This is a genomic window from Agrobacterium sp. 6Ca8 (genome assembly GCF_055382765.1).
The window spans coordinates 2,565,264-2,657,500 of record NZ_AP026433.1 but is presented as its reverse complement, the minus strand read 5'-3'; the positions used below and the strand labels follow the sequence as shown (position 1 = coordinate 2,657,500).

At 58.0% G+C, this 92,237-nt stretch carries 84 protein-coding genes and 1 riboswitch (2 of these 85 cut by a window edge); of the genes, 52 read left to right on the top strand and 32 right to left on the bottom strand.

Annotated features, from left to right (window positions below; translation table 11 throughout):
• The 3 genes from hrpB to ACZ5A6_RS12910 all read left to right on the top strand — a co-directional run.
• Nucleotides 1-817: the 3' end of an ATP-dependent helicase HrpB gene (gene hrpB, locus ACZ5A6_RS12920; protein WP_464110954.1), read on the top strand. It extends 1,670 nt beyond the left edge of the window; 817 of the gene's 2,487 nt are visible here — the last part of the coding sequence; its start codon lies off the left edge, out of view; it ends in the stop codon at nucleotides 815-817.
• Nucleotides 818-846: 29 nt separating this feature from the next.
• A complete protein-coding gene (locus tag ACZ5A6_RS12915; RefSeq protein ID WP_080581007.1) occupies nucleotides 847-2,154 on the top strand; it encodes an ActS/PrrB/RegB family redox-sensitive histidine kinase in 1,308 nt (435 codons plus the stop codon).
• 67 nt (nucleotides 2,155-2,221) lie between these two features.
• Nucleotides 2,222-2,806 carry an ActR/PrrA/RegA family redox response regulator transcription factor gene (locus ACZ5A6_RS12910; protein WP_003516258.1) on the top strand — a complete coding sequence of 195 codons (585 nt, stop codon included), beginning with the start codon at nucleotides 2,222-2,224 and terminating at the stop codon, nucleotides 2,804-2,806.
• Between the two features lie 59 nt (nucleotides 2,807-2,865).
• On the opposite strand, the gene ACZ5A6_RS12905 is transcribed toward ACZ5A6_RS12910, so the two are convergent.
• The gene (locus ACZ5A6_RS12905) at nucleotides 2,866-3,351 is read right to left on the bottom strand and encodes an MmcB family DNA repair protein (protein ID WP_013635204.1); all 486 of its coding nucleotides are present in this window, start codon (nucleotides 3,349-3,351) and stop codon (nucleotides 2,866-2,868) included.
• A 183-nt stretch (nucleotides 3,352-3,534) separates the two neighbouring features.
• Here ACZ5A6_RS12905 and ACZ5A6_RS12900 point away from each other — a divergent pair, with 183 nt between their 5' ends.
• Nucleotides 3,535-4,236, top strand: coding sequence for a L,D-transpeptidase (locus tag ACZ5A6_RS12900; RefSeq protein ID WP_003516268.1), 702 nt, complete (start codon nucleotides 3,535-3,537; stop codon nucleotides 4,234-4,236).
• A 152-nt stretch (nucleotides 4,237-4,388) separates the two neighbouring features.
• Here ACZ5A6_RS12900 and ACZ5A6_RS12895 read toward each other — a convergent pair whose 3' ends face one another.
• The 4 genes from ACZ5A6_RS12895 to hslV all read right to left on the bottom strand — a co-directional run bounded on the left by ACZ5A6_RS12895 (nucleotide 4,389) and on the right by hslV (nucleotide 9,752).
• Nucleotides 4,389-6,557 (bottom strand): malate synthase G, encoded by a 2,169-nt coding sequence (locus ACZ5A6_RS12895; RefSeq protein ID WP_174060580.1) that lies wholly within the window; start codon nucleotides 6,555-6,557, stop codon nucleotides 4,389-4,391.
• 121 nt (nucleotides 6,558-6,678) lie between these two features.
• Entirely contained in the window at nucleotides 6,679-7,644 is a 966-nt protein-coding gene (locus ACZ5A6_RS12890; protein ID WP_003516272.1) for a DUF1402 family protein, read from the bottom strand.
• A gap of 188 nt (nucleotides 7,645-7,832) precedes the next feature.
• Nucleotides 7,833-9,140 (bottom strand): ATP-dependent protease ATPase subunit HslU, encoded by a 1,308-nt coding sequence (gene hslU, locus ACZ5A6_RS12885; RefSeq protein WP_003516274.1) that lies wholly within the window; start codon nucleotides 9,138-9,140, stop codon nucleotides 7,833-7,835.
• Between the two features lie 87 nt (nucleotides 9,141-9,227).
• Nucleotides 9,228-9,752, bottom strand: coding sequence for an ATP-dependent protease subunit HslV (hslV, locus tag ACZ5A6_RS12880; protein WP_003516283.1), 525 nt, complete (start codon nucleotides 9,750-9,752; stop codon nucleotides 9,228-9,230).
• A 203-nt stretch (nucleotides 9,753-9,955) separates the two neighbouring features.
• Here hslV and hisB point away from each other — a divergent pair, with 203 nt between their 5' ends.
• Genes hisB through coaA form a run of 7 tightly spaced genes read left to right on the top strand, consistent with a single transcriptional unit; the run spans nucleotide 9,956 to nucleotide 14,578 of the window.
• Nucleotides 9,956-10,552 (top strand): imidazoleglycerol-phosphate dehydratase HisB, encoded by a 597-nt coding sequence (hisB, locus tag ACZ5A6_RS12875; RefSeq protein ID WP_003516285.1) that lies wholly within the window; start codon nucleotides 9,956-9,958, stop codon nucleotides 10,550-10,552.
• Nucleotides 10,553-10,575: 23 nt separating this feature from the next.
• The gene (locus ACZ5A6_RS12870) at nucleotides 10,576-11,070 is read left to right on the top strand and encodes a DUF2628 domain-containing protein (RefSeq protein ID WP_025594749.1); all 495 of its coding nucleotides are present in this window, start codon (nucleotides 10,576-10,578) and stop codon (nucleotides 11,068-11,070) included.
• 1 nt (nucleotide 11,071) lies between these two features.
• Nucleotides 11,072-11,722, top strand: coding sequence for an imidazole glycerol phosphate synthase subunit HisH (gene hisH, locus ACZ5A6_RS12865; RefSeq protein ID WP_003516289.1), 651 nt, complete (start codon nucleotides 11,072-11,074; stop codon nucleotides 11,720-11,722).
• A 1-nt stretch (nucleotide 11,723) separates the two neighbouring features.
• Nucleotides 11,724-12,467, top strand: a complete 744-nt coding sequence (hisA, locus tag ACZ5A6_RS12860; RefSeq protein ID WP_013635199.1) for a 1-(5-phosphoribosyl)-5-[(5-phosphoribosylamino)methylideneamino]imidazole-4-carboxamide isomerase — start codon at nucleotides 11,724-11,726, stop codon at nucleotides 12,465-12,467.
• Nucleotides 12,464-13,240 carry an imidazole glycerol phosphate synthase subunit HisF gene (gene hisF, locus ACZ5A6_RS12855; RefSeq protein ID WP_003516294.1) on the top strand — a complete coding sequence of 259 codons (777 nt, stop codon included), beginning with the start codon at nucleotides 12,464-12,466 and terminating at the stop codon, nucleotides 13,238-13,240. The genes hisA and hisF overlap by 4 nt, the downstream gene beginning before the upstream one ends.
• 16 nt (nucleotides 13,241-13,256) lie before the next feature.
• Nucleotides 13,257-13,580 carry a phosphoribosyl-ATP diphosphatase gene (locus ACZ5A6_RS12850; RefSeq protein WP_149910353.1) on the top strand — a complete coding sequence of 108 codons (324 nt, stop codon included), beginning with the start codon at nucleotides 13,257-13,259 and terminating at the stop codon, nucleotides 13,578-13,580.
• On the top strand, nucleotides 13,577-14,578 hold the full coding sequence (coaA, locus tag ACZ5A6_RS12845; protein ID WP_019565929.1) for a type I pantothenate kinase: 1,002 nt from the start codon (nucleotides 13,577-13,579) through the stop codon (nucleotides 14,576-14,578). Before ACZ5A6_RS12850 ends, coaA begins: the two co-directional genes overlap by 4 nt.
• Nucleotides 14,579-14,626: 48 nt before the next feature.
• On the opposite strand, the gene lysM is transcribed toward coaA, so the two are convergent.
• The 3 genes from lysM to ACZ5A6_RS12830 all read right to left on the bottom strand — a co-directional run bounded on the left by lysM (nucleotide 14,627) and on the right by ACZ5A6_RS12830 (nucleotide 17,319).
• Entirely contained in the window at nucleotides 14,627-15,076 is a 450-nt protein-coding gene (lysM, locus tag ACZ5A6_RS12840; RefSeq protein WP_003516300.1) for a peptidoglycan-binding protein LysM, read from the bottom strand.
• Between the two features lie 85 nt (nucleotides 15,077-15,161).
• Nucleotides 15,162-15,596 (bottom strand): alternative ribosome rescue aminoacyl-tRNA hydrolase ArfB, encoded by a 435-nt coding sequence (arfB, locus tag ACZ5A6_RS12835; protein ID WP_019565930.1) that lies wholly within the window; start codon nucleotides 15,594-15,596, stop codon nucleotides 15,162-15,164.
• A 112-nt stretch (nucleotides 15,597-15,708) separates the two neighbouring features.
• Nucleotides 15,709-17,319, bottom strand: coding sequence for a phosphoenolpyruvate carboxykinase (locus tag ACZ5A6_RS12830; RefSeq protein ID WP_003516305.1), 1,611 nt, complete (start codon nucleotides 17,317-17,319; stop codon nucleotides 15,709-15,711).
• Between the two features lie 339 nt (nucleotides 17,320-17,658).
• Here ACZ5A6_RS12830 and chvI point away from each other — a divergent pair, with 339 nt between their 5' ends.
• From chvI to trxA, 12 genes are all read left to right on the top strand, one after another.
• Nucleotides 17,659-18,387 carry a two-component system response regulator ChvI gene (chvI, locus tag ACZ5A6_RS12825; RefSeq protein WP_003516307.1) on the top strand — a complete coding sequence of 243 codons (729 nt, stop codon included), beginning with the start codon at nucleotides 17,659-17,661 and terminating at the stop codon, nucleotides 18,385-18,387.
• 52 nt (nucleotides 18,388-18,439) lie between these two features.
• Nucleotides 18,440-20,230, top strand: coding sequence for a two-component system sensor histidine kinase ChvG (gene chvG, locus ACZ5A6_RS12820; RefSeq protein ID WP_035252357.1), 1,791 nt, complete (start codon nucleotides 18,440-18,442; stop codon nucleotides 20,228-20,230).
• Complete coding sequence (locus ACZ5A6_RS12815) at nucleotides 20,220-20,684, top strand: HPr kinase/phosphorylase (protein ID WP_003516316.1); 465 nt, start codon at nucleotides 20,220-20,222, stop codon at nucleotides 20,682-20,684. The genes chvG and ACZ5A6_RS12815 overlap by 11 nt, the downstream gene beginning before the upstream one ends.
• 125 nt (nucleotides 20,685-20,809) lie before the next feature.
• The gene (locus ACZ5A6_RS12810; protein ID WP_003516318.1) at nucleotides 20,810-21,211 is read left to right on the top strand and encodes a PTS sugar transporter subunit IIA; all 402 of its coding nucleotides are present in this window, start codon (nucleotides 20,810-20,812) and stop codon (nucleotides 21,209-21,211) included.
• Between the two features lie 12 nt (nucleotides 21,212-21,223).
• Nucleotides 21,224-21,499: an HPr family phosphocarrier protein gene (locus ACZ5A6_RS12805; RefSeq protein WP_003516321.1), complete on the top strand. Its 276-nt coding sequence runs from the start codon at nucleotides 21,224-21,226 to the stop codon at nucleotides 21,497-21,499.
• A gap of 129 nt (nucleotides 21,500-21,628) precedes the next feature.
• Entirely contained in the window at nucleotides 21,629-23,029 is a 1,401-nt protein-coding gene (gene ahcY, locus ACZ5A6_RS12800) for an adenosylhomocysteinase (RefSeq protein ID WP_003516323.1), read from the top strand.
• A 208-nt stretch (nucleotides 23,030-23,237) separates the two neighbouring features.
• Complete coding sequence (locus tag ACZ5A6_RS12795; RefSeq protein ID WP_003516327.1) at nucleotides 23,238-25,820, top strand: sensor histidine kinase; 2,583 nt, start codon at nucleotides 23,238-23,240, stop codon at nucleotides 25,818-25,820.
• A complete protein-coding gene (locus ACZ5A6_RS12790) occupies nucleotides 25,817-27,322 on the top strand; it encodes a bifunctional tRNA (adenosine(37)-N6)-threonylcarbamoyltransferase complex ATPase subunit type 1 TsaE/phosphotransferase (RefSeq protein WP_003516329.1) in 1,506 nt (501 codons plus the stop codon). Before ACZ5A6_RS12795 ends, ACZ5A6_RS12790 begins: the two co-directional genes overlap by 4 nt.
• A gap of 23 nt (nucleotides 27,323-27,345) precedes the next feature.
• Complete coding sequence (locus tag ACZ5A6_RS12785; RefSeq protein WP_174060579.1) at nucleotides 27,346-28,083, top strand: nucleotidyltransferase family protein; 738 nt, start codon at nucleotides 27,346-27,348, stop codon at nucleotides 28,081-28,083.
• Nucleotides 28,080-31,265: a double-strand break repair protein AddB gene (gene addB, locus ACZ5A6_RS12780; protein WP_003516332.1), complete on the top strand. Its 3,186-nt coding sequence runs from the start codon at nucleotides 28,080-28,082 to the stop codon at nucleotides 31,263-31,265. Before ACZ5A6_RS12785 ends, addB begins: the two co-directional genes overlap by 4 nt.
• Nucleotides 31,255-34,812 carry a double-strand break repair helicase AddA gene (addA, locus tag ACZ5A6_RS12775; RefSeq protein ID WP_174060578.1) on the top strand — a complete coding sequence of 1,186 codons (3,558 nt, stop codon included), beginning with the start codon at nucleotides 31,255-31,257 and terminating at the stop codon, nucleotides 34,810-34,812. Before addB ends, addA begins: the two co-directional genes overlap by 11 nt.
• A 77-nt stretch (nucleotides 34,813-34,889) precedes the next feature.
• Complete coding sequence (trxA, locus tag ACZ5A6_RS12770; protein ID WP_003516334.1) at nucleotides 34,890-35,210, top strand: thioredoxin; 321 nt, start codon at nucleotides 34,890-34,892, stop codon at nucleotides 35,208-35,210.
• Between the two features lie 49 nt (nucleotides 35,211-35,259).
• On the opposite strand, the gene ACZ5A6_RS12765 is transcribed toward trxA, so the two are convergent.
• The 8 genes from ACZ5A6_RS12765 to ACZ5A6_RS12730 all read right to left on the bottom strand — a co-directional run bounded on the left by ACZ5A6_RS12765 (nucleotide 35,260) and on the right by ACZ5A6_RS12730 (nucleotide 43,513).
• Entirely contained in the window at nucleotides 35,260-36,639 is a 1,380-nt protein-coding gene (locus ACZ5A6_RS12765; RefSeq protein ID WP_174060577.1) for a bifunctional folylpolyglutamate synthase/dihydrofolate synthase, read from the bottom strand.
• Nucleotides 36,640-36,724: 85 nt separating this feature from the next.
• Nucleotides 36,725-37,618: an acetyl-CoA carboxylase, carboxyltransferase subunit beta gene (gene accD, locus ACZ5A6_RS12760; RefSeq protein WP_013635186.1), complete on the bottom strand. Its 894-nt coding sequence runs from the start codon at nucleotides 37,616-37,618 to the stop codon at nucleotides 36,725-36,727.
• Nucleotides 37,619-37,645: 27 nt separating this feature from the next.
• Nucleotides 37,646-38,485 carry a tryptophan synthase subunit alpha gene (gene trpA, locus ACZ5A6_RS12755; protein WP_003516338.1) on the bottom strand — a complete coding sequence of 280 codons (840 nt, stop codon included), beginning with the start codon at nucleotides 38,483-38,485 and terminating at the stop codon, nucleotides 37,646-37,648.
• Between the two features lie 4 nt (nucleotides 38,486-38,489).
• Nucleotides 38,490-39,710, bottom strand: coding sequence for a tryptophan synthase subunit beta (gene trpB, locus ACZ5A6_RS12750; protein WP_019565940.1), 1,221 nt, complete (start codon nucleotides 39,708-39,710; stop codon nucleotides 38,490-38,492).
• A 1-nt stretch (nucleotide 39,711) separates the two neighbouring features.
• Entirely contained in the window at nucleotides 39,712-40,374 is a 663-nt protein-coding gene (locus tag ACZ5A6_RS12745; protein ID WP_003516340.1) for a phosphoribosylanthranilate isomerase, read from the bottom strand.
• Nucleotides 40,375-40,476: 102 nt separating this feature from the next.
• Nucleotides 40,477-41,244 (bottom strand): M48 family metallopeptidase, encoded by a 768-nt coding sequence (locus tag ACZ5A6_RS12740; RefSeq protein WP_113291804.1) that lies wholly within the window; start codon nucleotides 41,242-41,244, stop codon nucleotides 40,477-40,479.
• Between the two features lie 68 nt (nucleotides 41,245-41,312).
• Nucleotides 41,313-42,545: a polyhydroxyalkanoate depolymerase gene (locus tag ACZ5A6_RS12735; protein ID WP_174060575.1), complete on the bottom strand. Its 1,233-nt coding sequence runs from the start codon at nucleotides 42,543-42,545 to the stop codon at nucleotides 41,313-41,315.
• Between the two features lie 125 nt (nucleotides 42,546-42,670).
• Nucleotides 42,671-43,513 carry a fumarylacetoacetate hydrolase family protein gene (locus ACZ5A6_RS12730; protein WP_019565943.1) on the bottom strand — a complete coding sequence of 281 codons (843 nt, stop codon included), beginning with the start codon at nucleotides 43,511-43,513 and terminating at the stop codon, nucleotides 42,671-42,673.
• Between the two features lie 127 nt (nucleotides 43,514-43,640).
• Here ACZ5A6_RS12730 and ACZ5A6_RS12725 point away from each other — a divergent pair, with 127 nt between their 5' ends.
• Nucleotides 43,641-44,243: a nitroreductase family protein gene (locus ACZ5A6_RS12725; protein ID WP_013635180.1), complete on the top strand. Its 603-nt coding sequence runs from the start codon at nucleotides 43,641-43,643 to the stop codon at nucleotides 44,241-44,243.
• 103 nt (nucleotides 44,244-44,346) lie between these two features.
• Here ACZ5A6_RS12725 and gyrB read toward each other — a convergent pair whose 3' ends face one another.
• The 5 genes from gyrB to ACZ5A6_RS12700 all read right to left on the bottom strand — a co-directional run bounded on the left by gyrB (nucleotide 44,347) and on the right by ACZ5A6_RS12700 (nucleotide 49,673).
• Nucleotides 44,347-46,782: a DNA topoisomerase (ATP-hydrolyzing) subunit B gene (gene gyrB, locus ACZ5A6_RS12720; RefSeq protein WP_003516345.1), complete on the bottom strand. Its 2,436-nt coding sequence runs from the start codon at nucleotides 46,780-46,782 to the stop codon at nucleotides 44,347-44,349.
• Nucleotides 46,783-46,937: 155 nt separating this feature from the next.
• A complete protein-coding gene (locus tag ACZ5A6_RS12715) occupies nucleotides 46,938-47,303 on the bottom strand; it encodes a helix-turn-helix domain-containing protein (RefSeq protein WP_003516346.1) in 366 nt (121 codons plus the stop codon).
• Complete coding sequence (locus ACZ5A6_RS12710) at nucleotides 47,300-47,869, bottom strand: Smr/MutS family protein (protein WP_013635178.1); 570 nt, start codon at nucleotides 47,867-47,869, stop codon at nucleotides 47,300-47,302. The genes ACZ5A6_RS12715 and ACZ5A6_RS12710 overlap by 4 nt, the downstream gene beginning before the upstream one ends.
• The gene (mltA, locus tag ACZ5A6_RS12705) at nucleotides 47,866-48,978 is read right to left on the bottom strand and encodes a murein transglycosylase A (RefSeq protein WP_080799946.1); all 1,113 of its coding nucleotides are present in this window, start codon (nucleotides 48,976-48,978) and stop codon (nucleotides 47,866-47,868) included. The genes ACZ5A6_RS12710 and mltA overlap by 4 nt, the downstream gene beginning before the upstream one ends.
• Nucleotides 48,975-49,673, bottom strand: a complete 699-nt coding sequence (locus tag ACZ5A6_RS12700) for a Tim44/TimA family putative adaptor protein (protein ID WP_003516349.1) — start codon at nucleotides 49,671-49,673, stop codon at nucleotides 48,975-48,977. The genes mltA and ACZ5A6_RS12700 overlap by 4 nt, the downstream gene beginning before the upstream one ends.
• Nucleotides 49,674-49,814: 141 nt before the next feature.
• Between ACZ5A6_RS12700 and ACZ5A6_RS12695 the strand changes: the two genes are divergently transcribed.
• Nucleotides 49,815-50,372, top strand: coding sequence for an FxsA family protein (locus tag ACZ5A6_RS12695; RefSeq protein WP_111796796.1), 558 nt, complete (start codon nucleotides 49,815-49,817; stop codon nucleotides 50,370-50,372).
• A gap of 99 nt (nucleotides 50,373-50,471) precedes the next feature.
• Nucleotides 50,472-50,954, top strand: a complete 483-nt coding sequence (secB, locus tag ACZ5A6_RS12690) for a protein-export chaperone SecB (protein ID WP_003516359.1) — start codon at nucleotides 50,472-50,474, stop codon at nucleotides 50,952-50,954.
• A gap of 120 nt (nucleotides 50,955-51,074) precedes the next feature.
• On the opposite strand, the gene dnaQ is transcribed toward secB, so the two are convergent.
• From dnaQ to ACZ5A6_RS12665, 5 genes are read right to left on the bottom strand one after another with little or no spacing between them, the layout of a single operon-like run.
• A complete protein-coding gene (gene dnaQ / locus ACZ5A6_RS12685) occupies nucleotides 51,075-51,776 on the bottom strand; it encodes a DNA polymerase III subunit epsilon (protein ID WP_003516361.1) in 702 nt (233 codons plus the stop codon).
• Nucleotides 51,769-52,377, bottom strand: coding sequence for a dephospho-CoA kinase (gene coaE, locus ACZ5A6_RS12680; protein WP_111796795.1), 609 nt, complete (start codon nucleotides 52,375-52,377; stop codon nucleotides 51,769-51,771). Before coaE ends, dnaQ begins: the two co-directional genes overlap by 8 nt.
• Nucleotides 52,377-53,237 (bottom strand): shikimate dehydrogenase, encoded by an 861-nt coding sequence (locus ACZ5A6_RS12675; RefSeq protein ID WP_111796794.1) that lies wholly within the window; start codon nucleotides 53,235-53,237, stop codon nucleotides 52,377-52,379. The genes coaE and ACZ5A6_RS12675 overlap by 1 nt, the downstream gene beginning before the upstream one ends.
• Nucleotides 53,230-53,829: a Maf-like protein gene (locus ACZ5A6_RS12670; RefSeq protein WP_111796793.1), complete on the bottom strand. Its 600-nt coding sequence runs from the start codon at nucleotides 53,827-53,829 to the stop codon at nucleotides 53,230-53,232. The genes ACZ5A6_RS12675 and ACZ5A6_RS12670 overlap by 8 nt, the downstream gene beginning before the upstream one ends.
• Nucleotides 53,830-53,860: 31 nt before the next feature.
• The gene (locus ACZ5A6_RS12665) at nucleotides 53,861-54,682 is read right to left on the bottom strand and encodes a pyruvate, water dikinase regulatory protein (RefSeq protein ID WP_003516369.1); all 822 of its coding nucleotides are present in this window, start codon (nucleotides 54,680-54,682) and stop codon (nucleotides 53,861-53,863) included.
• Between the two features lie 407 nt (nucleotides 54,683-55,089).
• Here ACZ5A6_RS12665 and hemE point away from each other — a divergent pair, with 407 nt between their 5' ends.
• The 8 genes from hemE to ACZ5A6_RS12625 all read left to right on the top strand — a co-directional run bounded on the left by hemE (nucleotide 55,090) and on the right by ACZ5A6_RS12625 (nucleotide 63,836).
• Nucleotides 55,090-56,124: a uroporphyrinogen decarboxylase gene (gene hemE / locus ACZ5A6_RS12660; protein WP_111803845.1), complete on the top strand. Its 1,035-nt coding sequence runs from the start codon at nucleotides 55,090-55,092 to the stop codon at nucleotides 56,122-56,124.
• Complete coding sequence (hemJ, locus tag ACZ5A6_RS12655; RefSeq protein WP_111803846.1) at nucleotides 56,121-56,666, top strand: protoporphyrinogen oxidase HemJ; 546 nt, start codon at nucleotides 56,121-56,123, stop codon at nucleotides 56,664-56,666. The genes hemE and hemJ overlap by 4 nt, the downstream gene beginning before the upstream one ends.
• Before the next feature lie 185 nt (nucleotides 56,667-56,851).
• Complete coding sequence (rho, locus tag ACZ5A6_RS12650) at nucleotides 56,852-58,117, top strand: transcription termination factor Rho (RefSeq protein ID WP_013637014.1); 1,266 nt, start codon at nucleotides 56,852-56,854, stop codon at nucleotides 58,115-58,117.
• Between the two features lie 85 nt (nucleotides 58,118-58,202).
• Complete coding sequence (gene mnmE / locus ACZ5A6_RS12645; RefSeq protein ID WP_464110953.1) at nucleotides 58,203-59,534, top strand: tRNA uridine-5-carboxymethylaminomethyl(34) synthesis GTPase MnmE; 1,332 nt, start codon at nucleotides 58,203-58,205, stop codon at nucleotides 59,532-59,534.
• A gap of 62 nt (nucleotides 59,535-59,596) precedes the next feature.
• Entirely contained in the window at nucleotides 59,597-61,480 is a 1,884-nt protein-coding gene (mnmG, locus tag ACZ5A6_RS12640) for a tRNA uridine-5-carboxymethylaminomethyl(34) synthesis enzyme MnmG (protein ID WP_174060573.1), read from the top strand.
• 11 nt (nucleotides 61,481-61,491) lie between these two features.
• Nucleotides 61,492-62,109: a 16S rRNA (guanine(527)-N(7))-methyltransferase RsmG gene (rsmG, locus tag ACZ5A6_RS12635; protein WP_065660008.1), complete on the top strand. Its 618-nt coding sequence runs from the start codon at nucleotides 61,492-61,494 to the stop codon at nucleotides 62,107-62,109.
• Between the two features lie 19 nt (nucleotides 62,110-62,128).
• Complete coding sequence (locus tag ACZ5A6_RS12630) at nucleotides 62,129-62,923, top strand: ParA family protein (protein ID WP_003516382.1); 795 nt, start codon at nucleotides 62,129-62,131, stop codon at nucleotides 62,921-62,923.
• A gap of 31 nt (nucleotides 62,924-62,954) precedes the next feature.
• Nucleotides 62,955-63,836, top strand: a complete 882-nt coding sequence (locus tag ACZ5A6_RS12625) for a ParB/RepB/Spo0J family partition protein (RefSeq protein ID WP_003516383.1) — start codon at nucleotides 62,955-62,957, stop codon at nucleotides 63,834-63,836.
• A gap of 62 nt (nucleotides 63,837-63,898) precedes the next feature.
• Here the strand turns inward: ACZ5A6_RS12625 and ACZ5A6_RS12620 are convergent, their stop codons facing one another.
• Nucleotides 63,899-64,099, bottom strand: a complete 201-nt coding sequence (locus tag ACZ5A6_RS12620; protein ID WP_003516384.1) for a DUF1674 domain-containing protein — start codon at nucleotides 64,097-64,099, stop codon at nucleotides 63,899-63,901.
• Nucleotides 64,100-64,218: 119 nt separating this feature from the next.
• Here ACZ5A6_RS12620 and htpX point away from each other — a divergent pair, with 119 nt between their 5' ends.
• The 4 genes from htpX (at nucleotide 64,219) to purH (ending at nucleotide 70,128) form a co-directional block, all read left to right on the top strand.
• A complete protein-coding gene (htpX, locus tag ACZ5A6_RS12615; protein WP_065662925.1) occupies nucleotides 64,219-65,184 on the top strand; it encodes a zinc metalloprotease HtpX in 966 nt (321 codons plus the stop codon).
• Entirely contained in the window at nucleotides 65,181-66,566 is a 1,386-nt protein-coding gene (locus ACZ5A6_RS12610; protein ID WP_173993394.1) for an RsmB/NOP family class I SAM-dependent RNA methyltransferase, read from the top strand. Before htpX ends, ACZ5A6_RS12610 begins: the two co-directional genes overlap by 4 nt.
• Before the next feature lie 151 nt (nucleotides 66,567-66,717).
• Nucleotides 66,718-68,358, top strand: coding sequence for a heparinase II/III family protein (locus ACZ5A6_RS12605; RefSeq protein WP_236775992.1), 1,641 nt, complete (start codon nucleotides 66,718-66,720; stop codon nucleotides 68,356-68,358).
• 153 nt (nucleotides 68,359-68,511) lie between these two features.
• Complete coding sequence (gene purH / locus ACZ5A6_RS12600; protein WP_013637005.1) at nucleotides 68,512-70,128, top strand: bifunctional phosphoribosylaminoimidazolecarboxamide formyltransferase/IMP cyclohydrolase; 1,617 nt, start codon at nucleotides 68,512-68,514, stop codon at nucleotides 70,126-70,128.
• Nucleotides 70,129-70,222: 94 nt separating this feature from the next.
• On the opposite strand, the gene ACZ5A6_RS12595 is transcribed toward purH, so the two are convergent.
• The gene (locus ACZ5A6_RS12595; RefSeq protein ID WP_464110952.1) at nucleotides 70,223-71,755 is read right to left on the bottom strand and encodes a UxaA family hydrolase; all 1,533 of its coding nucleotides are present in this window, start codon (nucleotides 71,753-71,755) and stop codon (nucleotides 70,223-70,225) included.
• A 43-nt stretch (nucleotides 71,756-71,798) separates the two neighbouring features.
• Nucleotides 71,799-72,491 carry a FadR/GntR family transcriptional regulator gene (locus ACZ5A6_RS12590; RefSeq protein WP_003516394.1) on the bottom strand — a complete coding sequence of 231 codons (693 nt, stop codon included), beginning with the start codon at nucleotides 72,489-72,491 and terminating at the stop codon, nucleotides 71,799-71,801.
• Nucleotides 72,492-72,745: 254 nt separating this feature from the next.
• On the opposite strand from ACZ5A6_RS12590, the gene ACZ5A6_RS12585 reads away from it, so the two are divergent.
• From ACZ5A6_RS12585 to ACZ5A6_RS12545, 9 genes are all read left to right on the top strand, one after another.
• The gene (locus tag ACZ5A6_RS12585; RefSeq protein WP_013637002.1) at nucleotides 72,746-74,311 is read left to right on the top strand and encodes a sugar ABC transporter ATP-binding protein; all 1,566 of its coding nucleotides are present in this window, start codon (nucleotides 72,746-72,748) and stop codon (nucleotides 74,309-74,311) included.
• 8 nt (nucleotides 74,312-74,319) lie between these two features.
• On the top strand, nucleotides 74,320-75,342 hold the full coding sequence (locus tag ACZ5A6_RS12580; protein WP_003516396.1) for an ABC transporter permease: 1,023 nt from the start codon (nucleotides 74,320-74,322) through the stop codon (nucleotides 75,340-75,342).
• A gap of 74 nt (nucleotides 75,343-75,416) precedes the next feature.
• The gene (locus tag ACZ5A6_RS12575) at nucleotides 75,417-76,358 is read left to right on the top strand and encodes an ABC transporter substrate-binding protein (RefSeq protein ID WP_174060571.1); all 942 of its coding nucleotides are present in this window, start codon (nucleotides 75,417-75,419) and stop codon (nucleotides 76,356-76,358) included.
• A 121-nt stretch (nucleotides 76,359-76,479) separates the two neighbouring features.
• The gene (locus ACZ5A6_RS12570; protein WP_038492598.1) at nucleotides 76,480-77,493 is read left to right on the top strand and encodes an aldo/keto reductase; all 1,014 of its coding nucleotides are present in this window, start codon (nucleotides 76,480-76,482) and stop codon (nucleotides 77,491-77,493) included.
• Between the two features lie 4 nt (nucleotides 77,494-77,497).
• Nucleotides 77,498-78,319 carry an amidohydrolase family protein gene (locus ACZ5A6_RS12565; protein WP_111799173.1) on the top strand — a complete coding sequence of 274 codons (822 nt, stop codon included), beginning with the start codon at nucleotides 77,498-77,500 and terminating at the stop codon, nucleotides 78,317-78,319.
• A gap of 3 nt (nucleotides 78,320-78,322) precedes the next feature.
• Nucleotides 78,323-79,333, top strand: a complete 1,011-nt coding sequence (locus ACZ5A6_RS12560) for a zinc-binding alcohol dehydrogenase family protein (RefSeq protein ID WP_174060570.1) — start codon at nucleotides 78,323-78,325, stop codon at nucleotides 79,331-79,333.
• On the top strand, nucleotides 79,330-80,463 hold the full coding sequence (locus ACZ5A6_RS12555) for a mannitol dehydrogenase family protein (protein WP_174060569.1): 1,134 nt from the start codon (nucleotides 79,330-79,332) through the stop codon (nucleotides 80,461-80,463). Before ACZ5A6_RS12560 ends, ACZ5A6_RS12555 begins: the two co-directional genes overlap by 4 nt.
• Nucleotides 80,464-80,474: 11 nt before the next feature.
• The gene (locus ACZ5A6_RS12550) at nucleotides 80,475-80,804 is read left to right on the top strand and encodes an L-rhamnose mutarotase (protein ID WP_003516404.1); all 330 of its coding nucleotides are present in this window, start codon (nucleotides 80,475-80,477) and stop codon (nucleotides 80,802-80,804) included.
• A 36-nt stretch (nucleotides 80,805-80,840) separates the two neighbouring features.
• Complete coding sequence (locus ACZ5A6_RS12545; protein ID WP_003516405.1) at nucleotides 80,841-82,118, top strand: L-fuconate dehydratase; 1,278 nt, start codon at nucleotides 80,841-80,843, stop codon at nucleotides 82,116-82,118.
• On the opposite strand, the gene cobD is transcribed toward ACZ5A6_RS12545, so the two are convergent.
• Nucleotides 82,100-83,146, bottom strand: a complete 1,047-nt coding sequence (cobD, locus tag ACZ5A6_RS12540) for a threonine-phosphate decarboxylase CobD (RefSeq protein WP_174060568.1) — start codon at nucleotides 83,144-83,146, stop codon at nucleotides 82,100-82,102. The genes ACZ5A6_RS12545 and cobD overlap by 19 nt on opposite strands.
• On the opposite strand from cobD, the gene cbiB reads away from it, so the two are divergent.
• Nucleotides 83,145-84,110, top strand: coding sequence for an adenosylcobinamide-phosphate synthase CbiB (cbiB, locus tag ACZ5A6_RS12535; RefSeq protein WP_174060567.1), 966 nt, complete (start codon nucleotides 83,145-83,147; stop codon nucleotides 84,108-84,110). The two genes, cobD and cbiB, sit on opposite strands and share 2 nt — an antisense overlap.
• On the opposite strand, the gene ACZ5A6_RS12530 is transcribed toward cbiB, so the two are convergent.
• Complete coding sequence (locus tag ACZ5A6_RS12530) at nucleotides 84,097-85,554, bottom strand: cobyric acid synthase (protein WP_174060566.1); 1,458 nt, start codon at nucleotides 85,552-85,554, stop codon at nucleotides 84,097-84,099. The two genes, cbiB and ACZ5A6_RS12530, sit on opposite strands and share 14 nt — an antisense overlap.
• Before the next feature lies 1 nt (nucleotide 85,555).
• Nucleotides 85,556-86,173: a cob(I)yrinic acid a,c-diamide adenosyltransferase gene (gene cobO, locus ACZ5A6_RS12525; protein WP_035252400.1), complete on the bottom strand. Its 618-nt coding sequence runs from the start codon at nucleotides 86,171-86,173 to the stop codon at nucleotides 85,556-85,558.
• Between the two features lie 127 nt (nucleotides 86,174-86,300).
• Nucleotides 86,301-86,515, top strand: a riboswitch (cobalamin riboswitch).
• A gap of 155 nt (nucleotides 86,516-86,670) precedes the next feature.
• On the opposite strand from cobO, the gene ACZ5A6_RS12520 reads away from it, so the two are divergent.
• The 4 genes in view from ACZ5A6_RS12520 to cobG are tightly spaced (at most 5 nt apart) and all read left to right on the top strand, a layout consistent with a single transcriptional unit that may run on beyond the window.
• The gene (locus ACZ5A6_RS12520; RefSeq protein ID WP_174050214.1) at nucleotides 86,671-87,057 is read left to right on the top strand and encodes a DUF1636 family protein; all 387 of its coding nucleotides are present in this window, start codon (nucleotides 86,671-86,673) and stop codon (nucleotides 87,055-87,057) included.
• Nucleotides 87,054-88,091: a cobalamin biosynthesis protein CobW gene (cobW, locus tag ACZ5A6_RS12515; protein ID WP_013636993.1), complete on the top strand. Its 1,038-nt coding sequence runs from the start codon at nucleotides 87,054-87,056 to the stop codon at nucleotides 88,089-88,091. The genes ACZ5A6_RS12520 and cobW overlap by 4 nt, the downstream gene beginning before the upstream one ends.
• A gap of 5 nt (nucleotides 88,092-88,096) precedes the next feature.
• Nucleotides 88,097-91,447 carry a cobaltochelatase subunit CobN gene (gene cobN, locus ACZ5A6_RS12510; protein WP_464110951.1) on the top strand — a complete coding sequence of 1,117 codons (3,351 nt, stop codon included), beginning with the start codon at nucleotides 88,097-88,099 and terminating at the stop codon, nucleotides 91,445-91,447.
• On the top strand, nucleotides 91,444-92,237 hold the 5' portion of the coding sequence (cobG, locus tag ACZ5A6_RS12505; protein ID WP_174060564.1) for a precorrin-3B synthase. Its footprint extends 565 nt past the window's final position; 794 of the gene's 1,359 nt are visible here — the first part of the coding sequence; its start codon is at nucleotides 91,444-91,446; the stop codon falls past the right edge of the window. Before cobN ends, cobG begins: the two co-directional genes overlap by 4 nt.

Below are 92,237 nucleotides of genomic sequence, written 5' to 3'. Positions count from 1 at the left end.
CGATATTACCGGGCGTGCGGCACAGCCGCGCATCCTTTCCGCAGCAAGCATCGAGCGTACCGATATAGAAGAGCGGATGCCGCATCTTATTGTGCAGCAGGACCAGCTGCTGTTTGACAAGGCAAGCGGTCAGGCGCGTGCACGCCGCGTCACGCGTCTAGGCGCCATCATCCTCGACGAAACGCCCCTGCCCCGCCCGGAGGGTGAACAGGCGGCGCAGGCACTTGCCAACGGCGTTCGGGAATTTGGTGTCGGAATTCTTCCGTTCACAAAAGAAACCCAGCAGTTGCGCGACAGGATAGGCTTTCTGAATGCCAGCATCGGCGACCCCTGGCCGGATGTCAGCGATGCTGCATTGCTTTTACGGCTGGATGAATGGTTCGTCCCCTTCCAGCACGGCGCCCGCAGCCTTCAGGATATCCGGCCCGGCAGCCTTTCCGAGGGACTTTTAGCTCTGGTGCCTTATGAGGTCGCACGCGATCTCGGCAGGCTTGCGCCAACGCATTTCGAAGCGCCGACGGGCCAGCGGCATCCTATTCGTTACGATGCCAGCGAACCGACGCTTTCCATTCGTGTGCAGGAGCTTTTCGGGCTGACGGCTCATCCCGCCATCGCGCAGGGGCGGTTGCCGCTGCTGCTGGAATTGACCTCGCCGGCGCACAGGCCGATACAGACGACACGCGATCTTCCGGGTTTCTGGGCAGGATCGTGGAAAGATGTGCGGGCGGACATGCGCGGGAGGTATCCGCGCCATCCATGGCCTGAGGACCCGGCATCGGCATTGCCGACCAGCCGCGCAAAACCGCGCGGAACGTGATGACGATGAAAAGCACAAAGGAGATGAAGGTGGCTGGCCATCCGATCGAAACAACCAGGCTTGGCCGCGCCAGCCGCAGGATAAGGCTGCAAACCATCGTATGGTTGCGTTGGCTGGCGGTGGCCGGGCAAAGTGCGACGATCCTGCTTGTTGCTTTCGGCTTGAACTTCCCCCTGCCACTTCTGGCTTGCAGCCTTTTGATCGGGGCACTCGCGCTTGCCAACCTGTTTCTCACTGCGCGTTTTCCCTCCACCTATCGTCTGGAGCCCTGGGAAGCGACATTGCTGCTGGCATTCGACCTGCTGCAATTGACGGCGCTCATCTACATCACCGGTGGTCTTTCCAATCCTTTCGCACCGCTGATCTGCGTGCAGGTCATCATCGCCTTCGCCTCGCAGCCGCTTCGGCACTCGCTTATTCTGCTCGCCTTTGCCGTCATCTGCTCGACGGCAATCGCTTTTTCGCCGTTTCCGGTTCCGTGGTATCCCGGTGAGGTGCTGCCGATCCAGCTTCTGCTGCATGTGGGCACCTGGGTCGCGATCATTGCCACGACCTCTTTCGCGGCCTTTTATGCCTATCGAGTTTCGCACGAGGCCAATCAGCTGGCCGATGCGCTGGCTGCGACCGAACTGGTGCTGGAGCGGGAAAAACATCTCTCGCAGCTAGACGGTCTGGCCGCCGCTGCGGCACACGAGTTGGGCACACCGCTGGCGACAATCAGCGTCGTCGCCAAGGAAATGGAACGGGAACTCGGAAATGATGAAAGGTTTGGCGAAGACATAGCGCTGCTGCGCAGCCAGAGCGAAAGATGCCGGGATATTCTGCGCCGCCTTACATCACTTTCCACCGATGATGAGGAGCATATGCGCCGCTTGCCGCTCTCCTCGCTGATTGAGGAGGTGATGGCGCCGCACCGGGAATTCGGCATCCGTCTCGATCTCGTCGAAAAGAACAACCGGATCGACGAGCCGGTTGGCATCCGGAATGCCGGCGTTATTTACGGGCTGGGCAATCTCATCGAAAACGGCGTGGACTATGCGCGGGAAAAAGTGACCGTGACCGTGGAGTACGATTCGCAGAATGTCGCCGTCACCATTGAGGATGATGGACCGGGTTATGCCCATGACGTGCTTGCCCGCATTGGTGAACCCTATGTGACCGAACGTCACAACGATACCCGTGCGGGAGGGCTGGGACTCGGGCTTTTCATTGCAAAGACATTGCTGGAACGCTCCGGCGCCACCGTTACCTTCGAAAATCGCGGTTTGAGCGGAACCGGAGCGCGGGTCACAATCGTCTGGCCTCGAGCGCTTATGGACGATAAAAGAGACCGTTGACTTTACCATTCACGTGGAAGCGGCGATAAGAAGAAAAAGCCGACTAAGTTGCCGAAAGGCCTGAGACATGACGACAGAAGACCAGACCCCCATCAGCGCGACAACGGATGACGACGACCCGATCGGAGCTGACAGATCGCTGCTGATCGTCGATGACGACGGTCCCTTCCTGCGCCGGCTTGCCCGGGCCATGGAAACACGCGGATTTATCGTCGATACCGCCGAGACGGTTAGCGAAGGCATTGCCCGTTCCAAGGCTGCGCCGCCCAAATATGCGGTCGTTGATTTGCGGCTTACGGATGGCAATGGTCTCGAGGTCATCGAAGCCATCCGGCAGTACCGGGACGATACGCAGATTGTCGTCCTGACCGGCTACGGCAATATCGCAACCGCCGTTACCGCCGTGAAGCTTGGGGCGCTGGATTATCTTGCCAAACCGGCCGATGCGGACGATGTCTTCAATGCGCTGACGCAGCGCAAGGGTGAAAAGACTGAAGTGCCCGAAAACCCGATGTCGGCCGACCGGGTGCGTTGGGAGCATATTCAGCGCGTTTATGAAATGTGCGAGCGCAACGTCTCGGAAACCGCCCGCCGGCTTAACATGCACCGGCGAACGCTGCAGCGCATTCTGGCGAAACGCGCGCCGAAGTAGAGCATTTACAGTACAAGTGAGAAGCGGTTTTACATCCGGATACGGTCTGGAACCGGGCATTACTCTCCGAAGCTGCGCCCGGTCGTCCACTCCGCCAGCATCAGCCGGGTTGCAGCGGTTCTCGAGAAATCCAGCATCACCGATTTGCGGGTTGCGGGCGGTAATTTATGCTCCGGCGCATCGCGAAGCATATGGGCGCCATAGCCATCCGACAGGATAAGCCCACATTCTTCCGGAAAGATTTCGACCGGCACTTCCGGATGGGTGGCAAAAAACAGCCGGTCGCAATGCAGGCGGTATTCCGGCCATTTACGATCGACACGGAAGTCCTCGATCGAGGATTTGATTTCGATAATCCAGATTTCACCCTTTGCCGAAAGGCTGATGAGATCGGCCCGTCGTCCGCTTGCAAGCGGCAGTTCCGGCAAAACCGAATGTCGCATCTCGTGCAAAAGCACCTGAACGCCGCGGCGCACCAGCATCGCCTTGTCCGACTGGCGACCGTCGATTAACGGATTATTGTTGGTAAGCGAAAGAATAGTCATGGATAAAGGCTACTGAGGCGTTTGGCCTATTGTTGCAAAAAGGCAATCAACCGGCAATTTTAAAGTCACATTCGTCCTGCAGCAGCGTATCGGCTTGCCAAGAACGGCTTAATGGAAAATAACCGATTTATCCAATTAAGCCTACTCCTTCGCACAATTTGGCGAATTTTCCGCGAGAACGATATGCGCATCCGTACCTCATTGACTGCACTCGGTCTGACGGCAGCACTGGCTCTGGCCGGCTGCGCCGAAACCACATCCCAATCATCCGGCCAGGTAGCGGCGTCAGTGCCGGTCGCTAACCCGGTTCCGGCAAAGGTCGAAACCGTCCAGATCTTCAACGATGTTTACGGCCCTGTGACCGACGCGGGCTATGCGCTGCCCGCCATCCCGATCAATCGTGTGAACGAGAAGTTCCGTCGTCAGATCGTCGAATTCCAGAATAACGAACGGCCGGGCACGATCATCGTCAATACGCGTGAGCGTTTCCTTTATTATATCCTGCCCGGCAACCGCGCAGTTCGTTACGGCATCGGCGTTGGCAAGGCTGGTTTTGCCTGGGCCGGCGAAGCCTATGTCGCCTGGAAGCAGGAATGGCCGATGTGGCATCCGCCGAAGGAAATGGCCGACCGCAAGCCGGAAGTCGCAAAGTATGTCGAGGCAGGCATGGGTCCGGGTCTTTCCAACCCGCTCGGCGCGCGCGCCATGTATCTCTTCAACGAAAAGGGACAGGACACGCTGTTCCGTATCCACGGTTCGCCTGAATGGGCATCGATCGGCACCGCCGCCTCTTCCGGCTGCATCCGCATGATCAACCAGGACGTCATCGACCTTTACAGCCGCGTCCGTCCCGGCCGCAGCACCAAGGTTGTCGTGATCCAGTAAGATCAGATACCAGACAAAGAAAAAGCCGCCGTGGAATTCCCGGCGGCTTTTTTGTTTCTGGAGCATTCCCAGTAAAAGTGCATAGCGGTTTTAAGGTAGAGCACGTCGAACATTGCGTTCAGACAAGACGTGCTCTGGATTTCCTGTCGGCCTCAAGCCGCCTGCTTCGCCTTCAGTTCGAGGCGACGGCGGTGCAGAACCGGTTCCGTATAACCGTTAGGCTGCTCCCGGCCTTTCAGCACAAGTTCGACGGCGGCCTGAAAAGCGACCGATCCTTCAAAGTTGGACGCCATCGGCAGATAGGCCGGATCTCCGGCATTTTGGCTATCGACCACGGCGGCCATGCGTTTCATGGTCTCAACGATCTGCTCTTGCGTAACCACGCCATGGCGCAGCCAGTTGGCCATATGCTGCGCGGAGATGCGCAGCGTGGCGCGGTCCTCCATCAGTCCGACATTGTTGATATCAGGCACCTTGGAGCAGCCGACGCCCTGATCGACCCAGCGCACGACATATCCCAGAATACCCTGCGCGTTGTTGTCGAGTTCGCGCTGGATTTCCTCGGGCGTCCAATTGGGACGCGGCACGACCGGCACCGATAGAATATCGGAGAGTTTTGCCCGGCCCCGGCTTTTCAGTTCGTCCTGAACGGCTGCGACATCGACCTTGTGATAGTGCGTGGCATGCAGCGTCGCAGCCGTGGGTGAAGGTACCCAGGCGGTGTTGGCGCCTGCCTTCGGATGCGCGATCTTCTGCTCCAGCATGGCGGCCATCAGGTCAGGCATGGCCCACATGCCCTTACCGATCTGCGCATGGCCGGAAAGGCCGCATTCCAGACCGATATCGACGTTCCAGTTCTCGTAAGCCGCAATCCAGGCCGCCTGTTTCATATCCCCCTTGCGGATCATCGGACCCGCTTCCATCGAGGTATGAATTTCGTCGCCCGTGCGGTCGAGGAAGCCGGTATTGATGAAGACGACCCGGTCTTTTGCCGCGCGAATGCTTTCCTTGAGGTTGACCGTGGTGCGGCGTTCCTCGTCCATGATGCCCATTTTCATGGTGTTCGGCGCCATGCCGACAAGCTTTTCGGCCCGCGTGAAAATCTCGTTGGCGAAGGCGACTTCCTCCGGCCCGTGCATCTTCGGCTTGACGACATACATGGAACCGGCGCGGGAATTCTGGCGACGGCCGGAGGGGCCGACATCGTAAAGCGCAATCAGCGCTGTGACGACGGCGTCCATGATACCTTCCGGCACCTCGCGGCCATCCTTGTCGAGGATCGCCGGATTGGTCATGAGGTGACCGACATTACGCACCAGCATCAGGGAACGCCCCGGCAGAGTAAGTGCTCCACCATCGGGGGCGGTGTAATAACGATCCGGGTTGAGACTACGGGTGAAGATGTTACCGCCCTTGGAAACCTTCTCCGTCAGGTCGCCGCGCATCAGGCCAAGCCAGTTGCCATAAACCAGCACCTTGTCCTCGGCATCAACAGCGGCAACGGAATCCTCGCAGTCCATGATGGTTGTCAGCGCCGATTCGAGAATGACATCCGAGATGCCCGCCTTGTCACCCTTGCCGATTTCCGTCGAGGGATCGATGACGATCTCGGTGTGCAGACCATTCTTGCCAAGCAGGATCGTTGCCGGCTTTTCCGCATCGCCGGTAAAGCCCTTGAATTGCTCGGCATCTTTCAGGCCCGTTTTGCTGTCACCGATTGCAAGCTGCAAGAGGCCGTCAACGATCTTGAAGCCGGTCACATCCGACCAGCCTGCCGTTTCGAGCGGAGCTGATTCGTTGAGGAAGTTCCACGCCCAGGCAATGACCTTTTCGCCGCGTTTCGGATTATAGCCCCTGCCCTTTTCCGCACCATCGGCGTCAGAAATGGCATCCGTGCCGTAAAGCGCATCGTAAAGCGAACCCCAGCGGGCATTGGCGGCGTTCAGCGCATAACGGGCATTCATGACCGGCACGACAAGCTGCGGGCCTGCGACAGCGGCAATTTCCGAATCGACGTTGCTGGTTTCGACCTTGAAGCCGGGTCCTTCCGGCAGCAGATAGCCGATTTCCTTCAGGAAGCCCTCATAGACATCAAAATCCGTCGGGGCGCCATTCTGCCGGTACCAGCCATCCAGTTTTTCCTGCAAGGCGTCGCGCTTTGCGAGCAATTCACGATTCTTGGGGGAAAGCTCGTGGACGATGGCGGAAAAGCCTTCGAAGAAAGTTTCTGCATCAAGACCCGTGCCCGGCAGAACGTCATCCGTCAAAAAAGCATAAAGCCTGTCATCAATGGAAAGACCGAATTTATTGGTGCGGCTCACATGCGCCTCCTCTTTATCTTAAGGGCGCAGATTGGACGCTGAGGCAGGCGCTCGTCAATTGCGAGAGGCAACCAAATATTATTTCCGTTTTGGAAAGAATACCGACGATAATCGTCTTTTTCTACAAAAGCGCCTGCAAATCCTTGATGCGATCGTTCACCAGCCAGCCGTAATAGTTTTCTTCCGGCAAAAGCGGCTGTTCCCCCCCTGCGGCGCGCTGACGATTTTTCTGGGCGAGAGCGGCAGCGCGCTGCGCGGATCCGCCGACATTATAAAGCGTGGACGTTACACCAGGATTTTTGGAAACATCCATGTCGGCAATCGACCTGTAGTCGTCGATCGATTTGCGGATGGAAGCTGCCATAAAGGCGAGCGAGCGATCCGGGTCCATGATGGCGGTATAAACGGCGGTCGCATCGTTTTCGTCGAGCTTCTCATAACCTGAGGTTTTCGACACCATGTCGGACAACATCAATGCCGTGAGCGGATTGATCTGGCCGAGACCGAAGGTCTGTCCGGCATAAAAGGGCTGGAAAAATACAGCGCTGAAACGATTGTTCGGATAGGCAACGCCATCTACCGTCTTGCCGCGGAAGCTGTCGTCCCAGACGTCTTCCCGACAGTTCCAAAGGCTATAGGAATCCTTTTTCGACTGGCACCTGGCGAATTGCGAATGCGTCAGAAACTGCGCGATGGTTTCGTCCTTGTAGCCGAAACGGAAGCTGCTGCCGGCATAGGAGGCGGCCTTGACGTAGTAGGATTGCAGGCGGTCATAGGCGTCGACGTTATAGGTATGCTCGCCGACAATCGCCCCGATCATGTGGATCGGATCGATACCGTAGCGCCCGGCGGTAGACTTGATCTTGCCGATCAGTGCCTTGTCGGAAGACAGGAGGTCGATCACCTTCTGGTATTTACGCTCGAAAGACGTATTGGAACCCTTGGTTCGACGTGCGGAAGCCCCCGGAATGCCCGGCTGTTCGGCATTGCGATTGCCAGGCGGGACGACCGTCGCGGCCTCGGCATAAGAAGACGAGACGACGGTGAACGTCAAAGCGGCGGCAAATGCCAGAAGAGTTTTGCGCACGAGCGAATGCCTTTTCTCAAGCCGACCTCTCCCGAACCAAGAGAAAACCGGACCATTCCATAAAGCGGTTCCAACCGGAATGCAGCCTTTCCCATAAACAAAAAGGGGGCTGAATGCGAGACAAGGCCGTAAAATAAAAGAGTGCGGCAAATGTGGCCGCACTCTCGTGTCTTTGCTCTCCAAGATATTCAGAGAATATAGCGGGACAAATCCGTATCGGCAGCAAGATCGCCGACGTGCTTTTTGACATATTCCTGATCGATCTTGACGGCAGAGCCACCACGATCCGGTGCGTTGAAGGAAATCTCGTCGAGAACACGCTCCATCACCGTCTGCAGGCGGCGCGCACCGATATTCTCGACCGACGAGTTGAGATGAACGGCCACGTCGGCCAGAGCGTCGATCGCATCGTCCGTGAAGTCGAGATCGAGTTCTTCCGTCGCCATCAGCGCCTTGTACTGGCGGATGAGGCTTGCTTCCGTCTCGGTCAGGATACGGCGGAAATCCTCTTTCGTCAGCGGCTTCAGCTCGACACGGATCGGCAGGCGGCCCTGAAGCTCCGGCAGAAGGTCGGACGGCTTTGCCACATGGAACGCGCCGGAAGCGATGAACAGAACGTGGTCGGTTTTCACCGGCCCGTATTTGGTCGAGACAGTCGTGCCTTCAACGAGCGGCAGAAGATCGCGCTGCACGCCTTCACGCGAGACGCCGGCACCCATGCCGCCATCGCGCGCAGCAATCTTGTCGATCTCATCGAGGAAGACGATGCCGTCATTTTCCACCGACTTCACCGCTTCGCGCTGGATCATGTCATTATCGAGCAGCTTGTCGGATTCGTCGCGAACGAGATCGGTATAGGATTTCGAGACGGTGGTGCGCACCTTCTTGGTACGTCCGCCCATCGCCTTGCCGAACATTTCCGACAGGTTGAGAACGCCGATATTGGCGCCCGGCATGCCGGGTATTTCAAAGCCGGGCATGCCCGAACCGCTGTCGGCCACTTCGATGTCGATTTCCTTGTCGTCCAGCTCGCCATCGCGCAGCTTCTTGCGGAAGCTCTCACGTGTCGCGGGTGACGCGGTCGATCCGACCAGTGCGTCGAGCACCCGCTCTTCGGCGCTCTGATGCGCCTTGGCCTGTACTTCCGCGCGCTTCTTTTCACGCACGAGGCCAATGCCAATCTCGACCAGATCGCGGATGATCTGCTCGACATCGCGACCGACATAACCGACTTCGGTAAATTTGGTCGCTTCGACCTTGATGAAGGGCGCGCCGGCAAGCTTGGCGAGACGGCGGGAAATCTCCGTCTTGCCGACACCGGTCGGTCCGATCATCAGGATGTTTTTCGGCATCACTTCGTCGCGCAGGCTCTCATCGAGCTGCTGGCGACGCCAACGGTTGCGCAGTGCAATCGCGACCGCACGTTTCGCATCATGCTGGCCGATGATGTGGCGATCCAGTTCCGAGACAATTTCCCGGGGAGAAAAAGTGGTCATTCTGTCCTCTCGGCTTTCCTGTTCCGACCGGCCATTCTGGCCCGGCCCACAGGACCCTTGGGTGAGAAATGGGGGTGAGAAATATGCTTACTCGGCGTCGAGGGTTTCGATGACGAGGTTATGGTTGGTGTAAACGCAGATATCGGCGGCGATATCGAGCGACTTGCGCGCCACCTCCTCTGCCGACTTGTCCGTATCCATCATGGCGCGGGCAGCCGCAAAGGCGTAGTTGCCGCCGGAGCCGATGGCGATCGCGCCATGTTCGGGTTCCAGCACGTCACCATTACCGGTGATGGCGAGTGTCGTGGATTTGTCGGCCACCAGCATCATGGCTTCGAGGTTGCGCAGATATTTATCCGTGCGCCAGTCCTTTGCAAGCTCTACGGCCGCGCGCATGAGCTGACCGGGATATTGCTCGAGTTTCTTTTCGAGACGGTCGAGCAGCGTGAAGGCATCCGCCGTTGCGCCGGCAAAACCGGCAATCACTTCACCCTTGCCAATGCGTCGAACCTTGCGGGCATTGCCCTTCATGACGGTCTGGCCAAGACTTACCTGACCATCGCCAGCCATGACGACCTTGCCGCCCTTCCTGACTGTAATAATCGTTGTCATCAAACACCTGTCTGCCCTACCGGGCCTGCGGTTAACGGGCCGGCATCCGGCCCTTCTTGGCATCTATGTAAGTTTGCTTTTCACGATTGCAAATCCTGCCCGCACTGCACTGTTTTGCGCAGATCATGCAAGACGATGGAACAACTGGATATTTATGTCTCGTGCTGATAAGGAACGGCGACATTTTCACGGAGCGGCCAAAGATGGCAGAACGTAAAGGCGAGATCATCCGCAAGACCAACGAAACCTCGGTTTCGGTGCGCGTGGATATCGACGGCACCGGCAAGTCGACAATTTCCACCGGGGTGGGATTTTTCGATCATATGCTGGACCAGCTAAGCCGCCATTCGCTGATCGACATGGATATCGAGGTTCAAGGTGACCTGCATATCGATGATCACCATACGGTGGAAGATACCGGCATCGCCATCGGCCAGGCCATCGCGAAGGCATTGGGTGACAGGCGCGGCATTACCCGCTACGCCTCGCTCGATCTTGCCATGGATGAGACGATGACCAAGGCTGCCGTGGATATTTCCGGCCGTCCCTTCCTCGTGTGGAATGTCAACTTCTCCGCGCCCAAGATCGGCACATTCGACACCGAGCTTGTGCGCGAATTCTTTCAGGCGCTGGCCCAGAATGCCGGCATCACGCTGCATATCCTGAACCATTACGGCGCCAACAACCATCATATCGCCGAAACATGCTTCAAGGCCGTTGCCCGCGTTCTTCGCGCGGCAACCGAGATCGACCCCCGGCAGGCAGGCCGCGTTCCCTCGACAAAGGGCATGCTGGCCTGACCGCCAAAGCTGTCAGGAAGCCCATGACAAGCTATCTCGTTCTGGAAGCCCCCAACGGGCCGGACAGGGACCACAAGACGACCCGCTTCATAGCAGACCGTTTCGTCTGGCTGGCACTTATTGCGCCCTGGCTGTGGCTGGCCGTAAACCGGCTGTGGCTGGCCGCGATCGTCGTATTTGCAGTTCTCGTTCTGGCCGGTTGGGCATCAATGTTACCCGGATTCGAACCGGTGGGCATTTTGTGCAGCGTCGCCATTGCCCTCATCACTGCACTGGAGGGGCGCGATTTTCTCGTCCGGCACCTGATAGGCAAGGGCTGGAAGATGACCTCGGTCATTTCCGCCCCTGACCTTTCGAGTGCCGAAGAGATATATTTCTCCGATCTTTCCGAAAATACCGAGCCGTCGGGACAGCTGTCGCAGCCGGTATGGACACCCTCGCCGCAGAAGAGCGGTGACAAAAACTTCGTCAACGATCCCTCCGGATCGTTTCTTTTCGACTTGAATGGAAGGCGCTGACATGCGCGTCGCGATCATCGACTACGGTTCTGGCAACCTGCGTTCGGCCACCAAGGCTTTCGAGCGCGCCGCCCGCGAAGCCGGCATTAATGCAACCATTGACCTGACCGATAAGCCGGATCACGTCGCATCTGCGGACCGCATCGTACTGCCAGGCGTCGGCGCCTATGCCGATTGCCGCGCCGGTCTCGAAGCTGTGCCCGGCATGCATGAGGCGCTTATCGAAGCCGTCGAGAAAAAAGCTCATCCCTTCCTCGGCATCTGCGTCGGAATGCAGCTGATGTCTTCGCGCGGTCTCGAAAAGACTGTCAGCACGGGGCTTGGCTGGATCGAAGGCGATGTCATTGAAATGACGCCCTCCGATCCGACGCTTAAAATCCCGCAGATTGGCTGGAATACGCTGGAAATCCGGCATCAGCATCCCCTGTTCGACGGTATCAGGACCGGCGCTGACGGCTTGCATGCCTATTTCGTGCATTCCTATCATCTGGCGGCGAAACATCCGGCGGATGTCATCGCCACCACCAATTACGGTGGCGCGATGACGGCTTTCGTTGGTCGCGACAATATGGCTGGCGCGCAGTTCCACCCGGAAAAAAGCCAGACGCTCGGCCTCGCCCTGATTTCCAATTTCCTGCGCTGGAAGCCCTGACATGATTCTTTTTCCCGCAATCGATCTTAAAGACGGCCAGTGCGTTCGCCTGAAACTCGGCGATATGGAGCAGGCAACCGTTTACAATACGGACCCCGGCGCGCAGGCGAAATCCTTCGAGGACCAAGGCTTCGAGTGGCTGCATGTCGTCGATCTCAACGGTGCCTTCGCTGGCCAGACGGTGAATGGCGAAGCGGTAGATGCCATTCTCAAGGCCACGACAAACCCGGTGCAGCTTGGCGGCGGCATCCGCACTCTCGATCATATTGAGGCGTGGCTCAGCCGTGGGCTTGCCCGCGTCATTCTCGGCACCGTGGCGGTACGCGATCCCGTTCTGGTTATCGAAGCCTGCAAGCGTTTCCCCGGTCAGGTCGCTGTCGGCATCGACGCCAAAGGCGGCAAGGTTGCTGTTGAGGGCTGGGCGGAAGCCTCAGAACTCGGCGTCATCGAACTTGCCAAACGTTTCGAAGGTGCCGGCGTTGCCGCCATCATCTACACCGATATCGATCGCGACGGCATTCTGGCTGGCATCAACTGGGCCTCGACACTCGAACTGGCAGATGCCGTGTCGATCCCGGTCATCGCCTCCGGCGGCCTTGCTTCCATCGAAGACATCAAGCGCATGTTGCAGCCGGATGCCGCAAAGCTAGAGGGCGCAATTTCAGGCCGCGCGCTTTATGACGGGCGCATCGATCCTGCCGAGGCGCTCGCCCTCATCAAGGCTGCCAAGGAGATAAGCGCATGACCCTCAAAGCCCGCGTTATTCCCTGCCTCGATGTAAAAGACGGCCGAGTCGTCAAGGGTGTGAACTTCGTCGATCTTATCGACGCCGGCGACCCAGTCGAGGCGGCGAAGGCCTATGATGCGGCGGGAGCGGACGAACTCTGCTTTCTCGACATCACTGCCTCGTCCGACAATCGCGACACGATTTTCGACGTGGTATCGCGCACGGCCGACCATTGCTTCATGCCGCTGACCGTCGGCGGCGGCGTCCGCGCCGTGGCTGACATCCGCAAGCTGCTTCTCTGCGGTGCAGACAAGGTCTCCATCAATTCCGCAGCGGTGAAAGATCCTGATTTCGTCGCGCAGGCTGCCGACAAATTCGGCAACCAGTGTATCGTCGTCTCCATCGACGCCAAGCGGGTTTCGAAGGACGGGGAAGACGGGCGCTGGGAGATCTTCACGCATGGCGGACGTCAGCCAACCGGAATCGACGCCGTGGAATTTGCCATCAAGATGGTCGAACGCGGTGCCGGCGAATTGCTCGTCACCTCGATGGACCGCGATGGCACCAAAAGCGGATACGATATCGGCCTGACACGCAGCATTGCCGATCAGGTTCGCGTGCCCGTCATCGCCTCGGGTGGCGTCGGAACGCTGGATGATCTGGTAGCCGGCGTTCGCGATGGCCATGCGACTGCGGTGCTTGCCGCTTCCATCTTCCACTTCGGCACCTATTCGATCGGGCAAGCCAAGAGCTACATGGCCGAGCATGGCATCGCCATGCGTCTCGACTGATTGCAGGAACCTTTCCATGAGCGCATTTTCCCTTTCCGATCTGGAACGCATCGTCGCGACACGCGCCGCCGCCTCTCCCGATGAATCCTGGACGGCCAAACTTGTTGCGGCGGGCCAGGAACGTGCGGCGAAAAAACTGGGCGAAGAGGCTGTTGAGGCCATCATCGCCGCCATCGCGAAAGACCGCGACGGGCTGAAAAACGAGGCCGCCGATCTGCTTTATCACCTGCTGGTGGTGTTGAAGATCGCCGACATTCCCCTTGCCGACGTCTTTGCCGAGCTGGAGCGCCGGACCGGACAGACCGGACTTGCGGAAAAGGCAGCGAGGCCGACATCATGAATGTCAAGGCAGGCAGCGGGGAGAGAGGCATGCCGAGCACACTCGATCATTTCCGCCCGGATGAATATTCGCCCTATCACTTCTTCAGCTCGGAAGAATGGGCAAAGTTTCGCGCCGACACACCACTCACCCTTTCCGCCGACGAGGTCAAAAGACTGCGTTCGCTGGACGACCCGATTGATCTGGACGAAGTGCGGCGTATCTATCTGTCGCTGTCGCGCCTCCTGTCATCGCATGTGGAAGCATCGCAGCTGCTGTTCGAACAGCGCAACCGCTTCCTGAACATGGCGGATGTCAACAAGACGCCCTTCGTCATCGGCATTGCCGGGTCGGTGGCGGTTGGAAAATCGACAACGGCGCGCATTTTGAAGGAGCTTCTGGCCCGCTGGCCTTCCAGCCCGAAGGTCGATCTCATCACCACCGACGGGTTTCTTTACCCGAACGAGGTGCTGCGGCGCGAAAACCTGATGGAGCGCAAGGGCTTTCCGGAAAGCTACGACATCGGTGCGCTGCTGCGTTTCCTCTCGGCGATCAAGGCGGGCCAGCCGAATGTGAAGGCGCCACGCTACTCGCATCTGACCTATGACGTGCTGCCGAACGAATTCACTGTCATCGACCAGCCGGATATCCTCATCTTCGAAGGCATCAACGTGCTGCAATCACGCGACCTGCCGGCGGGCGGGCGGATCGTGCCGATCGTTTCCGACTTCTTCGATTTCTCGATCTACATCGATGCGGATGAGGACTTCATTCACAACTGGTATGTGAACCGGTTCATGAATCTGCGGCAAACCGCCTTCCGGGACCCGAATTCATTCTTCAATCGCTATGCGTCGATCAGCGAAGAGGCGGCGCTCAGCATTGCCGAGGGCCTCTGGCAGAACATCAACCTGAAGAACCTGCGCCAGAACATCGTGCCCACGCGTCCACGCGCCGATCTTATCCTGCGCAAGGGCAAAAACCACCTGATCGACACGGTTGCGCTTCGCAAGTTGTGAAAGATGCCGCAAAAGCGGCATCTCCATCGCAGCGGTTAAAATCCGTTATTAGGCAAGGTCAGGAATGCGCAGGACCTGACCGGGATAGATTTTATCGGGATGGGTCAGCATCGGTTTGTTGGCTTCGAAGATGATGTTGTTCTTGCCACCATTTGCCTTGCCGTACTGGGCTTCAGCGATCTTCCAGAGATTATCGCCCTTCTTGACCGTGTAGAAAACGGGTTCCTTCGCCGGCGCTTCTGCCACCGTCAGTTCGCCGGCCTCGACCTTCGAAATGCCGAGCGTATTGCCAACGGCGATGACTGCCTTTTCGAAAATCGACTGGTCGGCCACTTCGCCCTTCAGAACGACCTTATCGTTCACCACCTCGACCTGAACCTTGTCGGTGCCGAGATCGTGGGAAGCGAGTTCTTTTTTGACGGCTTCGACATCGGGGGCATCATCTCCACCGATACCAAGCTTCTTTCCCGCTTCCTTGATGAAATTGAACAGACCCATAGCACCCTCCTTGGTTGTAGGAGATTTACCAGACGATATCTGAAGGTCTATGACAAGTGCGAAACATTTTGCCGTCCAGCGCGACCTAGTCGCCTGATGGCTTGCCACGCATTTTCTTGACATCCGACCGGCCGGATTTCGCCTTGAGGCGGCGCTCGACGGAACCCTTGGTCGGCTTGGTGGCCTTGCGCACCGGCGGCGGCGGCGCTGCCGCTTCAAGGATCAGTTCCTTCAGCCGTTCACGCGCGTCTTCGCGATTGCGCTCCTGGCTTCGAAACCGGCTCGCCTCGATCATGAGCACGCCTTCTTTCGAAACACGCCGCCCGCCCAGACGCAGCGCATTCGCCTTCACCCGTTCCGGCAGGGAGGGAGAATTGGCGATGTCGAAAAACAGCTGAACCGCCGTCGAGACCTTGTTAACATTCTGGCCACCCGGCCCGCCGGCCAGCACGAATTGCTCCGTCAGCTCCCAGCCGGCGATGGTAATTCGGTTGCTGATGTAAAGCGGGGCGCTGGCCATGTTTTTTCTCCGCGCCGGTGATGCCACAGATCGAGAAAAATGAAAACAAGGCACGAAACGAAAGAACCCGGCACAAGGCCGGGTTCCCCTCCTCCTCATAAACGAGGCTTATTCATTCTGCCGCGAGCAGCAGTCCCGGTGCTGCATCGCGCACCTTGCTGTCGACGTGATCTTCGAACTTGGTGAAGTTCGTAACGAACATCGACACAAGCTTCTTCGCCTGCGCGTCGTAAGCTGCGCCGTCGGCCCAGGTCGAACGCGGGTCGAGGATCGCGGCATCGACGCCTTCCAGCGACAGGGGCACGGCGAAACCGAAATTCGCATCGGTGCGGAATTCGGCACCCTTCAGCTCGCCGGTGAGGGCTGCCGTCAGAAGCGCGCGGGTCGCCTTGATGGGCATACGCTTGCCGATGCCGTAAGCACCGCCGGTCCAGCCGGTGTTGACCAGCCAGCAGTCCACGCCATGCTTGCCGATCAGCTCACGCAGCAGGTTGCCGTATTCCGCCGGGTGGCGCGGCATGAAGGGTGCGCCGAAGCAGGTGGAGAATGTAGCTTCTGGCTCAGTCACGCCCTTTTCCGTGCCGGCAACCTTTGCCGTGTAGCCGGAAAGGAAGTGGTACATGGCCTGTTCCGGCGTCAGCCGGGCAATGGGCGGCAGCACGCCGAAGGCATCCGCAGTCAGCATGATGATCGTCTTCGGATGACCGGCAATGCCCGTTTCCGATGCATTCGGAATGAAGTGCAGCGGATAGGCACTGCGGGTGTTTTCCGTCAGCGAGTTGTCGTTGAAATCCGGAACACGGTTTTCGTCCAGCACGACGTTTTCGAGAACGGTGCCGAAACGGCGGGTCGCGGCATAGATTTCCGGCTCAGCTTCGGCCGACAGCTTGATCGCCTTGGCGTAGCAGCCGCCTTCGAAATTGAAGATGCCGTGTTCGCCCCAGCCGTGCTCATCGTCGCCGATCAGCGTACGCGACGGATCAGCCGACAGCGTGGTCTTGCCGGTACCGGACAGGCCGAAGAACACGGCGGAATCACCCTCGGGACCAACATTGGCCGAGCAATGCATCGGCATGACGCCCTTGGCCGGCAGCAGGTAGTTCAGCACAGTGAAGACCGACTTCTTGTTTTCACCGGCATAGGAGGTACCGCCGATAAGGACGAGACCATTGGTGAGATCGCAGGCGATGACGGTTTCCGAACGGACGCCGTGACGCGCCGGATCAGCCTTGAAGCTCGGCAGATTGATGATGGTCAGCTTCTGTTTGAAGCCTGCCAGTTTCTCCCGCTTCGGGCGGATGAGCAGGTTGCGGATGAACAGCGAATGCCAGGCAAGCTCAGTGACGACACGGGTCGACAGGGCGTTCTCTTCATCGGCACCGCCGATCAGATCCTGAACATAGAGCGTCTTGCCGGCGGCGTGCGCAAGCATGTCCTGACGCAGCAACTCGAAGTTTTCCGGCGACAGCGGCTTGTTGTTGTCCCACCAGATAGTGTCTTCGGTGGAAGCGTCGCGGACGACGAATTTGTCCTTCGGAGAACGGCCCGTATGCTGACCGGTAACGGCACGAAGTGCGCCATCCGCCGTCAGCTCGGCTTCGCCATTGCGGATCGCCTCTTCGTACAATTCGCTTTCGTTGAGGTTATAAAAGACGCGGGAGGCCTCGCCCAGTCCGAGTTCCGCAACTCCATTGGCAGGATTATGAACCCCAAGCTCGTTCATGACGCGTTCCTTGTAAATGACGATAAGGCCGTTGAAATTTTCACGGAAAATACGTGGCGGCTTTTAGAAACGCAAGAGTGAAACTTTAAATAACTTAGTGATTTCAATATATTAATCGATTTAAAAGATTTTATTTCTTTTTAAATCGGTTGAAGACGCATTAGAATCCAGCTGCGGCGTTTTCCCGGAATTGGCCTAGTCACACCAGGCGATTTGGTTGTGAGTTTTCCTTTGCCACAATTTGTTCCACCTTTATACTCATGAGAGTGGCTCGCGGCGCGCAACCTTGGCTGGGTGGATGTCGGGAGTTACGAGAAAATGACGATGGAGACCAACTACATGCAGACGATCGCGCTTGTCGACGACGACCGGAATATTCTCACTTCGGTATCGATCGCGCTCGAAGCCGAAGGCTACCGGGTCGAAACGTATACGGACGGCGCCTCCGCGCTTGACGGACTGATTGCCCGTCCGCCGCAGCTCGCCATTTTCGACATCAAGATGCCGCGCATGGACGGCATGGAGCTTTTGCGGCGTCTTCGCCAGAAATCGGATATACCGGTTATCTTCCTGACCTCCAAGGATGAAGAGATCGACGAATTGTTCGGCCTGAAGATGGGTGCTGACGATTTCATCACAAAACCCTTCTCGCAGCGCCTTCTGGTGGAACGCGTCAAGGCCATCCTGCGCCGCGCCAGCAGCCGCGAGGCTTCCGCTGCGACCGGCGGCAGCACGCTGAAGCCGACGGCTGATCAACAGGCGCGCACGCTCGAACGCGGCCAGCTGGCCATGGATCAGGAACGCCACACCTGCACCTGGAAGGGCGAGCCGGTGACGCTGACCGTTACCGAATTCCTTATCCTGCATTCGCTTGCACAGCGGCCAGGCGTGGTGAAAAGCCGCGACGCGCTGATGGATGCGGCCTACGACGAACAGGTCTATGTTGACGACCGCACGATCGACAGCCACATCAAGCGCCTTCGCAAGAAGTTCAAACTGGTCGATGGTGACTTCGATATGATTGAAACGCTTTATGGCGTAGGATATCGCTTCCGCGAAGCGGCTTGAACGAGCCGCAATCGGGAGAGACCACCGGAATTGTGGTGGCGAGGACATAGACTTGTTGAAGAAAACGCCGGAAACCGTCTCGGACAGTGACGATGCCGAAGATCGCGGCAGCGAACGCCGCCATCGTATCCATCCGCTGACGATCGTCCGACGCATTTTTGGCAATGCGGTGTTTTCCAGCCTCACGCGCCGCATCCTTTTCTTCAACGTGGCCGCGACGGTCGTTCTGGTCGGTGGCATTCTCTACCTCAACCAGTTCCGCGAGGGGCTGATCGATGCGCGGGTGGAAAGCCTTTTGACGCAGGGCGAGATCATCGCCGGTGCCATCTCGGCCTCCGCCTCGGTGGATACCAACTCCATCACCATCAATCCTGAAAAGCTGCTGGAATTGCAGGCGGGACAAAGCATCACGCCCGCCCCCAATGACGAGGACTTGAGTTTCCCGATCAATCCGGAACGGGTGGCGCCGGTGCTGCGCCGGCTGATTTCGCCGACACGGACCCGCGCTCGGCTTTTCGATGCCGATGCCAACCTGCTTCTCGATTCCCGCCATCTCTATTCACGCGGCCAGGTCCTGCGCTTCGATCTGCCGCCGGTGACGCCGGAAACCCAGACCTGGAGTGAATGGTTCACCAGCATGTTCAACCGCATGCTGCAACCGAGCAGCCTGCCGCAATACAAGGAAGCGCCAGGTGGCGACGGCTCGATCTATCCGGAGGTGATGAATGCGCTGACCGGCGTGCGCGGCGCAGTCGTTCGCGTTACCGAAAAGGGTGAGCTGATCGTTTCGGTCGCCGTGCCGGTGCAGCGCTTCCGGGCTGTGCTCGGGGTTCTGCTCCTTTCCACGCAGGCCGGCGATATCGACAAGATCGTGCATGCGGAGCGCCTCGCCATCATGCGCGTGTTCGGCATCGCCACGCTCGTCAACATCGTACTTTCCCTGTTGTTGTCCTCCACCATCGCCACGCCGCTCCGGCGGCTTTCGGCGGCTGCGATCCGCGTGCGTCGCGGAGCGAGAACCCGCGAGGAGATACCGGACTTTTCGGCGCGTCAGGATGAAATCGGCAACCTTTCCATAGCGCTTCGTGAAATGACGACGGCGCTCTACGACCGTATCGACGCAATCGAAAGTTTCGCCGCCGATGTCAGCCACGAGCTCAAGAACCCGCTGACTTCGCTGCGCAGCGCCGTGGAAACCCTGCCGCGTGCCAAGACGGAAGAGTCCAAACAGCGGCTGACCGAGATCATCTTCCACGATGTCCGCCGCCTCGACCGCCTGATCAGCGATATTTCGGATGCCTCGCGGCTCGATGCCGAACTGGCGCGTGTCGATGCATCGCCGCTGGATCTCGACGTTCTTATGAAGGGTCTGGTGGATATCTCCCGCCAGATCAGCACAAAGAAAAAGAGCGTGGCGATCGACTATGTCGCCGACCGGAAGGCGGGAGCCAAAACCTCCTTCGTCGTGAACGGTCACGATCTTCGCATCGGGCAGATTGTCACCAACCTGATCGAGAATGCGCGCTCTTTCGTTTCCGAGGAAAGCGGCCGCATCACCGTGCGCCTTTCCCGTCACAAGGACCGCTGCATCGTGCAGGTGGAAGACAATGGCCCTGGCATTCAGGCCGAGGATATCGACCGGATTTTCGAGCGCTTCTACACCGACCGACCGGCAAGCGAAGGTTTCGGCCAGAATTCCGGCCTTGGCCTTTCCATCAGCCGCCAGATCGCCGAAGCCCATGGCGGCAGCCTCAGGGCAGAAAATGTCGTCGACAAATACGGCGTGATATCAGGCGCGCGCTTCACCCTGTCGCTGCCGGCGGCCGAAACCCATGAACGCTGAACGCTTCAACCTGCACGCAACCGCCATTGTCGTTGACAACACCGGCATTCTCTTCACCGGACCGTCCGGCAGCGGCAAAAGCGAGCTTGCTTTCAGCTTTCTGACGGAGGCGCAACGGTGCGGATTGCCGGCGGCACTGATCGCGGATGATCAGATTTTAGTGTATCGCGACGGCGAAAACATTATCGCCGAGCGGCCGGAAGCGATTGCCGGACTACTCGAGTTGCGCGGCAGCGGCATCGTTAACGTCAACAGCGTCCCGAGCGCCGGACTAAATTTCGCCGTTACGACAGTTCTTTCACCGGAAAATCCAAGACTTCCGGAAGATGACGAGGTGTTGTTGCTGCCCTGCGGCGGGCATCTTCCGCTTCTGCGTATTCCGCTTTCCAGTCTTACGCCCTATGGAAAATTTGCTGCACTTGCTCAAAATCTTTTTAAAACGAACGTGAAGTGACCACGATTCAGGCGATTTTAGGCTTGCGATTCGCATTTTCCTCATCAAGATGAAATCCCACCGATGGACAGGATTGCCGCGTTGCGATAGTCGGCAATGAGAGTGCGTGTGCAAGGGAGCATTTCATGATCGGACTAGTGCTTGTCACCCATGGCAAGCTGGCTGAGGAGTTTCGCCATGCGTTGGAGCATGTCGTCGGTCCCCAGAAATTGATCGAGACGGTTTGTATCGGTCCCGAAGACGACATGGATCAGCGCCGGCAGGATATCATCGACGCCGTTACGCGCGTCAATGATGGAAATGGCGTCATTATTCTGACGGATATGTTCGGTGGTACACCGTCCAATCTCGCCATCTCCGTCATGAACAACGGCAATGTCGAAGTCATCGCCGGGGTCAATCTTCCCATGCTGATAAAACTCGCAGGCGTTCGCAGCGAAGACAACATGGACAAGGCGCTCCAGGACGCATCCGACGCCGGTCGCAAATACATCAACGTCGCCAGCCGCGTTTTAAGCGGCAAATAAGAAGTCAGCCCCATGTCGCCTCACTCCCGGGAATTGCCGATCATCAACAAGCGCGGTCTCCACGCCCGGGCATCTGCAAAATTCGTGCAGATGGTCGAGGGTTTCGACGCGACTATTACGGTGTCGAAGGACGGAATGACCGTTGGCGGCACCTCCATCATGGGCCTCATGATGCTGGCGGCCAGCCCAGGATGCAGTGTCTATGTCGAGGCGAGCGGCAACCAGGCGGAAGAGGCGCTCGCCGCACTTGAGGCACTTGTTGCCGACCGCTTCGGCGAAGAAGCCTGAGCCCACCCCCATATAAAGACATAAAGACTTCTTTATATCGTTATTGCCAGATCGTTTTTGGCCTGCTAAACCGCTGCTACGTTTAAAAGCCGGGCCAGCAGGCATGGCATTTCTGATCTGGAGAACTTCATGAGCCTTGAGAAGGACTACATCATCGCCGATATCAACCTTGCCGCATTCGGCCGCAAGGAACTGGACATCGCCGAAACCGAAATGCCTGGCCTTATGTCCTGCCGCAAGGAATTCGGCGAGAGCAAGCCCCTGAAGGGCGCACGTATCACCGGTTCTCTTCACATGACGATCCAGACCGGTGTCCTCATCGAGACGCTGAAGGAACTGGGCGCGGACATCCGCTGGGCGTCCTGCAACATATTCTCGACGCAGGACCATGCCGCAGCAGCCATTGCAGCGGCCGGCATTCCTGTTTTCGCGGTCAAGGGTGAGAGCCTGACGGAATATTGGGAATATACCGACAAGATCTTCCAGTGGACCGATGGCGGCCTCTCCAACATGATTCTCGACGATGGCGGCGATGCCACCATGTACATTCTGCTCGGCGCGCGCGCCGAAGCCGGTGAGGACGTTCTTTCCAACCCCGGTTCGGAAGAAGAGGAAATTCTTTTCGCGCAGATCAACAAGCGCCTCAAGGCTTCCCCCGGCTGGTTCACCAAGCAGCGTGACGCGCTGAAGGGCGTGACGGAAGAAACGACGACTGGCGTTCATCGTCTCTACGATCTCGCCAAGAAGGGCCTCCTGCCTTTCCCGGCCATCAACGTCAACGACAGCGTCACCAAGTCCAAGTTCGACAACAAATACGGCTGCAAGGAATCGCTGGTAGACGGCATTCGCCGCGCAACCGACGTGATGATGGCTGGCAAGGTTGCCGTGGTCTGCGGTTACGGCGACGTCGGCAAGGGTTCCGCCGCCTCGCTGCAGGGCGCTGGCGCCCGCGTGAAGGTCACGGAAATCGACCCGATCTGCGCGCTTCAGGCCGCCATGGACGGTTTCGAGGTCGTTCGCCTGGAAGATGTTGTGTCTTCCGCTGACATCTTCATCACCACCACCGGCAACAAGGACGTCATCCGCATTGAGCACATGCGCGAGATGAAGGACATGGCAATCGTCGGCAATATCGGCCATTTCGACAATGAAATTCAGGTCGCTTCGCTGCGTAACCTCAAGTGGACAAACATCAAGCCGCAGGTCGACATGATCGAGTTCCCGAAGGGCAACCGCATCATCCTGCTGTCCGAAGGCCGCCTGCTGAACCTTGGCAATGCCACAGGTCACCCTTCCTTCGTCATGTCGGCGTCGTTCACCAACCAGGTGCTGGGCCAGATCGAGCTTTTCACCAAGCCGGGTGAATACAAGAACGAAGTCTACGTGCTGCCGAAGCACCTCGACGAAAAGGTTGCACGCCTTCATCTCGAGAAGCTTGGCGTGCGCCTGACCGAACTTTCCGACCTTCAGGCTGATTATATCGGCATCTCGAAGCAGGGTCCGTTCAAGGCAGAACACTACAGATATTAATTTCATAGTTAATATCCACTGAAATTACACAATATGTAGATGCCGTGCGCTTGACAAAGCGCGCGGCATCTTTTTTGCGCGCTCCCTTTCCGCAGATTTATGAAGACGGTATTGTCATCGAACTTGATTCGGACACGCCAAAGGGCGGCGGGGACGAAATGGGATGTCTTGTCGAAGATGCGGCACATAGGACGGAGACAGACCGGGGATGACGGTTCACAATTCGGATCTGCGAGAGCAGACAGTTCAACGCGTTGAAAACACGCATGCTGGCGTGGCATTGGGCGCGGCCATGGCGCGTTGCCGGCTGGCGATCAGTGCTGTGCGGACAGGCTTTTCGCGGCTTCCCGTCCTGATGTCCGGCACGGTTCTCGCCGGTTCTGCAAATGTGGCGCTGGCGCAGGACGGTCTTGTCGCAAAGACCGGCGCGCGGCTGTTTTCATCCGGAGAAACCATCACCTATTCGCTTTTTGTCGGCATGCTTTCGGCAACGCTGTTTTCCGTCGTCTGGCTGGTGCGCCAGCGCGGTAATATCGAGGCGGAGAGCGGTGAATACCGCAAGGCGCTGGCAGAATCCCACCACAAGATCGCGAAATACGAGGCGCTTATCTCCGACAAGAGCCGGCGCATCGTCATCTGGGACGGCGTGGACAAGCGCCCCGAATTCCTGGGGCAACTGCCCGTAGAGACGGGCGCACCGCAGGCGGATCACGATTTTCTGGCCTTCGGGCGCTGGCTGAAGCCATCATCCGCGAGCCAGCTTGAAAAATCCCTCGAAAAACTTCGCAGCCACGCACAGAGTTTCGATCTGACCATCGAGACGCAGCGCGGCGAAGTCATTGAAGTTCAAGGCCGGGTTTCCGGCGGCAATGCCTTCGCGCGGTTCGTCGCCCTCAACAACCTGCGCGCCGAACTGGCCGAATTGCAGGTGGAGCGCGAGCGCCTGATCGCCTCGGTCTCCACCTTTCAGGAACTTCTCGATTCGATCGAACAGCCCGTCTGGCGGCGCAATGGCGAAGGCGAACTCATATGGGTGAACCACGCCTATGCGCACGCTGTGGATGCGCGCGATGCCGAACAGACCATTCAGGAGAAACGTGAGCTTCTGAACACCGTTACCCGGCAGAAGATACGTGCGGCCGCTACTCCGAGTTCCCCCTACCACGATCGCATTTCGACGGTGGTTTCCGGAAACCGTACCTTCTTCGACGTTGTCGATATCAAGACGGCGGGCGGTTCTGCAGGCATCGCCATCGATGCTACCGAAGCGGAAACCACCCGGGAGGAAATGAAACGGGTTCTGAAAAGCCACGCCGAAACGCTGGATCATCTCGCAACGCCCGTCGCCATTTTCGACGGCCGGCAGCGGCTGCAATTCTACAATCAGGCCTTTGCCACCCTGTGGGGCTTCGATCTGGTTTTTCTGGAATCCGGCCCCGATAATTCCGAGCTTCTCGACAGGCTGCGCACCGCCGGCAAATTGCCCGAGCAGCTGAACTGGAAAAACTGGAAAGAGACGGCACTCTCCGTTTACCGCTCTCTCGATACCAAGACCGATCTGTGGCACCTGCCCAACGGCCAGACGTTGCGGGTTATCGCGACCGCCCACCCGCAGGGTGGCGCGACATGGGTCTTCGAGAACCTGACCGAACAGGTCGATCTGCAGATGCGCTACAACACCTTGGTGAAGGTGCAGGGCGAAACCATCGACCATCTGGCCGAAGGTGTCGCCGTGTTTGGTGCGGACGGACGTATTCGCCTTTCCAACCCGGCATTCAGGGCCCTCTGGGGCGTTACCGCCGAGCAGGCGGAAACTGGAACCCATATCCGCGCCGTTGAGGCCGCCTGCACGCAATCCTACGACAAGCCGGATGGCTGGCGCTCTTTCAGCCAGTTCATCACCAGCTTTGACGATGAACGCCCGTCGAGACAGGGAACGCTGGAGCTACTCTCCGGCCTCGTCTTAGACTACGCCATTATTCCGCTGCCGGATGCGCAGACCATGCTGACATTCGTCAACATGACTGACAGCGTGCGGGCCGAGCGGGCGCTCAAGGAAAAGAACGACGCACTGCTCAAGGCCGACGAGCTGAAGAACGACTTCGTCCAGCACGTCTCTTATGAATTGCGCTCGCCGCTGACCAATATCATTGGCTTCACCGATCTCCTGAAGACCCCGGGTATTGGAGAATTGACGGACCGGCAGGCAGAATATCTCGACCATATTTCCACCTCTTCCTCGGTTCTTCTGACCATCGTCAACGACATCCTCGATCTCGCGACCGTCGACGCGGGCATCATGCAGCTGAACTATTCGGAAAACGATCTCAACGAATTGCTCGATGACGTTTCGGTGCAGATTGCCGACCGGCTACAGGAAAGCGGTATTTCGCTCGAGATCGTCGCACCCGCGCATCTCGGTAGTCTGGTGGCGGATCACCAGCGCCTGAAGCAGATCCTCATCAAGCTCCTCACCAATGCAATCAATTTTGCGCCGGAAGGGTCTTCCGTTCAGCTTTCATGCCAGCGCAGCGAGGGTGACTTCCTGTTCTCAGTGGCGGACAAGGGACCGGGTATCCCCGAAGACATGCTCAAAGCCGTGTTTGACCGCTTCGAGACGCGCGGCAACGGCGGGCGGAGGACCGGCGCTGGCCTTGGCCTTTCTATCGTGGAGAGCTTCGTCAGCCTGCATCACGGCACTGTCAGCATCGACAGCCGGCCCGGCAACGGCACCATCGTCACCTGCCGCATTCCTTCGGGCGTGCACCCGCATTCCATCGCCGCAGAATGAGTGACGATATCCTGCCGATCACCCTTTCCCTCAATGGGGAAAAGGACACCATCCGGTTAGGCGAAGATCTGGCGCTGGCTTTGGGAGCTGGCGATTGCCTCGCGCTGATCGGAGATCTCGGCGCGGGCAAATCCACCCTCGCCCGCGCCTTTATCCGGGCGATGGCGGATGCACCTGATCTTGAAGTTCCAAGCCCCACATTCACGATCATCCAGACCTATCCAACACGTATTCCCGTTGCCCATCTTGATCTGTACCGACTGTCTGACGTCTCGGAACTGGACGAACTCGGCATCGACGAGATGCTGGAAGACGGTATCTGCCTGATCGAGTGGCCTGATATCGCCGCCGAAATCCTACCGCCAAACCAGACCATCAGCCTGCGGCTGGAACACTCCGGTGACGGGCGTCGGGCTGTAATCGATGCTCCCGCGAAACAGAAAGAACGGCTTGAGCGCGTTTTTGCCATTCGCGATTTTCTTGCGAAAAATGGCAAGGGCGATGCGACCCGCCATTTTCTAAGCGGCGATGCTTCCACACGCGCCTATGAGACCATTTCCACCGATGGTCCGGACCTTATCCTGATGGACTGGCGACGCCCTTTGAGAGGTGCGATCGTTGCTGATGGCAAGACCTATGCGGAAATCGCCCATCTTGCCCAGAATGCCCGTTCCTTCGTGGCGATCGGCAATTATCTGCGAAATAGCGGCTTTTGCGCGCCTGAAATACTGGCGGCGGATACCGATCAGGGCATTCTCCTCCTGGAGGACCTCGGGCGGGAGGGGGTGCTTGCGCCCGACGGAACGCCGATTGAGGAACGTTATCTGCAAAGCGTCGCCTGCCTCGCCGCCCTTCATAAAGCTCCGGCACCGCGCAAGCTGCCAGTTGATGACGGCAGCACCTACGAAGTGCCTCCTTTCGATCGACCGGCGATGAAGATCGAGGTGTCGCTGCTGGTGGAATGGTATCTGCCCCACAAACGCGGCAAATCACTGTCCGATACCGAGAAGCGTGACTATTATGCTCTTTGGGACGGCCTGATAGACGCGCTCAGTGGCTGCGAAAGCGGGCTACTTCTGCGCGATTTCCATTCGCCGAACATTCTCTGGCAAGAGCATAATGCAGGCATCCGGCAAGTCGGACTGATCGATTTTCAAGACGCGATGATAGGCCCGACGGCCTACGATCTCGCCTCCATCGTGCAGGATGCGCGGGTTACCATTTCGCCCGAACTGCAGGAACGCCTGCTTTCGCACTATCTCGACATTAGACGAGACGAGCCGTCCTTCGATGAGGCGTCCTTTCTCAAGGCTTTCGCCATCATGTCGGCGCAGCGCAACTGCAAACTGGCCGGTATCTGGGTAAGGCTGTTGGAACGCGATGGCAAACCCGGTTATATGAAACATATGCCAAGGACGTTTCGCTATCTTTCCGCAGCGCTTTCGCATCCCGAACTGGCACCGCTCAAAGACTGGTGCGTCCACATGGGCATGGAATTTTAAAGACTGAAAGACGGTTGACCACAATGACGATCAAGAACGCGATGGTGCTGGCCGCCGGGCTCGGCACCCGGATGCGCCCGATCACGGATACGATCCCGAAACCGCTCGTCAAGATCGCCGGCAAACCGATGATCGACTACGCGCTCGACGCCCTTGTCGAGGCCGGCGCCGAGAAGATCGTCGTCAACGTCCATCACCATGCCGATCAGATGATCGCCCATCTTGAAACCCGTACCGACTCCGAAATCCTGATTTCCGACGAGCGGTCGCAGCTGATGAATTCCGGTGGCGGACTTGCCAAGGGCCTGAAACTTCTGGAGCCAGGTCCCGTCTTCGTCATGAATGCCGATCTTTTCTGGATTGGCGAACAGCTGAATGCCGTCAGCAACCTGCGCAAGCTTGCGCAATTCTTCGATGCCACGCACATGGATATGGCTATGCTCTGCGTCGATATGGACCGTACCACCGGTCATAACGGCAAGAGGGATTTCAACCTCTCTTCGGATGGTAGACTGGCGCGGTATCGCGACGGGGACACGAACCCGGTGGTTTATGCTGGGGCCATTGCCATGGATTCGCACCTGCTGGACGATGCGCCGGGGGATGCTTTCAACTTGAATATCTATTTCGACCGCGCCATCGAGAAAGAACGACTTTTCGGACTTTCACTGGATGGCCACTGGATCACCGTCGGCACTCCCGATGCGATAGACGATGCCGAAAGTATCATCCGGCAATTCAGGGAAAAGCGCTCTGCATGACTTTCACCCATCACGCAAAGCGCGTCCTGACGATCGCTGCGGGAACACCGTTCCTCAAAACGCTCGCGGAAACGCTGTGTGACGGGACACTGACAGCCGGCTATAAATACGACCCTGCGGATCCGCTTTCGCTTGCCAAGGTGACGATCTATGTTCCGACCCGGCGCTCCGCCCGCGTGCTGCGCTCAGAGTTTGTCGATCTTCTGGGCGGCCGTTCCGCCATTTTGCCACTGATCCGGCCGCTCGGCGAAACCGATGACGACAGCGGCTTCTTCGAGATCGAAAATCCTGAGATCATGGATCTGGCGCCGCCGATTTCCGGCACCGGCCGGCAAATCGAGCTGGCGCGCCTCATTCTGGCATGGCGCAACAGCCTGCCGGACGCCATCAGGGCCATCCATTCGGACTCACCACTTGTCGCACCAGCCAGCCCTGCCGACGCCATATGGCTGGCGCGCGCGCTTGGCGAAGTGATCGATGCGATGGATACGGAAGAAAAGGAATGGGAGGCGCTCGCGCATCTCGATACCGGCGATCACGCTCAATGGTGGCAGCTGACGGCGGATTTCCTGAAAATCGCCAGCGTCTTCTGGCCTGCCCGTCTTGCCGAACTCAATCGAACTTCCGCAGGCCGACATCGCAACGGCATCCTGAGGGCGGAGGCGAACCGGCTTGCCAACCTGCCGGACACCGGACCGATCATCGTTGCGGGCTCCACGGGCTCAATTCCGGCAGCAGCAGACCTTATCGCCTCTGTCGCCTCGCTGCCCCAGGGCGTCGTCGTGCTTCCGGGCCTCGATCTTACGATGCCGGAGGAGCAATGGGAGGCTATTGCCGAGGACCCTACCGATCCTTCAAGCCGCACCCATTCGCAATACGGGCTCTACATGCTGTTGCAGAAGCTCGACATCATGCGAGACGATGTCGTTCAGATCGGCGCTATCGATAGCGATCTTGAAAAACGCGCGGCGGTTTTTTCGGCAGCACTTGCTCCTGCCAAATCCACCAGTGACTGGAACCGCTGGCGTGAGGACAAGCAACCCGGATTTTTCGACGATGCTTTTGCGGCAGCGACCCTGATAGAAGCTGCCAACGAGCGCGAAGAGGCAACCGCAATTGCGGTGGCGCTGCGGCTGGCGCTTGAAGCGCCGGGCGCTGGCCGCCCGTCTCAGGCCGCGCTGATCACGCCCGATCGCGGACTGGCCAGGCGCGTGGCGACGGAATTGCAGCGCTTCGGTATCGAAGCCGACGATTCCGCCGGTACGCCGCTTTCCGCCACGCCGCAGGCCGGACTGACGCAACTCGCACTGGAAGCGATCCTCAGGCCCGGAGATCCGGTGCCGGTCATTTCCCTTCTGAAACATCCGCTCAGCCGTTTCGGGCTTTCGCTGGAGGCTTTTACAAAAGCATCAAAGGCGCTGGAATTGATCGCACTTAGAGGCGGCCGCGTCGAAACCGAAATCGGCAATCTGGAGGCGGTTCTCGATGCGCAACTGGCGGCGCAGCGCGATGACCGGCATCCGCCTGCCTGGAGGCTGGCGCTGCCCGAGGGAAGCGTAGACGCCGCTTGCGATCTGGCACGCCGGATCGCCGTTTCGACAGAGCCGCTTGGCAGCGCATTCGTTCGTCGCGACCGCTCAGGCCGGTCTTTCACGGACAAATTGCCGCTTTCCGATTGGGCCGAGCGGACGGGCCGGGTGATCGAAGCCATCTGCGCGGATGACAACAACGATCTTGCCACTCTCTGGTCCGGCGAGGCAGGCGACAAGCTTTCCGGCCTGTTTGGCGAATTGATGGAAAGCGGCGAAATCCTTGATGCGGATGGTCCGCAATGGGCTGATATCTTCGCGGCACTGGTTGCTGGCGAATCGATCAAGCCGCGATCCATGCGCCATCCGCGCATTTTCATTTTCGGTGCCCTTGAGGCACGACTGCAAAGCGTCGACACTGTCGTGATCGGCGGTCTCAATGAAGGGCTTTGGCCGGGCCAGACGGCAAACAACCCGTTTCTGTCCCGCAACATGAAGACAGCCATCGGTCTGGAACCGCCGGAGCGGCGCATCGGCCAGCTGGCGCACGATTTCGAGATGGCGAACGGGACACGGCAGATTTTCTACAGCCGCGCGCTCAGACAGGGCTCGACACCCGCAGTCGCATCACGCTGGCTGCAACGGTTGCTGGCACTCGGCGGCGAGGATTTTGCCGACCAGCTGAAGAAGCGCGGCGAGACCTATCGCCACTGGGCGGCACTGATGGATGCGAGCATCGACCAGGAAGCAGCAAAGCGCCCTGCCCCCAAACCGCCGGCCGACTTGCAGCCGAAGAGCTATTCCTTCAGCGAAGTGGGCAGGCTGCGCCGTGACCCCTATTCGATCTACGCGCGGCGTATCCTGAAGCTCAACCCGCTTGATGGCTTCAACCGCGATCCCAATGCCGCCGACCGTGGCACGCTCTATCATGCAATCATCGAGCGCTATTCCCGCGAGGGGCATATTCCCGGCACGCCGGCATCGCTCGAGGCCATGCAGCGTATTCTGGATGAAAGTTTCGACGCGGAAGATCTTCCTGCACATGTCGATGTCATCTGGCGCCCGCGATTCGAGGCGGTGGCACGCGCCTTCATCGACTGGGAGAAAGAACGACATCCATCCATCCGCCGCAGCTTTTTCGAGGCGCGTGCCGGACAGGAAATCCCCGAGGCAGGAATAAGGCTGACCGGCATCGCCGACCGCATAGATATCAAGACCGGCGGTCAGGCGGATATTATCGACTACAAAACGGGGCTTGCGCCTTCAGTCAATCAGGCGCGCGCGCTGCTCGACCCGCAGCTCGCGCTGGAAGCGGCAGCACTGATGCGGGGCGCCTTCCGCGAGGCGGGTTCGCAGACACCGGAAAACCTTATCTATGTGCGCCTGCGGCCGGGTGACCGTTTCTTTCCCGACCAGGTGAACAACGAACACTCCAACCGGGGTGGCAAAAAAGCACCGAAATCGGCAATCGAGCTGGCAACCGAATCAATCGATCAGCTGGCCGAGTTCGTGCGTTCGCTGCGTGATGGCGAAAACGGCTTTGCCTCGCGGCTGGTGCCGGAGGAGCAACAATCCTACGGTGGGGAATATGACCACCTCGCCCGCGTTTCGGAATGGTCGACGGCAGAACCGGGAGACGGCGATGATGATTGACCCTATCGATCACGGGCCTGCCACGGACACCCCGCAAAGCTGGATAGACTGGACGAGCGACCGACAGCGGCTCGCCTCCGATCCGGCAAGTTCCGCCTGGGTTTCGGCCAATGCCGGTTCCGGCAAGACCCATGTACTGACCCAGCGCGTCATCCGTCTACTTCTGGCCGGGTGCCGACCCTCCGCAATTCTGTGCCTGACCTATACCAAGGCAGCGGCGTCCGAAATGTCGAGCCGCGTTTTCGACCGTCTGGCGGAATGGGCTACGTTGCCGGATAACGATCTTGGGGATCGCGTCGCTGCCATCGAAGGAAAGATGCCGGATCGCATCAAGCTGGCCGAAGCGCGGCGGCTGTTCGCCAAGGCGCTGGAAACGCCCGGTGGGCTGAAGATCCAGACGATCCACGCCTTCTGCGAAGCCTTGTTGCATCAGTTCCCGCTGGAGGCCAATGTCGCCGGCCACTTCTCCGTCCTTGATGACCGTGCCGCAACAACCCTGCTGGCTGAGGCACGTCGGTCGCTTTTAACGGCGGTTTCGACGGAGGGAGACACCGATCTCGCGCAGTCTCTCGCCTATGTGCTTGATTTGGCGGACGAAAGCGGGCTCGAATCGCTACTCACCGCCATCATCGCCAATCGCAGCGCCCTTCGTGCCTTTTTGATCGATGCAAAACAGGCTGATGGTACCGATGCCCAATTACGGCAGGCAATGCAGATAGACGCGGGTGAAACCGAAGAAACGGCAGCGGCAGCATTCTGGCCCTTGCCCGGTCTCTCGGGGCTTTCCCTCGACACCTATCTGACGCTTGCCGACGAAGTGGGCGGATCGCGCGTCATAGATGTCGCTTATGCCCTGCGGGAAGCGAAACGGCAGACGGATTCCGTGCGGCGCATGGAATTCATCGAAGCTGCGCTGTTGACAGCCAAGGGCGAGAAAAAATCCGATGCCTATGTCATCAACAAGGGCATGCAGAAATCCGCACCCGATCTCGTCGACGCGCTGACGCTTGCGCGGGACCATGTCGTGGCCTGTCGTAATCGCTATCGTCTGGTGCGAATGCTGGAGGCGACGAAATGCGCGCTTGTTCTGGCTGAGAGACTGATCGGCGATTTCGAGGATCTGAAAAAGCAGCGAAGCCAGCTCGATTTTGAGGATCTGATCGAGCGCGCCGCCAATCTCCTCAACCGCGATACGGCGGGCGCCTGGGTACATTACAAGCTAGATCAGGGTATCGACCATATCCTCGTCGATGAGGCGCAGGATACCAGCCCTGTGCAATGGTCGATCATCCAGTCGCTGGCGGCGGACTTCTTCAGCGGCGAGAGCGCCCGCATGGGGCGGCGCACGCTTTTTGCCGTCGGTGATGAAAAGCAATCGATCTATTCGTTCCAGGGCGCACGACCGGAGCGGTTTTCGCAGGAGCGCGACGAGACCAAAAGGCGTGTCGATTCGGTGGAGCAGGCATTTCACCGCATCCGCCTGCCGCTGTCCTTCCGTTCCACGGAAGATGTGCTGGCCGCCGTCGATCAGGTCTTTTCGGACCCTAAAAATGCCAGCGGCCTCAGCGCCGATAACGAGCCAGTCGAACACCGCTCCAACCGCGCCGGCCACCCCGGCACCGTGGAAGTCTGGGATATGGTGGCGCCGGAAACCGCAGAGGACGAAGAAGACTGGACGGCGCCTTTCGATGCACTTCGGGAAAGCGCGCCGGCCACCATCGTTGCCCGCCGGATCGCCGCGCGCATTGCCGGCATGATCGGCAACCAGACAATCATCGAAAAGGGCGTGGAACGCGCTATTGAGCCCGGCGATATTCTTGTGTTGGTCAGAAAACGCCATGCTTTCGTCAATGCGCTGACCCGTGAGCTGAAACGGCGCAAGAACATTCCCGTCGCCGGTGCCGACCGTCTTCGCCTGACCGATCACATCGCCGTGCAGGACCTTCTGGCGCTTGGCCGTTTTGTCGTGCTGCCTGAGGATGACCTTTCTCTGGCCGCGCTGTTGAAAAGCCCGCTTTTCAATCTCTCCGAAGACGATGTTTTTGATGTCGCTGCCACGCGATCCGATACGGAGAGCGTGTGGCAAAGATTGCAGACGCTTTCGCAAGACGAGAACGGCCGCTTCTTCGCAGTCACCAACAAGCTCAAGAACTTCATCGCGCTTTCGAAAACGGCAACGGTGCATGATTTCTTCGCTGCGGTTCTGACCCTGCATGACGGGCGCAAAAAGTTCCTGGGTCGTCTCGGCAACGAGGCGAGCGATGTTCTGGACGAGTTCCTGTCCTTTGCGCTTGACCATGAAAGGACCGGCTTGCCCGGCCTGCAAGCCTTCCTATCCGTTCTGGAAACGGATTCGCCGGAGGTGAAACGTGAACAGGACAAGGATCGCGGTGAAGTGCGGATCATGACCGTGCACGCCTCCAAGGGTCTAGAAGCGCCGGTTGTTTTTGTGGTCGATGGCGGTTCGAAAGCCTTCAACCACAGTCATGTCCCGAAACTGCGCTTCGTTGAAGCAGACGGGGATGCCTTCCCCGTCTGGCTGCCTGGCAGCGGTTTTTCCAATCATCTCATTCGCGCCGATGAGGAACGCCTGAAGACGGCCGCGGAAGACGAATATCGCCGGCTGCTTTATGTCGCGATGACACGCGCTGCCGATCATCTGGTCGTTTGCGGTTATCGCGGCCAGAAGGAAAATCCCGAATGCTGGCATGCCATCGTCAAGGCAGCACTCGCCGACAATGAAAAGCACTGCCAACCGCAACAGTTTATGGCCGATGGTGAAGAGTGGCAGGGGCTTGTCTGGCGCAAGTCCGATATTCGTTCGACCCCCGCTCCGCAAAGGCTGCCTGAACCACAGACGCAAGAAGAATATGCTCTTCCGGCGGGGCTTCTTACCCCCTTGCCCGCCCTGCCATCATTGCCGAGGCCACTCAGCCCTTCCGGCGCGGGCACCATCATTGATGACGGTGCGGACGATCTTGCCGTGCGTTCGCCGCTTTTCGGCGAAAAAGCCGATGTCTCCTCGCTGGCATTGCAACGCGGTCGGCTGGTGCATCGCATGCTGCAGGCCCTGCCGGATTTTGCCGAGAGTGAGCGGGAAGAGGCAGCCCGCCGCTATGCCGAACGTGCCGCACGGTTCTGGCCGTCTGCCGAGCGCGAACATCTGATACGGGCGGTTTTGCGGGTCATGTCAGAACCAGCGGTGCAGCCGGCATTTTCGCCCAATAGCCGCGCAGAAGTTTCCATTATGGGGACCATGACGATCGGCAGGCAGCATTATGCGGTTTCCGGCCGTATCGACCGGCTGGCAGTGGATGGCGACCGCGTCATTCTGGTCGATTACAAGACGAACCGCGTGCCGCCGCGCGACGCGCGCGAGATACCCTTCTCCCACACGGCACAGCTTGCCATCTATCGCGAAATTCTGTCACCGCTTTATCCCGGCAAGGAATTTGTCTGCGCGCTGATTTATACGGAAAATGCCGCTTTTATGACGGTTGGTGACGATGCCATGATGCAAGCCCTTGCCGCAATAAAGACAAAGTGAGATACCGGGGCATTGAAATTTCGACGCGCCCGCATCACATCGATAGTGGAAAAGATTCACTGAAAGGAGAGCCAGATATGGCTACCGTAAAAGTCGACGCCGCCAACTTCCAGTCCGAAGTCCTCGAATCCTCCGAACCAGTCGTAGTGGATTTCTGGGCCGAATGGTGCGGCCCGTGCAAAATGATCGCGCCGAGCCTTGAAGAAATTTCGTCCGAGCTTGCCGGCAAGGTCAAGGTCGCGAAGCTCAACATCGACGAAAACCCGGAACTGGCTGCCCAGTTCGGCGTTCGCTCCATCCCGACTCTTGCCATCTTCAAGAGCGGCGAAGTGGCTGATATCAAGGTCGGCGCTGCGCCCAAGACAGCGCTTTCGGCCTGGATTTCCGGCGCCGCGTAAGCGACTTTCCATGGAATAAAGAAAAGCCCGGCAGCGATGCCGGGCTTTTTTATTCGGGAACCGTACCGTTCAATGCAAGCGCGTTTCCGGCAAGATAAAGCGAGCCGCCGATCAGGATGCGCGGCGGCGGCCCTTCGGGATCGAAGCGACGCGATAGCTCGTCCAGCGCCTCGGTCAGCGAAGATGTAGGTGCCGCAACCAGACCGGCATCAAAGGCCGCATGGGCAAGCACGACGGGATCGATTGCGGCATCTGTACCGCCGATTGGAACCGTGAAGACATACTCCGCGATATCGGCGAAAGCCTTGAAATAACCCACCGGATCCTTGGTGTTGATCATGCCGGCAATGATGAAGAGCGGGCGCGGTGTCTTTTCTTCAAACCCCGCCATTGCCTCGGCAATGACTTCGCCCGCGCCTGGGTTGTGACCACCATCGATCCAGATTTCCGCATCCTTCGGAGCAATTTCAGCGATTTTTCCGGTTAGGACACGCTGAAGACGGCCGGGCCATTCCACTGTTGTCATGGCCTTTTCGATCATCCGCTCCGTCACCTCAAAACCGGCAGCCTTGACGGCCCGGATCGCGGCAGCGGCATTGGCAAGCTGGTGGCGACCGGGAAGACGTGGCAGCGGGGCATCGGTCAGGCCGAATTCATCCTGGTAGACCATACGGCCGAATTCTTCATGGGCGGAAAAATCCTGCCCATAGATTGATGCCGGGCAACCAAGACGCTCAGCCGTGGAAACGAGGGTATCCAGCGCCGCATCATACTGCTGATGACCAATGACGACAGGGGAACCCGACTTCATGATGCCGGCCTTTTCAGCGGCAATCAATTCCACCCGGTCGCCGAGATAGGCCTGATGATCGAGCGATATCGGCATGATAACGGAAACGGCCGGGTTGTTGATCACATTGGTCGCATCGAAGCGCCCACCGAGCCCAACCTCGACCACGGCAGCATCTGCCGGATGCTCCGCGAAGAGCAGAAACATCGCGGCGGTCAGAATTTCGAAAACCGTTATCATCTGGCCGCCGTTGGCAGCTTCGATGCGGCGCAGCGCATCCGCAAAGACGGCATCATCGACATAACGGCCTTTTTCGCCGGAAACGCCGATGCGATAACGTTCATGCCAGTTCACGAGATGCGGAGAGGTGTGAACGTGCACGGAAAGTCCTGCCGCCTCCAGTAATGCGCGGCAAAAGGCCGTAACCGAACCCTTGCCGTTGGTGCCTGCGACATGAATAACCGGCGGCAACCTTTTCTGAGGGCTGCCTAGTTTTTCCAGAAGACGGGAAATTCTGTCCAGTGAAAGATCAAAACCCTTGGGGTGAAGCTGCATCAGCTTTTCGATGATCTGTTCGGCCTCGCCGATTGCGGGCTTCGTCATATCTTCTGTTCGCCTTTCAGGCGTTGTATTGGCCATTTGTCCGCCGCACCCGAGATGAAATCATGCAACGTGTAACGTCATCCCGAAGGCGCTTCCCGCCTCCGGGCGACATATTTTTCCGTCAGGCCGAAGCCGCAAGCGGAATGACCGCGTTTGCTTCTGCCGGAGCCTTCGTCATGATCTTGAGAAGGCTTGCCAGCGTATCGGGAATTTCGCGGCGATCGATCACCATATCCACCATGCCGTGCTCCAGCAGGTATTCCGATGTCTGGAAGCCTTCAGGCAGCTTTTCGCGAATGGTCTGTTCGATCACGCGCTTGCCCGCAAAGCAGATTTCGGCGCCCGGCTCGGCGATATGCACGTCGCCCAGCATGGCGTAGGAAGCAGTGACACCACCCGTCGTCGGGTTCGTCAGAACCACGATGTAGGGCATGCCTGCTTCTTTCAGCATGTTGACAGCAACCGTGGTGCGCGGCAGCTGCATCAGTGACAGAATGCCTTCCTGCATACGGGCGCCACCGGAGGCCGGGAACATGACCAGCGGGCAACGCTCGGAAATGGCGCGCTCGAACGCCTTGACGATGGCTTCGCCGGCCGCGATGCCGAGAGAACCGCCCATGAACTGGAATTCATGCACAACGGCAACGATCTTCAGGCCTTTCAGGAGGCCAACGCCGGCAAGGATAGTATCTTCCTGCTCGGTCTTCGTGCGGCTGTCGCGCAGACGATCGGTATATTTCTTGGAATCGCGGAACTTCAGCGGATCCTGCGCCACCTTCGGCTGCGGCAAGGCCTCATAGACGCCACCATCGAAAAGATCGACGAGACGCGCCTTTGCCGGCATCTTCATGTGGTAACCGGAAGCGGGAATGACCCACTTGTTATCTTCCAGATCCTTGTGGAAGACCATCTCGCCCGTTTCCGGGCACTTGATCCACAGGTTCTCAGGAACCTCCGGGCGGCGGCCAAGCATGGAATTGATCCGGGGCCGTACGTAATTGGTGATCCAGTTCAACTGACTACTCCTGACTGGGCCGCGCGCTTATTCCGCAGCGGCAAGGCGCGACGCACGCACGCCCGTTGAAAGTCCTTTTACCAGCGTCGTGACGGATGGCACGGTATCGGCGGTTGCCTGCCCGTCCTTCGTCAGACTGCCGGCAATCTGGTTGACGATGGCCGAACCGACCACCACGCCATCCGCCACGGCACCGATCGCTTTGGCATGATCGGCCGTCTTGACACCAAAACCGACGCAAACCGGCAGTTCCGTATGCGCCTTGATACGACCGACCGCGCCTGAGATCAACGAAGGATCGGGCAGTGCGGAACCGGTAATACCGTTCATCGATACGTAATAAACGAAACCTGAGGTATTTTTAAGAACGGTCGGCAAGCGCTTGCCATCCGTCGTCGGCGTGGCGAGACGGATGAAATTCACGCCGCGCGCCAAGGCGGGGACGCAGAGCTCATCATCCATTTCAGGCGGCAGATCGACCACGATCAGACCATCGACGCCAGCCGCCAGCGCATCGTCAAGAAATTTGTCGACGCCGTAGATGTAGATCGGATTGTAATATCCCATCATCACGATCGGGGTCGCGTCGTCTTCCTTGCGGAACTCGCGGGCGAGATCGAGCGTGGTTTTCAGCGTCTGGCCGCCTTTCAGCGCGCGCTGTCCTGCCAGCTGGATCGCCGGGCCATCCGCCATCGGGTCGGAAAACGGCATGCCGAGCTCGATAACGTCGGCGCCTGCTTCCGGCAGGGCCTTCATGATGCCGAGCGAGGTTTCGAAATCCGGGTCGCCGCCCATGAAATAGGTAATCAGAGCCGGGCGGTTTTCAGCGCGCAGATCGGCAAAGCGCTTGTCCATACGTGCAGTCATGGTCTTACATTTCCATTCCGAGGAACTTGCTGACGGTGTGGACATCCTTGTCCCCACGACCCGAAAGATTCATCAGGATGATCTCATCCTTGCCCATCTTCGGTGCGCGCTTGATGACTTCCGCCAGCGCGTGGCTTGGCTCCAGAGCGGGAATGATGCCTTCGAGGCGCGTCAGCATCTGGAAGGCGTCCAGCGCCTCATGGTCCATGATCGGTACATATTCCACGCGGCCGATATCGTTCAGCCAGGAATGCTCAGGGCCGATACCGGGATAATCGAGACCTGCGGAGATGGAATGGCCTTCCTTGATCTGGCCATCCGCGTCCTGAAGCAGGTAGGTGCGGTTTCCGTGCAGAACCCCCGGCGAACCGGCCGTGATCGAAGCGCAATGCTCCTCGCCCGAAAGACCCCTGCCGCCAGCCTCGACGCCGACGATACGGACACTCTTGTCATCAAGGAAAGGATGGAAGATGCCGATGGCATTCGAGCCACCGCCAACAGCCGCAATGACCATATCCGGAAGACGGCCCTCCGCCTCCAGCATCTGTGCCTTTGCTTCCTCACCGATGACGGCCTGGAAATCGCGAACCATTTCCGGATAGGGATGCGGGCCGGCAGCCGTGCCGATCAGGTAATAGGTGTCATCGACATTGGTGACCCAGTCGCGCAGCGCCTCGTTCATGGCATCTTTCAGAGTGCCGTGGCCGGCCGTTACCGGCTTTACCTCAGCGCCCAGAAGCTTCATGCGGAAAACATTCGGCGCCTGACGGGCAACATCCGTCGCGCCCATATAAACGACGCAGGGCAGGCCGAAGCGTGCGGCGACGGTCGCCGAGGCAACACCGTGCTGGCCGGCACCGGTTTCGGCAATGATACGGGTCTTGCCCATACGCTTGGCAAGCAGGATCTGGCCAAGGCAATTGTTGATCTTGTGCGAGCCGGTGTGATTCAGCTCTTCGCGCTTGAAATAGATCTTGGCGCCGCCCAGTTCGGCCGTCAGGCGTTCCGCGAAATAAAGCGGGCTCGGGCGGCCAGTGTAATGAGCGCCGAGATATTTGAGTTCTGCCTGAAATTCGGGATCGGTCTTTGCCTTCTCCCACTCCGCCTGCAAATCCAGAATAAGCGGCATCAGCGTTTCGGCAACGAAGCGGCCTCCGTAAATGCCAAAACGGCCGTCCTCATCGGGACCGGCGCGGAAAGAATTGGGTGTTGGCGCGTCGTTCACTTCAAGCTCCCTTTGGGCCTTTCGACCAATCATTCACCACATCGAAGAATGCATCAATCATCGCAAGATCCTTGACGCCCGGCGCGCTCTCCACACCGGACGACAAATCCAGTCCGCCAGCTCCGGTTTCGGCCAGAGCCTCCGCGACATTGTCCTTGTTCAATCCCCCGGAAAGCATGTAATCGATACTTCCGTCAAGAGAGCGCAGGATGGTCCAGTCGAAGGTTACTCCGTTGCCGCCCGGCAAATCGGAACCCGCAGGCGCCTTGGCATCCAGCAGGAAACGGTCGGCTATACCTATATAGGGATCAATCTTGGCAAGATCAGCGGCGTCGCGAACGGAAAGCGCCTTCATTACCGGAAGTCCGTAGAGTGCTTTGATGTTCAGCACCCTCTCCGGGCTTTCACTGCCGTGCAATTGCAGAATATCCGGTCTCAGCAGATCGACGATCTCGTCTAGATCATCATTGTCGGCATTGACGGTAACGGCGACAACCTTTGCGGCGCCACGGGCGGCTTCTGCCAGCCTGCCGGCGATATCGGGCTCGATGTTGCGGGGGCTCTTTTCAAAGAAAATAAAGCCGACATGGGAGGCGCCGCGCCTGACGGCACGCTCCAGCGCTTCCGGTGTCTTCAATCCGCAAATCTTGATATCCGGTTTCATACCCGCGACCTGACACGAAATGCGACAAGAGTCGAGCCAAATCGCACCCGTTTTCCATGGAATGTTTCACGTGAATCCAGATGGCGATGCACGTCTCCACTTTCAATCAAAATCGATGGCGTGGAGTTTAGAGCCGTGACGTTTCAGCCATTCCTTGGCTTCCTGCGTATGCGGGCAGAGTTTTTCGCACAGGGCCCAGAATTTCGGGCCGTGGTTCATTTCCCGCAGATGCGCAACCTCGTGGGCTGCGAGATAATCGATGACCTTTTCCGGAGCCATGACGATACGCCACGAGAAACTCAGATTTCCATCATGGGAACACGAACCCCAGCGGCTGCGGGTGTCCTTCATGCTGATGGATCGCACGGGCTTTCCGGCCGCGCTCGCGTGAACCGCAACAAGCCTCTCCAGATCAGCCTTCGCTTCCTTTTTCAAAAACATGGCCACCCGTCTGCGCAGGTGTTCGGGCGCTCCGCTGACTTTCAAGACCGCCGTGCCGTCCTCGTCTTTGGAGATATGAGTCAGGCCACGCAGGCTGCCAGTGTGATGGATGCGATGGGATACGCCGCGAATATCAACCGACGCACCATGACGCAAACCGTCATCTGGGCTGATTTTCGAAAGCTTGCCTTCAATCCAGCCCTGATGCCTTTCGAGAAAATCATCCACCTGGCCATGGTGAAGCCCCATCGGGATCGTCAGCTTCAGGGCCCGGCCGCCGGGTTCGATGCGCAAGGTGATGCGCGTGGCGCGCGGGTTTTCCTTCACCGTAATGGGCACATGACGGCCAGCCACCTCGACGGTGCGCTGGCTGGGCGCTACCTTTTTCGGCGACGGCGACTTCACGGATTTTCTGAGGAACGAAAACATGGACTGTTCATAGCCGATTCGACACCGGCTTGGCCACGCAAATGCGCGGCATCGCCTGGCTTCCAGCGCTAGACAATCTGGTTCTTGCGGATGAATTCCACCATGCGCGGCACAATCTCCTTGCGGAAACGCGACCCGTTGAAAACGCCGTAGTGACCGACGTCGGGCTGCATGTAGTGCGCACGCTTTTCATCGGGGATGTTCCGGCAAAGATCGTGCGCGGCTTTGGTCTGGCCCACACCGGAAATATCGTCGTTTTCGCCTTCCACGGTGAACAGCGCGACGTTACGAATGGCAGCGGGACCGACCGCCCTGCCCCTATGCTGCATGTTTCCCTTGGGAAGCGCGTGTTCGATGAAGACGGTTTCCACTGTCTGCAGGTAGAACTCCGCCGTCAAATCCATCACGGCCAGATATTCATCGTAAAAATCGCGATGCTTCTCAGCGGAATCGCCGTCGTTCTTGACGAGGTTCAGGTAGAAATCCTTGTGTGCCGTCATGTGCTTGTCGAGGTTCATGGACATGAAGCCGGATAATTGCAGGAAGCCGGGATAGACATTCCGGCCAAAAGCCGGCTGCGGCCACGGTACCTGCATGACGACGTTGTCGCGGAACCATTCGATTGGCTTGGCCGTGGCCAGACCGTTGACGGCTGTGGGATTGATGCGCGTATCGATCGGACCGCCCATCAGCGTCATGGATGCAGGCGCGAAACCGTCACCATCGGCTTCCATCAGGGACACTGCGGCCAGAACCGGAACCGAGGGCTGACAAACAGCGACCACATGGGCGCCGGGCCCGATCTCGCGCAGCATATCGATGACGTAGCTGATGTAATCGTCGAGATCGAATGTCCCTTCGGTGACTGGCACCATGCGGGCATCGATCCAATCGGTGATATAGATATCCGCCGATGGCAGCAGCGCCTCGACCGTTCCCCGCAGCAATGTGGCGTAGTGGCCTGACATAGGCGCCACCAGCAGCACCTTCGGATCTGGTTTGCGGGCCGCATCGAGTTCTTTTTTGAAATGAACGAGATTGCAGAAGGGACGCGACCAGATGATCTCTTCAGTGACGGCAACGGTCCGGTCATCGACGGTGGTAGTCGCCAAACCGAACTCCGGCTTGATGTAACGGCGCGTCAGGCGCTCGAATACCTCAAAGCCTGCATCGAGGCTTCGCCCGAAGGCGGTGCTGGAAAGCGGGTTCAAAGGATTGCTGCATGCCTGGCGCATCATATCGGCACCGGCGCGCAGTGGCGCCATCGCCGCATGGTTCATTTCATAGAGGTGGTAGAACACTGATTACGCCTCCTCGCGGATCAAGCTCTTTTTTTGACCATAGCAGCTTTTCGCAACTGCACAAAATCGAAGGCGCCGGTGGTTTCCCTCCGGCGCCTCAATTTCAGTTGAACGTTTGTTGATAATCAGATGTCGGCAACGAAGGTCTGTTTCTGGGAACCGAGGCCTTCAATGCCGAGTTCAACGACATCGCCGGTCTTGAGGTAACGCGGGGGCTTCTGGCCCATGCCGACGCCCGGAGGCGTGCCGGTGGAAATGACGTCGCCGGGATGCAGAGACATGAACTGGCTGAGATAGGAAACGACATGCGCGACGCCGTAAACCATGGTCTTGCTGGAGCCGTCCTGCATTGTCTGGCCGTTGACCTTCAGCCACATTCCGAGGTTCTGCGGATCGGTGATTTCGTCCTTCGTGACCAGCCAGGGGCCGATCGGACCGAAGGTGTCGCAGGATTTACCCTTGGTCCACTGTCCGGCACGCTCAGTCTGGAACGCGCGCTCAGAAACATCGTGCGAAACGCAATAACCGGCGACGTAGTCGAGAGCATCGGCCTCAGATACATATTTCGCGGTCTTGCCGATAACGACGCCGAGTTCGACTTCCCAGTCGGTCTTCTCAGAACCGCGCGGAATGACAACGTTATCGTTCGGACCGACGATTGCCGAGGTCGCCTTCATGAAAATGACCGGTTCCGGCGGTACGGTCGCACCGGTTTCAGCGGCGTGGTCAGAGAAATTAAGGCCGATGCAGATGAATTTTCCGGTTCCGGCAACACAAGCGCCAATGCGCTCTTCGGAGATCACGGGAAGAGTGCCGAGGTCGATGGCGGCAATCTTCTTCAGGCCTTCCGGAGAAATGGCTTCACCGCCGATGTCTTTGACATGAGCAGACAAATCGCGGACTTTTCCTTCCGCGTCGAGGATCGCAGGTTTTTCCTGGCCAGGCTGGCCAACGCGCATCAATTTCATGGAACTCTCTCCCGGTTGTCAGACAAGGTGATGCATATATGAACGATACATTCATACTTGTCACCCCTTGACTGCTTCGACTTTCGAAAAATACCTTTTCCCTCCCGACAATCAAAAGGACACGCCCGTGACGAACAGCAATTCCCGGCAATCCGAATATCCAGTCGATCCACTCTTCCTCGATCGGTGGTCTCCTCGCGCATTCGATGGAGATGCGATGCCAAACGAGCATCTGCTGACCATTCTCGATGCCGCGCATTGGGCGCCATCGGCATCCAACCAGCAACCGTGGCGGTTTGTCTACGCGCACAAGGATAGCGAGGATTGGCCGCTCTTCGTGGAACTGCTGATGGAAGGAAACCAGCGCTGGGCAAAAAATGCCTCAGTGCTGCTCTTCGTCCTTTCCCGCGACCACAATATTTCACGAGAGGGTGAGAAAAAGCCTTCAGCGACCCATTCCTTCGATGCCGGTGCGGCATGGTTTTCACTTGCCATGCAGGCGCATCTGCTCGGTTACCACGCCCATGGCATGGCAGGCATATTTAAAGACCAGATCGTGGAAAAGCTTGATGTTCCGGATGGATATAAGGTGGAGGCCGCAGTTGCCATCGGCACATTGACCGACAAGGCTGTTCTTCCTGACGATCTGGCAGAACGGGAAGTGCCCAGCAAGCGCCTCCCCCTTTCGGACGTAGCTTTCAAGGGGCGGTTCACCGGCAAGGCTGATTGATATCCTACAACACAGATGACAAAAGGCCCGGCGGAAATTGACCGCCGGGCCTTTCGTTAAAGTTTCGTTTCACGTGAATCGTCACGCGAGACGTCCCACAGGATTAAATGTCGAGATTGGCAACGCTGAGCGCATTTTCCTGAATGAAGTCGCGGCGCGGTTCCACCTCATCGCCCATCAGGCGCGAAAACAGACCATCGGCATCCGTGGCATCGTTGACCTTGACCTGCAGCAGCGAACGTACATTGGCGTCGAGTGTGGTTTCCCACAGCTGCTCGGCGTTCATTTCACCGAGACCCTTGTAACGCTGCATGGAAAGACCCTTGCGGCCGGCGGCGAAAATAGCATCCAGAAGCGCACGCGGTCCGGCCAGTTCCATAGTGCCGTCCTTGCGTTGCAGAACCGGCGGAGTGACGTAAATATCGCGCGTGCGGGCCGCGAGCTGATCGATATGACGGGCATCGACCGAACCGATCAGGCCCATATCGAGCGTCGAGATTTCCTTGACACCGCGTACCATGCGCTCGAAGCGCAAGCCGCCATCTTCCAGCACCATGCCGGACCAGCCGCGTTCGGTTTCTTCCGCGATCATGTCCAGACGCCGGGCCACTTCGGCGACGGTTTCCTGGGCACGGGCAGCATCGGCCGAAAGCTCGGGGTTCAGGGCGCCGGCAATGGCGGCCTGTTCCACGATGGAGCGACTGTAGCGGGAATGCAGACCGTCGATCAGCGTGCGCATGCGCACCGCATCGAGAATGACCTCACGAAGGTCAGCGCCGATGCGTACTTCGCCGGAGCCGAGCGTCAGCGACGTATCCTCGATGCCCATTGAGATCAGATATTCTTCCAGCGCCTTCTCATCCTTGAGGTACTGCACGGATTTGCCGCGCGTCACCTTATAAAGCGGCGGCTGGGCGATATAGAGATGGCCACGCTCGATCAGTTCCGGCATCTGGCGGAAGAAGAAGGTCAACAGCAGGGTACGAATGTGGGCGCCGTCGACGTCGGCATCCGTCATGATGATGATCTTGTGGTAGCGCAGCTTGTCAGCGTTGAATTCGTCCTTGCCGATCGACGTGCCGAGCGCGGTGATCAGCGTGCCGATTTCCTGGCTGGACAGCATCTTGTCGAAACGGGCGCGCTCAACGTTCAGGATCTTACCACGTAGTGGCAGGATGGCCTGCGTTTCGCGCGAGCGGCCCTGCTTGGCCGAACCGCCTGCGGAGTCACCCTCGACGAGGAAGAGTTCGGATTTCGCCGGATCGCGTTCGGAACAATCGGCGAGCTTGCCGGGCAGAGAGGCGATATCGAGCGCACCCTTGCGGCGCGTCAGTTCGCGCGCCTTGCGAGCGGCTTCACGGGCAATGGCCGCTTCCACCACCTTGCCGACAAGGATCTTGGCGTCGGACGGATGTTCCTCGAGCCAGGTGGACAGGGCCTCATTGACGAGACTTTCCACGACAGGGCGCACTTCAGACGAAACGAGCTTGTCCTTCGTCTGCGAAGAAAACTTGGGGTCGGGAACCTTGACGGAAAGAATTGCCGTCAGTCCTTCTCGGCAGTCCTCACCCTGCAAGCTGACCTTTTCCCTTTTCATGATGCCGGAAGTCTCGGCATAGGATGTCATCTGACGCGTAAGCGCCGCGCGGAAGCCAGCCATATGGGTGCCGCCGTCGCGCTGGGGAATGTTGTTGGTGAAGCAGAGCACATTTTCATGGTAGCTGTCGTTCCACCAGAGCGCGACCTCAACCGTGATGCCGTCCTTTTCGCCATGAATGGCCACCGGCTTGTCCACCAGCGGTTTCTTGGCCCGGTCGAGATAACGCACGAAGGCTTCAAGACCGCCATCGTAGAGCAACTCTTCCTGCTTGATATCAGAATGACGCTTGTCGGTGAGCACGATACGAACACCGGAATTCAAAAACGCCAGTTCGCGCAGGCGATGCTCCAGCGTACCAAAATCATAATCCGTCATGGTGAAGGTGTCGGGGCTCGCCAGGAAGGTGACTTCCGTACCGGAGCGGCCTTCATATTCGCCAATGACGGAGAGCGGAGCATCGGCAACCCCATGGGTGAAGCCGATTTCGTGCAGCTTGCCATTGCGGCGGATTCTGAGCTTCAGCCAAACCGAGAGCGCATTTACGACCGAAACGCCCACGCCATGCAGACCGCCGGAAACCTTGTAGGAGTTCTGGTCGAATTTTCCGCCCGCATGAAGCTGGGTCATGATGACTTCCGCGGCGGAAACGCCTTCGGAAGAATGGATATCAGTCGGAATGCCGCGTCCGTTGTCCGTTACCGTCACCGAACCATCGGCGTTGAGCGTCACCGTCACCAGATCGGCATGACCCGCAAGCGCCTCGTCGATGGCGTTGTCGACCACCTCGTAGACCATGTGATGCAGACCGGAGCCGTCATCGGTATCGCCGATATACATGCCGGGCCGTTTGCGCACAGCATCAAGACCCTTCAGGACCTTGATCGAATCGGCTCCGTATTCAGTGTTGGCGCCGACTTCGCTTGACGATGTTTCGGTCATAAGTACTCTTTCCAAAATTTCCTGGCCAAGTTTTCAGTGAGAAGGCCTGAAGCCCGCGAATCACTCAAATCCGACATACGACTATAGAAATTCTACACTCAATCCCAAAGGCCACATGCCTCAGAACGCTGCATAAAGCAGGGGATAGAGGGGTTTCAATCGCAAGAACGGCTTTTTTGTAGCACCGCTGACAGTTCCTCTATCACACTCAGCGGCAGCTTGCGAATATCCCGCGCCAGCCGATTGGCAAAAGCCGTATATTGCGGCGGCAGACCGACCGTGTCGATCGCCACCTTGGGGTCGGAGGAGCCGGCGAGAAAGAACAATTCCTCCGCCTCATCCCAGATGATGTTGAAATATCCGGCGATGCGCTGGAGGAGATCGAAGCTCGGTTTGCCGCGTTTGCCGTGCTCCAGTGCCGAGAGATAAGCGGGGGAAACGCCGATTGCCGCTGCCATCTCCTTCTGAGTCACGCCCTTGCGCTCACGAAGCAGCCGCACGGCTTCTGCAAAGGGCGTCATGATTTTTCACCCTTGCGGCGCGCCAAACGGACATAGAGAGCGCCATCGCCGCCGTGATTGGCGGATGCATCCTCATAGGATGAAATCAAGTAACGATATTCCGGTTTGGCGAACCACATGGGCACGGCCCTTTTCAGCGCACCATCGCTGCCGATGGAGCGACCCTTGCCGGTGATGACGAGCACGTGCCGGAGGCCCCGTTCGTGCGCCCGCAATAGAAAGTCGAGCAGAACCGCATGGGCTTCGCTCTGAAACATGCCATGCAGATCGATACGGCCTTCCAGCGGCAACCGCCCGCGCGTCAACTTGCGCTTAACCGGCTTTTCCATCGGTTGATGAATTTTTGGCTTCTTGTCCGGCGTAAAGGGCGAAACGTCCACCGGCTCCGCGAGCATCCTTGGGAAGACGGCGTTTGCCGTTTGCGGGACGACAGGTTCCGCCGCGGCTTCCTCGATATCGTCGAAAGCCAGCAAATCCTCCAGCCTGCCGGAGATGGGTCTGGCTGTTCTTGCGACCTTACCCCACAGAATGCGTTCTTCCTTGCCAAGCTTTCGACTGCCCTTCATCGCCGATACCTTTTCGCAGCAACATGCGGCAAAAGCATATAGAAATCGGCGTCGTTGCGCACCGTGCCTGCAAGTTCCCCGGCTTCGAAACCCGAGCCGGTGAAAATGTCGCCGCGTGCCGGGCCAACGATGGCCGAGCCAGTATCGAGCGCCAGCATTAACCGCGCGAAGGGCTTGCCATTATCCAGGTGGGTCAATGACGGCGCATGGATAAAGAAGGGAAAACCGAAGGTGTGGATGAGCCTGTCCACCGCAAGCGCCCGCCCGGCGACCAGCGGCACCTTGGCGGCGGCGATCGGTCCCATATCCAGGCCGGCAACATCAGCCTCCCGGAAAAAAATATAGGAGCGATTATGCCATAGCACCCCATCCACCTCGTCCGGATGGTCGGCGAGCCATTTGCGAATTGTCTGCATCGAGATCGTTTTCGGATCCAGTTCCCCACGATCCAGAAGCAACCGGCCGATCGGCGAGAACGGATGCCCGGCCTTGGCGGCATAGGTGATGCGTTTCACCTCTCCATCAGGAAACAGAAGACGGGCAGCACCCTGAACGTGGACGAAAAACAGATCGACCTTCGATCTCGCCCAGGCAATCTCAAGCCCCCTGCCCTGCAGATATCCTTCGTCGATCGCGCGGCGATCGGGAAAATAGGAAATGCCGTCCTCGCCCTCTCTGCCAAAAGCATAGGACGGATCAAAACCGCTCGGGCGATTTTCGTCATCGATATCCACCAGCTCCGGTGGGCGGCGGTAGACCGGATACTTCCAGACATCGTCGCGGACTGACGATACCTCAAGCTCCGGTTCATAAAAGGCAGTTACAAAACCGCGTTTTCCGCCGGGTGGTGAAATTTTGAAAGGTACACAATTCGTCTCGAAAAACCGGCGGGCCTGCTGGGGGCTATCCGCTTGTTCCTCATCGGCCAGTTCCAGAAGCGAGGCCAGTTCGCCGGCGGTGAGACCCAGCGCGCCGGTCCTGTAGGGTTTTGAATTCCGAAGATGTGACAGGATCGTCCGCATCGCCGGAAACAGCTTACGCGGATCGTCGTCCTGCCATCCCGGCAGATCACCGAAAGAAACTTCTTCGAACGAAAAGGGCGTGTTCATTGCTCGGATTCAGTGGCGATCAGCTTCCAGTTGGGATCGCGCGAGCGGACATCACGCGAGAAGGTCCAGATGTCGTCCACTTCCGCAACCGCATCGGGATCGCCGTCCACCAGCTTGCCATCCTTGTCATAGGTGGCCGAAATCAGCTGGCTGACTATTCTGAGCGTGATCTGCTCTTCGGAATCGCGGATACCGGCCTGGGTTATATCGGCCTTCTCTATTCCCACGAAAGTGGACTTGACCACCTCGCCGCGACTTTCCCGCTCGGAAATGGCCGCCTCGAACCCGTCGAAAACTTCCTTCGACAGAAGGTTCTTCAGCGTCTTGCGGTCACCATCGGCAAAACCCATGACGATCATCTCATAGGCCATGCGGGCGCCGTTCAGGAATTCCTTGGGGCGGAAGGTCGGGTCCTTGGTCATCAGCTCGCGCAGGGATGTATTCAAGGCAGTATCGACGGGTGCCAGAGCATCCGCCTCGGCAAAGCGGTTTTCGTCCTCCGCCTCAGAGCGTTTGGGCAGGGTCACGACCTTGTTATCGTCCGTGACGGGGCCTTTCGCGACATCGCGCGGCGTGTAAGGGTCGAATGGCGGCTTCTCATTGCCGGTTCGGCGACCAAGAACGCTGCGCAGCTGAAGAAAGATCAGCACCGCTGCAACGAGAAAAAACAATGTGATAAAGTCGCTAAAGCCCATCTTTTACCAAAACCGCCATTTAAATTCAAAAACCTGAACATCATATAGTCTGCATCTTATCATCATTCAAATGTGCAGATTCAATCATCGGTGTTCTCGGGAACCGGCAATCTGCCAGAGATGCACACGCAAGGCTAGAAGATGCGTTTTTCCTTTCTCCCCATTGTCATCCTGATGATGCCAATCCTGGAAATTGCCGGTTTCATCATCGTCGGCAAGACAATCGGTCTGTGGCTGACATTGGCGCTCGTCCTGTTCACGTCGTTTCTGGGGTTGCTGATCCTGCGGCTCGGCGGCATCGGCATGGTGAGAAATCTTCAGGCCGCAGGGCGCACCGGCGCCCAGCCTGCCGATGAGCTGGTCAATGGCGCCATGCGCGTCGTGGCGGGCATCCTGCTGTTCATCCCGGGTTTCATCACCGATATACTCGGTCTCCTGCTTCTGTCGAAAACGGTGAGACGTTTTTTCTGGAAGATCCTCGGACCTCGCGTCGTCGTGGCCGGTTCTTTTCGCCAGTCGGGTCAACCCGGCGGCCATACCGGCCCGCAACCCGGTGACTTTTCCGGGTTCAGCAATGGTCAGGGAAATAAGGGTAGCTCCAAGGTCGTGGACCTCGACGAAGAGGAGTTTCACCGCGAAGGGCCCAAGGATTCTCCCTGGTCCCAAAAGCCGGATGATCGCAACCTGCCCAAACCCTGAAGCACGGCAAAGGGTTAGAGAGGCGAGAGCACGAGGGTTGTAAGGCTCAAGTCGAAATGATAGACCGCCTTCCACGAAATCACGCCGCGAGGAAACGTAATGACCGCTGAAAATGGCGCACAGGGCGCAGTTAGTCCTTCCCTCAACATTCTTACCCAGTACATCAAGGATCTTTCTTTCGAAAATCCGGGTGCTCCTCGTTCGCTTCAGGCTCGTGACAATGCGCCGTCGATCAACATCAATGTCAATGTCAACGCAAACCCGATTTCGGGTTCGGATTTCGACGTTGTGCTGACGCTGAATGCCGAAGCCAAGGATGGCGACAAGGTTCTGTTTGCAGCCGAGCTGGTTTATGGCGGCGTGTTCCGCATTGCCGGTTTCCCGCAGGAACATATGCTGCCGGTGCTGTTCATTGAGTGCCCGCGCCTGCTGTTCCCCTTCGCACGCCAGATCATCGCCGATGTCACCCGCAATGGTGGCTTCCCGCCGCTGATGATCGATCCGATCGATTTCGCGCAGATGTTTTCGCAGCGCGTTGCCGAGGAACAGGCCAGAGCCAAGGTTCAGGCCGTACCGAACTGAATTGTACGCGACGCCGCTCTTTTTAGAGTTCAGAAAAAACAAAACCCGGGTTCATCGCCCGGGTTTTTTATTTGACGGTTCTCGTCATTTTTCAACGGCGCATCTAAGCGCCAGGCGCACTTAATTCTGGTAACGGTTCCAGATCGCCTTGTCGCCCATACCGAGAACGAGCTTGCCGTGCGCCGCGATGGTCTCCGCATCCAGTCTTGATGGTAGAGGATGCGGCCTTTGCAACGGCTCATTCGGGACATCATCATCCTCGATAGTGACCGCTTGCTGTTTGGAGCCGGAACCGAAACCGAGCGCTGTCTGGCGCCCACCAATCATTTCTATGTAGACTTCGGCGAGCAGTTCGGAGTCGAGAAGCGCGCCGTGTTTGGTGCGGTGGGAGTTGTCGATCCCGTAACGCCGGCAAAGTGCGTCGAGGGAATTCGGACCCATCGGGTGCTTGCGGCGTGCAAGCGAAAGCGTATCCGTCACCAATTCAGATGAGACCGGCGCAATGCCGAGGCGGGCAAATTCCGCATTGATGAAACCCATGTCGAATGTCGCATTATGCGCCACCCAGCGGGCACCTTCAAAAAACTCGCGGATTTCGTCGACGACTTCGGCGAATTTCGGCTTGTCTTTCAGGAAGTCGTCGGTGATGCCGTGCACCGCAAGCGCGTCCGGGTGAACCTTGCGATCTTCCGGGTTGATATAAATATGCAATGTGCGGCCGGTCGGAAAATGGTTGTTGAGCTCGATTCCGCCGATTTCGATCACGCGGTCCAGTTTCGATTCAAGGCCTGTGGTTTCCGTATCGAAAATGATCTCACGCATTTTTCTCTCCGTTGCCCGAACCGGCACTTAGTCTCTGCAGAATTTCTCTTACCTGATCCCGTGCAGCTTCGACACCATTTCCGCTATCGATGATAAAATCGGCCCGCCGGCGCTTTTCGGCATCGGGCATTTGCCGGGCCAATATCATTTCGAATTTCTCTTCCGTCATGCCGGGACGGGACAAAACCCGCTGGCGCTGTATTTCCGGCGCGCAACTAACAACGACTATTTTATCGACCCTCGTTTCCGCGCCGGTTTCAAACAGCAGCGGGATATCGAGAACGGCGAAATTTTGACTTTCCTCTCTCGCCTTACGGAGAAAAGCTTCCTGTCTTTCACGAACAAGCGGATGGACGATTGCTTCCAGCTTGCTAAAATTAGCCGGATTCTCCCTGAGGATGTTACCGAGTTCAAGACGGTCGACCCTGCCGGAAATGGTCGTGCCCGGAAAGGCGGCTTCGATCATCGGCACGGCATCTGCAGAATAGAGGTCGTGCACAACCGCATCAGAATCGAGAACCGGTATCCCTTCCGCGGCAAACAGTTTCGCCGTGGTCGTTTTTCCCATTCCGATCGAGCCGGTGAGACCGATGACGATCATCAATGTTTCTCCATATCCTCAATGATGAGGGAACGAAGAGTGTCATCAACTTCCGGCGTTTTGCCGAACCATTTTTTAAAGCCGGGTTTTGCCTGATGAAGAAGCATGCCAAGCCCATCGACCGTCGCAATACCCTGCGTCTGCGCCATCTGGAGGATGGGGGTTCTCAACGGCACATAGACGATATCGGTTACAACAGCACTTGCAGCGAGCGGCGAAAAATCAATCTCGGGCGCTTCCGTTCCGTCCATACCCAGCGATGTCGTGTTCACAAACAACCCGGCGTCCTGCATGACTTCATGAAGCGCGCCCTGAGGATGAGAAAAAACCCGTGCACCGAAACGGTCGGCCATTTCACGGGCACGTTCGACCGTGCGGTTCAGGACATGGATTTCGGCAATACCGCGGTCCCGCAGCGACTGAACGACGGCCCTGCTTGCACCGCCGGCTCCGAACACGACCGCCCGGTCGGTTTTCTCCCATCCGGGATGGCGCTCATCGAGATTGGAAACGAAGCCATAGCCATCCGTGTTGGTGGCATGCAGCCTGCCCTCTTCCATCCAGACGGTATTGGCTGCACCCAGTTCCTCCGCCAGCTCGTCGGGACTATCCGCCAACTTAAAGGCCGCTTCCTTGTGCGGAATGGTGACATTGCCACCCACCGCTACACCAGGACCCTGTTCCTTTAGTGCCGTGATGAAATCGGGGAAGTAACCGGGGGCAACCTCAATGGCCTTATAGGAGCCGGGTATCCCGAATTTCTTCAGCCAGTAGGAATGGATGATCGGCGAGCGCGAGTGCTTGATCGGATAACCGACAACGAAGGCATTTATAGTTAATGTTTCACGTGAATCAGCCATCGATGACATCCATGTCGCGCAGTTTCATTAAGAGAGGCAGAAGCGGCAGGCCAAGAATGGTGAAATAATCCCCCTCTATCGAAGTAAATAGCTGGATTCCTTCGCCCTCGAGCTGATAGGCACCGACACTGCTCAAGGCCTTTTCACCCACGCGTTGCAGGTGGCGGGAGACGAATTCGGCGCTCAAAGTTCGCACCGAAAGTTCGGCACTGGAGATCGTCTGCCATACGACATCACCGTCGCGAGCAAGAACGGCTGCACTGTTCAGGCGATGAACCTTGCCGGATAATGAGAGCAGATGTGCTTCGGCTTCGGCCATGGTTTTTGGCTTGTGGTACACCCGGGCACCGAGCGCCATCGTCTGGTCGCATCCAAGAACGAGTGCTTGCGGATGCAGGGCACTTACCGCAAGCGCCTTGGCCCTCGCCAGTTCCAACGCAACCTCTTCCGGCTTTGCGCCATTTTTTTCCAGCTGCTCGTCGAGCGCGCGCTCGTCAATATCCGCCGGGATCGCCGAAAATGTCAGCCCCGCATTGCGCATCAACATCTGACGGGATGCGCTGGACGAGGCGAGGATCAACTCTTGTTTCATTGACTATCTGCTCCGAATGGTGCGATCCGGATTATCGTGTCCTCGGGCGAAGGGCAAGGATTGCCGCGGCCGTTTCCTCTATGGAGCGGCGTGTAACATCGATCAGCGGCCAATTGTTACGGGCACAGAGCGCACGCGCATATTTCAGCTCTTCCATGATGGTAGCGCGATCCGTGTAGCGCCCGCTGTCAAATCCGCCGGTCGTGCCGAGTTCCCGGTTTTCACGTACCTGCGATATGCGGTCCGATGTCGCGACGAGACCAACGATCAAGGGACGGGTGGCGGCATAAAGGCTTTCCGGCAACGGCACGTTTGGAACGACCGGTATATTGGCGGTCTTTATGCCTCTGTTGGCGAGATAGATACTTGTCGGTGTTTTCGACGTTCGACTGATCCCAATGATGACGATATCGGCTTCGTCATAGCTTTCCGGCATTTGCCCGTCATCATGGTCCATCGCAAAATTGAGCGCTTCGATCCGCGCGAAATAATCCGCGTTCAGCGCGTGCTGCGCCCCGACCCGCCGTCTCGAAGGTGCGCCTAGATAGGTCTGGAAAATGCCGATGATCGGTTCGAGCACGTTGACGCAGGGCACCCCGATCGCGTGACAGCGCAAATCCAGGAACTCGGCCAGCTGCTGATCCACGATCGTATAAAGAACGATGCCCGGTTCCTTGTCGATCAGATCCACCACCTGGGCGAGCTGCTTCTGGTTCCTGATCATCGGATAAACATGTTCCACCGGCATCGAAGCGTGGAACTGCGCCGAGACGGCACGACCGGCCGACATGAGAGTCTCTCCGGTTGAGTCCGAAATCAGGTGCAAATGGAAGAAACTTTTTTTGTTCTCCACGCTGTTTTTCTCTCGCTGTTGATAAACCGGGACAAACTTCCGAATTGTTCCGCGGGCCGAGCCGCCTCGTGGATAAAGTGGGTTTTTTCCACAATCCGCAAGTGGCGTCCTTGCTATCAGGCATGCCTGTGAATTGTCTGGAAACTCTGAACTTGTTCAAAACTGTCCACAGATGATCCACAGGCAACGGCTTCAAAGGATATAACTTAAATCTCTGAAAATATTATATAAATATCTATTATCCAATTTATTGCCATGAAGCGATGAAATGCCGTGTTCAGGTCTTGGCGCTTACACCCGACTGCGGCATATCGACTGGAAAGATTTTAATCCTTGCTACTCACCGACTCTAAGAAATAGAAAATCTTTTAAATCTCTTAGATTTTATTTTTTGGAAGTTGGGTGGCATGAGCGAGCGTAAGGTTTTAAAGGTGTTGAACGGGCAGACGGTCACACCTCCGCCCATATGGCTGATGCGGCAGGCAGGGCGTTACCTTCCGGAGTACAGGGAAACGCGAAAGAACGCCGGCAGTTTCCTCGATCTCTGTTATAATCCCGAACTGGCAACCGAAGTGACCCTTCAGCCCATTCGCCGGTTCGGTCTTGATGCAGCTATCCTCTTTTCCGATATTCTGGTGATACCGGATGGGTTTGATCGCAATGTTTCCTTCAGCGAGGGAAAGGGTCCGGCCATGGATCCGATCGACGCGGATGGCATCGACAGGCTGGATGCGAGCAATGTCATTGCGCATCTTTCGCCCGTTTTCGAAACCGTCTCACGCTTGCGCCAGACCTTACCGGATGAGACGACGCTTCTCGGTTTTTGTGGTGCGCCCTGGACGGTTGCAACCTACATGATTGCCGGCCACGGAACACCTGATCAGGCGCCGGCGCGCTTGTTCGGTTATCGGGAGCCGGCAGCCATGGAAAAGCTTCTTGCCTTGCTGGCTGAGGTTTCCGCCGATTACCTTGTGGCGCAGATTGATGCCGGGGCCGATGCGGTGCAGATTTTCGACTCCTGGGCCGGGGTGCTCGGCGAGAAGGAATTCGAGGAATATGCGGTAAAACCCGTCGCCCGTATCATCGCTTCGGTGCGCGCTCGCCGCCCCTCCGCGAAGATCATCGCCTTTGCCAAGGGGGCCGGTTATCTTTTGAAGGATTATCGCCGCAAAACGGGCGCAGACGCCATCGGGCTCGACTGGTCGGTGCCACTCGGTTTCGCAAGGGACTTGCAGAAGGAAGGCCCGGTACAGGGCAATCTGGACCCCATGCTGATGGTGGCGGGTGGCAAGGCTCTGGAGGACGGTATCGACGCTGTGCTGCAGGCTCTGGGCCAGGGCCCGCTGATCTTCAATCTCGGCCATGGCATCACGCCGCAGGCCGATCCGGAAAACGTTGCAAGGCTGGTGCAGCGGGTGCGTGCCGGCGGAGCCGGGGCATGAGCGGCGAGAAGCAGACCTCCGCCCGCTCGGGAAACAGGGCTGCCCTTCGCGCAGGTATGGCGCTGGGTGTCTTTGCCGCTTTTGTCGCTTTGTTGTTTTACGCCGATCCGGCCGATCTCTATCTGTGGATCAAGGCGCTTCATATCATCGCGGTGATTTCCTGGATGGCGGCGATTTTTTACCTGCCGCGCCTGTTCATTTACCACACCGATGCACCCACCGGTTCGCAGCAATCCGAAACCTTCAAGGTGATGGAACAGCGGTTGATCAAGGTCATCATGAACCCGGCGATGATGATCAGCTGGATACTAGGGCTCTATCTCGCATGGTCGGTTTATGGTTTTTCCGGCGGCTGGCTACATGCGAAAATCGCACTGGTGGTGCTTCTAACCATCGCCCACGTCTATTTCACCCGCAGTGCCAAACGGTTCGCCCGGGATGAAAATATCAAGCCTGCCCGTCACTGGCGGTTGATGAACGAGGTTCCGACGGTACTGATGATCCTCATAGTCATACTTGTGGTTGTGAAACCCTTCGGTTAAGAGGTCGCAACGATAAATTTCGCGGAATTCGTGCTTTCCTCTTGCAGTAGCCCTATTCAATCGCTATTTTCGGACCACTCATCTCGTGGCATGTGAATTATTCAGTCATCTGCGGCTTCTCCCTCAGCATCTGATTCGCGAACACGCCCTCCCCCGACATTACATTATCAAACGGTCTTTCCTTCATGGCTGAAATGAAGCTTCAGGAACTTAAGAGCAAATCGCCTACCGACTTGCTAACTTTTGCTGAATCCCTGGAAGTTGAAAATGCGAGCACCATGCGCAAGCAGGAGCTTATGTTCGCAATCCTCAAGGTTCTCGCGAGCCAGGACATCGAAATTATCGGCGAAGGCGTCGTTGAAGTCCTGCAGGACGGTTTCGGTTTTCTACGGTCCGCAAATGCAAATTATCTGCCGGGTCCGGACGATATCTACATTTCGCCCTCGCAAATTCGCCGTTTCTCTCTGAAGACCGGCGATACTGTCGAGGGGCCGATCCGTGGACCGAAGGAAGGCGAACGTTATTTCGCGCTTCTCAAGGTCAACACGATCAATTTTGACGATCCTGAAAAGATCCGTCATAAGGTTCACTTCGATAACCTGACGCCGCTTTATCCGAATGAGCGGTTCAAGATGGAGCTGGAGCTTCCGACATCGAAGGATCTGTCGTCGCGTGTGATCGATCTGGTCGCGCCACTTGGCAAGGGCCAGCGTGGATTGATCGTCGCGCCGCCGCGTACCGGTAAAACTGTTCTCTTGCAGAACATCGCGCATTCCATCACCGCTAACCATCCGGAATGTTACCTGATCGTCCTTCTGATCGACGAACGTCCGGAAGAAGTCACCGACATGCAGCGCTCGGTCAAGGGTGAGGTGGTGTCGTCAACCTTCGACGAACCGGCTGTACGCCACGTCCAGGTGGCCGAAATGGTCATCGAAAAAGCGAAGCGCCTTGTCGAACATGGCCGCGACGTCGTTATCCTGCTCGATTCCATCACCCGCCTCGGCCGAGCTTATAACACGGTCGTTCCGTCTTCCGGCAAGGTCCTGACCGGTGGTGTGGATGCCAACGCGTTGCAGCGGCCGAAGCGTTTCTTCGGTGCCGCACGTAACATCGAAGAAGGTGGTTCGCTGACGATTATCGCGACCGCGCTGATCGACACCGGCAGCCGTATGGACGAAGTCATCTTTGAAGAATTCAAGGGTACGGGTAACTCGGAAATCGTGCTTGACCGTAAGGTCGCTGACAAGCGTATCTTCCCGGCGCTCGATATTCTCAAGTCCGGTACACGTAAGGAAGACCTGCTCGTGCCGCGTCAGGATCTCCAGAAGATTTTCGTGCTTCGCCGCATTCTCGCGCCGATGGGAACGATGGATGCCATCGAGTTCCTGATCGACAAGTTGAAGCAGACCAAGACCAATTCGGATTTCTTCGAATCGATGAATACCTGATCCGGAGTTTTACCGGTTCCATCGACAAAGCTTTAAAGCCGCATCCGTTCATTCGGATGCGGCTTGACTGTTTTAACCGAGGTGAATGATGCCAGCTTCCGCCGATACCATTTATGCGCTCTCTAGTGGAGCATTGCCGGCCGGCGTCGCAATTATCAGGATCAGTGGGCCCGGCGCGTTCGAAGCCTTTGTGACGTTGACCGGTCGTGACCTTCCCGCACCGCGGCAGGCGGTTTTGTGTTCGATTCGAAACCGAAACAATGAGATCATCGACCAGGCGCTGATGGTCGTTTTCCCTGGACCCAATTCCTTCACGGGTGAGAACTGCATCGAAATCCACAGCCACGGAAGCCGCGCGGTTGTCGCATCGATTTTTGCCGAACTCGAACTGCTCGAAGGATTTCGGCCGGCGGATAGCGGCGAGTTCTCCCGCCGAGCGTTTGAAAACGGCAAGATGGATCTTCTCGAGATCGAAGGTCTGGCGGATCTGCTGCAGGCTGAAACGGAGATGCAGCGGCGTCTGGCGGTTGAGCAGAGCACTGGTAAGCTGTCAGCGCTCTACGATGGCTGGGCAGGCCGGTTGACGCGTGCTCGCGCCCTGATCGAGGCAGAGCTGGATTTCGCCGACGAGGAAGATGTGCCGGATTCAGTTGCCGCGCAGGTGTGGGACGCGATGATGCAACTTCATGGTGAAATCAACAGCCATCTCAAGAACGGCGGAAGCAGTGAGATTATTCGTGACGGGTTCAAGGTGGCGCTGGTGGGAGAGCCTAACGCTGGCAAGTCTACGCTTCTTAATGCTCTGAGCGGCCGTGACGTTGCTATTGTCACTGACATTGCTGGTACGACCAGAGACGTGCTGAGCGTTGATATTAATCTCGACGGTTACCTGGTCCGCATATTCGATACGGCCGGAATTCGGGAGACGCAGGATGTGGTCGAAAAGGAAGGCGTAAGGCGGGCCGTTCTGACAGCGGAAACCGCGGATCTTATTTTGATATTGCAAGATAACGATTCGACTCCGAAACAATCGATCATTTCGCTGGAAAATGCTCGCCATTTGCATCTACGGACAAAAACCGCGATTTCCTCTTCTACAGTTGACGCTGTTTTTGATCTCGCCATCTCCGCCAGGGAAGGCGTCGGTCTCGACGAATTGCGTCTATTGATCAAGCGAGAGATTGAAAGCAGGGTTGGTGTTGCACAGACATTGGTCCCTGCCCGCGCCCGGCACAAAAAACGACTTGAAGAGACGCTGAACTATGTTAGTGATGCGCTCAATTCCGAGACCATGGACCTTGCGATAAGGTCTGAATATTTGAGACTCGCAGCAACATCGCTTGGACGCATTACGGGTCGCGTCGATGTGGAAGATTTGCTGGGCGTAATATTCTCGGAATTCTGCATAGGAAAATGATTCACGTGAAACATTGGTGGCCAATATGGCAAAGCCGATGATTTGGGATAAGGCGCAGGGATATGCACCAGTCATTTGATGTCATTGTTATCGGTGGTGGACATGCCGGCAGCGAAGCTGCGGCGGCCGCTGCACGACATGGCGCTAAAACCGCTCTCGTTACCCATAAGCGAGAGACTATTGGGGTGATGTCCTGTAACCCGGCAATCGGTGGTCTCGGTAAAGGACACCTGGTCCGCGAAATTGATGCGCTGGACGGTTTGATGGGCCGGGTTGCTGATGCAGCGGGAATTCAATTCCGTATGCTCAATCGCAAAAAAGGCCCCGCCGTCCGCGGGCCGCGCACGCAGGCTGATCGGCGACTTTATCGCGAGGCCATGCAACGGGAAATCAATGCGATTGAAAACCTTAGCATTATTGAAGGTGATGCTTTCGATATTGAAATGGCGGATGATAAGGTCTGCGCCGTAATCATGGAAAACGGTAGCCGGATTCCTTGTGGTGCCGTTGTGTTGACGAGCGGCACTTTTCTACGCGGCCTTATTCATATCGGCTCCGAAAAGATTCCCGCAGGCCGGGTTGGTGAAAAACCGTCTCTTGGCCTTTCCGAAACGCTTGGCCGTCTGGGCCTTGCTATGGGCCGGCTGAAGACTGGCACCCCTGCCCGGCTTGATGGTCGCACGATCGATTGGAACGCTGTGGATCGGCAAGCGGCCGATGAAGATCCCGTTCCGTTCTCCTTTATGACGGATCGCATTGTCAATCCACAGATCGAATGCGGCGTAACCCGAACGACGCCGGCCGGACACAAGATCATTCAGGATAATATTCATCTGTCAGCGATGTATTCGGGACAGATCGAGGGTGTTGGTCCGCGCTATTGTCCGTCGATTGAAGACAAGATTACACGCTTCGGTGAACGGGACGGTCATCAGATATTTCTGGAACCCGAAGGCCTTGATGACCACACAATTTATCCAAATGGAATTTCGACGTCGCTTCCTGCCTCAGTTCAGGAGCAGTTTATCCGCACCATCCCCGGCCTTGAGCAAGTCAACATCATTCAGCCCGGCTACGCGATTGAATATGACTATGTCGATCCGCGTGAGCTGAAGCCTTCTCTGGAATGCCGGAAAATTCCGGGATTGTTCCTGGCAGGGCAGATCAATGGCACGACGGGTTATGAAGAGGCGGGCGCCCAGGGTCTGGTTGCCGGGTTGAATGCGTCGCTATATGCAGGCAATGCAGACCCTATTCATTTCAGTCGTACCGAATCCTATATCGGTGTGATGATCGACGATCTCACCTCCAAGGGTGTCAGCGAACCCTATCGAATGTTTACGTCGAGAGCCGAATATCGGCTTTCACTTCGCGTTGACAACGCTGATCTGCGACTTACGCCTGTCGGTCAGATGGCCGGCATTATCGGGCATGACCGCCAAAAACGCTTCGCAGATTTTATCTCAGATCTGGATCGGGGTCGCGAGCTGATGAAGAGCATTTCCATCAGTCCCTCCCAGGCTGCTAAACAGGGATTGAAACTCAACCAGGACGGTCAACGCCGTTCGGTTTATGAAATGCTCGCCTACCCCGATATCACGATGGAAACTCTTACCACTCATTGGCCGGAGCTACGGGCGCTTAATACCAAGGTCGCTGAGGTTTTGGAAATCGAAGCGAGTTACGCTGTCTATATGCAGCGTCAAAGCGCGGATATTGTCGATATCAAGCGAGACGAAGACAGAAAAATCCCCAATGATTTCGATTTCCAGTCTTTGTCCGGTCTCTCCAACGAACTGAAACAAAAGCTGGAAAAGGCACGTCCAGAGAACATTGCCCAGGCTGCGCGTGTTGACGGTATGACACCTGCTGCGATATCGCTGCTTCTCGCACTTCTGCGGAAAGGCTCCGCATCAGGAAGTGAAAAATTGCGCATGCACCAATAGCGAGTCGGACCATGAAGATAAACGGCCAGAGTGTTTCACGTGAAACACAGGAGAGGCTCGAGCATTTCGTCGAGCTTTTCAAGAAGTGGAACAAAACCACAAATCTGGTTGCGCCTTCGACTCTCATTGAGCTCTGGAGCCGGCATGTCGCGGACAGTGCACAGATATTTCAGCTCGCCCCTCAACCGCAAAAATGGATTGATCTGGGAAGCGGCGGCGGTTTTCCGGGCGTCATTACAGCGATTTTTCTCGCGGAACTGGGTGATGGTTGGGTCGATCTGGTTGAGAGCAACAATAAAAAGGCTGCGTTTTTGCGAATTGCGCTGAAGGAAACCGGCGCAAGAGGCGCGGTTCATCCAGTCAGAATTGAAAAAGCGCCTGAAACCGTTGAAAATTGCGATGCGGTTTCGGCAAGAGCCCTCGCCGAGATGAATTTACTTTTCGAATATATTCACCCGTGGGCGCAAAATAATCCAAATCTCAGGGCATATTTCAATAAAGGCAGGGATTATGAATCCGAACTGCAGAAAGCGCATGGCCGCTGGCAGTTTGATCTGATAAAACACCAGAGTGCCATTGAGGCAGATTCTGTTGTTCTTGAAATCAGTAACCTCACTAAGAGGCACTGACGAGCTGGTCAGGTGCGGTATGACTTCTGAAAAAAACCGGATTATCGCAGTCGCAAACCAGAAGGGTGGCGTTGGCAAAACAACGACGGCCATCAATCTGGCTACTGCATTGGCGGCTATTGGTGAGCGGGTGCTGATCATTGATCTTGATCCGCAGGGTAATGCCAGCACAGGTTTGGGAATCGACCGCAAAGAGCGCAAGCTTTCTTCCTATGATCTTCTGGTGGGTGATCATAACGTTGCCGAAGTTGCGGTTCCGACAGCAGTTCCGAACCTCGATATCGTCCCGTCAACGATGGATCTTCTGGGCTTTGAGATGCAGGTTGCGAATGTTGCCAACCGCGTCTTTCTGTTGCGTACCGCCATGGAGACGCAGGAAGCCAGAGACTATTCCTATATTTTGGTAGATTGCCCGCCCTCTTTTAATCTTTTGACGATGAATGCCATGACCGCCGCCCATTCGGTGCTGGTACCGTTGCAGTGCGAGTTCTTTGCGCTGGAAGGCCTCAGTCAGCTGCTGGATACGGTTAGCCAGATACGCGGCTCCGTCAATCCGCAGCTTGATATTCAGGGTATCGTTCTCACGATGTTCGATGCGCGCAACAATCTTGCGCAGCAGGTGGTTTCCGATGTGCGGATGCATCTGGGAGAAAAGGTTTACCACACTCTCATTCCGCGCAATGTTCGGGTTTCCGAAGCGCCGTCTTATGGTAAACCGGCAATTCTTTATGATCTGAAATGCGCTGGCAGCCAGGCTTATTTGCAATTGGCTTCCGAAGTGATCCAGAGAGAGCGTCTGCGCAAGGCGGCCTGACGTTTTGCCGGAGTATATGGAGTAATATCTTATGAGTGATGATCTTTCCAAGCGTCGACTCGGACGCGGTCTCGCGGCGTTGATCGGCGAAATGGATCAGCCTGTGCCGGTGGGTGAACCGCAGCGCGCCGTTAGTGCGGATCGCGCCATCCCGATCGAGTTCATCGCTCGCAGCCAGAGAAACCCACGTCGACACTTTGACGAAAATGAGTTGCAGGATCTTGCCTCGTCCATTCGTCAGCACGGGATTGTTCAGCCTGTGGTCGTGCGAACGATTGGCGTCAACCGCTACGAGATAATCGCTGGTGAACGGCGCTGGCGCGCGGCACAGCTGGCCGGTTTTACGGACGTTCCTGTCATCGTTCGGGATGTAGACGACCGAACGGCTCTGGAGCTGGCTATCGTCGAAAACGTCCAGCGTTCCGATCTCAATCCGCTTGAAGAAGCGATGGGCTATGAGCAGTTGATCGCCGAACATGGCTACACTCAGAACGACCTCGGTGAAATCATCGGCAAGAGCCGAAGCCATGTTGCAAACAGCCTTCGTCTTTTGAAACTTCCCGATCCGGTTCGGGACATGTTGGCGGATGGTTCGCTTTCCGCTGGCCATGCGCGCGCACTTGTTTCCACTTCCGATCCGTCAGGTCTGGCTCGGACTATCGTTTCCAAGGGTCTTTCGGTGCGTGATGCCGAGCGCCTGGCGCAAAACGACATCAAGTCGCAGGGTGACGTTTTGGAGAAGCGGCCTTCGCCTGAGAAGGATTCCGATACGGTCGCGCTTGAACGCAGCCTCTCGGATGCTCTCGGTCTGGACGTGAAGATCAGCCACAAAGGCGGATCGGGACAAATCCGCATCGGATACCGCACGCTAGAGCAGCTGGAAGCCGTGTGCCGCCTTCTAGAGCAAAAATAAGCAAGTATCGGTTTTAATTGATAAAATACCCGCGTTTAGCGGGTATTTTTATGCTGTGGTGCTCAAAAGTCGATAGCGCGGCCGTTTATTTCGTAGTCACCGAAACGAACAGGTTCCGCGCCGCCGCGACCGCCGGTTTCCTGCGGCAATTGAAGATCCGCCTGTTGTTTGCGCCGTTCTTCCGCTTCCTTCAACGCACGTTCCGCCGCCGGCGAAAGCCGCTTGAGCATTTCTGCGCCGTTGTCATTATCCGCATCCTGCATGAGTAATCCTCCCTATGACGGGATATTGAAATATGTTTGCCGTTCACCAGATTATATAAACAGATGGGCTTTATAAACCCCGGAATATTTCCTGAGTGGTAACAAGGAGAATTTGACATATGAACATGATGCGCACGGCAATGCTTCTGGCCTTCATGACGGCATTGTTCATGGGTGTCGGTTTTCTGATCGGCGGTAAGGGCGGCATGATGATTGCCTTGCTTATTGCCGCTGGTATGAATCTTTTCTCCTACTGGAATTCGGACAAGATGGTCCTGTCGGCCTATCGTGCACGCGAGATCGATGAGGCGAATGCGCCTGAATTTTTCCACATGATCCGCGATCTCTCGCATAATGCCGATCTTCCTATGCCCAAGGTTTATATTTATGACAGCCCGCAGCCGAACGCCTTCGCGACGGGAAGAAACCCGCAGAATGCCGCTGTCGCCGCCTCGACGGGCCTGCTGGAGCGCCTCACCCCTGAAGAAGTGGCTGGTGTCATGGCGCATGAGCTGGCCCATGTGCAGAACCGAGATACGCTAACGATGACTGTGACCGCGACGCTGGCAGGCGCCATCTCGATGCTCGGCAACTTCGCGTTTTTCTTTGGTGGCAATCGTGAAAACAACAATAATCCGCTGGGCTTTATCGGCGTACTGGTTGCGATGATCGTGGCGCCGCTCGCCGCGATGCTGGTGCAGATGGCCATTAGCCGTACGCGAGAATATTCTGCCGACCGGCGGGGAGCGGAAATTTGCGGCAATCCGCTCTGGCTCGCTTCGGCACTGCAGAAAATTTCGGGCATGGCGCAGAGCATTCATAATGAGGATGCGGAGCGTAACCCGGCGACGGCGCATATGTTCATCATCAATCCCCTGTCCGGTGAGCGCATGGACAACCTGTTTTCTACGCATCCGAATACGGAAAACCGGGTGGCGGCACTTCACGCCATGGCGCAGGAGTTTTCCCCGCGAGGATCGACGCGAACGCCATCGGGTGATAGACCTCAGCGCAAATCAGGCTCCGTTCCCAATACGGGCTGGGGACGAGGCAAAGAAAACGAGCGCAAGGGACCGTGGTCTTGACATCCGATACTCAAAATAAGCCGTCGCGGTCTAAAAAACCGGGACAGGACCATGCAAGGGGCCGCGAAGACGGCCCTTCGTCTTTCCAGGATAAACCCGGCCTTGCTGCACGCGTTGCCGCAACCCGCATTCTGGCGGCCGTTCTGGAAAAGAAAACCTCGCTGGACGGTATGCTGGACAGCGAAAACGGCAATCCCGTCTATCGCGCGCTATCCCTTGCGGACCGGGCGCTGGTGAGAGCGATCGTCAACAGCGCGCTTCGCCACCTTCCGCGTATCGAAGCCGCCTTGTCGATGCTGCTTGACGGACCGTTGCCGCAGGGCGCCCGGTCGCTTCATCACGTCCTTGTCGTTGGTGCAGCGCAAGTGCTTCACCTCGATGTCCCCGATCATTCTGCGGTCGATCTTGCCGTGGAACAGGCACACCGCGATCCGCGCAACAGACGTTTTGCCAAGCTGGTGAATGCCGTCCTCAGGCGATTGGGCCGGGAAAAAGCAGAAATCGAAAAGGCGATCGCGGATGTGCCCGTGCTGCCGGACTGGTTCTACGCTCGGCTTGTTTCGGCTTATGGAGATGAGGTTGCCAAACGGATTTCCGAAGCGCAGCTGACGCCCTCTTCCATCGATCTCACGGTGAAGAAGGATCCGGCTGTCTGGGCGGAAAAGCTGGGCGGTACGGTTTTGCCAAATGGCAGTGTCCGTCTCGGTGAATTTGAAGGCCAGATTCCCTCGCTTGAAGGCTTTGCCGAGGGTGCCTGGTGGGTTCAGGATCTCGCGGCCAGCATGCCTGTGAAGCTGATGGGCGATATTTCCGGAAAACGTGTTGCCGATCTCTGTGCAGCTCCGGGCGGCAAGACTGCCCAGCTCGCGCTTGCCGGCGCGAAGGTGACTGCCCTGGACCAGTCCGGCAATCGTCTTCGCCGCCTCAGGGAAAATCTCGACCGGCTTGGTCTTCACGCCGAAACCGTTGAAGCCAATATGCTGAAGTACCAGCCGGAACAGCTTTTCGACGCCGTTCTTCTGGATGCCCCCTGCTCGTCTACCGGCACGTTGCGTAAACATCCCGATGTCTGCTGGACGAAGGACGAGAATGATATTGCCAAGCTTGCCGCTCTTCAGGGCCAGATGTTGCGACACGCGCTCACGCTGGTGGGAGCCGGCGGCATTGTGGTGTTTTCCAATTGCTCGCTCGATCCCTCTGAAGGGGAAGCGATGATTGCGCAGGTCCTGGCGGAAAACCCGGACTTCGAGCGTGTTGCCGTTCGCAAGGACGATTGGCCAGGAATGGAAGCCGCCGTCACTGCCGAAGGCGATCTTCGTACAACGCCGGATATGTTCGGCGGCATCGACGGGTTTTTTAGCAGTGTCTTGCGTAAGAAGTAGAAAAAAGCCAAGCTTCCGCGAATCATTGGATAATTGCCGATACGTTCCGATCATCACGGTTCACTCATAAAAACAAAACATGTGAAACGGGAAACACAGCTTGTCAGGGTCCTTTGCAGGCAGCATCAATGCCGCCGGTCTTCTCTCGCGGATGGCGTATCGTCATCTGTGTGTGGGCCTCGCTCCTTTGCGCCTGCGCATATCCCGGTTTGCCAATCGCGTTCCCGATGGTCTGGTGGCGGCGCCGACTGATCTGAGGGCAATCGATCCGTATTTTGCCGAGGAATTGCTGCGGGGCCGGATTGCGCTCGCCGGCCGCGTCGTCGAAACCGGCGGTCTATCGCCATTTCAGGTGGACTATCCCTCGGTGGTTTTTGAAGAGCGGCTGCATGCATTCGGCTGGCTGCGGCATATCCGTTCCGACAGATCGAGTGAGGCCAGCAAGCGGGCGCGCCGTATCGTTGCCGAATGGATGACTATTCACGGCAAGCGGGTTGCGGGGATCGCCTGGTCTCCGGAGATCGCGGCACAAAGGCTGATTGCCTGGCTGTCCCATTCTCCCGTCGTTTTACATGAGGCCGATGCGGGTTTTTATCGTCGTTTCCTGAAAAGTCTTGCGTTTCACGTGCGTTATCTCGACAGGATCGTCAAACATGCGCCGGATGGCGAAGCGAGGCTGCGGATCAGGATTGCGCTGGCCGTCGCGTCCATCGCCATGCCGACCCGCCTGTCCCATATTACTCGGCACGGAATGAAGCTGGCGCAGGAAATGGAACGCCAGATTCTTCCAGATGGCGGGCATGTTTCCCGCAATCCGAGGGTCATGCTGGATTTACTGCTCGATCTTTTGCCGCTTAGGCAAAGCTACATCAATCTCGGTCACGATCTGCCCTCGGGGCTGGTGCCGGCGATTGACAGGATGTTTCCGGCCATCCGGTTTTTCCGCCATCAGGGCGGCGATCTGGCGCTGTTCAATGGCGCCACCGCCACGCTTGCCAATGAACTTGTGTCGGTACTTCGTTATGATGAGACAGCCGGCCGGCCGTCCAAAATGCTGCCGGATGTCAATTATCATCGTCTTGCAACGAATGAGACGGTCATCATCGTGGATACTGGTCATCCAGGCTCGGCGGAGCTTTCGCGTAATGCCCATTCGGGCTGCCTGTCCTTTGAGATGTCCTGTGGCAAGAGCCGGTTCATCGTCAATTCGGGCTTCCCGAAAAACGCAGCGCCCGAATATCAGCGGGCGAGCCGCTCGACGGCGGCCCATTCAACGGTCACGCTGGCCGACACGTCGTCTTGCAGACTATCTCGCTCGAGACTGCTCGGGCCGATCATGGTTTCCGGTGTCAGTCAGGTGGAGAGCCGCCGCGGAACGGATGCAAATGGCAATGATGTCCTGTGGGCGTCGCATGACGGTTATTTGCAGAATTTCGGTTGCTATCACGATCGGGAAATTGAGCTGAATGTTGCCGGTACGAAGATAAAGGGCCGTGATCTGCTTCGGGCCGACGAGAATGTGGTGAAGGCGCAATTGCAATCCATATCGGCGGTATCGCGGTTCCATATCCATCCCCACATCCAGCTTTACCAACAGGACGAGGAGTCGGTTTATCTGGAGGCAGCGGATGGAACCACCTGGCTGTTTTCTGCGCCGGGACTGGAGCTTTTCGTGACCGAGGATGTTTTTATGGCGGATGCATCCGGCATGCGGCCTTCGCAGCAGATCGAGCTGCCATTCAATCTGGCGAATACTCGGGAAATCCGCTGGATCATCGAACGCAAGGCGTAGAGGATTCCTGGCGAGTTTCAGGCAAAAACCGCCATAGTTTTCGCCGTTCCGCGTCCCCGCTGTTTATTAATATGGCAAGCTGTGTTAACGCGGCGGCAATTGCTGGATCAATCCCAGTCCAGCCTGTCCTCCCCGTCAAACGGAGTATGCCCGATGGCTGTCGTTTCCAAAAAAATCCCCGCTCCCGATAAAGTCAAAATCCGTACAGCCCTTCTTTCCGTTTCTGACAAGACGGACATTATCGAGCTGGCGACTGTCCTGTCCAAACTTGGCGTCAAGCTGCTGTCGACTGGTGGCACGGCAAAGGCCATCGCTGACGCGGGACTGCCGGTAACGGATGTTTCCGATGTGACCAATTTTCCGGAAATCATGGATGGTCGCGTCAAGACCCTGCATCCCAACGTGCATGGTGGACTTCTGGCTATCCGGGATGATGCTGATCACGTCGAGGCAATGAAGGCTCACGGTATCGAGGCGATCGATCTCTCCGTCATCAATCTCTATCCCTTCGAGGAAGTTCGCGCCAAGGGTGGCGACTACCCCACGACGGTCGAGAATATCGATATTGGCGGCCCGGCAATGATCCGCGCTTCGGCCAAGAACCATGCCTATGTCACTGTTGTCACCGATCCGTCCGACTATCCTGCGCTGGTGGAAGCCCTGCAGGCCGATGACGGTCAAACCTCCTACGCGCTGCGCCAGACCTTCGCCGCCAAGGCATATGCCCGCACCGCCGCTTATGATGCGGTGATTTCCAACTGGTTTGCTGAGGCGCTGGCTATCGAGACGCCGGATTACCGTGCCATCGGCGGTGCGCTGAAGGAAAAAATGCGTTACGGCGAGAACCCGCACCAGAGCGCCGGTTTTTACCTGACCGGCGAAAAGCGCCCCGGTGTTTCCACGGCGACGCTTCTTCAGGGCAAGCAGCTTTCCTATAACAACATCAATGATACGGATGCAGCCTACGAGCTGGTAGCGGAATTCCTGCCGGAGAATGCGCCGGCTGTAGCGATCATCAAACACGCCAACCCCTGTGGTGTTGCGACGGGTCCAACACTTGCAGAAGCCTACCGGCGCGCGCTGGCATGCGATTCCGTTTCGGCCTTCGGCGGCGTCATCGCCTTGAACCGCACGCTCGATGCGGAAACGGCAGAAGAGATCGTCAAGCTCTTTACCGAAGTCATCATTGCACCCGATGTGACGGAAGAGGCAAAATCCATTATCGCCCGCAAGCCCAATCTGCGACTGCTGGCAGCTGGTGGCCTGCCAGATCCGCGCGCTGCCGGCATTACGGCCAAGACGGTTTCCGGCGGTCTTCTGGTTCAGAGCCGTGACAACGGCATGGTGGAGGATCTGGAACTGAAGGTGGTCACCAAGCGTGTGCCGACACCTCAGGAACTTGAAGACATGAAGTTCGCCTTCAAGATTGCCAAGCACGTGAAGTCCAATGCGGTGATCTATGCCAAGGACGGCCAGACGGCAGGTATCGGCGCCGGACAGATGAGCCGGGTGGATTCCGCCCGTATCGCCGCCCAGAAGGCGGAAGATGCGGCCAAGGCACTCGGCCTTGCTGAGCCGCTGACGCGGGGCTCTGCCGTGGCTTCTGAAGCGTTTTATCCCTTCGCCGATGGTTTGCTTGCAGCCATTGCAGCAGGTGCCACCGCAGTCATTCAGCCTGGTGGTTCCATGCGCGACCAGGACGTGATCGATGCGGCCAATGAGCACAATGTGGCGATGGTCTTTACCGGCATGCGTCACTTCCGCCATTAAGCAGAAACGGCGCACAGAATTTAAAAGGCCCGGAAAGTGATTTCCGGGCCTTTTGTTTCACGTGGGACAGTCCGATGCACGTATTGGAAGCGGGTCAGGTAACCGCGCCCACCTGCCACGGCACAAATTCATTGTCGCCGTAGTCGTAAATCTCGCTGACGGTCTTGTCTCCCGAAGCGACTGCAAGAATGTGCTCGAAAATTCGTTTGCCGGATTCCTCGATGGTTTCCGCGCCGGTAACGATCTCGCCGCAGTTGAGGTCCATGTCTTCCTTCATGTGCTCGTACATTTCGGAATTGGTGGCGATCTTGATGCAGGGTGCCGGCTTGAATCCCGATACGGAGCCGCGGCCGGTGGTGAAACAGATGACGTTACAGCCGCCGGCGACCTGGCCGGTGACGGCAACAGGATCGTAACCAGGCGTATCCATGAAGACGAAGCCCTGTTCAGTAACGGTTTCCGCGAATTCGTAGACCGCCTTCAGTGGCATGGAGCCACCTTTGGCCACTGCGCCCAGCGATTTTTCAAGAATGGTGGTTAGTCCACCAAGCTTGTTGCCGTGGGATGGGTTGTTGTTCAGCTCATCGCCGTTGCGAGCGGTATAATCCCGCCACCAGTCGATGCGCTGCAACAGCTTTTCGGCAACAGCAGGCGTGACGGCACGCTTCGTCAGCAGGTGTTCAGCGCCGTAAATCTCCGGCGTTTCGGCAAGAACCGTTGTACCGCCGTTGCGGACGATGAGGTCCGATGCATATCCCAAGGCCGGGTTTGCCGATATTCCGGAGTAACCATCCGAACCGCCGCATTCCAGCGCGACCTTCAGTTTTGAAAGCGGCTGTTCAGAGCGCTGGGCAGCATTGACCATTGGCAGCATCGCCTTGATCTCGGCAATGGCGGCATCGATCGTTTTGCGTGTGCCGCCGTGCTGCTGGATCGTCATGGTGCGCAGCCGTTCGCCCTCCTCCATCTTGTAATGTTCGAGGATGGGGGCGATCTGGTTGGTCTCACAGCCGAGGCCGATCAGCAGAATACCGCCGAAATTCGGGTGGCGGGCATAACCCTGAATGGTGCGGATCAGAAGACGATAACCTTCCGATTTCGTATTGAGCGCGCAGCCGCCGCCATGGGTCAGTGCCACAACGCCGTCGACATTGTCGAACCCTACAAGGCCGCCCTGCTTGTTGAAATAATCGGCGATGTAACGCGACACGGTGGCGGAACAGTTCACGGATGCGATGACGCCGATGTAGTTGCGTGTGCCAACGCCACCGAGACCCCGGTCAAAACCCTTGAAGGTCCGGCGCTCGCCCTCGGGCAGCATGCCTTTTTCCTCGATATCGACACTGAACTGATGCTTGTGTTCGGAAGGCACCATGGCGAGATTGTGCAGATGCACATGCCGGCCAGGCTCGATATCCTGTGTCGCGATGCCGATCACCTGTCCGTATTTCAGGACCTCGTCTCCGGATCTGATAAACGTCAGGGCCACCTTGTGGCCGCGTCCGATCAGCTCCCGGGCTGTCAGATCGCCTCTGCCCGTCGCACCACCGGCCGGTATCGACCGGCGTGCCACCGCGACATTGTCGTTGGCGTTCAGCAAAATGGTTGCCTCGGAATTCTCACTCACGGGTTTTTCTCCTCCCCGGTACATTGCCTGCTATGTTTTGAATTCAGCCGTCTACCCAGCGTCTCTTGGAACCTTCCAGATGGGTATGCATGGCCGCCTGCGCCAGCAGCGGATCTTTCAACTCCAGGGCCGCCAGAATCGCTTCGTGCTCCTGAAGGGCGTGGGTCCAGGTATCGCGATCCTCAAATTTCACACGCAATTGTGCCGAAATCGGGCTGTGGCGCTCATCGAAGAGGTTTGCCACCAGCCGGGCCAGAACGCTGTTACCGGATTGTTCGGCAATGGTGACGTGGAAAAGCCGGTCCTGATCGAGAGGTTTGCGCGCGGCCTCGATTTCCTGCTGCATCGTGTTGAGAATCTGGCGAAGGTTTGCAATCGTTTCATCGGTCATGCGGCTCGCCGCCAGTACGATTGTCGCGCCTTCCAGCGCTGCGCGCGCCTGCATCAGTTCGGAGGGGCTGTCGCCCAAGGATTTGGTGTTGTGGGTTGTCTGAAGGGCCTCGGCGGAGACATAGACACCGGAACCCATGCGGATTTCGACGGTGTTGTCGATTTCAAGCGCAATCAGTGCCTCGCGCAGTGATGGTCGCGAAACCCCGAGCTTCTGTGCCAGTTCCCGTTCGGCGGGAAGTCGTGTTCCAGGCAGAAACTCTCCCAGATCGATCAGCTCGCGTATCTGGTCCGCAATCTGCTGATAAAGCCTGCGTGGTTCCGCTATTTTGGCCTGACCATTCATGTGTTTTCTGACGAACCTTGTCTGTTATCTGAATTTGGCCTTACCGTAGCGCCAAGCGCATCAATACGCAAGAAATTACTTAAATACATGAATTTACAATCTTATTTCAATAAGTCTTTTGAGATGATTTTGCGTGTACCAGACGCGGGATTCAAATTTTGGGCTAATTGGCTTGACCATTCTAAAAAAGCGGCCTAACCATTTGGCTCATTATTGGCCCCGGTGGAGCGGGGAGCGCGGGTGGAGGTTTCTTGATGTCGCAGGGCGCATCGACAATTCGTGGCGATTTTTCGCCTGAGGAGACGGCGCGCGGCCTTGGTTCAGGCCTCCTGCGTCTCGAAAACATCAGCAAGGAATTTCCGGGCGTCAAAGCGTTGTCGAATGTGCATTTCGACTTGCGCAGCGGCGAGGTTCACGCTGTCTGCGGCGAAAACGGTGCCGGAAAATCCACCCTGATGAAAATCATCAGCGGCGTTTACCAGCCTAGCGACGGAACCATCCTGCACAAGGGCGTCAAAGTGCAATATGCATCGCCGCTGGAATCCGAAGCCGCCGGCATCGCCATCATCCATCAGGAACTCAACCTCGTTCCGCATCTTTCCGTTGCCGAGAACATCTATCTCGCCCGCGAGCCGCGCCGTGGTTTCCTCGTTGACCGCAAGAAGCTGCGGCTTGATGCAAAGCGCTGTCTCGATCGGCTGGGCGTCGATATCGACCCTGACCAGATTGTCCGCGGCCTCTCGGTCGCGCAATGTCAGATGGTCGAAATTGCCAAGGCGCTTTCCCTGGATGCTGAAGTCCTCATCATGGATGAGCCGACCTCCTCGCTGACCGAGCAGGAAACGCGGCTGTTGTTCAAGGTGATCCGCGATCTCAAGGCTTCTGGCGTCGGCATCGTCTATATTTCCCACCGGCTCGATGAAATGGCCGAAATCGTCGACCGCGTGACGGTTTTGCGGGACGGGCGTTATATTTCCACCGACGATTTTGCATCGATCACCGTTGACGATATCGTCACGCGCATGGTCGGGCGTTCGCTGGAGGAGAAGTTCCCGGAACGCACGTCGCGCCCTACGGATGATGTTATTTTCTCGGTGGAAGGGCTGACGCGCAAGGGTGTGTTCCACGATGTCGGTTTCTCGCTGCGGCGCGGTGAGATTCTCGGCTTTGCCGGACTGATGGGTGCGGGTCGCACGGAAGTCGCACGGGCGATTTTCGGTGCCGATCCTCTGGATGCTGGCAAGGTCGTTTTCAACGGGCGGGAGCTTTCCATCAGTTCCCCGCGAGATGCCATCGAAGAGGGTATCGCCTATCTGTCCGAAGACCGCAAAAGCGATGGTCTTGCGATCAAGATGTCGGTTGCGGCCAATACGACGCTTGCCAATATCGGCGAGGTCTCCAACCGCTTCGGGCTGATTGACTTCAAGAAGCACGACGATGTCGCCAGACGTTACGTCGATCTCCTGAACATCCGTACCCCTTCGATCGAACAGACGGTGCGGCTGCTTTCAGGTGGCAATCAGCAGAAAATCATCATTGGCAAATGGCTGTTCCGGCAGTCGCGCGTGCTGTTTTTCGACGAGCCGACGCGCGGCATCGATGTCGGCGCAAAATTCGCGATCTACAAGATCATGGACGAGCTGGCTGCACAGGGCATCGGCGTCATTCTCATCAGTTCGGAACTGCCGGAAATTCTGGGACTGACGGATCGTATCGCCGTTTTCCACCAGGGCCGGATCACGGGCGTGCTTGAGACCGCCAAGACCAATCAGGAAGAAATCATGCGGTACGCGTCCGGTTACGGCCGGGCCGCGCAGTGAGGAACGACATGGCTAATATTGCAGAACCCAAGAAGAGCTTCGCTTTCAGCGACCGCCAGAAGGACATCATCCAGAAGTTTGCGGCTCTTGGCAGTCTCGTTGTGCTGGTTATGGTGTTTTCCGCCACCAGCAGCGCCTTCTTCTCCGTCAACAATGCCATGACCATTGCGCTTCAGGTGACCTCCATAGCCCTTCTCGGCATTGGTGCGACCTGCGTCATCATCACCGGCGGCATCGATCTTTCCGTTGGTTCGGTGCTTGCTCTGGCCGGTGTCGTTGCCGCGCTTGCGGTGAAGGAGTTGGGTATGCCGGTGCCGGTCGGCATGCTGCTTGGCATTCTGACGGGGTCGCTTTGCGGTCTCATCAATGGCCTCATGGTCACGCGCTTCAAGCTGCCACCGTTTATCGCCACGCTCGGCATGATGTTGATCGCCCGTGGCGTGGCACTGCAGATCACCGGCGCGCGAGCGGTTTCCGGCCTCGGCGAATCCTTCGGTGAACTCGGCAACGGCGCCCTCTTCCGCATCGTCAATATTGGGGATGACGGTTTTCCGAACGTAGTGTTTCCGGGCATTCCCTACCCCGTCATCCTCATGGTGGTTATTGCGCTGGCTGTTTCCTTCATGCTCAACCGCTCCATCCTTGGCCGTCACATCTATGCCGTCGGTTCGAATGCGGATGCTGCGCGTCTGTCCGGCGTAAACGTCGCACGTGTCACCAATTTCACCTACATCCTGTCCGGTACGCTCGCCGGGTTGACCGGTTGCGTGCTGATGTCGCGCCTCGTCACAGCCCAGCCGAATGAGGGCGTGATGTATGAGCTGGACGCCATTGCCAGCGCCGTTATCGGCGGCACATCGCTCATCGGCGGCGTGGGTACGATTTCAGGCACGGCAATCGGTGCCTTCGTCATCGGCATCCTGCGCAACGGTCTCAATATGAATGGCGTGTCCGCCTTCACGCAACAGATCATCATCGGTCTTGTCATTCTGGTCACCGTCTGGATCGACCAGCTGCGCAACCGTCGCTGATACAGGGCTGCGGACCCTATCCGCAAACAAGATCGGCACGGGAGGCCCGGTATGCCGACATCACGGAGGAAGAAATGAACAAGCTTACGACCGCCCTTCTGACATCCGCAATCGCGCTGTGGAGCGTCTCCACCGTGCAGGCCGGCGAAATCGCCGTCATCGTCAAGACCGTCAACTCCACCTTCTGGCAGAACGTTCAGAAGGGCGCCGATGCGGCGATGAAGGACTCTGCCGGCAACACCATGACCTTACAGGGTCCGGCTTCTGAATCGGCCATCGCCGATCAGGTCAACATGGTTGAAAACGCTGTAAACCGTAAGGTTTCGGGTATCGTTCTTGCTCCTTCCGATCCTGATGCGCTGGTTCCGGCTGTCAAGAAAGCCTGGGAAGCCCGCATTCCCGTGGTTCTGATCGACTCGCAGCTCGCCAAGGGTTCCGAGCAATATTATCAGTCCTTCCTGGCGACCGATAACAAGAAAGCCGGCGAACTGGCTGCTCAGGCGCTGATCGACAAGGTTGGCAAGGAAGGCAAGATCGCCGTGATGTCCTACGTCGCCGGTGCCGGTTCGGAAATCGGACGCGTTGGCGGTTTCACCGACTATATCCAGATGCATTCCAACCTTAAGATCGTAGGTCCGTTCTATTCGCAGTCGCAGATGGCGACGGCGCTGAACCAGACAACCGACGTTCTGGCCGCCAATTCCGATCTCAAGGGCATCTTCGGCGCCAACGAACCCACCGCAATCGGCGTAGGCCGCGCGCTCGCCCAGGCCGGTAAGGCAGGCAAGGTTGTCGGCATCGGCTTTGACGGTAACCAGGACCTTCAGGGCTTCGTCAAGGACGGCACGCTGGCCGGCATCGTCGTTCAGGGTTCGTATCAGATGGGCGAAAAGGGCATCCAGACCGTTTCCAAGCTCATCAGCAAGGAAAAGGTCGAAAAGTTCGTCGACACCGGCGTTGTTGTTGTCACCAAGGACAATATCGAGAAGCCGGAAGCCAAGAACGTTCTTTATTAAGGCATGACGGCGCGCCGCTCTTTGAGCGGCGCGCCTCACAAATTTCAGAAGCGGGATTTCAGTCAATACCGCATACGGTTTTCAACATCCGCTCTACCGAAAAATTCAGGAAGCCCTTGCGATGAAAGTCTCCGATACACGTAAATTGCCGCGCCGTGCCGTTGAAGTCACGGTCATGGGCCTTGGTTGCGCGCAGATGGGTAATCTCTACCGCGTTACGCCCTACGAGGAATCCAAAGGCGCGTTTGACAAGGCATGGGAAAGCGGCATTCGCTATTTCGATACTGCACCTTTTTACGGTTACACGCGTTCGGAGCGTCGTCTTGGAACCATGGTGACGGAGCATGACCGAAGCGAATACACCCTCTCCACCAAGGTCGGTCGCGTCATGGTTCCCGATGAAACTGTGGGCCCGGAAGAGGACGCCTATATTGCGCCGCTGCCTTTCCGGCCGGTCTATGATTATTCCTATGACGGTATTCTACGCTCCTTCGAAGCGAGCCAGCAGCGGCTCGGCGTTCTGAAGCCGGATATTCTCTATGTGCACGATATCGGCTCTTTCACGCATGGCGAAAAGCACCAGCACTACTGGGAGCAGCTGACCACCGGCGGCGGCTTCCGGGCACTTGGCAAGCTGCGCGAGGAAGGGTCGACGGGTGCTATCGGCCTCGGCGTCAACGAGTGGGAAATCGTCGGCGACGCCATGGATGTTTTCGACATCGACGTTGCCATGCTTGCCGGCCGTTATACGCTTCTGGAGCAGCAGAGCCTTGCCTTCATGAACCGCTGCGCGGAAACCGGCGTTGCGATCGTGGTCGCCGGTGCTTTCAATTCAGGCATTCTGGCAGGCAACCGCAAATTCAACTATGCCGATGCGCCTGCCGACATCATCACGCGGGTGGATGCGCTTCAGGGCGTTTGTGACGACGTTGGTGTTTCTTTGCAGGCGGCTGCGCTGCAGTTTCCGCTCGGGCATCCGGCTTCGGTCACGGTCGTATCCGGCGCGCGCAATGCGCAGCAACTTGCCGCAAACATCGAATGGTTCGAACAGGTTGTTCCGGACGAATTCTGGTCGGAGCTGCAAAAGCGTGGCCTGATTTCCGAAGGCGCACCTGTGCCTGGCACAAAGGCCTGAAGCGATGATCATCGATGCCCACCAGCATTTCTGGCTGATGAAGGATCGTGCCGGGCAATGGCCGCCACCGTCTCTGGCTGCCATCTACCGGGATTTTCTTCCGCAGGATCTGTCTCCTCTGCTGGCAAAGGCCGGAGTTTCCGGAACGGTGCTGGTGCAGACGATGGAAAGTGCGGCCGATACGGATTTCATGCTCGATCTGGCTGGAAGCACCGATTTCATCAAGGGCGTTGTCGGCTGGGTGGACATGAAGTCCGCGGATGCTGCGGCGGAAATCGCTCGGCGGGCAAAACATCCGGCCTTCAAGGGCGTACGGCCGATGCTGCAAGGCATGGATGATGTGACCTGGATCGACGATCCCGCGCTCGATGCCGCTGTGGATGCGCTGGTGAAACATGCACTGGTGTTCGATGCGCTGGTCCTGCCGCCGCATCTGTCGCATCTTCTCGCCTTCGCGCGCCGCCATCCGCAATTGCCTGTTGTCATCGATCACGGGGCGAAGCCGCTTATCGCCACGGGCCAATATGGCGACTGGCGCAGGGACATGGCAGCTTTGGCGGCCCTTCCCAACCTCCATTGCAAGCTGTCCGGCCTTTTGACCGAGCGTGGCGAGCAGAGACCGGAAGCCGTCCGGCCCTATGCCGAAACCATTCTGGAACTGTTCGGCGGCGAACGCGTGATCTTCGGCAGCGACTGGCCGGTATTGCGGCTGGCTGGCGACTATCAGGAATGGCTGGACTTCTGCCGCGAAATCGTGCCTGAGCACGAGCATGCGGCCGTCTTTGGCGGCAACGCCGTTCGTTTTTATTCCCTTCCCAACAGGTGATGCATGCTGGCGATTTTCTGCGAGACCCCCGGTCAACTTGTCCCCAAGGAACTACCAAAGCCGGCCCGTGGCGAAGGTGAAGTGCTGGTGCGTATTCGTCGCATTGGTGTCTGCGGCACGGACCTGCATATTTTCACCGGTAATCAGCCCTATCTTTCCTATCCGCGCATCATGGGCCACGAGCTTTCCGGCACGGTGGAAGAGGCGCCGGAAGGCAGCCATCTTTCGGCGGGCGATGTCGTTACCGTCATACCCTATATTTCCTGTGGTGAGTGCAGCGCCTGCCGTAAAGGAAAGAGCAATTGCTGCCGCAACATCGGTGTGCTTGGCGTTCATCGCGATGGCGGCATGGTCGAATATCTGAGCGTTCCGCAGCAATTCGTGCTGAAGGCGGAGGGCTTGAGCCTCGATCAGGCGGCAATGACCGAATTTCTGGCGATTGGCGCGCATGCCGTGCGTCGTGGGTCGGTGGAAAAGGGTCAGAAGGTCCTGATCGTCGGTGCCGGTCCGATCGGCATGGCGGTTGCGGTTTTCGCCGTTCTCGATGGCGGTGAGGTGACGATGATTGACGGGCGCACCGACCGGCTGGATTTCTGCAAGGACCATCTCGGCGTTGCCCATACGGTGACGCTTGGCGAGGGCGACAAGGATCGCCTGTCGGATATCACCGGCGGCGATTTCTTCGATGCCGTTTTTGATGCGACCGGTAATCCTAAAGCCATGGAGCGCGGCTTTTCCTTCGTCGTCCACGGTGGTTCCTATGTGCTGGTTTCCATCGTTGCCAGCGATATCTCCTTCAACGATCCGGAGTTTCACAAGCGCGAAACCACGCTGCTCGGCAGCCGCAACGCCACGCCGGAGGATTTCGAGCGGGTGTTGCAGGCGCTGCGGGAAGGCAAGGTACCGGAGGCACTCATCACTCACCGCATGACACTTGCCGATGTGCCTTCCAAATTCGCCGGGCTGACCGATCCGAAAGCCGGAGTCATCAAGGGCATGGTGGAGGTCTCATGACGACCGACACACCCATCCTGCAATTCGGTACCAGCCGCTTTCTTCTGGCCCATGCGGATTTGTTCATTTCGCAGGCGCTGGAAAAAGGCGAGGCCCTCGGGTGCATCACAATCGTCCAGACGACCGGCAATGCGGAGAGCCTGAAGCGTGTGGTAGCATTGAACGATGGCACGCCCTATCCGGTGCGCATTCGCGGCATTCGCGACGGGCAAGAGGTGGATGAGGAAATTCCAGGTAAGGCTGTCGCGCGCGCGCTGACGGCGGCGGCCGACTGGGCCGAGGTGAGGCGGATCGCCTGCGGGGCAAGGGTCATTCTGTCCAATACGGGTGACCGCGGTTATGAGCTGGATTCGTTCGACGGGCCGGGTCTTGCCGACGACTTCACGCTTGTACCAAAGAGTTTTCCGGCAAAGCTCTGCCTGTTGCTGCTGGAACGTTTTCAGACAAATCCGGAAGCCCCTGTATCGATCTTTCCTTGCGAGCTCGTTCCGCGCAACGGCGACCGGTTGAAAGAGGTTGTTCGCCAGCTTGCCGACGAATGGCAGCTGCCGGCGGGTTTCGGCTTCTACCTGAATGAGAAATGCCGTTTTGCCAACAGCCTTGTAGACCGCATCGTTTCCGAGCCGATCGATCCGGTTGGCGCAGTTGCCGAGCCCTATGCGCTTTGGGCAATCGAGAAGCAGGAGGGCCTTGTTCTGCCCTGCACCCACCCTGCGGTGGTGCTGACTGATGATCTCGACCGCTATGAAAAGCTGAAGCTGTTCCTGCTCAATCTTGGCCATTCCTATCTGGCGGAGCGATGGTTGCGGGATGCCCGTGCGAAAGACGAGACGGTGCGGCAGGCAATGGCCGACGATGCGCTTTCGGGAGATCTGGAAACGCTCTGGCGGGACGAGGTTCTGCCGGTCTTTGCCGCAGAAGGCATGGGAGAAGAAGCGCAAGCCTATATCCGTGCTGTGCGGGAGCGTTTCCTGAACCCCTTTCTCGCCCACCGGCTCGCGGACATTTCAGGCAATCACGATGAAAAGAAACGCCGTCGTTTTGTGCCGGTCATCGCTGCGGCGGAACGTCTGGGGTTAAACGTGCCGCAGCCGAAACTGCGTGCGGCGCTCGCCACCATCAAGCAATAACGGAGTTTTGTATGCAGCGCATGGGAATGGTCATCGGCGTCAAACCGGACATGATTGCGGAATATAGAAGACTGCACGCCGCCGTCTGGCCCGAAATTCTGGCGCTCATCAGCGATTGCAACATCCGCAACTACACGATCTTCCTGCGCGAACCGGAAAATCTGCTGTTCGGATATTGGGAATATCACGGCACCGATTTCAGCGCCGATATGGCGAAGATGGCGGCAAGCCCAAAGAACCAGGAATGGTGGTCTTTCACCATTCCCTGCCAGCAACCACTCGAAAGCCGCAAGGAAGGCGAGTGGTGGGCAATGATGGAAGAAACCTTCCACCACGACTGAACGATTTCCTTTGACACTGACCGCGAGTGAACGGCCATGACCAAAATTACTGATCTGCGAGTTTTCGACCTGCGTTTTCCGACCTCCCAGAGCCTTGATGGTTCGGATGCGATGAACCCCGACCCGGATTATTCGGCGGCTTACGTCATTCTCGACACCGACGAACCGGAACTGAAAGGCCACGGGCTGACCTTCACCATTGGCCGCGGTAATGAGATTTGCTGCATGGCCATCAAGGCGATGCGCCATCTGGTGGTCGGAACCGATCTGGCGACGGTGACCGAGAACCCCGGCAAATACTGGCGCCACCTAACTGGTGATAGCCAGCTTCGCTGGATCGGCCCGGACAAGGGCGCGATGCATCTCGCCACCGGCGCTGTCGTCAACGCTGTCTGGGATTTGCTGGCCAAAAAGGCGGGAAAGCCGGTCTGGCAGCTTGTTGCCGATATGAGCCCGGAAGAAATCGCCGATATCGTCGATTACCGTTATCTGACTGACGTGCTGACGAAGGACGATGCGCTTGCGATCCTCAAAAAAGCCGAAAGCGGCAAAAAGGAACGTATCGAGACGCTGAAGAACGAAGGCTACGCCTGCTACACCACATCAGCCGGCTGGCTCGGTTATGACGACGCCAAGCTGCGCCGTCTTTGCCAGGAAGCGATCGATGCCGGTTTCAACCATGTAAAGATGAAGGTTGGCCGTGATCTCGAAGACGATATCCGCCGCCTCACCATAGCCCGCGAGGTGATCGGCCCCGACCGTTATCTGATGATCGACGCCAACCAGGTGTGGGAAGTGGATCAGGCGATTGAATGGGTCAAGCAACTTGCCTTCGCCAAGCCCTTCTTCATTGAAGAGCCGACCAGCCCGGACGATGTCGCCGGCCATCGCAAGATCCGTGCAGCCATCGGCTCCGTGAAGGTGGCAACCGGCGAAATGTGCCAGAACCGTATCATGTTCAAGCAGTTCATCGCCGAAGGTGCAATCGACGTGGTGCAGATCGACAGCTGCCGCATGGGTGGTCTTAACGAGGTGCTGGCGGTTCTGTTGATTGCTGCCAAATACAATTTGCCGGTCTGGCCGCATGCCGGTGGCGTCGGCCTTTGCGAATATGTGCAGCATCTGTCGATGATCGACTATCTCGTGGTTTCCGGCACCAAGGAAGGCCGCGTGATCGAATATGTCGACCATCTGCACGAGCATTTCATCGAACCCTGCGATATTCGCAATGCCGCGTACATGCCGCCGAAGCTGCCCGGTTTCTCCATTGAAATGAAGCCGGATTCTATTGCGACCTACACGTTCAAGGGATGATTGAAGGATAACAGCGCTTCCGTGAGGCGCTGCCACTCCGCTTCGCTGCCGGGAAGGCCGAAACGCATGTCGTTCGGCCTTTCATCAAAAATGCGCACCAGAATGCCGTGCAGGCCAAGGTGATCGAAAAGTTCTTTGGCCCGGTGGTCCCGCACCAGGGTGAACAGGGACGTACCGCCGGCAATCTTCAGGCCCACTTTTTCCAGCAATTCACTCATACGCTGTGCTTCTGCCGCAAGCCGGAGCCGCATGGATGATTGCCATTCCCTGTCCGCCAAAGCCTGCGTCGCGATATTGAGCGCCGGCCCGGATACTGCCCAGGGGCCAAGCCTTGCCTCCAGTTCCGCAGCGATGTCGGGATGCGCAAGCGCAAAACCGAGTCGGACCCCTGCCATGCCATAGAACTTGCCGAAGGATCGCAGTATTATCAGCGCGTCACGCCCTGCGACATTTGCAAGACTTTCCGTATGTCCTGTCTCGATAAAGGCCTCGTCTACGACGAGCAGGCCGCCTTTGCGGCGCATCGCCTCGGCCAGCGACAACAAAGCTTCTCGATCCGTGATGCGACCATCGGGGTTGTTGGGATTGACCACCACCGCATAGTCGTACGCTGACAGATCACTGATATGGTCTACCTCGGTCACGGTCAGTCCGGCCATGCGCGCGGTGCGGGCATGTTCGGCATAAGCGGGTGAGAGCACGGCTCCGCTTTTCGCTCCGCGTTCGAGTGCCAGGTGAGCCAGCAATGGCATCAGCATCTGGGTGCCGGGGGACAGTGCCACATGCCCCGTGGATGGTGCGCCGAAAGAGGCGCCAGCCAGCCTTTTCAATTCTTCGGCCGCGTCAGGCTCCGGCAGGCGGGCAAATGCGCTGGCGGGAACGGGAGAATGCGGGTAGGAGTGCGGATTGATCCCGGTCGACAGGTCGATCCACGGTTCCGGCGCTTCAGGAAACATCAGACGCGCCTTGCCGAGATTGCCGCCGTGACGGATCGCAGCCTGCGCCTTTTCCGGTACCTTATCGCCCATGTTCTTCGCTCTCGCTTTTCTGTCGCTCTTGATCGAACGCCTGACTGGATATCCGGACTGGCTGTTCAAACGCATCGGTCATCCCGTCACCTGGATCGGTTCGCTTATCGCGCTGCTGGACAAAAAATGGAACCGGGAGAGTGCTTCATTTTCGCAGCGTAAGGCGGCAGGCGTCGTGGCGCTTTCCGTTTTTCTGGCGCTGACGGTGCTTGTTGCATGGTTAGTGCAATCGGTTCTGCTTTTATTGCCCCTTGGTCTGTTGCTTGTTGCGGTGCTTGGGGCGTCACTTCCGGCCCAAAAAAGTCTGGAACAGCATGTGGAGGCCGTCGCCATTGCGCTGGAACGCGAGGGGATTGACGGCGGGCGCAAAGCTGTCTCCATGATCGTCGGGCGCGATCCGCAGGCGCTGGATGAGCCGGCAATCTGCCGGGCGGCGATTGAAAGTCTGGCTGAGAATTTCTCTGACGGCATTGTCGCCCCTTCCCTCTGGCTTGGTCTTCTGGGGCTGCCAGGCGGTGCGGGTTATAAGGCAATCAACACGGCCGACAGCATGATCGGTCATCGCTCGCCACGCCATGAGGCCTTTGGTTGGGCGTCGGCCCGGCTGGACGATCTGGTCAATTTGCCGGCATCGAGACTGAGCGGCGGTCTTTTCGTGGTCGCCGCGTTTTTCGTGAAGGGTGCATCACCGAAAGGGGCAATTGCTGCGATACGCCGCGATGCGCGGCATCACCGCTCTCCCAATGCCGGCTGGCCGGAGGCGGCACTGGCCGGGGCACTGGGCTTTGCGCTGGCCGGGCCGCGCTCCTATGGCGGGCAGATGATCGAGGCTCGTTTCATGGGCGAAGGCGGAAGAGCGACACTGGTTGCTGGCGATATTCGCAAAGCGCTCAGGCTGGCGAGGATCGCAGACTTCTTGCTGATCGCGCTGTTCGGATTGCTGGCAATCCTTATCGCGCTATAGAAAGCAGTCTGTCGAGATCGAGGTGGTTCTCCATATGGGCCGCCAGGCGGTCAAGAACGGCATCTACCTGCGCATCATAGTTCAGTTGCGTGCTCTGCCCACCAAGGCGCTCAAGCCACGCCCCGCGTTGGCGGTCATCCGCAAACAGGCCGTGGATATAGGTGCCTAGGATTCGGCCATCGGGCGAAATTGCGCCATCGGTGTGCCCGTTAATGGTCGAAAATGGCAGGTTGCCCGGAGCACCCGTCGTTTCGCCAACATGCATTTCATAGCCGGATAAGGGAATTCCGTCGAAACTCTGTCCCTGCACGGAAACGAGCCTCTTGTCGCCCGTCAAAACCGTCATCACATCCAGCAGGCCCAACCCATCGACCGTCATTGGTGGTCCTTCGATGCCGTCAGGGTCGGCAACGGTTTTTCCAAGCATCTGGTATCCGCCGCAGAGACCGAGAACATAACCGCCGCGGCGCACATGTGCCTTGATGTCGATGTCGAGGCCTGCATTTTTCAGCACGGCGAGATCAGCTATGGTGGATTTCGAACCGCAGAGCAGAACCAGCCGGCAATCGGCGGGAATGGTCTCGCCCTGCCGCACTCGGATCAGCTCCACATCCGGCTCCATGTCGAGCGGATCCAGATCGTCGAAATTGGAAATATGCGGCAGGATTGGCACGGCAATGCGGATTTTCGCGCCGGGCTTTTGTTGTGCCGGGCCGGTAAGCCCAAGGGCGTCCTCCGCTGGCAATTTCGCAGCATCGGAAAAATGCGGCAATAGCCCGATGGACGCCCAGCCGGTCTTTTCCGCGATCATCCGCATGCCGTCTGAAAACAGCGTAGGGTCACCGCGAAAGCGGTTCACGATGAAGCCCTCTATCATCGCGGCATCATCGCGTTCGAGAACGGTTTTTGTGCCCACGAGGCTGGCGATGACCCCGCCCCGGTCGATATCGCCGATCAGGATCACGGGAGCATCTGCGGCGCGGGCAAAACCCATATTGGCGATGTCGTTAGCGCGGAGGTTGATTTCGGAAGCACTTCCCGCCCCTTCCACCAGCACCAGATCGGCCTGTTGTTTCAGGTGCTCGAAGCTCTCCAGCACATGCGGCATCAGCCCGGCTTTCATGTGCTGATAATCGGCTGCCTTGGCATTGCCGACAATTTTGCCCTGTACGACGACCTGTGCGCCGGTTTCGCTCTGCGGCTTTAAAAGCACCGGGTTCATGTGAACCGACAGCGGAACGCCTGCTGCCCGCGCCTGCAGCGCCTGCGCGCGACCGATCTCGCCGCCATCGGCAGTGACCGCCGCATTGTTCGACATGTTCTGCGGCTTGAACGGCATGACGGACAGGCCACGCCTGACGAAGGCGCGGGCAAGGCCAGCCACCATCAGCGATTTGCCGACATCCGAGCCGGTTCCCTGAAACATCAGCACACGTGCAGTCATGTCAGTATTCTATCCCGGCCTGCGCCTTTACGCCCGCCTTGAAGTGATGTTTGACGAGGGTCATTTCCGTCACCATGTCGGCAGCGTCGATCAACGGTTGTTTGGCGTTGCGGCCGGTAACGATGACATGCAGATCGGATCTACGGTTGGAAAGCGTTTCGACGACCTCTTCCAGCGGCAGGTAATCATAGCGGAGCGCAATGTTCAGTTCGTCGAGAACCAGCAATCCGATCGTCTCGTCAGCCATCAGTGCTTTCGCTTCCTCCCAGGCCTTTGTAGCCGCCGCGACATCGCGCTTGAGGTCCTGCGTGTCCCAGGTAAACCCCTCGCCCATGGTGCGCCATTCCACCCTGTCGCCGAACAAAGTCAGGGCCTGCTGTTCACCCGTCGACCATGCGCCCTTGATGAATTGGACGACGCCGACCCGCCGCCCGGTGCCGAGCATGCGCAAAGCAAGGCCGAAAGCGGCCGTGGATTTGCCTTTACCAGGGCCGGTATTGATCATCAGCAGACCTTTTTCGATGGTCTTTTCCGCGACTTCGGCATCCTGAACCGTCTTGCGGTTGACCATTTTCTGCCGGTGGCGTTCGGCTTCGCTGTCGCTGATATCGCGTGTCATCGCGTTTTCCTTCTCGTCCAGCGGCGCGGGACCGTATGCCCCCACCATTCGGAGCGGCGACTATACTCAATTTGCCGCACCCGGCAATCGACAAGCCGGCAGCATTGACCGTCACGCCCGTTCAGCCTAAGGGTAAGGCACTGACGGTCTTTTCCCGGCAACGGGAAAAGCTAAGAGGGAACACGGTTCCACCCCATAACGGGTCATTCCGTGGCTGCCCCCGCAACTGTAAGCGGTAAGCCCGCACTATGAAGCCACTGGACCATAAAATTGGCCCGGGAAGGTGGTGCAGGGTGTTTTAAAGCCGCAAGCCAGGAGACCTGCCGTTTCAGGAAAAAACGTCTCCCGGGCGGGGTGCTCCGGTCAGCCGGTCGAATTGATTTGCAGCCGCGCTTTTCAGTGCGCTGTTTTCGACATCCGCACCCCGATGAGTTTAAAGGCGCGGAAAGCGGAACGGTTTGGATATTACCACAACATCTTCTTGTGCGGACGGGACAATGGAAGCCAACACAGCTTCCGGCGTGGTCGTTTTTGTCTGCCGAAGCTGTCGCGACGACACCGATCCCAATGCGGAGCCGCGCCCCGGCACCATCCTTGCGGAAGCTGCCATCGCAAAAGCGCGTGAATCCGGCATCGATGTTCGCTCCGTCAATTGCCTTGCCAATTGCAAACGCGGCCTCAGTGCCGTGCTGCGCGGTGCCGATGGCTGGTCCTATGTATTCGGCGGGCTGACGCCCAACGATGCGGAAGACCTGCTCACGGGCGCGCAAATGCTGGCCGCCTCCGCAGATGGCCTGATGCCTTGGCGCGGCCGCCCCGACACATTGAAGCGCTGCATGGTGGCGCGCATTCCCCCATTCGATTTTACCGAGGAGAGATCATGAGCACCCTTCTGGACCGCGTTCCCTGCACCATCGTCACCGGCTTTCTGGGGGCTGGAAAAACCACGCTGCTGCGCGGTCTCCTAGAAAAGCTTGATGGCAAGCGGCTTGCCATCATCGTCAACGAATTCGGTGATATCGGCATCGATGGGGATATCCTCAAGGGATGCGGCATTGAGAGCTGCCCGGAGGAAAACATCGTCGAGCTGGCCAATGGCTGCATCTGCTGCACGGTGGCGGATGATTTCCAGCCGGCCATCGAGCAGATTCTGAGCCGCCAGCCGAAGGTGGAGCATATCCTCATCGAGACCTCCGGCCTTGCCCTGCCCAAGCCGCTGGTGCAGGCATTTCAATGGCCGGCCATCAAGAGCCGCGTGACGGTTGACGCTGTGGTTGCCGTGGTGGATGGCGCTGCCCTTGCCGAGGGTCAGGTGGCGCATGACATGGAAGCCCTTGCCGCCCAGCGCGCAAATGACGAAGCCCTCGATCACGACGATCCGGTCGAAGAGGTTTTCGAGGACCAGATCGCCTGTGCCGATCTTATCGTGCTGACCAAGGCGGATCTGCTCGATAGCGCCGGTCTGGAAAAGGCGAAGGCTCATATTCTCGAGCATTTGCCGCGGGCCGCAAAGATCGTCGTCGCCTCGAATGGCGTCATCGATCCGGCCGTGCTGATCGGCCTCGGTCTTGCGGTTGAAGAGGATATCGAAAACCGCCGCACCCATCACGATGGTGAACTTGACCACGAACATGACGATTTCGACAGCTTCGTCATCGACCTGCCGGCCGTGACCGATCCGGAAGCGCTGGCGGCTCGTATCGCCGAGACAGCGGCTGCGGAAAATGTTCTGCGCATCAAAGGTTTCGTCGAAGTATCCACCAAGCCGATGCGCCTGCAGGTGCAGGCAGTCGGTAGCCGCGTCAACCATTATTATGACCGTCCCTGGGCGGCCGGTGAAGAGCGCCGCAGCCGCCTCGTCGTCATAGGCGAAAAGGGCCTCAACCGCGAAAAGATCGAACAGATGTTGGCCGCCTGATAGAAATGCACATTCTCGCCACCACATCTTCGTCTCTGGACGACCTGATCGAGCCGGTTGATCTCAACCAGCCGCGATCGGATGTGGTGATGCTGTCTTTTTCGGCAAGCGATCTTGCCGGGCTGGAACAGGCATGGCGGCAGGCAGAGGGCGCGCTTCCGTCCCTGTCCGCCGCCAACCTCTCCGAGCTTCGGCATCCGATGTCGGTCGATCTGTGGATCGAAAAGACGGCCGAACATGCCCGTGTCATCCTTATCCGGATTCTCGGCGGCGCGGAACGCTGGCGCTATGGCGTCGATCAGCTCAGCACGATGGCGCGGCGACGTGGCATAAAACTTATGCTCCTGCCGGGTGAATGCAGTGAGAGAGACGAAAAGCTCGAAGCAGCCTCGACTGTTGATCGCCAGACGTTGGCGTCCGTCCTCGCCTTCTTCCGCGAGGGTGGGCGGGAAAATATGGACCGGCTTGCCATTGGTCTTGCTGCCCTTGTAAGTGGTGGCGCATGGCCAGATATCGAGGCTCAACCGCTGCCGAAAGCCGGCTTTTACCGGCCGGGTAAAGGCGTCGTGGATCAGGCGGAAGCCTGCGCCGGTTTTCCCGCCGTTGCAGCTGTCCTTCCCATTCTCTTTTACCGCTCCATGCTTCTTGCGGCCGATGCGGCGCCCGTGGATGCGCTTTTTAACGCGCTCTCTCAGCGCGGTTTTGCGCCATTGCCGATTTTCGTCAGCGGCCTCAAGGATGGGGAGGCAATTCGCTTTCTCGAAACCGTACTGCCCGAACTCCAGCCCGCCGCCATCGTTGCCGCCACGGCTTTTGCCAGTCAGATGGACGACAGCGGTAAAACCCTGTTTGACCGCCTCGGCGTGCCGGTGTTTCAGGTGGTTATGGCGACGACGCGACGGGAAGGCTGGGCGGAAAATGCGCGCGGTCTCAACCCTTCCGATCTTGCCATGCATGTGGTCCTGCCGGAACTCGATGGCCGGATTCTTGCTGGCGCGATATCATTCAAGCAGGTGCGGACTGATGGCGGTATCAGCCTCATCAATGTACCGGAGGCTGATCGCGTCGAACAGGTGGCAAACAGAATCGCTGCCTTTCTGCAATTAAAACAGTCCACGCCACAGGAACGGCGGATCGTCATTCTGATGCCGGATTATCCCGGTGCTGCGCCGGGGCGCACGGGTTATGCCGTTGGTCTCGATGTGCCGCAAAGCGTGCTTGAAATGCTGCGCGATCTGGCCGCGGCAGGATATGTGGTTTCGGATATTCCCGAAACGGCGCGGGCTTTGCTGGATTGTGTCGAGCAGCAGGAAGCGGCTGTTGGACTTTCAGACTATCGTGATTTTCTTTTGGGTTTGCCTGAAGGGGTTGCCGCCTCCGTGGATGGCACGTGGGGTTCGGCCGAACAGGACGACGCACTAGCCGACGGCGCATTCCGTTTTCGCGTCGCCCGTTTCGGCCAGATATTCGTGGCCCTGGCACCGGATCGTGGGCGAAATGAGGATCGGCGGGTGGATTACCATGACCCTGCCCTGCCGCCACGTCATGCGTTGGTCGCTTTCGGCGCCTGGATGCAGCGTGTCGCAGGGGCGCATGCCATTGTGCATGTCGGTGCGCATGGCACGCTGGAATGGCTGCCCGGCAAGACAGTTGCGCTTTCCCGCGATTGTTTTCCTGAAATCGTCACCGGGTCTTTGCCGGTGGTCTATCCGTTCATCGTTTCCAATCCGGGTGAAGCGGCGGTTGCCAAACGGCGGATCGCTGCTGTCACGATCGGCCATGTTCCGCCTGTGCTGGTAGATGCCGGGCTTTCGCCGGAACAATCGGCTCTGGAACAGCTCGTCGACGAATATGCGCAGGCGGACGGGCTTGACCGCCGCCGCCGTGACCGGCTGGCGAAACTAATCGTAGAGAAGGCACTGGAAACCGGTCTTGCGGCGGATGCCGGTGTCGGTGCAAAGGACGATGCCGATGCGGCGCTGTCGCGCATCGACGCCTTCCTCTGCGACCTGAAGGACTTCGCCATCAAGGATGGCCAGCATGTTTTTGGCCGCAGCCCCGAAGGCGAGACCGATCTTCTGAGGCTTGAAAGTGCTGCGGCGGAAAAAACGGCGCTGCTTGCCGCGCTCGATGGCCGCCATATTGTCCCCGGTCCTTCCGGCGCACCCGCGCGCGGGCGTCTCGATGTCCTGCCGACGGGCCGCAATCTTTATGCTGCCGATCCGCGCACCATGCCGACGCCGACGGCTTTCGAGCTGGGCCGCATGGCGGGCGAAGAAGTGCTTCGGCACCATCTGCAATCCCATGGCGACTGGCCGAAACATCTGGTTTTTGATCTCTGGGGCAGCGCCAGCCTGCGCAATGGCGGCGAGGATGTGGCGCAGGCGCTGCATCTGATGGGGGCGAGACCGATCCATGACCTGGCGACGGGTCGCGTCACAGGCATCGAGGTTCTGCCGCCGGCGAGTATCGGGCGGCCGCGTGTCGACGTCACATTCCGGATTTCCGGCCTGTTCCGCGACATGTTTCCGGCGTTGATCGCTCTTCTAGACGCCGCCGCCAAGGCCGTCGCGCGGCGGGATGAAGCGCCGGGTGATAATCCGCTGGCGGAAGAAGCGGCGGCACTCGGGCATATACCGGCACGCATCTTCGGCTCCGCACCCGGCACCTATGGTGCGGGCACTGAGGAGAAACTCGCCAGCGGAAAATGGGAAGAACGTGAGGAACTAGGGCAAGCCTATCTGGATGCGGCAAGCCATGCCTTTGGCGGTGCGGATGGGCTTGAGATTTTCGAGGATGCCGGTTTTGTCGAGCTGGTGCGCCGTGCCGACCTTCTCGTTCACACCGGTGACGATCCGGGCCGGGATCTTCTCGACGGCTCTTCCGATGTCGCCTTCATTGGTGGGTTTTCCGCCGCAAAGGCAGTCCTTGGCGGCGTTGCCGATATCGTGGCGCTGGATACGACCGATCCCGCGCGTCCGCGCGCGCGGTCCATTTCACATGCGCTGACGCGCGTTGTTCGGGCCCGCGCCGTCAATCCGCGCTTCATTGCCGGACAGATGCGGCACGGCCCGCGCGGGGCGGCTGAATTTGCCGAGACGGTTGACCGGCTGATCGGTTTTGCCGAAACCACCCATGCGGTATCTTCCTCGCTGATCGAGGCGCTTTACGACGCCTATTTCGGCAATGAGGACGTGCGCGATTTCATCCTGCGGGAAAATCCGAAGGCGGCGGAGGTCATGGCGACGCGCTTTTTATCTGCCCGTCGTCGCGGGTTGTGGCACAGCCGCCGCAATGCGGTGGATGCGGAACTTGAAATGCTGATCCTGCCCCGTTCTGAAAGGGTCGGCGCATGAGGACGGCCCCTTCCGATCCGGTCCAGCCGTTTGGCCGCCGTGGGACGTGTCCGGCCTTATCGACCCCGATGCTGACCGGTGACGGCTACCTGTCGCGCATCGCATTCGAGGCGGATATTACGCCCCGCGATATGATCGCGCTTTGCGATCTTGCTGAGCGGCACGGCAACGGGGTGATCGACATCACGGCACGTGGCAGCCTGCAGTTCCGCGGCCTGACTCCCGAGACCGCCTGCGACCTGGAGAATGATGTTCTGGCGCTCGGTTTGCCGCTTCGCGACGGACTGGCAGTCGAGACCTCACCTCTTTCCGGTCGGGACGATCGGGAAATCGCCGATGGCAGTGCCATTGCGGATGAGATTCGCAGAGAGGCTGCCGCGCTTGCGCTGCATGAAAAGCTCGCCGCCAAAATGTCCGTCATCATTGATGGGGGCGGCCATCTTTCCATGGGCGATTTGCTGGCCGATATCCGTCTGAAGGCGGTGCGGCTCGATCATCGAGTTTTCTGGCAATTGCTTGTCGGAGGCCCGGAGAGCAAGGCGCTACGGGCGGGATTTGTTGAAGCCGACAAGGCAGCCGATGTGGTCCTGTTGCTGCTCGTCCATCTGGCCGGCAAAGGACCGCTTGCCCGTGGCCGCGATCTGGATTTGCGGACGATAAAGGCGATTTGCGGAGACCGCCTGGTAGATAGCGAGAGCCAAGGCGAGACGTCTGCGCCTTCTTCGCCCCTGGGGCTGATGGCGGCCGGTAACGGTACTTTTGCTGCCGGTATCACTCCTGCTTTCGCGCA

Bases quoted from the DNA above. Each gene is read 5' to 3' on its own strand.
- ACZ5A6_RS12910 (WP_003516258.1), top strand. From the start codon at position 2,222: ATGACGACAGAAGACCAGACCCCCATCAGCGCGACAACGGATGACGAC.
- ACZ5A6_RS12905 (WP_013635204.1), bottom strand. From the start codon at position 3,351: ATGACTATTCTTTCGCTTACCAACAATAATCCGTTAATCGACGGTCGC.
- ACZ5A6_RS12900 (WP_003516268.1), top strand. From the start codon at position 3,535: ATGCGCATCCGTACCTCATTGACTGCACTCGGTCTGACGGCAGCACTG.
- hslU (WP_003516274.1), bottom strand. From the start codon at position 9,140: ATGACCACTTTTTCTCCCCGGGAAATTGTCTCGGAACTGGATCGCCAC.
- hslV (WP_003516283.1), bottom strand. From the start codon at position 9,752: ATGACAACGATTATTACAGTCAGGAAGGGCGGCAAGGTCGTCATGGCT.
- hisB (WP_003516285.1), top strand. From the start codon at position 9,956: ATGGCAGAACGTAAAGGCGAGATCATCCGCAAGACCAACGAAACCTCG.
- ACZ5A6_RS12870 (WP_025594749.1), top strand. From the start codon at position 10,576: ATGACAAGCTATCTCGTTCTGGAAGCCCCCAACGGGCCGGACAGGGAC.
- hisH (WP_003516289.1), top strand. From the start codon at position 11,072: ATGCGCGTCGCGATCATCGACTACGGTTCTGGCAACCTGCGTTCGGCC.
- hisA (WP_013635199.1), top strand. From the start codon at position 11,724: ATGATTCTTTTTCCCGCAATCGATCTTAAAGACGGCCAGTGCGTTCGC.
- hisF (WP_003516294.1), top strand. From the start codon at position 12,464: ATGACCCTCAAAGCCCGCGTTATTCCCTGCCTCGATGTAAAAGACGGC.
- ACZ5A6_RS12850 (WP_149910353.1), top strand. From the start codon at position 13,257: ATGAGCGCATTTTCCCTTTCCGATCTGGAACGCATCGTCGCGACACGC.
- coaA (WP_019565929.1), top strand. From the start codon at position 13,577: ATGAATGTCAAGGCAGGCAGCGGGGAGAGAGGCATGCCGAGCACACTC.
- lysM (WP_003516300.1), bottom strand. From the start codon at position 15,076: ATGGGTCTGTTCAATTTCATCAAGGAAGCGGGAAAGAAGCTTGGTATC.
- arfB (WP_019565930.1), bottom strand. From the start codon at position 15,596: ATGGCCAGCGCCCCGCTTTACATCAGCAACCGAATTACCATCGCCGGC.
- ACZ5A6_RS12830 (WP_003516305.1), bottom strand. From the start codon at position 17,319: ATGAACGAGCTTGGGGTTCATAATCCTGCCAATGGAGTTGCGGAACTC.
- chvI (WP_003516307.1), top strand. From the start codon at position 17,659: ATGCAGACGATCGCGCTTGTCGACGACGACCGGAATATTCTCACTTCG.
- ACZ5A6_RS12815 (WP_003516316.1), top strand. From the start codon at position 20,220: ATGAACGCTGAACGCTTCAACCTGCACGCAACCGCCATTGTCGTTGAC.
- ACZ5A6_RS12810 (WP_003516318.1), top strand. From the start codon at position 20,810: ATGATCGGACTAGTGCTTGTCACCCATGGCAAGCTGGCTGAGGAGTTT.
- ACZ5A6_RS12805 (WP_003516321.1), top strand. From the start codon at position 21,224: ATGTCGCCTCACTCCCGGGAATTGCCGATCATCAACAAGCGCGGTCTC.
- ahcY (WP_003516323.1), top strand. From the start codon at position 21,629: ATGAGCCTTGAGAAGGACTACATCATCGCCGATATCAACCTTGCCGCA.
- ACZ5A6_RS12795 (WP_003516327.1), top strand. From the start codon at position 23,238: ATGACGGTTCACAATTCGGATCTGCGAGAGCAGACAGTTCAACGCGTT.
- ACZ5A6_RS12790 (WP_003516329.1), top strand. From the start codon at position 25,817: ATGAGTGACGATATCCTGCCGATCACCCTTTCCCTCAATGGGGAAAAG.
- ACZ5A6_RS12785 (WP_174060579.1), top strand. From the start codon at position 27,346: ATGACGATCAAGAACGCGATGGTGCTGGCCGCCGGGCTCGGCACCCGG.
- addB (WP_003516332.1), top strand. From the start codon at position 28,080: ATGACTTTCACCCATCACGCAAAGCGCGTCCTGACGATCGCTGCGGGA.
- addA (WP_174060578.1), top strand. From the start codon at position 31,255: ATGATGATTGACCCTATCGATCACGGGCCTGCCACGGACACCCCGCAA.
- trxA (WP_003516334.1), top strand. From the start codon at position 34,890: ATGGCTACCGTAAAAGTCGACGCCGCCAACTTCCAGTCCGAAGTCCTC.
- ACZ5A6_RS12765 (WP_174060577.1), bottom strand. From the start codon at position 36,639: ATGGCCAATACAACGCCTGAAAGGCGAACAGAAGATATGACGAAGCCC.
- trpA (WP_003516338.1), bottom strand. From the start codon at position 38,485: ATGACTGCACGTATGGACAAGCGCTTTGCCGATCTGCGCGCTGAAAAC.
- ACZ5A6_RS12745 (WP_003516340.1), bottom strand. From the start codon at position 40,374: ATGAAACCGGATATCAAGATTTGCGGATTGAAGACACCGGAAGCGCTG.
- ACZ5A6_RS12740 (WP_113291804.1), bottom strand. From the start codon at position 41,244: ATGTTTTCGTTCCTCAGAAAATCCGTGAAGTCGCCGTCGCCGAAAAAG.
- ACZ5A6_RS12730 (WP_019565943.1), bottom strand. From the start codon at position 43,513: ATGAAATTGATGCGCGTTGGCCAGCCTGGCCAGGAAAAACCTGCGATC.
- gyrB (WP_003516345.1), bottom strand. From the start codon at position 46,782: ATGACCGAAACATCGTCAAGCGAAGTCGGCGCCAACACTGAATACGGA.
- ACZ5A6_RS12715 (WP_003516346.1), bottom strand. From the start codon at position 47,303: ATGACGCCCTTTGCAGAAGCCGTGCGGCTGCTTCGTGAGCGCAAGGGC.
- ACZ5A6_RS12710 (WP_013635178.1), bottom strand. From the start codon at position 47,869: ATGAAGGGCAGTCGAAAGCTTGGCAAGGAAGAACGCATTCTGTGGGGT.
- mltA (WP_080799946.1), bottom strand. From the start codon at position 48,978: ATGAACACGCCCTTTTCGTTCGAAGAAGTTTCTTTCGGTGATCTGCCG.
- ACZ5A6_RS12700 (WP_003516349.1), bottom strand. From the start codon at position 49,673: ATGGGCTTTAGCGACTTTATCACATTGTTTTTTCTCGTTGCAGCGGTG.
- ACZ5A6_RS12695 (WP_111796796.1), top strand. From the start codon at position 49,815: ATGCGTTTTTCCTTTCTCCCCATTGTCATCCTGATGATGCCAATCCTG.
- secB (WP_003516359.1), top strand. From the start codon at position 50,472: ATGACCGCTGAAAATGGCGCACAGGGCGCAGTTAGTCCTTCCCTCAAC.
- dnaQ (WP_003516361.1), bottom strand. From the start codon at position 51,776: ATGCGTGAGATCATTTTCGATACGGAAACCACAGGCCTTGAATCGAAA.
- coaE (WP_111796795.1), bottom strand. From the start codon at position 52,377: ATGATCGTCATCGGTCTCACCGGCTCGATCGGAATGGGAAAAACGACC.
- ACZ5A6_RS12675 (WP_111796794.1), bottom strand. From the start codon at position 53,237: ATGGCTGATTCACGTGAAACATTAACTATAAATGCCTTCGTTGTCGGT.
- ACZ5A6_RS12670 (WP_111796793.1), bottom strand. From the start codon at position 53,829: ATGAAACAAGAGTTGATCCTCGCCTCGTCCAGCGCATCCCGTCAGATG.
- hemE (WP_111803845.1), top strand. From the start codon at position 55,090: ATGAGCGAGCGTAAGGTTTTAAAGGTGTTGAACGGGCAGACGGTCACA.
- hemJ (WP_111803846.1), top strand. From the start codon at position 56,121: ATGAGCGGCGAGAAGCAGACCTCCGCCCGCTCGGGAAACAGGGCTGCC.
- rho (WP_013637014.1), top strand. From the start codon at position 56,852: ATGGCTGAAATGAAGCTTCAGGAACTTAAGAGCAAATCGCCTACCGAC.
- mnmE (WP_464110953.1), top strand. From the start codon at position 58,203: ATGATGCCAGCTTCCGCCGATACCATTTATGCGCTCTCTAGTGGAGCA.
- mnmG (WP_174060573.1), top strand. From the start codon at position 59,597: ATGCACCAGTCATTTGATGTCATTGTTATCGGTGGTGGACATGCCGGC.
- rsmG (WP_065660008.1), top strand. From the start codon at position 61,492: ATGAAGATAAACGGCCAGAGTGTTTCACGTGAAACACAGGAGAGGCTC.
- ACZ5A6_RS12630 (WP_003516382.1), top strand. From the start codon at position 62,129: ATGACTTCTGAAAAAAACCGGATTATCGCAGTCGCAAACCAGAAGGGT.
- ACZ5A6_RS12625 (WP_003516383.1), top strand. From the start codon at position 62,955: ATGAGTGATGATCTTTCCAAGCGTCGACTCGGACGCGGTCTCGCGGCG.
- ACZ5A6_RS12620 (WP_003516384.1), bottom strand. From the start codon at position 64,099: ATGCAGGATGCGGATAATGACAACGGCGCAGAAATGCTCAAGCGGCTT.
- htpX (WP_065662925.1), top strand. From the start codon at position 64,219: ATGAACATGATGCGCACGGCAATGCTTCTGGCCTTCATGACGGCATTG.
- ACZ5A6_RS12605 (WP_236775992.1), top strand. From the start codon at position 66,718: ATGGCGTATCGTCATCTGTGTGTGGGCCTCGCTCCTTTGCGCCTGCGC.
- purH (WP_013637005.1), top strand. From the start codon at position 68,512: ATGGCTGTCGTTTCCAAAAAAATCCCCGCTCCCGATAAAGTCAAAATC.
- ACZ5A6_RS12590 (WP_003516394.1), bottom strand. From the start codon at position 72,491: ATGAATGGTCAGGCCAAAATAGCGGAACCACGCAGGCTTTATCAGCAG.
- ACZ5A6_RS12585 (WP_013637002.1), top strand. From the start codon at position 72,746: ATGTCGCAGGGCGCATCGACAATTCGTGGCGATTTTTCGCCTGAGGAG.
- ACZ5A6_RS12580 (WP_003516396.1), top strand. From the start codon at position 74,320: ATGGCTAATATTGCAGAACCCAAGAAGAGCTTCGCTTTCAGCGACCGC.
- ACZ5A6_RS12575 (WP_174060571.1), top strand. From the start codon at position 75,417: ATGAACAAGCTTACGACCGCCCTTCTGACATCCGCAATCGCGCTGTGG.
- ACZ5A6_RS12570 (WP_038492598.1), top strand. From the start codon at position 76,480: ATGAAAGTCTCCGATACACGTAAATTGCCGCGCCGTGCCGTTGAAGTC.
- ACZ5A6_RS12565 (WP_111799173.1), top strand. From the start codon at position 77,498: ATGATCATCGATGCCCACCAGCATTTCTGGCTGATGAAGGATCGTGCC.
- ACZ5A6_RS12560 (WP_174060570.1), top strand. From the start codon at position 78,323: ATGCTGGCGATTTTCTGCGAGACCCCCGGTCAACTTGTCCCCAAGGAA.
- ACZ5A6_RS12555 (WP_174060569.1), top strand. From the start codon at position 79,330: ATGACGACCGACACACCCATCCTGCAATTCGGTACCAGCCGCTTTCTT.
- ACZ5A6_RS12550 (WP_003516404.1), top strand. From the start codon at position 80,475: ATGCAGCGCATGGGAATGGTCATCGGCGTCAAACCGGACATGATTGCG.
- ACZ5A6_RS12545 (WP_003516405.1), top strand. From the start codon at position 80,841: ATGACCAAAATTACTGATCTGCGAGTTTTCGACCTGCGTTTTCCGACC.
- cbiB (WP_174060567.1), top strand. From the start codon at position 83,145: ATGTTCTTCGCTCTCGCTTTTCTGTCGCTCTTGATCGAACGCCTGACT.
- cobD (WP_174060568.1), bottom strand. From the start codon at position 83,146: ATGGGCGATAAGGTACCGGAAAAGGCGCAGGCTGCGATCCGTCACGGC.
- ACZ5A6_RS12530 (WP_174060566.1), bottom strand. From the start codon at position 85,554: ATGACTGCACGTGTGCTGATGTTTCAGGGAACCGGCTCGGATGTCGGC.
- cobO (WP_035252400.1), bottom strand. From the start codon at position 86,173: ATGACACGCGATATCAGCGACAGCGAAGCCGAACGCCACCGGCAGAAA.
- ACZ5A6_RS12520 (WP_174050214.1), top strand. From the start codon at position 86,671: ATGGAAGCCAACACAGCTTCCGGCGTGGTCGTTTTTGTCTGCCGAAGC.
- cobW (WP_013636993.1), top strand. From the start codon at position 87,054: ATGAGCACCCTTCTGGACCGCGTTCCCTGCACCATCGTCACCGGCTTT.
- cobN (WP_464110951.1), top strand. From the start codon at position 88,097: ATGCACATTCTCGCCACCACATCTTCGTCTCTGGACGACCTGATCGAG.